The organism is Niveispirillum lacus (assembly GCF_002251795.1).
Taxonomy (GTDB): domain Bacteria; phylum Pseudomonadota; class Alphaproteobacteria; order Azospirillales; family Azospirillaceae; genus Niveispirillum; species Niveispirillum lacus.
Window position 1 is genome coordinate 1 of the sequence record NZ_NOXU01000032.1, and the last position, 115,343, is coordinate 115,343.

95 protein-coding genes and 1 riboswitch (1 of these 96 running past the window's edge) are annotated in these 115,343 nt (G+C 62.5%); of the genes, 34 read left to right on the top strand and 61 right to left on the bottom strand.

The features are described 5' to 3' along the window. Positions 1 to 449 precede the first annotated feature (449 nt). Entirely contained in the window at positions 450 to 833 is a 384-nt protein-coding gene (locus tag CHU95_RS19385; RefSeq protein ID WP_094458012.1) for a hypothetical protein, read from the top strand. A 68-nt stretch (positions 834 to 901) separates the two neighbouring features. Here the strand turns inward: CHU95_RS19385 and CHU95_RS19390 are convergent, their stop codons facing one another. Beyond that, positions 902 to 1,864 carry an alpha/beta hydrolase gene (locus tag CHU95_RS19390; protein WP_094458013.1) on the bottom strand — a complete coding sequence of 321 codons (963 nt, stop codon included), beginning with the start codon at positions 1,862 to 1,864 and terminating at the stop codon, positions 902 to 904. Between the two features lie 185 nt (positions 1,865 to 2,049). Here CHU95_RS19390 and CHU95_RS19395 point away from each other — a divergent pair, with 185 nt between their 5' ends. Then, positions 2,050 to 3,699: an alpha-glucosidase gene (locus CHU95_RS19395; RefSeq protein ID WP_245838420.1), complete on the top strand. Its 1,650-nt coding sequence runs from the start codon at positions 2,050 to 2,052 to the stop codon at positions 3,697 to 3,699. Positions 3,700 to 3,745: 46 nt separating this feature from the next. Here CHU95_RS19395 and ribD read toward each other — a convergent pair whose 3' ends face one another. The 4 genes from ribD to rpiB all read right to left on the bottom strand — a co-directional run bounded on the left by ribD (position 3,746) and on the right by rpiB (position 7,215). After that, positions 3,746 to 4,855 carry a bifunctional diaminohydroxyphosphoribosylaminopyrimidine deaminase/5-amino-6-(5-phosphoribosylamino)uracil reductase RibD gene (gene ribD / locus CHU95_RS19400; protein ID WP_342744757.1) on the bottom strand — a complete coding sequence of 370 codons (1,110 nt, stop codon included), beginning with the start codon at positions 4,853 to 4,855 and terminating at the stop codon, positions 3,746 to 3,748. Positions 4,856 to 4,869: 14 nt separating this feature from the next. Further along, positions 4,870 to 5,331 (bottom strand): transcriptional regulator NrdR, encoded by a 462-nt coding sequence (gene nrdR, locus CHU95_RS19405; RefSeq protein ID WP_094458015.1) that lies wholly within the window; start codon positions 5,329 to 5,331, stop codon positions 4,870 to 4,872. 78 nt (positions 5,332 to 5,409) lie between these two features. Continuing rightward, entirely contained in the window at positions 5,410 to 6,690 is a 1,281-nt protein-coding gene (gene glyA, locus CHU95_RS19410) for a serine hydroxymethyltransferase (protein WP_094458016.1), read from the bottom strand. Between the two features lie 90 nt (positions 6,691 to 6,780). Then, entirely contained in the window at positions 6,781 to 7,215 is a 435-nt protein-coding gene (rpiB, locus tag CHU95_RS19415) for a ribose 5-phosphate isomerase B (protein ID WP_094458017.1), read from the bottom strand. 542 nt (positions 7,216 to 7,757) lie between these two features. Between rpiB and CHU95_RS19420 the strand changes: the two genes are divergently transcribed. Next, on the top strand, positions 7,758 to 8,195 hold the full coding sequence (locus tag CHU95_RS19420; RefSeq protein ID WP_094458018.1) for a Ros/MucR family transcriptional regulator: 438 nt from the start codon (positions 7,758 to 7,760) through the stop codon (positions 8,193 to 8,195). Between the two features lie 51 nt (positions 8,196 to 8,246). On the opposite strand, the gene CHU95_RS19425 is transcribed toward CHU95_RS19420, so the two are convergent. The 4 genes from CHU95_RS19425 to CHU95_RS19440 all read right to left on the bottom strand — a co-directional run bounded on the left by CHU95_RS19425 (position 8,247) and on the right by CHU95_RS19440 (position 10,304). Then, positions 8,247 to 8,444 (bottom strand): DUF6898 family protein, encoded by a 198-nt coding sequence (locus CHU95_RS19425; protein WP_094458019.1) that lies wholly within the window; start codon positions 8,442 to 8,444, stop codon positions 8,247 to 8,249. A gap of 15 nt (positions 8,445 to 8,459) precedes the next feature. Beyond that, complete coding sequence (locus CHU95_RS19430) at positions 8,460 to 8,933, bottom strand: MarR family winged helix-turn-helix transcriptional regulator (RefSeq protein ID WP_094458545.1); 474 nt, start codon at positions 8,931 to 8,933, stop codon at positions 8,460 to 8,462. A gap of 166 nt (positions 8,934 to 9,099) precedes the next feature. Next, positions 9,100 to 9,630, bottom strand: coding sequence for a hypothetical protein (locus tag CHU95_RS19435; protein ID WP_094458020.1), 531 nt, complete (start codon positions 9,628 to 9,630; stop codon positions 9,100 to 9,102). Beyond that, positions 9,627 to 10,304, bottom strand: a complete 678-nt coding sequence (locus CHU95_RS19440; RefSeq protein WP_094458021.1) for a response regulator — start codon at positions 10,302 to 10,304, stop codon at positions 9,627 to 9,629. Before CHU95_RS19440 ends, CHU95_RS19435 begins: the two co-directional genes overlap by 4 nt. Before the next feature lie 300 nt (positions 10,305 to 10,604). Here CHU95_RS19440 and CHU95_RS19445 point away from each other — a divergent pair, with 300 nt between their 5' ends. Further along, positions 10,605 to 11,417 carry a class I SAM-dependent methyltransferase gene (locus CHU95_RS19445; protein WP_094458022.1) on the top strand — a complete coding sequence of 271 codons (813 nt, stop codon included), beginning with the start codon at positions 10,605 to 10,607 and terminating at the stop codon, positions 11,415 to 11,417. A gap of 88 nt (positions 11,418 to 11,505) precedes the next feature. Continuing rightward, positions 11,506 to 12,048: a PadR family transcriptional regulator gene (locus CHU95_RS19450; protein WP_094458023.1), complete on the top strand. Its 543-nt coding sequence runs from the start codon at positions 11,506 to 11,508 to the stop codon at positions 12,046 to 12,048. Between the two features lie 23 nt (positions 12,049 to 12,071). On the opposite strand, the gene CHU95_RS19455 is transcribed toward CHU95_RS19450, so the two are convergent. From CHU95_RS19455 to araD1, 4 genes are all read right to left on the bottom strand, one after another. Continuing rightward, positions 12,072 to 12,314 (bottom strand): hypothetical protein, encoded by a 243-nt coding sequence (locus CHU95_RS19455; protein WP_245838422.1) that lies wholly within the window; start codon positions 12,312 to 12,314, stop codon positions 12,072 to 12,074. Continuing rightward, positions 12,311 to 12,712, bottom strand: coding sequence for a hypothetical protein (locus CHU95_RS19460; protein ID WP_094458024.1), 402 nt, complete (start codon positions 12,710 to 12,712; stop codon positions 12,311 to 12,313). The genes CHU95_RS19455 and CHU95_RS19460 overlap by 4 nt, the downstream gene beginning before the upstream one ends. A gap of 66 nt (positions 12,713 to 12,778) precedes the next feature. Next, positions 12,779 to 13,693: a ribokinase gene (locus CHU95_RS19465; RefSeq protein ID WP_094458025.1), complete on the bottom strand. Its 915-nt coding sequence runs from the start codon at positions 13,691 to 13,693 to the stop codon at positions 12,779 to 12,781. A 108-nt stretch (positions 13,694 to 13,801) separates the two neighbouring features. After that, on the bottom strand, positions 13,802 to 14,797 hold the full coding sequence (araD1, locus tag CHU95_RS19470) for an AraD1 family protein (RefSeq protein ID WP_094458026.1): 996 nt from the start codon (positions 14,795 to 14,797) through the stop codon (positions 13,802 to 13,804). 187 nt (positions 14,798 to 14,984) lie between these two features. Between araD1 and ytfQ the strand changes: the two genes are divergently transcribed. Genes ytfQ through CHU95_RS19495 form a run of 5 tightly spaced genes read left to right on the top strand, consistent with a single transcriptional unit; the run spans position 14,985 to position 20,192 of the window. Continuing rightward, complete coding sequence (gene ytfQ, locus CHU95_RS19475; protein ID WP_165772273.1) at positions 14,985 to 15,980, top strand: galactofuranose ABC transporter, galactofuranose-binding protein YtfQ; 996 nt, start codon at positions 14,985 to 14,987, stop codon at positions 15,978 to 15,980. Further along, positions 15,980 to 17,512 (top strand): sugar ABC transporter ATP-binding protein, encoded by a 1,533-nt coding sequence (locus CHU95_RS19480; protein WP_094458027.1) that lies wholly within the window; start codon positions 15,980 to 15,982, stop codon positions 17,510 to 17,512. The genes ytfQ and CHU95_RS19480 overlap by 1 nt, the downstream gene beginning before the upstream one ends. Beyond that, positions 17,509 to 18,507, top strand: coding sequence for an ABC transporter permease (locus CHU95_RS19485; RefSeq protein WP_094458028.1), 999 nt, complete (start codon positions 17,509 to 17,511; stop codon positions 18,505 to 18,507). The genes CHU95_RS19480 and CHU95_RS19485 overlap by 4 nt, the downstream gene beginning before the upstream one ends. Next, positions 18,504 to 19,481, top strand: coding sequence for a galactofuranose ABC transporter, permease protein YjfF (yjfF, locus tag CHU95_RS19490; protein WP_245838423.1), 978 nt, complete (start codon positions 18,504 to 18,506; stop codon positions 19,479 to 19,481). The genes CHU95_RS19485 and yjfF overlap by 4 nt, the downstream gene beginning before the upstream one ends. Before the next feature lie 3 nt (positions 19,482 to 19,484). Further along, the gene (locus tag CHU95_RS19495; RefSeq protein WP_094458029.1) at positions 19,485 to 20,192 is read left to right on the top strand and encodes a FadR/GntR family transcriptional regulator; all 708 of its coding nucleotides are present in this window, start codon (positions 19,485 to 19,487) and stop codon (positions 20,190 to 20,192) included. Positions 20,193 to 20,346: 154 nt separating this feature from the next. Here CHU95_RS19495 and CHU95_RS19500 read toward each other — a convergent pair whose 3' ends face one another. Further along, entirely contained in the window at positions 20,347 to 21,273 is a 927-nt protein-coding gene (locus CHU95_RS19500) for a Gfo/Idh/MocA family protein (protein ID WP_094458030.1), read from the bottom strand. Between the two features lie 141 nt (positions 21,274 to 21,414). On the opposite strand from CHU95_RS19500, the gene CHU95_RS19505 reads away from it, so the two are divergent. After that, positions 21,415 to 22,500 (top strand): aldose epimerase family protein, encoded by a 1,086-nt coding sequence (locus CHU95_RS19505; protein WP_207762555.1) that lies wholly within the window; start codon positions 21,415 to 21,417, stop codon positions 22,498 to 22,500. 2 nt (positions 22,501 to 22,502) lie between these two features. Here the strand turns inward: CHU95_RS19505 and CHU95_RS19510 are convergent, their stop codons facing one another. The 4 genes from CHU95_RS19510 to CHU95_RS19525 form a co-directional block, all read right to left on the bottom strand. Next, positions 22,503 to 23,297, bottom strand: coding sequence for a 2-keto-4-pentenoate hydratase (locus CHU95_RS19510; protein ID WP_207762556.1), 795 nt, complete (start codon positions 23,295 to 23,297; stop codon positions 22,503 to 22,505). Between the two features lie 103 nt (positions 23,298 to 23,400). Further along, positions 23,401 to 24,495 carry a LacI family DNA-binding transcriptional regulator gene (locus CHU95_RS19515; RefSeq protein WP_094458033.1) on the bottom strand — a complete coding sequence of 365 codons (1,095 nt, stop codon included), beginning with the start codon at positions 24,493 to 24,495 and terminating at the stop codon, positions 23,401 to 23,403. Between the two features lie 262 nt (positions 24,496 to 24,757). Then, positions 24,758 to 25,393 carry a bifunctional 4-hydroxy-2-oxoglutarate aldolase/2-dehydro-3-deoxy-phosphogluconate aldolase gene (gene eda / locus CHU95_RS19520; protein ID WP_245838425.1) on the bottom strand — a complete coding sequence of 212 codons (636 nt, stop codon included), beginning with the start codon at positions 25,391 to 25,393 and terminating at the stop codon, positions 24,758 to 24,760. 183 nt (positions 25,394 to 25,576) lie between these two features. Continuing rightward, positions 25,577 to 28,408, bottom strand: coding sequence for a TonB-dependent receptor (locus CHU95_RS19525; RefSeq protein ID WP_094458034.1), 2,832 nt, complete (start codon positions 28,406 to 28,408; stop codon positions 25,577 to 25,579). Between the two features lie 263 nt (positions 28,409 to 28,671). Here CHU95_RS19525 and CHU95_RS19530 point away from each other — a divergent pair, with 263 nt between their 5' ends. Both CHU95_RS19530 and CHU95_RS19535 read left to right on the top strand, forming a co-directional pair. Next, positions 28,672 to 29,691 (top strand): sugar kinase, encoded by a 1,020-nt coding sequence (locus tag CHU95_RS19530; RefSeq protein WP_094458035.1) that lies wholly within the window; start codon positions 28,672 to 28,674, stop codon positions 29,689 to 29,691. A 402-nt stretch (positions 29,692 to 30,093) separates the two neighbouring features. After that, complete coding sequence (locus CHU95_RS19535) at positions 30,094 to 31,107, top strand: agmatine deiminase family protein (RefSeq protein WP_094458036.1); 1,014 nt, start codon at positions 30,094 to 30,096, stop codon at positions 31,105 to 31,107. On the opposite strand, the gene CHU95_RS19540 is transcribed toward CHU95_RS19535, so the two are convergent. The 3 genes from CHU95_RS19540 to CHU95_RS19550 all read right to left on the bottom strand — a co-directional run bounded on the left by CHU95_RS19540 (position 31,108) and on the right by CHU95_RS19550 (position 34,116). Continuing rightward, complete coding sequence (locus CHU95_RS19540) at positions 31,108 to 31,980, bottom strand: carbohydrate ABC transporter permease (protein WP_094458037.1); 873 nt, start codon at positions 31,978 to 31,980, stop codon at positions 31,108 to 31,110. Continuing rightward, positions 31,977 to 32,870 (bottom strand): carbohydrate ABC transporter permease, encoded by an 894-nt coding sequence (locus CHU95_RS19545; RefSeq protein ID WP_094458555.1) that lies wholly within the window; start codon positions 32,868 to 32,870, stop codon positions 31,977 to 31,979. The genes CHU95_RS19540 and CHU95_RS19545 overlap by 4 nt, the downstream gene beginning before the upstream one ends. A 106-nt stretch (positions 32,871 to 32,976) precedes the next feature. Further along, positions 32,977 to 34,116, bottom strand: coding sequence for an ABC transporter ATP-binding protein (locus CHU95_RS19550; RefSeq protein ID WP_094458038.1), 1,140 nt, complete (start codon positions 34,114 to 34,116; stop codon positions 32,977 to 32,979). Between the two features lie 165 nt (positions 34,117 to 34,281). On the opposite strand from CHU95_RS19550, the gene CHU95_RS19555 reads away from it, so the two are divergent. Together CHU95_RS19555 and CHU95_RS19560 are read left to right on the top strand one after the other, a co-directional pair. Further along, positions 34,282 to 35,814 (top strand): UxaA family hydrolase, encoded by a 1,533-nt coding sequence (locus tag CHU95_RS19555; protein WP_094458557.1) that lies wholly within the window; start codon positions 34,282 to 34,284, stop codon positions 35,812 to 35,814. Continuing rightward, the gene (locus CHU95_RS19560; protein WP_094458039.1) at positions 35,814 to 37,265 is read left to right on the top strand and encodes a mannitol dehydrogenase family protein; all 1,452 of its coding nucleotides are present in this window, start codon (positions 35,814 to 35,816) and stop codon (positions 37,263 to 37,265) included. The genes CHU95_RS19555 and CHU95_RS19560 overlap by 1 nt, the downstream gene beginning before the upstream one ends. A gap of 77 nt (positions 37,266 to 37,342) precedes the next feature. Here CHU95_RS19560 and dksA read toward each other — a convergent pair whose 3' ends face one another. Together dksA and CHU95_RS19570 are read right to left on the bottom strand one after the other, a co-directional pair. Then, entirely contained in the window at positions 37,343 to 37,774 is a 432-nt protein-coding gene (gene dksA, locus CHU95_RS19565) for an RNA polymerase-binding protein DksA (protein ID WP_094458040.1), read from the bottom strand. Between the two features lie 172 nt (positions 37,775 to 37,946). After that, entirely contained in the window at positions 37,947 to 38,366 is a 420-nt protein-coding gene (locus CHU95_RS19570) for a flagellar assembly protein FliX (protein ID WP_094458041.1), read from the bottom strand. A 289-nt stretch (positions 38,367 to 38,655) separates the two neighbouring features. Here CHU95_RS19570 and CHU95_RS19575 point away from each other — a divergent pair, with 289 nt between their 5' ends. From CHU95_RS19575 to sciP, 6 genes are all read left to right on the top strand, one after another. Then, entirely contained in the window at positions 38,656 to 39,798 is a 1,143-nt protein-coding gene (locus CHU95_RS19575; RefSeq protein ID WP_094458042.1) for a flagellar basal body P-ring protein FlgI, read from the top strand. Then, positions 39,798 to 40,157, top strand: coding sequence for a rod-binding protein (locus tag CHU95_RS19580; protein WP_094458043.1), 360 nt, complete (start codon positions 39,798 to 39,800; stop codon positions 40,155 to 40,157). The genes CHU95_RS19575 and CHU95_RS19580 overlap by 1 nt, the downstream gene beginning before the upstream one ends. Continuing rightward, positions 40,154 to 40,597, top strand: a complete 444-nt coding sequence (locus CHU95_RS19585; protein ID WP_094458044.1) for a hypothetical protein — start codon at positions 40,154 to 40,156, stop codon at positions 40,595 to 40,597. Before CHU95_RS19580 ends, CHU95_RS19585 begins: the two co-directional genes overlap by 4 nt. Positions 40,598 to 40,830: 233 nt before the next feature. After that, on the top strand, positions 40,831 to 43,470 hold the full coding sequence (locus CHU95_RS19590) for a flagellar hook-length control protein FliK (protein ID WP_094458045.1): 2,640 nt from the start codon (positions 40,831 to 40,833) through the stop codon (positions 43,468 to 43,470). A gap of 30 nt (positions 43,471 to 43,500) precedes the next feature. Next, entirely contained in the window at positions 43,501 to 44,178 is a 678-nt protein-coding gene (locus tag CHU95_RS19595; RefSeq protein WP_094458046.1) for a flagellar hook assembly protein FlgD, read from the top strand. A 109-nt stretch (positions 44,179 to 44,287) separates the two neighbouring features. After that, entirely contained in the window at positions 44,288 to 44,602 is a 315-nt protein-coding gene (sciP, locus tag CHU95_RS19600; protein WP_094458047.1) for a CtrA inhibitor SciP, read from the top strand. Between the two features lie 17 nt (positions 44,603 to 44,619). Here the strand turns inward: sciP and CHU95_RS19605 are convergent, their stop codons facing one another. The 7 genes from CHU95_RS19605 to cueR all read right to left on the bottom strand — a co-directional run bounded on the left by CHU95_RS19605 (position 44,620) and on the right by cueR (position 52,919). Continuing rightward, positions 44,620 to 45,825: a hypothetical protein gene (locus tag CHU95_RS19605; RefSeq protein ID WP_094458048.1), complete on the bottom strand. Its 1,206-nt coding sequence runs from the start codon at positions 45,823 to 45,825 to the stop codon at positions 44,620 to 44,622. A gap of 76 nt (positions 45,826 to 45,901) precedes the next feature. After that, the gene (gene der / locus CHU95_RS19610) at positions 45,902 to 47,308 is read right to left on the bottom strand and encodes a ribosome biogenesis GTPase Der (protein ID WP_094458049.1); all 1,407 of its coding nucleotides are present in this window, start codon (positions 47,306 to 47,308) and stop codon (positions 45,902 to 45,904) included. Between the two features lie 12 nt (positions 47,309 to 47,320). After that, positions 47,321 to 48,715, bottom strand: coding sequence for a PQQ-like beta-propeller repeat protein (locus CHU95_RS19615; RefSeq protein ID WP_094458050.1), 1,395 nt, complete (start codon positions 48,713 to 48,715; stop codon positions 47,321 to 47,323). Positions 48,716 to 48,734: 19 nt separating this feature from the next. Next, the gene (locus CHU95_RS19620) at positions 48,735 to 49,403 is read right to left on the bottom strand and encodes a tetratricopeptide repeat protein (protein ID WP_094458051.1); all 669 of its coding nucleotides are present in this window, start codon (positions 49,401 to 49,403) and stop codon (positions 48,735 to 48,737) included. A 239-nt stretch (positions 49,404 to 49,642) separates the two neighbouring features. Then, positions 49,643 to 50,320 carry a response regulator transcription factor gene (locus CHU95_RS19625; RefSeq protein ID WP_094458052.1) on the bottom strand — a complete coding sequence of 226 codons (678 nt, stop codon included), beginning with the start codon at positions 50,318 to 50,320 and terminating at the stop codon, positions 49,643 to 49,645. A gap of 578 nt (positions 50,321 to 50,898) precedes the next feature. Next, positions 50,899 to 51,600, bottom strand: coding sequence for a LuxR C-terminal-related transcriptional regulator (locus CHU95_RS19630; protein WP_094458053.1), 702 nt, complete (start codon positions 51,598 to 51,600; stop codon positions 50,899 to 50,901). Between the two features lie 929 nt (positions 51,601 to 52,529). Continuing rightward, positions 52,530 to 52,919: a Cu(I)-responsive transcriptional regulator gene (gene cueR / locus CHU95_RS19635; RefSeq protein WP_425435999.1), complete on the bottom strand. Its 390-nt coding sequence runs from the start codon at positions 52,917 to 52,919 to the stop codon at positions 52,530 to 52,532. Positions 52,920 to 53,202: 283 nt separating this feature from the next. Here cueR and CHU95_RS19640 point away from each other — a divergent pair, with 283 nt between their 5' ends. Then, positions 53,203 to 55,569, top strand: coding sequence for a Tex family protein (locus CHU95_RS19640; RefSeq protein WP_094458055.1), 2,367 nt, complete (start codon positions 53,203 to 53,205; stop codon positions 55,567 to 55,569). Between the two features lie 142 nt (positions 55,570 to 55,711). Here the strand turns inward: CHU95_RS19640 and CHU95_RS19645 are convergent, their stop codons facing one another. The 3 genes from CHU95_RS19645 to rhmD are packed head-to-tail and all read right to left on the bottom strand — an operon-like array spanning position 55,712 to position 58,542. Then, positions 55,712 to 56,461: an SDR family NAD(P)-dependent oxidoreductase gene (locus CHU95_RS19645; RefSeq protein WP_094458056.1), complete on the bottom strand. Its 750-nt coding sequence runs from the start codon at positions 56,459 to 56,461 to the stop codon at positions 55,712 to 55,714. Then, positions 56,458 to 57,321, bottom strand: a complete 864-nt coding sequence (locus CHU95_RS19650; protein WP_094458057.1) for a 2,4-didehydro-3-deoxy-L-rhamnonate hydrolase — start codon at positions 57,319 to 57,321, stop codon at positions 56,458 to 56,460. Before CHU95_RS19650 ends, CHU95_RS19645 begins: the two co-directional genes overlap by 4 nt. Before the next feature lie 33 nt (positions 57,322 to 57,354). Beyond that, complete coding sequence (gene rhmD / locus CHU95_RS19655) at positions 57,355 to 58,542, bottom strand: L-rhamnonate dehydratase (protein ID WP_094458058.1); 1,188 nt, start codon at positions 58,540 to 58,542, stop codon at positions 57,355 to 57,357. A gap of 205 nt (positions 58,543 to 58,747) precedes the next feature. On the opposite strand from rhmD, the gene lra1 reads away from it, so the two are divergent. Next, complete coding sequence (gene lra1 / locus CHU95_RS19660) at positions 58,748 to 59,512, top strand: L-rhamnose 1-dehydrogenase Lra1 (RefSeq protein WP_094458059.1); 765 nt, start codon at positions 58,748 to 58,750, stop codon at positions 59,510 to 59,512. Between the two features lie 60 nt (positions 59,513 to 59,572). Here lra1 and CHU95_RS19665 read toward each other — a convergent pair whose 3' ends face one another. The 12 genes from CHU95_RS19665 to rhaM all read right to left on the bottom strand — a co-directional run bounded on the left by CHU95_RS19665 (position 59,573) and on the right by rhaM (position 75,965). Beyond that, positions 59,573 to 60,367: an IclR family transcriptional regulator gene (locus CHU95_RS19665; RefSeq protein WP_094458060.1), complete on the bottom strand. Its 795-nt coding sequence runs from the start codon at positions 60,365 to 60,367 to the stop codon at positions 59,573 to 59,575. A 115-nt stretch (positions 60,368 to 60,482) separates the two neighbouring features. Then, positions 60,483 to 61,781 carry an oligogalacturonate lyase family protein gene (locus CHU95_RS19670; RefSeq protein WP_094458061.1) on the bottom strand — a complete coding sequence of 433 codons (1,299 nt, stop codon included), beginning with the start codon at positions 61,779 to 61,781 and terminating at the stop codon, positions 60,483 to 60,485. Further along, the gene (locus CHU95_RS19675; protein ID WP_094458062.1) at positions 61,778 to 63,283 is read right to left on the bottom strand and encodes a rhamnogalacturonidase; all 1,506 of its coding nucleotides are present in this window, start codon (positions 63,281 to 63,283) and stop codon (positions 61,778 to 61,780) included. The genes CHU95_RS19670 and CHU95_RS19675 overlap by 4 nt, the downstream gene beginning before the upstream one ends. Further along, a complete protein-coding gene (locus tag CHU95_RS19680; protein ID WP_207762557.1) occupies positions 63,280 to 64,242 on the bottom strand; it encodes a family 43 glycosylhydrolase in 963 nt (320 codons plus the stop codon). The genes CHU95_RS19675 and CHU95_RS19680 overlap by 4 nt, the downstream gene beginning before the upstream one ends. 151 nt (positions 64,243 to 64,393) lie before the next feature. Then, positions 64,394 to 65,353 carry an alpha/beta hydrolase gene (locus CHU95_RS19685; RefSeq protein ID WP_094458064.1) on the bottom strand — a complete coding sequence of 320 codons (960 nt, stop codon included), beginning with the start codon at positions 65,351 to 65,353 and terminating at the stop codon, positions 64,394 to 64,396. Between the two features lie 28 nt (positions 65,354 to 65,381). Continuing rightward, positions 65,382 to 66,638, bottom strand: a complete 1,257-nt coding sequence (locus CHU95_RS19690) for a rhamnogalacturonan acetylesterase (protein WP_207762558.1) — start codon at positions 66,636 to 66,638, stop codon at positions 65,382 to 65,384. Next, the gene (locus CHU95_RS19695; RefSeq protein ID WP_094458065.1) at positions 66,638 to 67,858 is read right to left on the bottom strand and encodes a glycosyl hydrolase 53 family protein; all 1,221 of its coding nucleotides are present in this window, start codon (positions 67,856 to 67,858) and stop codon (positions 66,638 to 66,640) included. Before CHU95_RS19695 ends, CHU95_RS19690 begins: the two co-directional genes overlap by 1 nt. Then, on the bottom strand, positions 67,855 to 68,763 hold the full coding sequence (locus CHU95_RS19700) for an amidohydrolase family protein (protein WP_094458066.1): 909 nt from the start codon (positions 68,761 to 68,763) through the stop codon (positions 67,855 to 67,857). The genes CHU95_RS19695 and CHU95_RS19700 overlap by 4 nt, the downstream gene beginning before the upstream one ends. A 160-nt stretch (positions 68,764 to 68,923) precedes the next feature. Continuing rightward, positions 68,924 to 70,399, bottom strand: a complete 1,476-nt coding sequence (locus CHU95_RS19705) for an MFS transporter (RefSeq protein ID WP_094458067.1) — start codon at positions 70,397 to 70,399, stop codon at positions 68,924 to 68,926. 105 nt (positions 70,400 to 70,504) lie between these two features. After that, on the bottom strand, positions 70,505 to 71,611 hold the full coding sequence (bglB, locus tag CHU95_RS19710; RefSeq protein ID WP_094458068.1) for a beta-galactosidase BglB: 1,107 nt from the start codon (positions 71,609 to 71,611) through the stop codon (positions 70,505 to 70,507). 200 nt (positions 71,612 to 71,811) lie between these two features. After that, positions 71,812 to 75,633 carry a beta-galactosidase gene (locus tag CHU95_RS19715; RefSeq protein WP_207762559.1) on the bottom strand — a complete coding sequence of 1,274 codons (3,822 nt, stop codon included), beginning with the start codon at positions 75,631 to 75,633 and terminating at the stop codon, positions 71,812 to 71,814. A gap of 17 nt (positions 75,634 to 75,650) precedes the next feature. Beyond that, positions 75,651 to 75,965, bottom strand: coding sequence for an L-rhamnose mutarotase (rhaM, locus tag CHU95_RS19720; protein ID WP_094458069.1), 315 nt, complete (start codon positions 75,963 to 75,965; stop codon positions 75,651 to 75,653). A 707-nt stretch (positions 75,966 to 76,672) separates the two neighbouring features. On the opposite strand from rhaM, the gene CHU95_RS19725 reads away from it, so the two are divergent. After that, positions 76,673 to 79,609, top strand: a complete 2,937-nt coding sequence (locus CHU95_RS19725) for a TonB-dependent receptor (protein ID WP_094458070.1) — start codon at positions 76,673 to 76,675, stop codon at positions 79,607 to 79,609. 237 nt (positions 79,610 to 79,846) lie between these two features. Here CHU95_RS19725 and CHU95_RS19730 read toward each other — a convergent pair whose 3' ends face one another. After that, positions 79,847 to 81,739 (bottom strand): rhamnogalacturonan lyase, encoded by a 1,893-nt coding sequence (locus CHU95_RS19730; protein ID WP_281255177.1) that lies wholly within the window; start codon positions 81,737 to 81,739, stop codon positions 79,847 to 79,849. A 115-nt stretch (positions 81,740 to 81,854) separates the two neighbouring features. Here CHU95_RS19730 and CHU95_RS19735 point away from each other — a divergent pair, with 115 nt between their 5' ends. Next, positions 81,855 to 84,536, top strand: coding sequence for an exo-rhamnogalacturonan lyase family protein (locus CHU95_RS19735; protein ID WP_207762560.1), 2,682 nt, complete (start codon positions 81,855 to 81,857; stop codon positions 84,534 to 84,536). 59 nt (positions 84,537 to 84,595) lie between these two features. Here CHU95_RS19735 and CHU95_RS19740 read toward each other — a convergent pair whose 3' ends face one another. Further along, positions 84,596 to 85,111, bottom strand: a complete 516-nt coding sequence (locus tag CHU95_RS19740) for a hypothetical protein (protein WP_207762561.1) — start codon at positions 85,109 to 85,111, stop codon at positions 84,596 to 84,598. A 174-nt stretch (positions 85,112 to 85,285) separates the two neighbouring features. On the opposite strand from CHU95_RS19740, the gene CHU95_RS19745 reads away from it, so the two are divergent. Together CHU95_RS19745 and CHU95_RS19750 are read left to right on the top strand one after the other, a co-directional pair. Then, positions 85,286 to 85,915: a flavin reductase family protein gene (locus CHU95_RS19745; protein ID WP_094458071.1), complete on the top strand. Its 630-nt coding sequence runs from the start codon at positions 85,286 to 85,288 to the stop codon at positions 85,913 to 85,915. A gap of 70 nt (positions 85,916 to 85,985) precedes the next feature. After that, complete coding sequence (locus CHU95_RS19750; protein ID WP_094458072.1) at positions 85,986 to 87,179, top strand: class I SAM-dependent methyltransferase; 1,194 nt, start codon at positions 85,986 to 85,988, stop codon at positions 87,177 to 87,179. A gap of 55 nt (positions 87,180 to 87,234) precedes the next feature. Here CHU95_RS19750 and CHU95_RS19755 read toward each other — a convergent pair whose 3' ends face one another. Then, positions 87,235 to 89,358, bottom strand: coding sequence for a sodium-translocating pyrophosphatase (locus CHU95_RS19755; protein ID WP_094458073.1), 2,124 nt, complete (start codon positions 89,356 to 89,358; stop codon positions 87,235 to 87,237). Positions 89,359 to 89,620: 262 nt separating this feature from the next. Here CHU95_RS19755 and CHU95_RS19760 point away from each other — a divergent pair, with 262 nt between their 5' ends. Next, a complete protein-coding gene (locus CHU95_RS19760) occupies positions 89,621 to 90,586 on the top strand; it encodes a hypothetical protein (protein ID WP_094458074.1) in 966 nt (321 codons plus the stop codon). A gap of 53 nt (positions 90,587 to 90,639) precedes the next feature. Here the strand turns inward: CHU95_RS19760 and CHU95_RS19765 are convergent, their stop codons facing one another. From CHU95_RS19765 to CHU95_RS19775, 3 genes are all read right to left on the bottom strand, one after another. Next, on the bottom strand, positions 90,640 to 91,107 hold the full coding sequence (locus CHU95_RS19765) for a flagellar basal body-associated FliL family protein (protein WP_094458075.1): 468 nt from the start codon (positions 91,105 to 91,107) through the stop codon (positions 90,640 to 90,642). A gap of 154 nt (positions 91,108 to 91,261) precedes the next feature. Further along, on the bottom strand, positions 91,262 to 93,076 hold the full coding sequence (locus CHU95_RS19770) for an IlvD/Edd family dehydratase (protein WP_094458076.1): 1,815 nt from the start codon (positions 93,074 to 93,076) through the stop codon (positions 91,262 to 91,264). A gap of 140 nt (positions 93,077 to 93,216) precedes the next feature. Continuing rightward, positions 93,217 to 96,414: a ligand-binding sensor domain-containing diguanylate cyclase gene (locus CHU95_RS19775; RefSeq protein ID WP_165772274.1), complete on the bottom strand. Its 3,198-nt coding sequence runs from the start codon at positions 96,412 to 96,414 to the stop codon at positions 93,217 to 93,219. 99 nt (positions 96,415 to 96,513) lie between these two features. On the opposite strand from CHU95_RS19775, the gene CHU95_RS19780 reads away from it, so the two are divergent. Together CHU95_RS19780 and CHU95_RS19785 are read left to right on the top strand one after the other, a co-directional pair. Then, positions 96,514 to 97,440: a metallophosphoesterase family protein gene (locus tag CHU95_RS19780; RefSeq protein ID WP_094458078.1), complete on the top strand. Its 927-nt coding sequence runs from the start codon at positions 96,514 to 96,516 to the stop codon at positions 97,438 to 97,440. Positions 97,441 to 97,506: 66 nt separating this feature from the next. Continuing rightward, positions 97,507 to 97,746, top strand: a complete 240-nt coding sequence (locus CHU95_RS19785) for a hypothetical protein (protein WP_133065583.1) — start codon at positions 97,507 to 97,509, stop codon at positions 97,744 to 97,746. Positions 97,747 to 97,764: 18 nt separating this feature from the next. Here CHU95_RS19785 and CHU95_RS19790 read toward each other — a convergent pair whose 3' ends face one another. The 3 genes from CHU95_RS19790 to cobD form a co-directional block, all read right to left on the bottom strand. After that, positions 97,765 to 99,024, bottom strand: a complete 1,260-nt coding sequence (locus tag CHU95_RS19790) for an FAD-binding domain-containing protein (RefSeq protein WP_245838427.1) — start codon at positions 99,022 to 99,024, stop codon at positions 97,765 to 97,767. 56 nt (positions 99,025 to 99,080) lie between these two features. Further along, positions 99,081 to 100,277, bottom strand: a complete 1,197-nt coding sequence (locus CHU95_RS19795; RefSeq protein WP_094458081.1) for an aspartyl/asparaginyl beta-hydroxylase domain-containing protein — start codon at positions 100,275 to 100,277, stop codon at positions 99,081 to 99,083. 198 nt (positions 100,278 to 100,475) lie between these two features. Then, a complete protein-coding gene (gene cobD / locus CHU95_RS19800; protein WP_094458569.1) occupies positions 100,476 to 101,483 on the bottom strand; it encodes a threonine-phosphate decarboxylase CobD in 1,008 nt (335 codons plus the stop codon). Between cobD and cbiB the strand changes: the two genes are divergently transcribed. Further along, positions 101,482 to 102,447 (top strand): adenosylcobinamide-phosphate synthase CbiB, encoded by a 966-nt coding sequence (cbiB, locus tag CHU95_RS19805; RefSeq protein ID WP_245838429.1) that lies wholly within the window; start codon positions 101,482 to 101,484, stop codon positions 102,445 to 102,447. The genes cobD and cbiB overlap by 2 nt on opposite strands. A gap of 73 nt (positions 102,448 to 102,520) precedes the next feature. Here cbiB and CHU95_RS19810 read toward each other — a convergent pair whose 3' ends face one another. From CHU95_RS19810 to CHU95_RS19840, 7 genes are all read right to left on the bottom strand, one after another. Next, positions 102,521 to 103,984 (bottom strand): cobyric acid synthase, encoded by a 1,464-nt coding sequence (locus CHU95_RS19810; protein ID WP_094458083.1) that lies wholly within the window; start codon positions 103,982 to 103,984, stop codon positions 102,521 to 102,523. Further along, on the bottom strand, positions 103,984 to 104,604 hold the full coding sequence (cobO, locus tag CHU95_RS19815; RefSeq protein ID WP_245838430.1) for a cob(I)yrinic acid a,c-diamide adenosyltransferase: 621 nt from the start codon (positions 104,602 to 104,604) through the stop codon (positions 103,984 to 103,986). The genes CHU95_RS19810 and cobO overlap by 1 nt, the downstream gene beginning before the upstream one ends. A gap of 64 nt (positions 104,605 to 104,668) precedes the next feature. Beyond that, positions 104,669 to 105,178, bottom strand: a complete 510-nt coding sequence (cobU, locus tag CHU95_RS19820; protein WP_094458085.1) for a bifunctional adenosylcobinamide kinase/adenosylcobinamide-phosphate guanylyltransferase — start codon at positions 105,176 to 105,178, stop codon at positions 104,669 to 104,671. Next, on the bottom strand, positions 105,175 to 105,966 hold the full coding sequence (locus tag CHU95_RS19825; RefSeq protein WP_094458086.1) for an ABC transporter ATP-binding protein: 792 nt from the start codon (positions 105,964 to 105,966) through the stop codon (positions 105,175 to 105,177). The genes cobU and CHU95_RS19825 overlap by 4 nt, the downstream gene beginning before the upstream one ends. Then, on the bottom strand, positions 105,963 to 106,985 hold the full coding sequence (locus tag CHU95_RS19830) for a FecCD family ABC transporter permease (protein ID WP_094458087.1): 1,023 nt from the start codon (positions 106,983 to 106,985) through the stop codon (positions 105,963 to 105,965). The genes CHU95_RS19825 and CHU95_RS19830 overlap by 4 nt, the downstream gene beginning before the upstream one ends. A gap of 109 nt (positions 106,986 to 107,094) precedes the next feature. Beyond that, complete coding sequence (locus CHU95_RS19835; RefSeq protein WP_094458088.1) at positions 107,095 to 107,934, bottom strand: ABC transporter substrate-binding protein; 840 nt, start codon at positions 107,932 to 107,934, stop codon at positions 107,095 to 107,097. Continuing rightward, positions 107,934 to 109,874 (bottom strand): TonB-dependent receptor plug domain-containing protein, encoded by a 1,941-nt coding sequence (locus CHU95_RS19840; RefSeq protein ID WP_133065584.1) that lies wholly within the window; start codon positions 109,872 to 109,874, stop codon positions 107,934 to 107,936. Before CHU95_RS19840 ends, CHU95_RS19835 begins: the two co-directional genes overlap by 1 nt. Positions 109,875 to 110,013: 139 nt before the next feature. Further along, positions 110,014 to 110,209: riboswitch (cobalamin riboswitch) on the bottom strand. 256 nt (positions 110,210 to 110,465) lie between these two features. Here CHU95_RS19840 and CHU95_RS19845 point away from each other — a divergent pair. The 3 genes from CHU95_RS19845 to CHU95_RS19855 form a co-directional block, all read left to right on the top strand. Continuing rightward, complete coding sequence (locus tag CHU95_RS19845) at positions 110,466 to 112,544, top strand: methyl-accepting chemotaxis protein (RefSeq protein WP_094458089.1); 2,079 nt, start codon at positions 110,466 to 110,468, stop codon at positions 112,542 to 112,544. 79 nt (positions 112,545 to 112,623) lie between these two features. Continuing rightward, a complete protein-coding gene (locus CHU95_RS19850; protein ID WP_094458090.1) occupies positions 112,624 to 113,856 on the top strand; it encodes a metallophosphoesterase family protein in 1,233 nt (410 codons plus the stop codon). Next, on the top strand, positions 113,856 to 115,343 hold the start of the coding sequence (locus tag CHU95_RS19855; protein WP_094458091.1) for a YhaN family protein. The gene runs 2,016 nt beyond the window's last position; the window shows 1,488 of its 3,504 coding nt (coding positions 1–1,488); its start codon is at positions 113,856 to 113,858; the stop codon falls past the right edge of the window. The genes CHU95_RS19850 and CHU95_RS19855 overlap by 1 nt, the downstream gene beginning before the upstream one ends.

Consider the following 115,343-nt stretch of genomic DNA (forward strand, 5'->3'; position numbering starts at 1 on the left):
CTGATTATAAAGGAGAGTCGCACTTCAAAATAGAATCCACCGGCCGACACCGAAAAGAGCGGTAATATATGTTATGGAAACTATGTTCAATCGAACGCAGCGGTGCTTTGTGTAGTGAAATTACCGAATGCTGGACGGGAATCTCCTGCTGTGCGTGGGGTGTTGTTGCGGCGGTCCTGCGCGGTAACATGTCCGGTAAATCCGCTAAATGCCTGGTATTTTGTCCACCAGGCGGTGGCTTGCCCATGAGAGAACCGCATATCAGCCCCTCTTGTTAGCGGTGTCAGGTGAGGGTAATTTCTGCTTTTACCGCACCGCAATGTCATTATACTGCAATGCACAAGAACATGGTTTCCGGCATCGACCAGGACCTTTTAAAGGGAGCGAACGTACAAGGCCCGAAATGTCGGTGGCATCCCGCCCCCGCTTCCAGCTTTGTGAGTATCGCTATGAAAAAGCTCTATTCCGCTCTGATCCTGTCCGCCCTGGCCCTGCTGGCTGCGGGACAGTCACAGGCAGCGCATCCCGCTCTCAAGCGCATTTGTGGCGCGGCCCCCGTCGTTCCGGAACTGATTTCCGGTAAGACGGCGACCGAAGCGTCCATGATCCAGGTTGCCGGCTCCGTCCGCGGCTTTGCGGATCAGTCGCTGGCCTATCTGTCCTGCCTGGACAGCCAGCCCGCCTCGACCTCCTACATGGCGCAACCGTCCTTCCGCGCCCAATTGTCGGCCTATCGTGATCAGGTCGCTGACCGGCTGGAAGCGACTGTCGACGCCTACAATGCCGAACTGCGCAACTTCAAGGCGCAGCAGGCCCAGGTCGCCCAGAAGTAAGGACCGGTATTGACCGCTGGTCCTGACAAGAGGGCGGGGAATAACACCCGCCCTCTTTTTTGCGCGGCCTACACCGATAACAAAAACCGCAGCGGCACCGCCACGCGCTTGCGCCATGCTACCTCATTGTGCGGTTCGCCCTCATAGAGGGTTGTGACCCAGTCCTTACCCCGCACATAGCCAAGCGTCGGCATAAAGCCATCCACCTTGGCCTGAAAAGGTGGATAGAAACTGTCAAGTTCGGCATTGCCCAGATCGAAGTATAAACGGTGGCGGCCAGCACGCGGCAGTGTTGCGTTCACCCAAGCGATAAAACTGTCCGCAATCGCGATCATGCGCGGATCATTGTTTTTGATCCAGTCGAACCTGGTGACACAAGGCCAATGGGTAGAGATACAGCCCGCGCCGCCAAACACGTCAGGATAGCGGATTAAGGTGTAGAGCGAGATCAGCCCGCCCATGCTGGACCCCATAATCAGCGTATCCGCGGGCCCCGTCCGGGTCCGATAGGTGGCATCGATAAAGGGTTTCAACTCCCTGACCAGGAAATCACCATAGCCATCCGACAGCGCCGGGCCGCCGCCGCCCTGTTCATAAGCGGCGCGGATATCTGCGGGCACCTGTTCATAGGGTTTTTGCGGCAGATATTCGCGGCTGCGCGACCGGGTGTTCCAGACGCCCACCACAATCGCGGGCTTTGCCGCCCCCTCGCCTATCAGGTGCACCATCGCCTCATCCACGCCCCATTCGCCGAACGGGGTGGAGGCCGGGTCAAACAGATTTTGGCCATCATGCATGTACAGAACACTGAAGTGTGCGGTCCCGCCCTCGTATCCCGGCGGCAGCCAGACATCCACACGGCGCGGCGCGGCCAGGGCGCTGGGAAAAAGGTCATAGCGCCACAGACGGCCCGCCGAAACCGGCACCGGAACGGGTTCCGGCACAAGCCGACCGGCAGCCATGACCGGCAGCGGCAGAATGGGCAGGGACAAAGCAGCCAGCAAGGCGCGGCGACGCGGGCAGAACATCATGGCGGACCTCCCAGAACCTTATGATTGAGCCCAGGATCACCGCTTTGCGGACCACGCCAACCGTAAATACGTATGCGTCGCAGCGCAGCATGAAGGCGCATACGTATGCGGCCCATACCCGTTCGGCGCGCCCGATTTTACGATGGGCGCCAGATAACAAGACTACAGTGTCCGGGGGGAACCTGATGATGAGTGTGTCGGCAAACGCGGTTCGGGCCGAAGGAACGGCCGGGCCAGACCAGGGCGTCGTTCGCCCCTGGTGGCAGGGTGCCGTCATCTATCAGGTCTATCCACGCAGCTTCGCCGACAGCAATGGCGACGGGATCGGTGATCTAAAGGGGTTGCTGGCCCATTTGGACCATGTTGCCGATCTGGGGGCGGATGCGATCTGGATCTCGCCCTTCTTTAAGTCACCTATGGATGATTTCGGATACGATATTTCTGATCATTGCGATATCGATCCAATTTTTGGGACGATGGCCGACTGTGATGCAGTGATCGCCCGGGCCCATGATCTGGGCCTGAAAATCATCATTGACCAAGTCTATTCCCACACCTCCATCCAGCATCGCTGGTTCCAGGAAAGCCGGCAGAACCGGACCAATGCCAAGGCCGACTGGTATGTCTGGCACGATGCCCGGCCCGACGGCACCCCGCCCAATAATTGGCAATCGGTGTTCGGGGGGCCGGCCTGGACCTGGGATGCCCGTCGGCGGCAATATTACATGCATAATTTCCTGTCCAGTCAGCCGGACCTGAATCTGCATAATCCCGATGTGCAGGAAGCCATCAAGGGTGTGGCGCGGTTCTGGATGGATCGCGGCGTGGATGGGTTGCGGGTCGATGCTGCCAACTTTTTCATGCATGACCGCCTGCTGCGCGACAATCCGGTCAACAAGGAAGCGACCGCGCCGAAGCGGCCCTATGAATTCCAGCAGCAGATCCACAACATCTCCCAACCAGAAAACCTTGAATTTATTGAGGATCTGCGGGCAGTGCTGGATAGCTACCCGGACCGTTTCATGGTGGCGGAAATGGGCGAAGCGCCGTTTGACATGGTGGCCGACTATACGTTGCCCGGCAAACGCTGCCATTCCGCCTATAACTTTTCCTTTCTCTATCACAAGCAACTGGATGCCGGTGTACCGCGCCGGATCATTGGTGGCTGGAACCAGGCCTCGGGGGGGGCGTGGCCGTCCTGGACCTTCTCCAACCATGATGCACCGCGTGCGGTCACCCGCTGGGGCGGCGACATGCCGCCGCCGGAACTGGCCCGCTGTCTGAACACTTTGCTGGTCAGCCTGCCGGGTTCTGTTTTCCTCTATTATGGCGAAGAATTGGGCCTGCCGCAGGCAAGAGTGGCGTTTGAGGATCTGGTCGATCCGGAGGCCATCGCCAACTGGCCGCACACCCTGGGCCGGGATGGCGCACGCACGCCCATGCCCTGGGTCAAGGATGCCCCCCATGCTGGGTTTTCAACTGGGCGGCCCTGGCTGCCGGTTGATCCCCGCCATCTGCCGCTGGCTGTCGATGTCCAGGCCCAGGACCCGGCCAGCACCCTGTCCGTCACCCGCCGGCTGTTGGCCCGCCGCCGCTCCGAGCCGGCCCTGCGTTGGGGTGAGATCCGCTTCCGTCCACCCGCAGACCCCGTGCTGGCTTTTGAGCGTATCCATGACGCCGGTGACCTGTTGGTGGTGGTGAACCTTGCCGGCACCAGTGCGCCCCATGGCCTGATTGATGCCGCCAACTGGATCATGGTGGAAAGCGTCAATGGTGCCACGTTGTCAGCCCCGGACCTGCCCGCCTATGGGGCCTTGATCGCACGGCGCGGCTGATCAGCAGCGGCGAACGCGGATTATCCGACGTCAGATGGCCGTCCGTCTAGCGCAGGATCTGGTGGCTGTTCAGCACATCCCCGGCCGGCGACAGGCGTAACGCCTGCGCCAGCAGGTCGACATCCAGGTGACCGACCGCCGGCAACCCGTCTCCCCCGATCAGCAGCGGGGCCCGGAACCATTCCACCTGATCCACCACACCTGCTTTTAAAAAGGCGGTGGCCACGGTGGGGCCACCTTCCACCAGAAGACGGGTGATGCCTTGCCCAGCCAGGGCCGTCAACGCGCCCTGAACTGGCAATCGTCCGTCCTTATCCGCGTCAACCCGCAGAACACGCACCGCAGCAGCGTCCAGTGCCGCCGCCTTGGCGGAATCCGCCCCTGTCAGCGTGACCACCCAGGTGGGGGCGATGGTGGCGGCGCCCCGTACCAATTTGGCCGTGAGCGGCAGGCGTAAATGGCTGTCCAGCACAACACGGACCGGGTTCGCCCCCGCCAGACCCGGCAGGCGACAGGTCAGTTCCGGATCATCGGCCAGGGCCGTGCCGATCCCGATCAGGATGGCATCATGATGGGCGCGCAGGAGATGACCGCGCGCCCGGCTATCGGGGCCGGTGATCCATTGGCTGTGCCCGGTCGCGGTCGCAACCCGGCCATCCAGACTGGTCGCCAATTTCAGGGTGACGCCCGGCCGACCTTTGAGAATGCGGCTGAAGAACCCGGCATTGACGGCCATGGCATCCATGGCACACAGGCCAACATCGACCTGAATGCCCGCTTCCCGCAAACGTCGGATACCGCCCCCCGAAACGCGCGGGTCCGGGTCCTCACAGGCCACGACAATACGGGCAACACCAGCCGCGATCAGGGCTTCTGAACAAGGCGGTGTCTTGCCATGATGGTTACAGGGTTCCAGGCTGACATAGACCGTGGCGCCGCGCGCCGCCTCACCCGCCTGGGCCAGGGCCTGCGGCTCGCCATGCGGACGGCCACCGGGGGCGGTAACACCCCGCCCCAGCACCACACCATCCTTGACAAGGATACAACCGACCGACGGGTTGGGCCAGACACGCCCCAGATGACGCCGGGCCAGCCGTAATGCCGCCTGCATATGGGCGTGATCATCCGCCGTGAAAACGGGATCGGCATCGGTCACGCCATGGCCTCCCCTCAATCATTGTCCTCGGGGCGCAGCTTTTCAACGAATTCGTTGAAATCCGCCGCCTCGCGGAAATCACGATAGACAGAGGCATAACGGATGTAGGCCACCTTATCGATCCCGGCCAACTGGTTCATCACCATCTCGCCGATCTGGGTGGAGGGGATTTCGGTTTCCCCGCTGCTTTCCAGTTGCCGCACGATGGAATTGACCACCCGATCGACCCGGTCAGCATCCACCGGCCGCTTGCGCAGCGAGATGCGCATGGACCGCAACAGTTTCTCCCGGTCGAACGGTTCTTTCTGACCGGAGGATTTCACCACATAGAGTTCACGCAACTGCACCCGTTCAAAGGTGGTGAAGCGGGCGCCGCAGGCCGGACAGAAACGGCGGCGGCGGATGGCGGACCCATCATCGGTGGGACGGCTATCCTTCACCTGGGTATCGTCATTCCCGCAGAACGGGCAGCGCATGAAACCCCTCCGTAGTTGTTATGGTTGCCTGAACGGAAAACCCGGTCCCGGCATGGGGCCGAAACCGGGCTTTGTCAATCACAGCGTCGGGTAGATGGGGAAGCGACGGCACAGTTCCTGGACCCGTGCGCGCACCCGGTCCTCGGCGGCTGCATTGTCACCATTGCTGACCGCGAGCGCGTCCAGCACCTCCACAATCATGTCGCCGACCTGCGCAAACTCGGCGGTGCCGAAGCCGCGCGTGGTGGCCGCCGGGGTGCCCAGGCGCACGCCCGAGGTCACGAACGGCTTTTCCGGATCGAACGGCACGCCGTTCTTGTTGCAGGTCATGCCGGCGCTTTCCAGCGCATGCTCGGCGGCCTTGCCCGTCAGCTTCTTCGGACGCAGATCGACCAGAACGATATGGCTGTCGGTGCCGCCCGACACGATGTCCAGGCCGCCCGCGATCAGGCGTTCGGCCAGCACCTTGGCGTTGGCGACGACATTGGCGGCATAGGTCTTGAACTCCGGACGCAGCGCCTCGCCAAAGGCCACGGCCTTGGCGGCGATCACATGCATCAGCGGGCCGCCCTGCAGGCCGGGGAAAACGGCGGAATTGAACTTCTTGCCCAGATCGACGTCATTGGACAGGATCATGCCGCCTCGAGGACCGCGCAGGGTCTTGTGCGTCGTGGTGGTGACGACATGGGCGTGCGGCAGCGGCGAGGGATAAACACCGGCGGCAACCAGACCCGCATAATGGGCCATGTCGACCATCAGATAAGCGCCAATCTCATCCGCGATCCGGCGGAACCGGGCGAAATCAATCTGGCGGGGATAGGCGGAACCGCCAGCGATGATCAGCTTGGGCTTATGCTCGCGCGCCTTGGCCTCCACATCATCATAATCAATCAGGTTGGTGTCGCGGGTCACGCCATAGGACACGACCTTGAACCACTTGCCCGACTGGTTGGCGGGGGCGCCATGGGTCAGGTGACCGCCGGCGGCGAGGTCCATGCCCATAAACGTGTCGCCCGGTTGCAACAGCGCCAAGAACACAGCCTGATTGGCCTGGGCGCCCGAATGCGGCTGGACATTGGCATATTCACAGCCAAACAGTTTCTTGGCGCGTTCGATGGCCAGCGTCTCGGCAATGTCGACATATTCGCAGCCGCCGTAATAGCGCTTACCCGAATAACCTTCGGCATATTTGTTGGTCAGGACGGAACCCTGGGCCTCCAGCACAGCTTTGGAGACGATGTTTTCCGAGGCGATCAGTTCGATCTGCTCTTGCTGCCGGCCAAGCTCCTGGCGCAGGGACGCATAGAGATCGGGATCGGCATCAGACAGATTATCGGTAAAGAAACCCTGGATGCTCATGTTCGTCTGGTCCTCTGGTACTGCTGGTCAGGCATTTCGTTGATCATGCGCTTCACGCTTCAAATGCGAGCATTCGAGGCGACCGCATTTTCAGCCCAACATTGCGACACGGCGGGCATGACGGCCGCCTTCGAATTCCGTGGTGAAGAAGCTGGCGACACAATCCTTGGCCACCTCCACACCGATGGTGCGCGCGCCCAGGCACAGCACATTGGCATCGTTATGCAGGCGGGTCAGTCGCGCCTCCGTCGGTGTATGGCAGAGGGCCGCACGCACATGGCGATGGCGATTGGCGGCGATGGAGATGCCGATGCCGGTGCCGCAGATCAGCACACCAGCGGTTGCCCGACCCTGCGCGAGGGCTGCTGCAACCGCATCAGCGAAGCTGGGGTAATCCACCGATTCCGGCCCGTTTGTACCAAGGTCGATCACCGTATGACCGGCGGCGCGAAGCTGTTCCGACAGCACGGCCTTCAATTCCGGACTGGCATGGTCGCCGGCGATGGCGATGGTCTGAACACCCATGTTTCCACCCTCTCCGGGCTTGGCACCCGGCACCCTTGGACGATGCAGGCAACCCTATCAATAGGGGGTCACCAACGCGCCCGACCCTAGCAGAAGTGTTGGCGCCGCACCAGTTCCCGCCCCCGGCACGAAAGCAGCCCCGCCTTGCCGGTGACGCGCGCCTGACCGCCCCGACAGCCCACCGATCAGGCTACAAGTAGAAATAGTTGAAACAAAGGGCTGGCAAATCAATATATACCAGCTTACCTTGTTGTCGGCGCCACTTCCTTCGGCATCACAGACACAAAAGACTGTCGGTTGGAAACAGATTGCCCGTAACCGGCATAGGAGGAAAGTGGGTTTCCGGCCTATTCCATTCGCCAGACTGGCAGGCACAGGCCTGAATTGCGACATTTTGAACCGCAATTTCTGTAACAATTGAGACGATTTTTCTCTTTTACGTAAAAATTGACGCCAAGCGGCGGCTTCGATGTTGACAGGGTTTCCAGCCCATGCGAAGCACGCGACCGCATTCAGCCAACCGTTTGGGAAAACGACGCACAATGGACTATCAGGAGAATGGCGCCGAGCCAGGCGAATTGCTGCGTATGACCGCAGAAATCGTTTCAGCCTTTGTGGGACAGAACACGCTGCCGATGCAGCAAGTGCCTGACCTGATCAATACCGTCTATCTGACCCTGACCGGGCTGCAGGGCGCCCCGGTTGCCGCCCCGGTAGAGCCGGCCCGCCCGGCCGTTCCGATCAAGAAGTCAGTGACCCCGGAATATATTGTCTGCCTGGAAGATGGGAAAAAGCTGAAGATGCTGAAGCGGCACCTTCGGTCGACCTATGATATGACACCCGACGAATACCGCGCCAAATGGGGCCTGCCGCCCGATTATCCGATGGTAGCCCCCAATTACGCGGCGCAGCGGTCGGAATTTGCCAAGAAGATTGGCCTGGGTCGGGGCGACACTCGCTCTGCCAACCGCCGCGGCTGAACCGGTCTTGGGCCCGCAGAGGACCGGGGAACGGCGTCGCCCAACCCCGGCCTATGGGCCTGCCTTACGCAGCACATAATTCAGCTTGGCCAGGGCGTTACGCGCCAAGACGGTTTTCCCGGCGCTGGCCGGACCCTGGATGATCACTTCAGTGTTGGTCATCGGGTCAATAGCGCTGACCCGCACGATATTGCCAACGGGCTGAAACTCGATCAGCACATCTTTTTCGTTCAAGGGCGGCCGTGGCATAGCCCCGCCCCCGGATCAGGGTGACCCTGACGGCACATAGGCGCCGTAGGACAGCGACGAAGTCCAGAATCGCTCCAGCGTCCGCATCGTGTCATTGGCCCGGCTCAATTCTTCGGCGGACAGGCCCGACTTATCCAGCGACTCCACCTGGCGCGCAAACAGCTCGGAGATGCGATCGCGCAGCCGCAGGCCCTTCTCCGACAGAAGTACCCGCACCGAACGCCGGTCATGCGTGGAACGTTCCTGGGTCAGGTAACCGTTCTCATGCATCTTTTTCACATTGTAAGACACGTTCGAGCCGAGGTAATAACCCCGCGCGGTCAGTTCACCGACCGTCAACTCATCATCGCCGATATTGTAAAGGATTAAGCTCTGGACGTTATTGATGTCCTGCATGCCGAGACGATCGAGTTCGATCTTCAGAACTTCAAGGAAATGGCGGTGCAGCCGCTCGATAAGCAGAATGCTGTCATAATAGGGTTGACGCAAGGCCATCTCCATCCGTCCTGGACCACCGAACGCGTGTAATTAAGCGTCTTTAATGACCGCCTTTTATCACGATCGTGGGTATTTCCTAGACAAAAACCATACTCCCATTGGGTCGCAGGGCGGTAATTTCTGAAAATTCCACAGCCGGACGGGTGCAGCGACAGCGTCAGGCCGGACGGCGGGCGCCCAACTTGGCGCGCGCCATGTTCAGGGAAATGGACAGTGCCTGGCCGATCTGGCCACCGTCACCCTTGATGTCATCACGGACCAGCACATGCATGGCATCAATATGCAGGCCGACGACCTGGAGCTGCGCCACGCTGGGATTGGGTAGCGGTACCAGAAAATGGTTCAATGAATTGGCAAAATCAGACAAGAGATCATAACCGAAGGTCTTGCCCAAAGTCATGATGCCGTCACTGATCTTGATCACGCGCTTCAGGTGCGCAGGACGGTTTTCAGCATCCGTCATCGCACGGCGGTAGGCCTCCTGGAGGTCTGTAAGGTCGACCCGGGTCTGGGCGATATGGGCATCCGACATTCGCGCGACATGGGTACCGGCACGCGCCAAGGCCGCCGGGTCGATCATGCCCGGCTTGCCATCGGCGGACCCGCCCACCTTTTCACGCAGCTTGTTCGGCCGCTTGATGATTTCCACGCCCGACACACGGGACTCCGGCTTGTGATTGTCGTTCATGCGCTTGCTGCCCGCCGCGCCTCGGCAACTTCCGACAGCTCGGCGCTCCCGTCAACAATTTCCACGGGATTCTCGTCTGAAACGCTTTGGCTGTCGATAACCATATGCGTGCCCTCGTCAACGACGCGTACATCTTCCGGGCTCATCAAGCGGCGATCACTGCCCTCATAGGGCAGAACCTGCCGACGACGGTCCGGGCCGAAATAATTCGGGGCACGGACAAAGGCACGCGGCTTGTCGATGATGGCCAGCAGCCGGCTCGCCACATTGATGACCGACATGGGCTTGGCCAGATATTCGGTAACACCGGTGTCACGGGCCAGACGCACAGCCGCCTCATCCGCTTCGCCGCTCATCATCACGACAGGCAGAAACCGCACCTTGTCGCTTTCATGTTCCCGGACCCATTTCAGCAGGCCGATGCCATCCATTGGTTCCATCAGATGATCGGCGAAGATGATGTCGACATCACGCCCGGCGGTGCTGTCCATCTGCGCCGAGACGTCCAGGATGGCCATGGCTTCCTCACCATTTTCGGCCTGCAGCACCTTGCCGATGCCCAGGGCCTTCAGGATGGTGACCATGATCGAGCGCACAAACCGGTTATCGTCCGCCACCATCACGGACAACCCATCAAACCGGTAAAATTTTCCGCTGGAAGGTTGTTTTGACATCAGCTCGGCATGACTGGGCGGGGCGGGCGGGTGGAAACCTGCTCATCACAGCTATCGCCATCCCTTAGCCGAAATCAAGCGCAGATCACCTCACCCAAAGCATAAGCAGGTCCGTTTCCGTCGTTGCTGCATGAAAATCTGTTGATATTTATATGCTGTTAACTTGATGTTCCAGCCAAGCGGAACGACACTAGCCCTTGCCCTGTCGACAATAACCGTGGGTGCGTCGGGTGACCAACGAAGTCGTTAACCCTGCACCGGACTGTTGCTGTAGTCGCTCTGTAAATCGGATTGTTTGCCATGGATGAAGCCCGACGCTGGACGGAAAGCGCAGATGCTTGGCAGCACTGGGCAGAGGGGATGGCCAGCCCGGCCGACCGGATCAACGGCCCCTTGTTGGACCTTGCCGGCGCCACCCCCGGTCAGGCGGTTCTGGACCTGGCCGCCGGTGTCGGCGAGCCATCCATCAGCCAGGCCGACCGGTTGCGCGGGAACGGTCTGGTGGTGGCCAGTGATCTGGTGCCGGCCATGGTGAACGGTCTGTCGCGCCGGGCCGGCGCGCACCCTTCCCCCCCACTGCCAGTGGCGGCTGACATGCAGGCCCTGCCCTTTGCCAGTGGCAGTTTCGACATTGTTCTTTGTCGGTTCGGCCTGATGTTCGTGCCCGATACGCAGGCAGCGCTGCGGGAAATGCGGCGTGTCCTGCGTCCCGGCGGTGCAGCGGTCCTCGCCGTCTGGGGGCCACGGTTGGCGAACAGCCTTTTTGATCGTTTGGGACGGCGCCTGACGACAGATTATGGCCCGGCGGCAGAGCGGTTGCTGGCGCCCCTGTTCCGATTTGCAGAGCCGACAGACCTTGTGGCCCAGGCGGAACTGTCAGGATTCCCCCTGGTCAGTTCGCAGAATCTCGTCCTTGCCCTTTCGGCACGGGCTGACCATGCCTTCTGGCAACCAACATTGGAGATGGCCTTCAGCCCCCTGGTGGCCAGCTTGACACCAGCGCAGCGGGCGGGGCTGGAGGACCGGATCGCCGCCGACTTTGCGGCCGAAACAGATGCACAGGATCGGATTGCGCTGGCGATGTCGGTGCATCTCCTGCGCCTGGAAACATGATTAACGGATCGTTATATATCGTACCGATGCATCACTTGACTATGCCACGGCAATCTCTATCGTGCCGGAATTGTCAGACAGGTGTGTGATGATTGACGTTAAGACCTTGTGCCTGGGTGTGTTGAGCCGGGGCGATGCCTCCGGTTATGAAATCCGTAAGGAATTCGAGGAAGGCCCGCTCAGCCATTTCAGTGATGCCGGTTTCGGTTCCATCTATCCGTCTTTGAAGCGACTGCTGGATGATGGGCAGATCACCATGCTTCCCCATAATGGCGATGGCCGTCCGGACAAGAAGCTCTACCGTATCACCCCATCCGGCCGGCACGCGCTGTATCAGGCTTTGATCAAGCCGCCGTCCGCCGACAAGTTGCGGTCGGACTTGATGTTTATCCTGAGCTTCGGCCATCTGCTGCCGCCGCGCCATCTGGACCGGATTATCGGCGATCGCATCAGCGATTACCGGCACCTGATTGCGACCCTGGAGGTGGAGGGCAGCACGGCCCACCGGACACCCGGTGAACGATTCGTCGAGGGCATGGGTCTGGCCCTCTATCGTGCGGTTGCGACCTATCTGGAAGAACACCGGCACGAACTGGTGGCCGCCGCCCTGATGGAAAGCCAGGTCGCTTAACGCATGTGACTGAGGCGCGGCGATCAGCGGATGACTGTGCAGGTCCGGTTACGGCACTGGACCAGCACAAACGCGTCTTTTGGCGTTGCACAACTGACCTTGTACAGGGTTTCCGGCATTCGGCCGGTAACCTGTTTCATCACTTCCAGCTTGGTCGGTTTGCAGTTGAATGATTGCGCCGCCTCTTTCACTTCCGCCTGCTGTGCCCTGGCAGGGGGCAGGGACAGCAGAACAAGGACCATTCCCAAGGCCAAACCGGCTTTCATGGCTTCTTGCGCTGGGTGAAGGCCGCTGCCAGCGCCTTCAGATTGTCGGCCTGTTCATGGCTGTCCGGTGCCGGGGGGGCCGCCCCCCCACCCGTTCCCATCCGGGAAATAATGGCGTCCAGCATTTGCGGTGACAGTTTTTTCGGGCCTGTGCTGGGTCGGGCGGCGCGTACCACCCCCTGGCCCGGTGCCGGCGTGGCGGTCGTGATCGCACCCCCGCGCGCCACCCGGTCAACGGCGCTGCCCGCGATGGCTTTCAGGAAGGGTTTGCACAACCCGCGCAGCAATTGCTCGTCATCCAGTGCCCAGGCGATCAGCACCCGCTGCGCCTGGCTGCGGCTGCCCTGTGCGGCCTTCAACGCCTCACGGATCTTGAGCGTGACATAGGTGTCGCTCATGGCCCGGCCCTCCGATGGATCAAGGCGCATAGAGTAGCGAAGCCATGGCCCGCACCCCAAGCAAAATCACAAAGCGGCCTTTACCTCTTCCGCGTACGGCATGGCGGTGCCCGTGCCAATGCGGGTGCAGGCAATGGACGCTGCCACATTGGCGTAGCGCAAGGCCGTGGGCAAGTCGTCGCCGGCAGCCAGCCGCGCAGACAGGCTGCCAACAAAACAATCCCCGGCGCCCGTGGTGTCAACCGCCACCACCTTGCGTCCCGGCACCAGCGTTTGCGCCGCCGCCGTGACAGCCAGCGCCCCACGCACCCCGAGCGTGGCTATCACTGTCTGATCCGGACGGCGCAGCAGGCGCCGTGCCGCCGCGGCAATTTCCGGCACAGGGGCATCGCCGGCCAGCGCCGTACCGGCGAAATGGCCCAACTCCGTCTCATTGACCACCAGGATGTCGGTATCGGACCACAGGCTGTCGGGCGCATCGTCCAACGCCGGCGCCGCGTTCAGCAGGGTGCGCGCACCGGCGGCGCGGGCCCGGGCGAACAGAGCGGCGATGGTGGCCCGTGGTACTTCAAACTGACTGATCAGCAGATCACCGGGGCCAATTGCCAGCCCGTCCGCGTCCGTCGGGACAATCTGTTTGTTAGCGGCCGGGATGACCACAATGCGGTTCTCCGCCGTCGCATCCACCAGGATCAGGGCCGATCCTGTCGCCTCATCCGCCGACCGGCCCACATGGCTGGCCTCAATCCCCTTTTCGGCGAAGAAAGACAGGATGCGGTCACCGAACAGATCGCGGCCCACCTTGCCGACAAAGCGGACGGGCACCCCCTGCTGTACCGCCGCCACAGCCTGGTTCAAGCCCTTGCCACCGGGCATCAGTTGCACTGTTTCCCCATTCACGGTTTCACCCGCCCTGGGTGCCCGCTGCATGGTGGAAAGAATGTCGTAGTTGATGCTGCCGATGACGATGACCTGGGCCATGGGGCTTTCCCTCTCATTGGAAAGCCATTCCTAGACCGTCACAAGGTTTTTGTCACGGATCGGGTCCGTATCCCCGCCGTGATGCGGGCGATGCACCGCGATGGCGCGTTACAGGCCCTTTATCATCACCGGCCTGGATGGCGCCTGGATCAGGCGATTGCGCAGCGGCAGGCCGAAGGGGGCTGCCGCTACCTCGAACACATCGCCGGGAAGGGTCTGGAACCCATCACTGAAAGACAGGGTGGCCGTGCCGAAATAATGCACATGCGCGTCGCCGGGCCGGCGGAACCCATCATATTTGAAATGATGATATTCCAGGTTCGACAGCGCGTGTGACATGTTGGCCTCCCCAGACAGGAAGGGTTTTTCCCAGACAATCTTGCCTTCGCGCAGAATACGGGTGGTCCCCCGGATATCGGCGGGCAGGTCGCCCAGCAGCAGTTCCGGCCCGATGGCACAGACGCGCAGCTTGGAATGGGCCAGATAGAGATAGTTCTGACGTTCGGTCACATGGTCCGAAAACTCGTTGCCCAGCGCATAGCCAAGCCGGAACACCGTTCCATCACGGCCCACAATGTAAAGACCGGCGATCTCCGGCTCCTCCCCGCCATCCAGCGCAAAGAAGGGGGAGACAAGATCCCCATCGGGCCGCGCCAGGATGGCGCCATCGCCCTTGTAGAACCATTCCGGCTGCACGCCGACCTGCCCCGGTGCTGGCTTGCCGCCCTCCAGCCCCAGGCGAAACATACGCATGGAATCGGTTTGTTTGGCGGGGTCGGCCAGATCACGGTGCATCTTGTCCCGGCCTTCCGCCGAGCCCAGATGCGTCAGGCCCGTGCCCGCCACCAGCAGATGGGCATCGTCCGGATGGTCCAGCGGCGGCAAGACCCGCCCTTCCGCCAACGCCGCGGCGAGATCGACCGTTTCCCCCGTGGCCTGCGCCTGTGCCTGAGACAGCAGGTTGCGGCCCGCCGCGATGGCTTGTTGCGCCAATTCATAGGTCGTGGCAGTGCCCATCAGACGCCGGGCCAGCGCATCATCCTGCCGCAGAGCCACGGCCCGTCTGCCGTGTGTGTCAAGATACTGGGTCAGACGCCATGCCATGGGCTTCACTCCTGAGGGATGGTTATACTCTGTTCCCTGGGTCCTGCCGCCGCCGCCAGGGTCGGGCATTTGGCGCTGGACGTGGTGATATAATAATACTAATCCTTTTTCCAAGCATGATTTGGCGGGGCAGCCTCAACAGAAAGGCAGCGACCTGGCCCAGGGACGGAAAACGACAGAGGGTGCGATGAAAGCTTTGGCGAAATACGGCGCTGTAGCCCTGATGATGGCTGCCATGGCCGGTTGCGGCGACAAGGGCGGGACAGACAAGGCGACAAAGGCCAATGAGGCGGCCGCTGCAATGACCATCGGCTTCTCCCAGATCGGGTCGGAATCCGGCTGGCGTGCAGCCGAAACCAAGCTGGCCAAGTTGGAAGCCGAAAAGCGCGGCATCAATCTGAAGGTCTCCGACGCGCAGCAGCAGCAGGCCAACCAGATCAAAGCCATCCGGTCCTTCATCGCCCAGGGTGTGGATGCCATCCTGTTGGCCCCCGTCATCTCGTCCGGCTGGGATGAGGTGCTGGGCGAGGCCAAGGCCGCGAATATCCCTGTCGTCCTGCTGGACCGGCAGATTGATACCGCCGACCCCAGCCTGTACCTGTCCGCCGTGACCTCCGATACGGTGGAGGAAGGCCGCGTTGCGGGTCGCTGGCTGGTGGAAAAACTGGCGGGCCGGGATTGCCGCGTTGTCGAAATCCAGGGCACCATCGGCGCCTCGCTGGTGGCCAACCGCAAGAAGGGCTTTGAGGAGGGCATTTCCAGCGCTGGCAATGTGCAGATCGTCCGCACCCAGTCCGGCGAATTCACCCGCGCCAAAGGCAAGGAGGTCATGGAGGGCTTCATCAAGGCCGAGGCGCCGGGCAGCATCTGCGCCGTCTACGCCCATAATGACGATATGATGATTGGCGCCATCCAGGCGATGAAGGAAGCCGGCCTGAAGCCGGGCAGCGAGATTCTCGCCGTCTCCATTGATGCCGTTCCTGATATCTTTAAAGCCATGGCCGATGGCGATGCCAATGCGACCGTCGAACTGACGCCCGATATGGCCAGCCGTGCCTATGACCTGCTGGCCGCCTACAACAAGGACGGAACAGTGCCGCCGAAATGGGTGCAGACACCGTCTACCCTGTACCTGCCCGACACGGCAGCAGCGGAGTATGAACGCCGCAAGGATCTCTACTGATGGGAGATCTGGCGGCGACGCTGCTGTCCGCCCACGGGCTGACGCGCACCTATCCCGGTGTGCGGGCCCTGGACGGGGTGGACCTGACCCTGCGCGCCGGCGAAATCCATGCGCTGCTGGGGGAGAACGGGGCCGGCAAATCGACCCTGATCAACCTTCTCACCGGCGCGCAACCGGTCGAGGCCGGGTCCATCCATCTGGACGGGCGGGAGGTGCGGCCCAAAAGCCCGGCGGAGGCGGCAGCCAACGGCATCGTCGCCGTCTATCAGGAGATCACCCTGCTGCCCAACCTGTCGGTGGCGGAGAATATCTATCTGGGCCGGGAGCCGACGCGATTCGGTCTGGTCGACCGGGCACGCATGCGACGGGAGGCGGCTTTATTGCTGGCGCGCTTCGGCCTGTCGATCGACCCGGCACAGCCGCTGTCGGCCTTCTCTACCGCCGTGCAGCAATTGATCGCCATTGCCCGCGCCGTCGATATGTCCGCCCGTGTCCTGATCCTGGATGAACCGACGGCCAGCCTGGACAGTGCGGAGGTGGCGGTGCTGTTTCGCCTGATGCGCGAATTGGCGGCCTCGGGCATGGCCGTGCTGTTTGTCACTCATTTCCTGGATCAGGTCTATGAGGTGACCGACCGGATCACCGTCCTGCGGGGTGGGAAGCTGGTGGGTGAACGCCGCACGGCGGCGCTGCCCCGGCTCGATCTGGTCGCCATGATGCTGGGCAAGCTGCCCAGTGGCGACAGCCATTTGCAGCGGCATGCCGCGCGCGAACCGGGCGCGCCGTTCGTGACCGTGAACGGCCTGGGCAAACAACATCTGGTGGCGCCATTCAACGCGGAGATACGGCAGGGCGAAGTGCTGGGCGTCGCCGGCCTGCTGGGATCGGGTCGCACAGAAACGGCGCTGCTGCTGTTTGGCGCGGAACGGGCCGATGCGGGTGAGATCATTGTCGATGGCAGACCGGTCACGCTGAAGGGCCCGCGCGATGCCATCCGCTTAGGATTTGGCTTTTGCCCGGAAGACCGCAAACTGGATGGGATCGTGCCCGACCTGTCCATCGCTGAGAATATCGTGCTGGCGCTGCAGGCGCGCCTGGGCTGGATGAAGCGGTTGCCGCCGGCCCGCCAACGGGAACTGGCCGACACCTATATCAAGCTGCTGAATATCCGCACGCCAGACGCGGAAAAGCCAATCCAGCTTCTGTCCGGCGGCAATCAGCAGAAGGCGCTGCTGGCCCGCTGGCTGGCCACCCAGCCGCGCCTGCTGATCCTCGACGAACCGACACGCGGCATTGATGTTGGCGCGCATGCGGAGATTATCCTGTTGCTGGAAAAGCTGCGGGACGAGGGCATGGCGCTCTATGTCATCTCGTCCGAGGTGGAGGAGGTCGCCGCCTATGCCGACCGGGTCATGGTGATGCGTGAACGCCGACAGGCCGGCATGCTGGCGGGCGACGATGTCACCCCGTCCGCCATCATCGACGCCATCGTGATGCCGGGGGCTGTGCCGCCGTCGGGACGGGCGGCATGAGCGGCTGGTTCATGGCGGCCCGGTCGCGGCTGATCCTGCTGGCCCTGGTCCTGCTGGCCAATGTCGCTGTAGCGCCGGGGTTTCTGGAGCTGCGGCTGGTGGAGGGGCGGCTGTTCGGCGGCATCATCGACATCCTGAACCGGGGTGCGCCGGTGATTCTCCTGGCCATTGGCATGGCACCCGTTATCGCCACCCGCGGCATTGACCTGTCGGTGGGGGCCATCATGGCCATTGCCGGGGCGGTTGCTGCCGCCAGTGTCAATGCGGGCCATGCCTGGCCTGTCGCGGTGCTGGCGGCCTTGGGCACTGGTTTGGTCTGTGGCCTGTGGAATGGTGTCCTGGTCACGATCTTCCGCCTGCAGCCCATCGTCGCCACCCTGATCTTGATGGTGGCGGGGCGCGGCATCGCACAGATGATCACAGAAGGCCGCGTCCTGACCTTCACCGATGACGGCCTGGCGGGTGTCAGTTCGGCGACGCTGCTGGGTCTGCCCCTGCCCGTCCTGATCGCACTGGCCGCCGCCATGATCACCGGCCTGCTGGTCCGCGCCACCGCCCTGGGATTGTTCATCGAGGCGGTGGGGACCAGTCCCCGTGCGGCCCGGCTGGCCGGTGTGCCGGCCCCTGGCATCCTGATCGGCGTCTATGTCTGGTCGGGGCTGATGGCGGCCCTGGCCGGGCTGATCGCCGCCGCTGACATCCGGGGGGCCGATGCCAATAATGCCGGCCTGTGGCTGGAACTGGATGCCATCCTGGCCGTCGTTATCGGCGGGACCAGCCTTTATGGCGGGCGGTTCAGCATCAGCCTGTCGGTGCTGGGTGCGGTTATTCTGCAAGGTATGCGGACCTGCATCCTGCGCGCCGGTCTGCCCCCGGAATTGAACCTGCTGCTGATGGCGCTGGTCATCGCCCTGGTGCTGGTGGTGCAGTCCCCCGCCTGTCAGCCGGCCATCGCGCGCCTGACCACGCGGCTGAGAAGAAGGGGCGCGGCATGATGCGCGTCAATGCCCGCACCCTGCCCTTCCTGGCTACGCTGGGTGTCTTCATCCTGCTCTATGCCCTGTGCGCGCTACAGTATCCAGCGATGCTGAGCAGCCGGGTCATCGCCAATCTGCTGACGGACAATGCCTTTCTGGGCGTGCTGGCGGTCGGTATGACCTTTGTCATCCTGTCGGGCGGTATCGACCTGTCCGTGGGGGCTGTGATGGGCTTCACCACCGTGGCGCTGGCGGTGATGATTGAGGGGGCGGGACTGCATCCGCTGGTCTCCTTCACCATCATGCTGGTAGGGGGTGCCCTGTTCGGCTGTGGAATCGGGGCGGCCATCCACTGGCTGAAGGCCCCGCCTTTCATCGTAACCTTGACCGCCATGTTCCTGGCGCGCGGGGCTGCGCTGCTGCTGTCAACCGACAGTATCCCCGTGCGCCATGAATTCTATCAGACCCTGTCCGGCCTTTCGCTGACCCTACCCGGCGGCGGGCGGCTGGGCCTGATCGCGCTTCTGATGCTGCTGGCCTTTGTGGCGGGCGGGGTGCTGCTGCATTTCACACGGGCGGGGCTGAAAGTCTATGCGCTGGGGGGCAATGCCCGCTTTGCCGGCCTGATGGGCATCGACACGGCCCGCACCACCATCCTGGTCTATGGCGTGTCCAGCACAATGGCGGCCCTGGCTGGCATCATTTTCTCGCTTTACACCCGGTCCGGCTATGCCCTGACGGGGGTGGGCGTAGAACTGGACGCCATCGCGGCGGTGGTGATTGGCGGCACTTTGCTGTCCGGCGGGGTGGGTGGCATGGCGGGATCGTTGATCGGCGTGCTGATCCAGGGGCTGATCCTGACCTGGATCACCTTTGATGGCAGCCTGTCCTCTTGGTGGACGAAGATTGCCATTGGCATGCTTTTGTTCATATTTATCGGACTGCAACGCCTGATCCTGCAATTTTCCGCTCCCACCAGGCGCACGGGGTAGAATATGTCCATAGCCCGCTGGGCCGCCGACCGTCCGCTGTCGAACCATGAACAGATCGTCCGCACCCTGGGGCTGGAGATTCTGACCGGGGTATATGTGCCCGGCGCTAACCTGCCGCCGGAGCCGGCCCTGTTGTCGCGCTTCGGCATTTCCCGCACCGCCCTGCGCGAGGTGTTGAAGACCCTATCGGCCAAGGGGCTGTTGATTTCCAAGACGCGGGTGGGAACCCGTGTTCAGGACCCGATGCATTGGAACTATTTCGATGCCGATGTTCTGGCCTGGAAGGTCAGCCAGGGGCTGGATGAAACCCTGCGGCGGCATCTGGTCGAGGTCCGTACCGCCCTCGAACCGCAGGGAGCCGCCCTGGCAGCGCAGCGCCGCACGGCCGCCGATCTGGCTGAACTGCGCCGGTGCATCGCCGCCATGACGGACCCTGGCCATGATCAGCGCAGCTTTGCCCAGGCCGATCTGGATTTCCATGTGGCGGTAGGCACCGCGTCGGGCAACCCGATGATGCGGTCCTTCGCTGCGGTGATCGAGGTGGCGCTGCTGGCCTCCTTCTCCCTCACATCACCCATCGACAGTCCGGCCCTGCAGGCACAGGTCGTGGCCGCCCACGCCGCCATCGTTGACGCCATTGAGGCGCGCAACGCGGCGGCCGCAGCAGAGGCCATGCGGGCCGTCATCCAGTCGGGATTCGACCGGGCTTAACCCCATTATGATACCAGCGGCCTGAAATCCTGACCTTTGGTGACGCTTTCAGGCTCCTTAACGCCGGTGCCAGCATCCGCCGGCTTGGCGAGGCCGCATGGGCGGTACGGCGGGTCGCCGCCGTACCAACGGTCATAACTGATGGTCGGTGGTATTACTCGACAAAATCCTCTACCCGCACCCACCGGCCCAGCATATAGGCATCGGCCACGATGCGCAGCGGCGCCAGATCGGCATCCACACGGCGCTCGGCTACCAGACGCGCGAACAGGGCGTAGAGATGAGTGTATTCCTGTTCCTTCTGTTCGATCTGGGCCACGCCATCAATGCTCATCACCGCGCCGCCGCGCGACAGGGTCAGGGTGCCCTGATCGGTTTCGATGATGATGTCCCAGGTCTGCGGTCCCGTCTGACGCCAGTCGAACTCCGCCGTCACAGCCAGACCCTGATGATCATGCATCTCCAGCGTCGCGGCGATCGGTGCCTGTCGGTTGGCCGGCACCTCCAGCGTCGCCTTGTCCACGATCAGGGCGTTGGGCAGCAGATGGGTGATGATCGACAGGGCATTGATGCCCGGATCAAACACGCCCAGCCCCCCCGGTGCCCAGATCCATTCCTGTCCGGGATGCCAGTGACGCACATCCTCTTTCCAGCAGACATGCACGCGCAGCAGCTTCTTGCCCAAAAGCCATGACCGCGCCGGTTCCACTGCTGGCGCGTAGCGCGAATGCCAAGTGGCCAGAAGCGCCAGCCCCTTGGCGCGTGCCAGGTCAATCAGGTCATAAACTTCGGTCAGGGTTGCCCCCGGCGGCTTTTCCAGCATCACATGTTTGCCAGCCTCCAGCGCCTGCCGGGCCAAGGCGTGGCGGGCCTGTGGCGGGGTGCACAGGCTGATGGCATCGACATCACCGGCACCTGCCAGCAGCGCCGTCAGATTGGGAAAAGTCGGCACCCCATCGACATGCCCCTGCCGGCTGGCCACGGCGGCCAGCCTGTAGTCAGGATTGGCAGCAATGACGGGAAGATGCTGGTCGCGGGCGATCTTGCCGATACCAACCAGACCGATCCGGATGCAGGACATAGGCGTTCCTCAATGGGCCGACACAGGGATTGCCTGAATAGACTATTTTATATGATAAATCCAGCAAAGAGCAGGCGGCCCACTTGAATAGTCTTACTATTTCAGCCTAAAAAGGCGCTCCCTTCCAGTCCGAGGTCGACCATGCCCATGATGCCCCCCGCCCCTGCCCTTGCTGGTCGTGGGCTTTTCGGCACCTTGCCGGACGGCACGCCGGTGGAGTGGGTGACATTGGTCAACCGGCGGGGGGCGGCCGCCCGTCTTATCGGACTGGGCGCCAGTCTGCAGGCGCTGTGGATGCCAGACCGGGAGGGGAGGCTGGCCGATATTGTGCTGGGTCATGATGACCTGGCGACCTATCTGGCCAACCGCACCTTTCTGGGTGCCATTGTCGGGCGCTATGCCAACCGCCTTGCCGGCGGACGCTTCGCGCTGGATGAAAAATCCTACCAGACGCCTTGCAATGACGGCCCGAACTGTCTGCATGGGGGGGTGAAGGGTCTCGACCTTGTGCCCTGGACCCTGTTCAGCCACAGCCCCAACGACGCTGTCTTCACCTATCAGAGCCCGGATGGCGAGGAAGGTTTTCCGGGTACGGTAGATATTACCGCGCGATACCACCTGGACGAGGATAACATCCTGACGGTGGAGATAACGGCCACGACGGACGCCCCGACGGTCATCAACCTCACCAACCACGCCTATTTCAACCTGGGCAGCGCCGGTGCCGGCGGCGACATACTGGACCATGAATTGACCCTGGCGGCAGCCCATTACACACCGGTGGATGGCACTCTGATCCCGACCGGCGAGGTGCGGGATGTGACGGGCAGCCCGTTTGATTTCCGCACCCCACACAGGATCGGCGCCCGCATCCGTGACGCGGGTGAGCCGCAACTGCTGCTGGCACGTGGTTATGACCATAATTTTGTGCTGGATGCCGGCGGCGGACGGGAACCAGCCTTTGCCGCCAGAGTGGTCGATCCGTTCTCCGGCCGCACCCTGGACCTGTTCACCACGGAACCGGGGCTGCAATTTTATTCCGGCAACTTTCTGCCCGGCAATCTGCCCGGCAAGGGCGGCCGGCTGTACCGACAGTCCGACGCCCTGTGCCTGGAACCGCAGAAATTCCCCGACAGCCCCAATCAACCGTCTTTTCCCTCCGCCCGACTGGAGCCGGGGCAGGTTTACCGCCACGTCTCCAGCTATCGGTTCGGCATTGCCGACTGAGTTCAGCGCGGCTGCGCCTGCACCGTGCGGACGGTGATTGCGCCACCCGGCGCAAAGGTTACGGTGGAGGACTGGCCCAGCGCAATGTCATGAATGCCGGTCACCGCACCGGTGGTGATAAGCGTGCCCGCCGGCAGGGCGATGCCACGTGAACGGCAATGAGCCAGCAGGAAGGCCACCGCCTGTACCGGGGTGCCTGGAATGCTGGCAAAGTTGCCGGTGCCGACGACAGCACCATCGATCCGCGTTTCCACGGTCAGGCTCTGCGGAGCGGCATCCTGCCAGCCGGTCAGTGCCGGCCCCACAATCAAACCCGCATTATTGCCGAAATCGCTGACCACCACGGTCGGGCCCAGTTTATTGATCGTGGCCAGCGGGCTGCCGGCCAGTTCGATGCCGGCATGGATGGACCCGATCAGGCCCCGTGCCTCTGCCTCATCCGACGGTCCTTCGGCAGGCATGTCAGCGCCCAGCTTGACCACAAATTCCCCTTCCACAGCAGCAAAACCGCCGGGAATGATGGGCAGGTCGATGATCTGGCCTTCGCTGTATTCCCAGACATTGCCGTCAAACACCGGACCGGCCAGCCGTACCGCCCCCAGCGGTTCCCGCAGGGCGGGGGGCACCATGCCGATCTTCCACCCGCGAACCGGCGTCGGCCAAAGCGACCGCGCAACATCCTGGATTTCGTAGGACGTGGTCAGTTTGTCGGGAATGGTGCCGGGATAATCCGGCAGGGATGTACCGGCCCGGCGGGCGGCAACAAAACGCTGGGCGATTTCCTGGGCGGTGGACACCGTCATAACTCCTGCACTGTGCGGTAGGAACCAGACCCCATCTTAAGGTGACACCGGTTTCCATACAAGGATGATGACGTGAAGGGCCCAGCGTCCGGCCATTTTATCGCGCCGGCCCGCTGCTTTCCCGCACCACCAGATGCGGCTGGAAAATGGTTTCGCGCAGTTTGGCATCGGGCTGGGCGATCCGCTGGATCAGCTTTTCAGCCGCGGTCCGACCCATATCGCGGACCGGGGATCGCACTGTTGACAGGGCTGGGCACATACGCAGGGCCAACTGGCTATCGTCGAAGCCGACAACGGTCAGGTCACGGGGGATGACAATCCCCTTTTGAAAGGCGATGCGGTAGACGCCCGCGGCCATTTCATCATTGCAGGCAAAAATGGCCGTCGGCGGATTCTTCATCGAAAGGAGTTTTTCGGCACATTCCTGGCCGCTTTCAAAAGTATAAGCACCTTGGGCGCACAGGTCGGGGTCCAGGCCCAACCCGTGCCGTGCCAGTCCGTCGGCAAAGCCCCGTCGGCGTTCCTGGGCTGATTTATATTGCGGGGTACCGGCGATGAAGCCGATGCGGCGATGGCCCAGTTCGACCAGATGATCGGCCACTTCCGCGGCCCCCTTGTAATCCTCATAGACAACCAGATGGGCGGCCACATCCAGCGGCACACAGGCCACACGGATGAAGCGGCAACCAATCTCCGTCAGCATGGCGGCCAATGCCTCATCTTCCGACAGGGGTGGCAACAGGATGACGCCATCCAGTTTCTGGCGTTCAACGAATTGCCGCATCTCCTTCATATAGGTGGGGCTGGTGCGGATGCAGGGATGCACCACCAGCTCAAACCCGTTTTTGCGGCAGGCCTCCAGAATGCCAGCCTGGACATTGACCACGTACTGGCTGTTGGGATTGTCATAAATGATGCCCAACAGAAACGATCGCTGTGACGCCAGACCCCGTGCCTGCGGATCGGGTTCATAGCCGATATCGTCGATGACCTTGGCGATTTTCTGTCGGGTTTCTTCATTGACCAGTGGCGACTGGTTGATCACCCGCGACACCGTCTTTTTGGATACCTCCGCCAGTCGTGCCACATCATTGATCGTCGGACGGCGTTTCAGATCCCAGACATAGGTCTTGGGCGGTTCCACAATCACGGGGATTTCACTGTCGGGCTGGGTGGCGCGGGCGCGGGGCATGGAGGCTGCTGTCCCATTCTTATGCGTTATCGGCGGCGCGGTGGGCGACGATTGTCCTGTGGGTGGACAATGATCACTGTACTGCACTGTGCGTTGCGCAGGCGCAACCCCAAAACCGCAATGAGAGGCCATCCGGTACCGATGCGTCTACGCACCCCCAAAAGGTAACCGGTGACAGGATAACAGTAAAGCCGGCATGTATAGACGGCCAGCAGCAGCACCCAACCGGGGGCCATCATGAATGGCCCCCGGAAGCGAAAGTTCAGGCGCGGGCAAAAGCCGCCGCTGCACGGGCATTTTCTGTGATGCCCGTCCAGTCACCATTGGCGATCTGTTTGGGGGTTGCGATCCAGGACCCGCCAACACCCACGACATTCTTCAACGCCAGATAGGATTCAACCTTGTCGCGGCCGATGCCGCCCGTGGGGCAGAACCGGGCATGCGGCAAGGGCCCGGACAGGGCAGCGATGGTGGCAGCACCGCCATACTGCTCCGCCGGGAACAGCTTCAGCACCTCAAACCCGTCATCCAACCGCTCCAGCACTTCGCTGGGCGTTGCCACACCGGGGATCACGGGTACACCGCAAGATTTCAGTGGGGCCACCAGCGCGCGGGTTGTGGCCGGGGTGACGATGAAGTCGGACCCCGCCGACATGGCGGCATCAAGATCGGCGGGCTTCAAAATGGTGCCAGCGCCGACGATCAGGGAGGGCACGGCCCGCTTCATGGCGGTAATCGAATCCAGGGCGGCCGGTGTGCGCAACGTCACCTCCACCACGCAGAGCCCCCCCTGTTTCAATGCCACGGCCAGGGGGGCTGCGTCTTCCACCCGGTCGATGGTCAGGACGGGAATGACGGGGGAGCTTTTCAGCAGGGTGGTGAAAGCCTGGATATTCAAGATCGGGCTCCAATCAACAGGAAAACGGCCCCGCCTGTACCGGGGGGGCCGTCATGAGTTCGGAACAGGAGAGGAAGGCAATAGCGAACCCGGCAGTCCACTGCCACCGGTTTCCACGCCGGGCCGCATTGCGGCCCTGGGGGGGCTTCCCCCAGCCCGAGGGGCCGGGGGAAGCAGAAATCATCAGTATTTGTAACGCGCACCGAGGAAGAACTGACGACCCGTATGTTCATAGGTCTCCAGGTTCTTACGATCGCTGGTGCCAACCCAGCGCTCATCGAACTGGTCGGTCAGGTTGATCGCTTCGAACGACACCGTGATCTGTTCCGTCACTTCATAGCTGGCCGAGAAGTCCAGGTTGAAGGTTGAGGATTTGCCACGGATGTCGTTGCCATTGCCCGGCGCGATCTGTGTCAGGTAACCATCACGGAAGGAACCGGAGATACGGGCCGAGAACGCGTCATCCTCATAATACAGGGTGGCATTGTAGGATTTCGGTGACAGGCCAACCAGCGGCTCTGTGACAGTCCGGCCAGCGACGATATAGTCGATGTCAGATGTCACGTAGGTGAAGTTCACGATGCCGCCGAAATTGTCGAACGGGGCCGGCAGGAAGGTGAACGGCTTTTGCAGGCTGACCTCGAAACCCTTCAGCGGGCCGCCCTCGGTGTTGGCCGCACGGGTTACCGTGAAAACAGTATCCAGCGTGTTGGTGCCCGTCAGCGAGGAGGCCGGCAGGCCCGTGTCCCGGAACGGGATCGTCTCGGAGATGTTCTGGATGTAGGTCTTGATGTCCTTGTAGAACAGACCGACTGTGAACAGCGTTTCACGTTCCGGATACCATTCAAAGGACAGATCGACCGTGTTCGCCTTGATCGGCTCCAAGAACGGGTTGCCGATGTTCAGCGTAGCGGCCGTGTTGTTGATTGCACCACCCGGCGTCAGTTGCGGCAGGTCGGGACGCGCCATCACCTTGGCTGCACCAAAGCGCACGAGAATATCGTCTACCGGTTCCAGCGTCAGGTTCAAGGCCGGCAGGGTATTGTCATATTCCCGTTCGATCGTCGCCAGTGTGGTGCCGACATAACCGGTGGAGGACAGCTTGGTCTTCACCTGGCGCACGCCGATATTGCCGCGCAGCGGCATATCGCCGACTTCCGTGCTGAAATCAGCCTGGATGTAAGCGCTCAGGCTTTCTTCGCGTGCCGAGCGATTGGCGCCGAACTGATTGGAGCGATCCAGACGGAAATCGCCAAACTGGTTGACGCAGTCGCAATAGATGCCCAGCAAATCCGCAAACTTGTTGATGCTGGGCACAACCCAAGTGGTCGGCGTGCCTTCAGGCATTCCGAGATTGCGACCAAAGCCGGTCAACAACTCCGAGACACTGGCAATCGTGGTGCCAGCCGGCAGCGGTACGCCTGCTTCTGTCAAATTGGCCGTGCTGAACGGGTCACGCGTGACAAACCGGCGCTCTTCCACCGTATTAAAATCATAGGTCTTCTGGACAAGACCGGCCTTCAGCGTCACCCAATCCTGGGCATCCCATTCGACATCGCCCCGGAAGGTACGGAACTCATTGTCCGTCTGGTTGGGACGCATGCGGATCAGCGACGGATCACCCAACACCGGGCCACCCGCCACGGCGCGGGTCGAGGGGCTGAACACATAATTCGCCGGATTGGTGACATCGAACCCGTAATTGAACGAGGGCAGGTTCATATTGCGGGAGAAATCATAGACGTAGCCGTCGCTGTCATACCGTTCCAGCGACAACGTGGTCTGGATGGGATTCTTCTGCTTCGACGTGGACCAGCCGGCCACACCCTTGAACCGCAGGGTCTCGGAGAAATCCTGATTCAACCCAACAGAATATTGCAGGAAGTCGGTTTCAAGCTCGTCGTAGCGCTGTTCGGTGCGCACATCGACATCATCGAAGGTGCCGGCAATCAGGTTGCCCTTCGCGTCATACTGGGCCTGGCGAACATTGGTAAAACCATTACCGCCCGACGCCGCATTGCGGCTGAAGGAGATGATTTCCAGATACTCTTCCTTGCGCGTACCCTGCAGGTTGGCATAGAGCAGGTCCAGGTCGATCCGCGTATTCTCAAAAGGCTGGAACTGTACAGCCGTCGTCACACCCAGCCTTTCCTGGTCATAATCCAGGCGGCCATAGCGGGGGATACGCGGGTGCCAGGCATTGTTTTCCGGCAGGGCAGCATTGGCGGCCGAGTTCAGCGCACCGCCGCCTTCAAACCGACCGGCAGAGTTGCCGGCGACAGCCGGATTTTCCCAACGGCCCGTGGACGAACCCTCTTCCAGGCGGTTGGTCTTGGCATAGGCGACCGATGCCAAGACGCCGATCTTGCCATCGGCAAACGTGTCACCGACCAGCAGCGTGCCGCGCGGATCCTTGGACTTCGACAGGTCATTGTAGCCAACCTGTCCACCAGCCGCGAAGACAAACTTGTTGTAATCGAAGGGGCGGGCCGTCTGCAGATCGACGGTGGCGCCCAGGGAACCTTCTTCGGTCTGTGCGGACGTGGACTTGCGAACGGTCAGGCTGTTGAACAGTTCGGAGGCGAAAATCTGGAAGTCGAAACCGCGGCCGCGATTGGCGCCGCCCGACCCGTCCTTACCGCCCGTCGTTGCCAGCGCTTCCAGGCCATTCAGGCGGACACGCGTGAAGGTCGAGGACAGACCGCGCACGGTAATCGACCGGCCTTCACCACCATCGCGATCGATGGAGACGCCGGGGATACGCTGCAACGATTCGGCCAGGTTCAGGTCCGGGAAGTCGGCGATGTCCTCGGCATTGATGACATCGACAATGTCATTTTCATTTCGCTTCTGATTGATGGCGCTGGCCAGCGAGCCACGGAAGCCCGTGACGACGATTTCTTCCAAGGCTTCCTGAGCCTGGACACCGGCCGGAACGAGGCCGGCGAGCAGCACCAGAGCGGAGGCGCCGGCGAGGCGGCGGCGAATGCAGGTCGTACCCGCGAAGTTCATCATTGCTTCCTTCCCCTACGGATTTATCGTTCTCGCCACACTGACCTCACCTGTTGCCGAAACGACAAGTAAGGGGTTGGACCAACGATTTAAGTCTTTATACCGGTCGCCGGAGCCGCTAGGCGTTGACACCGGTGACAGGCCTATTAATGATCTGATCTGACACCGGTGGCAATACGTTTTTGCACTGAGATATCCAAGTTCGCCACAGGATGTGGCACAAATCCCGCAGTAGGTGGGTTTGCAAGGCGGAAGGGAGAGACCCGATGACCGGGCGTATCGTGTGTTTCGGTGAATTGCTGATGCGGCTGACCGCGCCGGGGCGGGAACTTTTGCTGCAAAGCCCGCGCCTGGATGTCACCTTTGGGGGAGCGGAAGCGAATGTTGCCGTCTCCCTGGCGCGATTCGGCTGGGACGCAGCGGTTGTCTCCACCCTGCCCGACCAGGGGATCGGTGAGGCCTGCCGTGGCGAACTGCGCCGTCATGGCATTGACACGCGCGGCATTCAGATGCGGCATGGCCGTATGGGCCTTTATTTCCTGACTGTTGGTGCCATGCAGCGCCCCTCGGAGATCATCTATGACCGGGCCGGGTCGGCCTTTGCCGTGACAGAGGCCGGTGCCTATGACTGGCCCACCCTTCTGCACGGTGCGGGCTGGCTGCATGTCGGTGGCATCACGCCCGCCGTCAGCGCAGAGGCGGAAAAGGCCGTGGTGGCAGCGGCGGAGGCCGCGAAGGCCGCTGGGGTCAAGGTCTCCTTCGACTGTAACTATCGCGCCAAGCTGTGGGCTGACCGGGGCGGCGACGCGCCAGCGGTGTTTGCCAAGCTGGCATCCTGTGCCGATCTGATGTTCGGCAATGAACGTGACATTGCGCTGATCCTTGGGGCGGATTTCCACGCCATCCCGCTTTCCGAACGGTTTCTGGCGGCGGCGGAACTGGCATTCAAGACCTGGCCAGGGCTGAAATGGCTGGCTTCCACCATTCGCAGCCATCATGACGTTGACCATCAGGAACTGACGGGCCGCGTGGCTGCCCGTGACCACCGGGTGCATTATTCGCGCACCTACAAGCTGAACGGCATTGTCGACCGGATCGGCGGCGGCGATGCCTTTGCCGCCGGTCTGATCCATGAGCTGGAGAAGGGCTGGGCAGCCGACCAGGCCATCAATTTTGCGGCTGCCGCCGCCGCGCTGAAGCATTCAGTGCAAGGAGATGCCAATCTGGTGTCAGTGGCCGATGTCATGAGCCTGGTGAATGAGGAAGGGCTGGATGTGAAGCGGTGAGGGCCTTGCCCTCACCCCCTTTCCTTTGAACCCCAAGCCATGCGCGCCGCGCAGTCTTGCCCCGGCGCGGCCCCCGGATGGCTAAACAGTCCGTACGCAACTATATTACGCCCATCGAAAACAACGATGGAGACACATCATGCGGTACTTTTTCCTGCTTCCTATGCTGCGGCTCGGTGCTTTTTCCCGTTATGCCGCTTCGGTTGAGCAGTACCCGGCCAACCGCCGTGATTGAGGCGGAAAGGCCTGCTTCTTTTAGCAGTTCCCATTTTTATCTCTGACCAAAAATCATCAGCCGGCCCCCGTTTTTGGACCGGCATGGTTGTCAGGACAGCGCCCCGGCGGGTACCCTCGCCGGGGCGTTTTCATGTCTGGCCCGTTTCTGAACCCAAGGATCGCATCATGACCACTCCCGCCGCCGAAGGCTTTTACATGCCCGCCGAATGGGCGCCGCATGCACGCTGCTGGATGGCATGGCCGGTTCGGGAAGAGACGTTCCCCAATGGCCTGCCGGCTGCCCGTGCCGCCTATGCCGAGGTTGCCAAGGCTATCGCGCAGTTTGAGCCGGTGACCATGCTGTGCCCCGACGGCGCATCGGCCGATGTCTCCCTGGCCTGCGGGCCGGGCGTATCGGTGCTGCCCGTCCCCTGTTCCGACAGTTGGCTGCGCGATAATGCGCCCAGCTTCGTGGTTAACGGCAAGGGGGATGTAGCCGGCGTTCACTGGGGCTTCAACGCCTGGGGCCGCAACTATGACGACTTCCAGTTGGATACGCAGGTCGGGCAGCTGATTTTAGAGCATCAGGGGCTGAAGCGCTTTGCGGCCCCCCTGGTCATGGAAGGCGGGTCGTTCCATGTCGATGGTGAGGGCACCCTGCTGACGACCGAGGAATGCCTGCTAAATCCCAACCGCAACCCGCTTCTGTCGCGGGCAGAGATCGAGGCGCACCTGTCAGCCCATCTGGGTGTTCGGCAGTTCATCTGGCTGAACAAAGGGTATGAACAGGACGAAACCGATGGCCATATCGACGAGATCGCGGCTTTCGTAAAGCCCGGCGTGGTTTTGACCATGGACACAGATGACAGGTCCGACCCGAACCATCCCGTGTTTCAGGACAATATCGCCCGATTGAAGGCGGCACGCGACGCGGCAGGCCGGTCACTGGAGGTTGTCACCCTGCGCACACCGGCACGACAGGAACAGCATGGTGTGCGCCTGACCCTGTCCTACACCAATTTTTACATGGCCAATGGCGGCATCGTCATGCCCCTGTTCGACGACCCGATGGATGCGGAAGCCATCAGCCTGTTCGGCAAGCTGTTCCCCGACCGCCGCATCATCCCCGTCCCGGCCTTGGACATTGTGCGTGGTGGCGGTGGCATCCACTGTATCACACAGCAGCAGCCATTGGGGTGATCATCCCTTAACAGAGCCTGATGTGATCCCCTCGACAAAGTATCTCTGCGCCAGGAAAAAGACGATCAGCGAGGGCAGGAGTGCAATCGTGGACATGGCCAGGACCTGGTTCCAGGCCGTGGCCTCCGTGACGTCGATGGCCATTTTCAGGGCCAGCGCCACCGGATATTTGCCGACCGAGGACAGGTAAATCAACGGGTACAGGAAGTCGTTCAAGCTCCACATGAATTGGAACAGGGCGATGGAAATGATGGCGGGCATGATCACGGGCACCACCACATGCCAAAGCACCTGCAGCGAATTGCAGCCGTCGATCACCGCCGCCTCTTCCATGTCAGGCGGAATGCCGCGCAGGAACTGCACCACCATAAAGACGAAGAACCCATCGGTGGCAAAGGCGCAGGGGATATAGAGCGGCAGATAGGTGTCCAGCCAGCCCAATTCCCGGAACATCAGATATTGCGGGATCAGCAGCACGCTTTTCGGCAAGAGGATGGTGGCCACCATCAGCGCAAACCAAAGCTGTTTACCCGGCATGCGGAACCGCGCAAACCCGTAAGCCACCAGCACCGACGACACGACTGTCAGGACCACCTTGGGAATAATGAACATAAAACTGTTCAGCAGATAGGTTGCAAAACTATACTCTGTGCCCGTGCGCCAGCCCTTCACCACCCCGTCCAGCGTCGGGTCCTTTGGCCACAGATTGACCGATCCAAAAATCTCATGGTTCGGCTTAAAGCTGGCGGCCACCATCCAGAATAGCGGGTAGAGCATGATCAGCCCCACCCCGATCAATACACCATAGCGGATCAACGCATTGACGCGGCCCATCCAGGCGGCATCGCGGCGGGCTGTCCCGATCAGGTTCATTCCTCGTCCTCCCGTTCATTGCCGTAGAAGACCCAATATTTGGCGGAGGCAAAGGCAATGATGGTGAAGATGGCGATGATCAGGAACAGAACCCAGGACAAGGCCGCCGCATAACCGACATTGAAATATTTGAACGCCTCTTCATAGATCATCAGCGGCAGCAGATAGGTGGATTTCAACGGGCCACCGCCGGTGATGATGTAGGGGCCATTAAACTCCTGAAACGCCTGGACAATCTGCATGATGAAATTAAAGAAAATCACCGGCGTCAGCAGCGGCAGTGTGATGGTGAAAAAGATCCGGGCCTTGCCGGCCCCGTCAATGGTCGCCGCTTCATAAAGGTCGGTCGGTATGTTCTGCAGGCCGGCCAGGAACACCACCATGGCCGATCCGAATTGCCAAAGCCGCAGCAGCACGATGGTGAACAGGGCATAGGCCGGTTCGCCCAGCCAGTTCAACGGTTCCCCACCGGCCCAGACCAAAGCCTGGTTGATCAGCCCGTCCCCGGCAAACACATAGCGCCACAGGACGGCAATGGCGACCGATCCTCCCAGGATCGAAGGCACATAGTAGGCGGTGCGGAAGAAGCTGATGCCCCGCAGCTTAAAATTCAGCACGAAGGCAATGAACAGGGCGAAGGCCAGCTTCAATGGCACCGTGACGAACACATAAAGGAAGGTCACGCCCAGGGAGCCGTGGAACGTGTCATCCCCCATCATATGCAGATAATTGCCAAGGCCCAGAAAGCGCGCCTGCTGCACCGGGTCCTGCAGTTGATAGTCCGAAAAGGACAGAAGGAAGGAGGACAGGAAGGGAAACAGGGTGAAGGTCGCCAAACCGATCAGGAACGGCGCAATATAGAGATAGCCGGAAACGCGGTTGTCATACATGGGCCCGCCCGCCATGGCGCTGGCTCTGACCTGATCGGCCTTCCCAGCGATGGCCGGGAGAGCGGTCATTGAGGTCGGGTTTGTCTACCATCATCTCGCCTCTCCCTCACGCCGCTACAGCCGCACGCGACCCCGGCTCACCCACCGCCCTGCCCTGGGCGTCGAACAGGTGGCATTGCGCCAGCCGGACACCGACGCGCAGCCCGGTGCCGATACGCAGGGCTATGTCTCCCGACATTTTCACCACCAGCACACCATCGGACAAAGAGGGCATGCGCAGATGGGCCAGGGTTTCACCGCCCAGCCTTTCAACAAGATCAATGACGGAATCGAATTCCACCGCCTGGTCATCGCCTGCATCCACACCAGGCCCCACACGGAAATGTTCGGGACGGATACCGACCGTGACCTTGGCCCCCGGCCGTACGTCGGCATTATGGCGGGGCAGGCGCAGCGTGGCGCCGTTGAGACGGACGCTGACACTGTCCGCCTCCGCCCCGTCGACAAGGCCATCCATAAAATTCATGCGGGGAGAGCCGATAAAGCCCGCCACGAAAAGGTTCGCAGGGTGGCGATACAGTTCGATCGGGGCCCCGATCTGTTCGACGCGCCCGGCATTCAGCACCACGATACGGGTGGCCAGCGTCATTGCCTCCACCTGATCATGGGTCACATAGATCATGGTGGCCCCCAGCTTGGCATGCAGGCGGGCGATTTCCACCCGCATCTGACCGCGCAGTGCCGCATCCAGGTTGGACAGGGGTTCGTCAAACAGGAACACTTCCGGCTCGCGCACAATGCAGCGGCCGATGGCGACCCGCTGCCGCTGCCCCCCGGAAAGGGCGCGGGGTTTACGGTCCAGCAGCGGGGTCAGTTGCAGGATCTCCGCCGCCCTGGCCACCTTCTCCTTGATCAGATTCTTGGGCAGCCCGGCGATTTTCAGGCCGAAACCCATATTCTCCGCGACGCTCATATGCGGGTAGAGCGCATAGGACTGGAACACCATGGCGATGCCGCGTTCGGAGGGATGAACCAGGGTGACATCACGGTCACCAATCATGATCGACCCGCCCGTCGGCAGTTCCAGGCCTGACACGAGGCGCAGCAAGGTGGATTTGCCACAGCCGGAGGGCCCGACAAAAACAGTCAGTTCCCCCGGCGCGATCTCCAGATCCACCCCCTTGATCACATCGACCGCGCCGAAGCTTTTCATCACCCCGTGCAGTTGCACCCGCCCCTTGGCCACGCCGCCTCCCCTGCTTTTACCGGTGGTCGCCCCTTCGGCGGATGCCGGTCTTTACCCTCACCTGTGCTCTTGATCTATCTGGTAACCGGTGTCAGGTTCAATCATCCCATCGCGGGCCGTACCGGAAAAATCCCGACTGTCCGCATGCCCAAGGATGACGCCAAGATGAGTTGTGTGCAACCACCCGCACCGTTGCATGACGCGCTTCCGCCCGCCCATATTGTTGACCCGGCGGATAATGTGGCTGTGGCCGTCACCGCACTGCCCGCCGGCACCTATGTTGACCTGGGCACACACAGCGTCACCCTGTTGTCCGATGTTCCGCGCGGGCACAAGTTTGCGCTGCATGCCCTGAAAGCCGGTGAGGCTGTGCGTAAATATGGCTGGCCGATCGGTGTTGCCACCGCCGCCATCGATGCCGGTGCCCATGTTCACAGCCATAATCTGGCGACCGGCCTGTCCGGCACGCTGAGCTATCAGTACGCCCCGACGGGCACGGATGCCACCTGGGCCGCCATGCCCCGAACCGAACAGACCTTTATGGGTTATCCCCGCGCGGATGGCCGCGTCGGCACCCGCAACGAGATCTGGATCCTGTGTACGGTGGGCTGTGTTGGCCGCACGGCCGAACGCATCGCCACGCTGGCCAGCCAGCGCTTTGCCGGCAAAGTGGACGGGGTTGTGGCTTTCCCGCATCCGTTCGGCTGCTCGCAGTTGGGCGATGATCTGGCCCACACCAAATCCATCATCGCGGCCCTGGCCCAGCATCCCAACGCCGGCGGCGTGCTGCTGCTGGGCCTGGGATGCGAAAGCAACCAGTTGGACAAGCTGCTGCGCGATGCGCCTGGCATCGACCGGTCACGTCTGCGCGCCTTTACGGCCCAAACCAGCAGTGATGAGGTGGAGGACGGGATCAATGCCGTCGCCGAACTGGTGGCGATTGCCGCGGGCGACAAACGTGTGCCCTGCCCGGCATCCGATCTGGTCCTTGGCCTGAAATGCGGCGGGTCGGACGGGTTCAGCGGCCTGACCGCCAACCCCCTGGTGGGCCGTATGGCCGACCGGGTGACGGCGGCGGGCGGCAGCGCCATCCTGACCGAGATTCCGGAAATTTTCGGGGCCGAGGAACTTCTGATGTGCCGGGCCGTTGATCAGACGGTATTTGACGGTGTGGTCAATGTCGTCAACGGCTTCAAGCAGTATTTCCTGGACCATCACCAGCCGGTTTATGAGAATCCCTCCCCCGGCAATATTGCCGGCGGCATCACGACGCTGGAGGAAAAGTCGTTGGGTGCCGTGCAGAAGGGTGGCCGCAGCCCCCTCTGTGATGTCATCGACTATGGCCAGATACACCGCGTGAAGGGGCTGACGCTGCTGGAAGCGCCGGGCAATGACGGTGTCTCCTCCACCGCGTTGACGGCGGCGGGCGCCACGGTGATCCTGTTCACCACGGGGCGCGGCACACCACTAGGGTTCCCCGCCCCGACCCTGAAGATCGCGTCCAACAGCGCACTGGCCCGGCAGAAACCCAACTGGATTGATTTCGATGCGGGTCTGGCGCTGACCAATGCCGGGTTGGATGGGGCGGCGGATGCGATGTGGTCTCTGATCCTGGAAACCGCATCGGGCAAGGAAACCCGCGCGGAGAAGAACGGCCAGCGTGAGATTGCGATTTGGAAGAACGGAGTGACCCTGTGATGCCGACCCTGTCGATCACCAATCTGCCCCTGCTGCGCGCCGATGTGGCCCGTCCTGCCTATGACCGCGATGCAGCCGGTATCGGCGTGGTCCATTTCGGCCCTGGCGCCTTCTTCCGCGCGCATCAGGCGTTCTTCTTTGACGAAGCGCTGGCCAAGGGTGGCAATTGGGCCATCTGTGCCGCCGCCCTGCGCAGCACGGAGGTGCGCGATGCCCTGCGGCCCCAGGATAATCTCTATATCCTGGCTGAATTGGAGCGGGAGACGCGCTATCGGGTGATCGGGTCAATCAAGGAGACACTGGCCGGTCCCGGTGACCGCGCAGCCCTGCTGGACCGACTGGCCAACCCCGATACCGTCATCGTCACCATGACGGTGACGGAGAAAGGGTACTGCCTGAAGGGTGACGGGTCGCTGGATTTCGATCATGCTGATATCGCCCATGACGTGGCCAATCCGCTGCACCCGGTCAGCCTGATCGGCCATCTGGTGGAAGGGTTGCGCCGCCGGTTCAAGGCGGGGACGGCCCCGTTTACCGTCATTTCCTGCGACAACCTTGTCGATAACGGCCATAAGCTGGGTCGTGCGGTTGCCGCATTGGCAGAACGGCAGGATGCAGGCCTGGCCGCCTGGGTTCGTGAACATGTCGCCTTTCCCCGCACCATGGTGGACAGCATCACACCCGCTACGGATGATGCGCTGCGTGTCCGTGTGGCCAGCGAGGCCGGCCTGTCCGACAATTGGCCAATCCAGCGCGAACGGTTCACGCAGTGGGTGATCGAGGACAAGTTCTGCAATATCCGCCCGGATTTTGCGTCCATCGGCGTGACACTGACCACAGATGTCAGTGCCTATGACAGGGCCAAGCTGCGCCTGCTGAACGGTCCGCACTCCACCCTGGCCTATCTGGGCAGCCTGGCCGGATATGAGACGGTAGCAGAGGCAATGGCGGATGCCGATCTGGCTGGATTCGTCCGCCGCCTCATGCTGGAGGATATCCGTCCCACCTTGAACCAAGAGGCCGGCATTGATTACCCGGCCTATATTGACGCGATCCTGGCTCGGTTTGCCAATCCCGGTATCCGCCACCTTCTGTCCCAGATCGCCTGGGACGGGTCAGCCAAGCTGCCTTTCCGGCTGTTCGGCACCATCCGTGAACGGTTGGCAGCCGGGGCACCGGTCGATCATCTGGCCTTGCCGGTTGCCGCCTGGATGCGCTTTGTGCGCGCCAAGGCGGCCGATGGGACCAAACTGACTGATCCCCTGGCCGAGGCATTGCTGACCATTGGGCGCGCCTGCACCAATGATGCACATCGTGATGTGTCAGGTTTCTTCACCCTGGACCAGGTTTTCCCGCCCGCCCTAACCGGTGATGCCGCCTTCCGTGCGGCGCTGGAGCGGGCCTATGCCCTGCTGGGCGGTGGGGTGAAGGCGGCGTTACAGGGCATCTGAGCCCGGTTCTCGGCCCAATACCAAGAAGGCCGGCGGATCGCCCCGCCGGCCTCTTCTCTGGACGATCAGACAAACGATCAATCGTCGCGGTGGGTGCGCTCCATCCGCTCATGCCGTTCCTGGGCTTCCAGGCTCAGCGTAGCGATGGGCCGCGCTTCCAGTCGGCGGACGCCGATCGGCTCCCCCGTCTCCTCGCAATAGCCGTACTCACCATCATGGATGCGCTGAAGCGCGGCATCAATTTTGGAGATCAGCTTGCGTTCGCGGTCACGCGTGCGCAGTTCCAGCGCCCGGTCTGTCTCAAGCGTGGCGCGGTCGGCAATGTCGGGTTCCTGCAGCCCGCCATCCTCATGCAGGCTGTTCAGTGTCTCGCTGCTTTCGCGCAACAGCTCCGTACGCCAGAGCAGCAGCTTTTGCCGGAAAAAGGCCCGCATCAGCGGGTTCATATATTCCTCGTCTTCCGACGGGCGGTAATCGGCGGGAAGCAGAGGCAACGTATTAGACGACATCTGGCTGGTCCGATCATGGGCCTCGAAACGGCGCGGAGTATAGGGAGACAAGGCCCGGCCCGCAACAGCCGAGCAGCATGTTCCGAAAATCTCTAATGCGCTGAAACGAAACAATTTCCCGGAAAACCGACCCAGGCCGCCATCCAACCGTATGCCGGTGATGGCCTCAACCTCACGCCTGCGGCGTCAGCTTCGCGATCTCCACCTGCGCCCGCAGGTCAATCTCGTCCAGAACCTGTTGCAAGGCCGGATCGTCCAGTTCCCCGATGCGATTCTGCAAAATCCGGCTCAATTCGTGCAGCTTTTCCAGCGGAATTGTGCCTAACAGCAGGCCAAGACGGATTTCGTCCAGACGGTCGAGAATATCCTCGCCCCGAGCCTGCGCCTTACGCTTCTTGCCGGACAGGGCGTCATCCACCTCTTGCAACGCAAACAGGGGATTGATACCGGACAGGCCCTGCGGACCGGACGACCGGGAGACGCCATCATCCTCATCGCCGCCCTGGATGTGACGCGCAAACTCGCCGCCAGCGCTGCGCGTGGCTTTTTTCACCTGGCCGGGACGGGTGGAGGAAGGACCCTCGATCTTCATGGCGCGGACGGTTGCTTTCGCTGGGTCGATCAGACGGCGGTTCCGATACCAGATATATAGGATGGATACGCCGATTTAACTATAGGTATCACCCGTGGCCGCTTCCGTCCTAGGGCATTTTTTGCCTCCTTACCCGTCCGGGACCGGTCCACAACCCGGCAGCCCTTGACCATCGGCCCGCAAAGGCGCGCAATCCCTGTGTTGGCATGGTTCTCGCTTTGGACCGGCCAGGATAAAGGGACACAACCGTCCCCAACCGACGGCAAGCGATAGAATCGGAAGCACCGCCATGGCGACGCGCACCACCCCCACCAAGACCCGGATCGGCCAAGTACTGGCAGCCATCCTGACGGCCCTGACGCTCATGGCGCCCGACATGGCGCAGGCGCAAAGCCGAATCAAGGATATCGCCGATGTTGAGGGCGTGCGCGACAATATGCTGATCGGCTACGGCCTTGTTGTCGGGCTGAACGGCACCGGTGACACGATCAACAATTCGCCCTTCACCGAGCAGAGCCTGATCGGCATGCTGGAACGCCTTGGCGTCAATGTCCGCGGCGATACAATCCGGACCAAGAACGTGGCCGCCGTGATGGTGACCGCCACCTTGCCGCCCTTCACATCCCAGGGCTCACGCATCGATATCAGCGTTGCCGCCATGGCCGACGCCAAGAACCTGCAGGGCGGTACCCTTCTGGTGACCCCGCTTCTGGGTGCTGATGGTGAGGTGTACGCCGTGGCCCAGGGGGCCGTCGCCATCTCCGGGTTCAGCGCCCAAGGTGCCGGTGCTTCCATCACCCGCGGGGTGCCAACCAGCGGCCGCATTGCCGGTGGTGCCATCGTGGAGCGGGAAATTGATTTTGCCCTGTCCGACCTGCCCTATCTGCGCCTGTCGCTGCGCAATCCGGATTTCACCACGGCCGTCCGTGTGGCCACAGCCATCAATCAACTGGTGGGACCGCAAACCGCCAAAGCCATCGACCCGACCAGTGTCATGATCAATGTTCCGGCGCAGCGCCAGGCCGATCTGGTCGGTTTCCTGGGGGAGGTGGAGCAGCTGCGCGTCCAGCCCGATCAGGTGGCGCGGGTGGTCATTGATGAGGCGTCGGGTGTCATTGTGATGGGCGAGAATGTGCGCATCTCCACTGTCGCCATCGCCCAGGGCAACCTGACCATCAAGATCACCGAAACGCCGCAGGTTTCACAGCCCGCACCGTTCAGCCAGGGTGGCCAGACGACGGTCGTGCCGCGTACCGATATCCAGGTCGATGATGGCGCCGACAAGAAACTGGCTGTGATGCCGTCCGGCGTGTCGCTTCAAGAACTGGTCAACAACCTGAATGCACTGGGTGTTGGGCCCCGTGATATGATCTCGATCCTGCAGTCCATCAAGGCGGCTGGCGCCCTCCAGGCTGAGATCGAGGTGATGTGATGTCCGACAGCATGAAACTCTCCACCCCCGGCTTCGACCCCCAAGCCCTGGCGCAAAGCGGCGGCCTTAACCGCGCCACCGGCCAGGGCCCTAAGCCCGCCGGCAAGGATGTCGACAAGGCCGCCCAGGAATTTGAAGCCGTGTTCCTGTCCCAGATGCTGGCCCAGATGTGGCAGGGCGTGGAAGCGGACGGCACCTTTGGCGGCGGCGAGGCGGAAAACACCTGGCGCGGCATGATGGTCGAAGAATATGGCAAGCAGATCGCCAAGGCCGGTGGCCTGGGCATCTCTGACCAGGTCAAGGCGGAAATGATCCGCATGCAGGAACAAGAACAAGGCACAAAGAAAGGGCTGAAATGACAGCAAACACACGCGCGGACGCGCTGATCGACGCAATGCGACGGCTGACCGATCTCTTCCAACTGGAGAACGATGCCATCCGCAAGCGCAATGTCCCGGCCCTGAACGCCATTGCCGACAAGAAGCCCCTTCTGGTCCGCACCTATGAAGATTGTGTGCGATCGGTGAAGGCCGACACGGAGACGCTGCAGCTGATGGACGGTGACGCCAAGACAAGACTGAAACAGGCGTCAGACGATTTCATCACCGCCACCCTGGAACATGCCCGCCTGGTGCGCGCAGCGACCCAGGTCACCCAATCCACCATCAATACCCTGGTCAACGCCATCAACAAGGCGCGGGCCGACGACGGCATGTATACGCGGCGCGGCGGCATGGTCATGCCCGCAGCCTATACCCGCAAGGCCGCCCCCTCGATGGCCTATAACAAGTCGTTCTGACACAGCGTTCAATGACTATTGTCCTATGTTGACGGCAACCGTTGGGTTTGCCGTGACGCCTGACCCTTGCCTGGTGCGGATGTGAAAGGCCCACCCGGCAGCCCTTGCCCAGGAACCGGCAGGTTCTGCCGCCCGGCAGGCAAGGTTGATCCGCCAAACCCGGCAGATCTGCCCGTTATGTGCTGGCACAATAGGTGCATGGTCCCAACCGACTAAGCGCAGGAACCAAAGCCATGGATGTCTCAACCCTCTTCGCCGCGCCCAACACCGCCGCTTCAACGGCGGCTCTTTCCCTCGGTGCGCTGGCCGGGAACGGTGGCAATGCCACTGCGACCGGTGACGGTCTGGAGGGGTTGGACAGCTTCAACCAGTTGCTGGGTAACTTCCTCTCCCTCACTGGCGGGGAACTGATGGCTGCCGCCACGCAAGGCGAGCCTGGCCCTGTAATGGTGGGTGATGGCACAGCCATCGGACTGACCGTACCCCCTGGCACGGCAACGGTGCCGGGCAGCGGCCAGGTGGGCGGCATGGGCATGCTGGCGGGATTTGGCGCTGGCGGCATGGTTACCAAGGGCGCGGAAAGCCGCTGGGCCCAGTCCGGTCTCAACCTGTTGGCAGGTGGCGGACTGGCGGGGCAGGAACTCAACCCGGAGGTTCTGGAATTTCTGAACGACCTGTCCAGCGTCATTGCCACGGATGGTGGACTGTCCGATCTGGTCACGGATGCGGGCGCAGTGGCGGATGGTATGCCGGTGCCAAGCGGCAAGGGCGACAGCGAAACCGCTGCAACCGAAACCCTGATTGTTCTGCAAGGCGACACCGCTCCCCTGGCAGCGGCGCCCGCCCTGCCGGCGACGGCGTCCCCGCAGGTCATCCCATTGACCCCGGCAGCCCAGATATCGGCGATGAGGCCCGGCACCGGCGTGATGCCCCTCACGACAGAGGGCACGGGCTTGCAGGCCTTGCCCACCATTCCGGAGCCAGACGATCGTGCAATCCCGGTCCCGCCCCCGGTTATCCCCCGTCTGATGGATGCGGGCACGCAAACAGCCCTCTCCGTCACGGCCAAGCCGGCATCGGTGATGGTCGTCCCGCCTGCCCCCGCACCGGCCGCCCCGGTGACTGACGATGCTGTCCCATCCGCGACCACGCCCTTGGTGAATGACGAGGGGGCAACGGTTTCCCTTACGACAGCCTCCGCCTCGACCCGGGGGCTGACGGATGTGACAGCGGCAGCAGCTTCAGCGCCGGCGTCGGCACCGGCTTTGACGTCGCCATCGGTGACAATGGCAGAGAAGGCGGCTGCGGCACCCTCTGCGCCGACACCGGCAACAGGCACCGTCACTGCCGCTCCTGGGGCTGATGATCGCCCCGGTGCCCTGATGATCGCGAGCGAGCTGGCCATCACAGCCAGCGACAATGATGGGCCAGTAATGGCGCCAGCCCCGGCGGCCCCCCCCCTGCCCGCCCGGATGCAGCCTGTCGAGCCCGTCGTACCACAAACGGCGGCACAGCTTGCCATGACGGCACCGGCGACAGCGCCCACCGTCACATCGGCTGAGCTTAAACCGAGCGCAACGGTTCCTGTCTCTGACCCTGCCGCTGCCAGAACTCCCGCCCCAACCGCCGCTGACCCCGATGGCCATGCCCAACCACACGCCGCCCTGCGTGCTGACCAGATCCGCGTGACCGCAACGGCCGGCGACAGTGCGGCACCGGCCCCACAAGCCACACAAGTCACTGACGGGATGGCTGTGAAAGTGTCAGCGTCGACCGTTCCGGTTGCACAACAAGCGGTGAAAAACGCCAAAGCCCCGCCCGTGTCCCCGCCCCTTGCGCTGACGCCAACAGGTGTGGAACCGGCCCCGGTGGTGGAAGGTCTGGACCAGGGTGAACCGGTAACCGCAGAGGCCCCGGCCCTGACGGACGCAGCCACCCAACCGGCCATACGTACCCCCCTGACCGCCGCGAAACCAGCGCCGGCGCCCACCCAGGCCAAGCCAGCAGCCACCCCGTCCCAGACGGTGGTGACCGAGGATGCAGCGACCCCCGTCAACGCTGACACGGACAATGTGACCAACCAGCAAATGCTGGCGCCCAAGCATGTGAACAACGAGGCGCAGTCGGACACGCAGGCCGAGATGACCGGCCCGGCACAAACTGCCGGGCAGAATACGACCGCCAGTCGCCCTGACACATCCGCACCGACCGTCAATGGCGAGCGGGAGGATAATCTTTTGAGCCGTGCCGTCACCAGTGCCGGCAAGTCATCGGATGCCGGCAGCAATAGCGGTCAGGACGCAGCCAATGGTGGTGGCGGCACCTTGTCCACCGCCGACCCGGCCGATACCCTGACGGGGACACTGGCCGGTGGTGAGGCGGGCAAGACACAAGGGACTGATTTTGCACAGTCCCTGCGCCAGACCTCCACACCACACCGCCCCAATGCCTATATGCCGCCAACTCATCAGATGGCGATGCAGGTGCAGCGCGCTGTTCAAGAAGGCAATGAACGGCTTTCCATCCGCCTCAATCCCCTGGAACTGGGACGCATTGACGTTCAGTTGGAAATCGGTAGCGAAGGCAAGCTGCGCGCCAAGGTGATGGTGGAGAATCCGCAGACGCTGGAGATGCTGCAAAAGGATGCCAAAACGCTGGAGAAGGCGTTGCAGGATGCCGGTCTGCAGACCGACCAGAACAGTTTGAGCTTCTCCTTGCAGGATAGTGGCGATCAGGCCCAGCATCGTCAGGATCAGCGTGATCAGGCCGATTATGGCACAGCCTTTGCTTCTACTGAGGATGAACAGGAGGACCCGGCAATTCTCGCCCAGACCCAGATCTTGGAACTGGGCCGGGTCGATGTCCGGGTCTGACAAGAGACCCCGATTGGGAAGGAATGAGCCATGTCTATCTCCGGCCTCACCGGTTCGACGGGCACCGCCAGCAACAGTACCACTACGACCGCCCCCAAATCCGCCTTGGGTGATCTGTCGAACAATTACGAGACCTTTTTGACGCTGTTGACCTCACAGCTTCAAAACCAGGACCCGTTGCAGCCGACCGATACGGCCGAGTTCACCAAACAGCTCGTGCAATATTCGCAGGTGGAACAGTCGATCAAGACGAACCAGAAGCTGGACGATGTGATCAGCGCCATCAACAATGGCCAGCCCAACCAGGCTTTGGGTTACATCGGCAAGACTGTGGAAATTCAGTCGAACGGTATCGCGCTGCAGAATGGTTCGGCCTATCTGACAGTGTCCACTGACCGGCCCGCCGCCGAGGCCATGTTCGAGATCACTGATGCCAAAACCGGCAAAGTGGTCCGCACGATGCCGCTCAGCAAATTTGCTGGTACCCAGGATGTGAATTGGGATGGGCTGGACCAGAACGGCAACAAGCTGCCGGATGGTACCTACAAAGGTGTGGCAAAAGTAACCGGTTCGGATGGCAAGGAAATCAACGCACAGGTGATGAGCTTCGGCCGTGTCACGGGCGTGGATCTGACGGCTGAAGAGCCCTACCTGATGCTGGGCAACCTGCCGATCACCATGACCAATGTGCTGTCCATCAGGAATTGATGCCGTTGGTTGCGGTCGTTTCACCACAGGATTTATACGGAACTTCACGTTTTTTTAAGGGCCGGGCGGTAACGCTAAGGGCATATACCGGACCAGAGGCGCCCTTATCATGAAATCGCTCAACACCGCCGCCACGTCCCGCCTGCGGGCCGAAACGGAAGCCGATGCAGTCGGTGTCTCCACGGGCAGCGTGAAGCTGACACTGGACGATCTGCCGCCGCCGGAAACCCGGCGCTGGGTCATGCGGCGCAAGGCGGAAGTGGTGGCAGGCGTTCGCGCGGGCCTGCTGACCGCTGAACAGGCCTGTCTGCGGTACGACCTGTCGATGGAAGAATTCCTGTCCTGGCAGGGCATGATCGACCGCCACGGTGTACAGGCGCTGCGTGTCACCCGCCTGCAGGATTATCGCCGCCGCGAGGATTGAGCACCGCTATCTCCATCTCAGCGCAAATTATCCGCGACACTGTGCAACCCCTGCGCCCGCAGCATCTCCTGACGCTGGCGCAGGCGTCGGCGTTCGACCGACTGATGGGTGCGCTCCCCACCCAGGATGGTGCCATCTTCCCCGGTCAGTGACAGGACCAGTTCGTCCAGCAGGGCGCCATCCTGTTCCGGGGCGCGCTGGTCCAGCGGCCGGTCCGTATTGATCTCCCGCAGCAACCGGTCGGCCAAAGCCGCCTGCGTCTGGGGCAAATGGCCCTGTTGGATCAAGGTTGCGATAATCCGCATCGTCGGGTTGACGATTTTGTCGGCCACTCCCTTGCGGCACAAGATGACCGATCCCATCACTTTCAATGCCGTACCCAGATTGGGTTGCGGGGCGAACAATTCCTGCACAACCTCGGCAAAGATCATCGTATCCGCCAGGATGGCATCGACATGGCGAACCAGACCGGACTCGACATTTTCCTGTGCCAGCCGTGCCAGAATATCCACCTTGGCCAGCAATGAGCGAAATTCAAACAACCAGACGCTGATCAGCGAGTTCAGCACATAATCATGCTCCCCCAACCCAACCTTCTGCTGGATCAGGGTCGACAGTTCACCCAGATTCTGACCCCTGAATTCGGGGTAGTTACCCCGTTCGGCGGCAAAGGTGCGGGCCTTCTGCTGGCATTGGGTCAGCAGCCCATCCAACAGCGTCATCCGTTCCTTCACCGGCACATTCAACGCCGCCGCCTGTGCCGCCCCGATGCGGTGCATGCCGGCATTCACCAGACCCTGTGCGTCCTGTAACTTCCGGATATGGCTGAAACTGTGCAGCAGCTCGGTGGTGCAGATATTGCTGCGCTGCATATAGTCGCGCATCACCTGCCCGATGGTGCGCCGTGCATCGGCGGTATACAGATCATCCACCACTTTGCAGACCGCCAGATCGCCGACAGGGGTGGAAACGACGATCGGTTTTGCCTTGGGCGGGGTGGCGGTCGCTTCATAGACCACCATTTCCGATGTGGCGGCGTTGGAGAGCATGCGGTGACGGACGACCTTGACCTGCGTGGTCTTGTTCAACCGCAGAAGAAGCTGCGCCTCATTGATCGCTTCCTTCTCCTCGTCACACAGGACATGCAATTGCCAGCGGTCGTCCTTTTTCAGGAAGACCTCAAAGGTCTTCTTCTTGTTCCAGAAGCTGACCCCAAAAATCATGCCCCTAACCCCCTATCCACTTAGTCTTAGTCTAATGGATAGGGGCGGTTTGGCAATGACGCAGTTGCCTGGACGCTCAATCGAAGGGATTCGTGCTGCCCTTGCGCAACAGCAACCGGATCGGCACGCCTGGCAGATCCAGATGTTCGCGCATGCCGTTCACCAGATAACGTGAATAATGCTCCGGCAGGTCCACGGGCTTGCTGACGAAAAGGGCAAAGGTCGGCGGACGGCTTTTCACCTGGGTCATGTAGCGGATCTTCAGGCGCCGTCCATCGACCAGCGGCGGCGGATGGCTTTCCGTCATCGCCGACAGCCAGCGATTAAGCGCCGCTGTCGGGATACGCCGGTTCCAGACCCCGTAGGTGGTGACGACCGCGTCCAGCAGATCGGTCAGTTTCTGTCCCTTCAGTGCCGAGATGGCGACGGTGGGAATGCCCTTGACCTGTGGCAACGAGGTCTGAAGACGGTCGGCCATCCGACGCAGGGCGGCATTCTTATCCTCCACCGCGTCCCACTTGTTCAGGGCGATGACCAGGGCTCGCCCCTCCTCGACCACCAGGCGGGCGATGGTCAGGTCCTGCTTGTCCAGAATCCCGTCGGCGTCCAGGACCAGGACCACGACATGCGCCATACGGATGACACGCAATGTATCCTGATTGGCCATCTTCTCCAGCTTGGCCTCGACCCGTGCCCGCTTGCGCAGGCCGGCCGTATCAACCAGGCGGATCGGTCGGCCCTTCCACTCCCACTCCACGGCGATGGCATCACGGGTCATCCCGGCTTCCGGACCGGTCAGCACCCGTTCTTCCTGCACCAGCGCGTTCAGAAGCGTGGACTTGCCGACATTGGGCCGCCCGACAATGGCTAATTGCAGGGCCTTGGGTTCATCCTCATCGGCGACGTCGCCTTCTTCCCGGATCTCGGCTTCGGCGGCTTCCGCGTCGAACGCCTCTTCCTCCTCCGGTTCATCCTTTGGCATGAAAGGCTCCAGAGCCGTGACCAGATCGGCCATGCCCTCGCCATGTTCAGCCGATAGCGGCACCGGTTCCCCGAGGCCAAGCTCGTATGCCTCAATCAGGCCGGGCCGGCCCGCCACCCCTTCGCATTTGTTGGCGACCAGGATGGTGGGTTTTCCCGCCCTGCGCAGCCACGTGGCGAAATGCTTGTCCATGGCCGTGACACCGGCACGCGCGTCGATCAGGAACAGGGCGACGTCAGCCCGTTCCACCGCCCGTTCCGTCTGGCGGCGCATACGCGACTCCAGACTGTCATCGAAGACGTCTTCCAAGCCGGCCGTGTCGACCACGGTGAATTCCAAGCCCCCGACGCGGCCGTCGGCAGCGCGCCAGTCGCGCGTTACGCCGGGCTGGTCGTCAACCAGGGCGATCTTCTTACCGACCAGCCGGTTGAACAGGGTGGACTTGCCGACATTCGGTCGCCCGATAATGGCAACCGTCAGTCGGTGCGTGGCCTTGATCACTGAAAACTCCGTTTACCGATAGGCGACCAGGTCGCCGTCTTCTGTCAAAAGATACAGGGTTTCGCCGGCCACAACAGGGGCCTGGAGGGTAGCCGCAGGCAGTTCGGTGGTCTTGATCACCTTGCCGTCGGTGACCGAGAGTTCCAGCAACTCGCCCTGATTATTGGTCAGCAGCAGGCGGCCACCAGCGACAATCGGACCGGTCCAGAGCACCGGATCTTCCTTGTCCTCCGGGTCTTCCCATTGCTGCAACTGACTGATCCAGCGGACACGGCCATCCCGGCGGGTCAGGGCCACCACCTGGCTGTCATTGGTGGTCACAAACACCCAGTCGCCGATGACGGCAGGTGTGGTGATGCCGCCGACATCCTGTTCCCAGACACGTTGTCCCGACCGGATATCCACGGCTGCCATGCGGCCGGAATGGCTGATGGCATAAGCCACGCCATCGGCGATGACCGGAAGGCCACGGATATCGGCCAAGCCCGTCAGGTTTTCCCCCCGACGGACCGCCGCCAAGCTGTCCTGCCAGGACTGCCGGCCGTTTTCGACACGCAGGGCAAACAGTTCGCCCGATGAATAGGGCACAATCGCCGTATCGCCCTCAACAGCCGGAGCCGAGCCCCCCAGCAGGGCCGCCGGCTCCAGAAAGCCGGTATGGTACCATTGCAAGGCGCCGTTCTCGGCCGACAGGGTAATCATCTGGTTATCGACGGTCGAGACGAAGACGCGATTGTCCAGCACTGTGGGGGCGGAACGAATCGGACCGGCGATACGGCGGCGCCAGATCACATTGCCGCTGTCATAATCCAGTGCCACCGCCTCGCCAAAACCATTGGTGGCGTAGATACGGTTTTCATGAACGGCAACACCGCCACCAAAGGCCTCGCCATCCTGGTTTTCGCGCAGGATGTTGCGGGTCCAGATGCGCTTGCCGGTCCTGGCATCGAATGCATGCAGGTCGTAATCGGTATCCAGGACAAACAGCCGGCCGCCGGCAACGACCGGGCCGGCCAGCAGACGCGCACTGCTGCTGGAACCAGAGACAGACGTGCTCCAGGCCCTGCTGAGATTGTTGCCCAATGCCACATGGCCCGGATTGTGGGCCGGGTTGCCGCCGGCCTGGGCCCAATCGGCATTGACGGTTGCCGCCGGCAGCGTCACCTCGGCAGCGCTGACCTGCGGGTCCACTTCCAACTGCTGTTGCAGCTGCAGCACGGAGATGCGGTTGCCGCCCAGCTTGGGCCCGTCCTCCTCACCGGAGAACCAGTCCGTGATGCCGCAACCCGACAGCAGCAGGCTGGCCAGCAGCGGCGCCGCCATGCGGGCGGCCAAACGATAGCGGGTCCGGGTCGGCGCGATGCCGGGGCGGGTGAGCGCGGCGGCGGAACGGGTGGTATCGACCATCTTATGCTTGATCCCGGACTTATTTCGTCGCCGCAAAAAGCGCGGCAAGCTCGGTGGCACGGGCGCGCAGCGCCTGCGGGGCAGTGCTGTCTTCCGACAGTTCTTTGAACAGGGCGGCCGCCGCGGCATGATCGCCAGCACGCACAGCCAGAAGGCCTGACGCCTCGGTAGCCGAGGCCTTCCAGGCGTTGCCTTGCTTCAAGAGCGGCGTCAGACGGGCGCGCAAGGCGGCGGCATCACCGGTATCGAGCTGCAACTGCACCGACATCAAGGTGGCCAGATCGCGCAGCATCCCATCGGCGCTGGCCGTTCCTGCCACCTGATCATACAGTTTCACAGCCTCGTCCCGCTGCCCGTCGCGGGCACGCAGACCCGCCTCATACAGGCGAGCCACATCGGCATGCCCCGCCCCCAATGTGGCGCTGGCCGCCGACAGTGCGTCGGCAGCCGCCTTCGTGTCGGGCGGGGTGTTCTCATCGACCGGGCGCAGCTTGGACAGCGCCGCGGAGAGAACGGCGGTCCGTTCTTCCATGCGGGTGGTCTGCCAGTGCTTCCAGCCGACATTGCCGGCTGTGGCCGCAACCACCAGGACGGCAGCCCCGATAACCAGACCGCCATACCGCTTCCAGAACTTCATGATCTGGTCGCGGCGCAGATCCTCGTCAACTTCGCGAAAGATATCGGACATGCATCACCCTCGGCCGCTTGCCGAACCGAATAAATAAAGGGCGGCGATAGCAGACGCCCCGTTCCGGGTCAAGGCGGCTGCCCCCGCGGTTCCCCCCTTGCACGCCCGGACGGGGCAGAACAAGCGGTACGACAGCCAATACAATACGCTGCTTTCTGGCAATTGCGGGGCAAAAAGCAAAGGGGCGGCATCACGCCGCCCCGGAAACTGGTCGCCGCAACAAGATGGCAGGCGATTGATCAAGCCTCCGTCGGCACCCGCTGAGCCAGGATCGGAAGGTCCAGCCAGTCTGCCGCCACCATGGCCTGCGTGCGGTTGCGCACACCTAATGCCTTGAAAATGGCGGTGATATGGATTTTGACGGTGCCGACTGTCAGGTCCAGCGTGTCGGCGATTTCCTGATTGTTGCGGCCGGAGCGGATCATGGAGAGGATTTCGCGCTGGCGCGGGGTGAGTTGTTTGCCCGCATCCTCCCGGAAAAAGCCGGCGGGAACCGGGCCTGCAACGGTCATCAGCGGCTCTCCCCCTGGCCGCATCGCGACCACGGGCGGCACAAACACGCCACCATCCCGCACCACGTCCAGCGCGTTGGGCAATTCTTCACCCACGTCCCCACGGCGAACATAGGCCCGTGCCCCTTCACCCAGGGCCGCACGCATCCGTTCCGGATCATTCCCGCCCACGGCGATCAACGGCACCTGCGGGCAGCGCTGCACAAATTCCTTGATGGCACCACGAACGGCCATCGTGGTGGAGACCATGCCAACCAGCGTGAGTTGTGGATTACGCTCTGCCAGACGGGCCAATGCCGACAGGTCGGCAACCTCATCCACCGGTTCGACCAGCCCGGCACGGCGGGCAACCTGCCGGACGCGGGTGACAAAGGCGGCTTCATGATCGATCAGTATCAGACGCATTGTTCACGGCCTCTACGCTGTTCCCGCAACCTGCCATGGATGCTGGGCAACGGATTTTCCCTACTATACATGAGCTTTTGGCTTCCTACAATTTTATGCAGCAACCGCAATTAAAATCGCCCGATGCCGGGAAATCCCCGTTGCCAGACCGGTATGGTCAAACCTTCCAGCCATCAATCCATCGCACCACTTATATGGTGTGTTGAATCATGGCACCTGGACAGGCCACCATCACTGATCAGCCAAGCATTTAAGTCGATCTTTCAAAGCGTTGCGCATAAGCCAATAGTTTCCAGTGGGATTTTAGGAAACTATTAACGAAAACCTATGCAACTCACGTTGATACTCAACTTATATCAAAAATCCAAAAATGTAATACCGATGTAACGCACTATCCCCCAGGATAGGGCCGGCACAGCCCGCAAAGGTCCCTATAAGAACCGGTTGCCGACGGCCAGGCGCCAGCAAAACATACTGCTATATGCTGTCGCGGCAAAATTGCGCTTGTCATATGCAGAAACAAAAATGCCGCCACCCGGCATCCTTGGGCAGCGGCATTGATGGCGATCTGTGACGGATCAGGCCGTGGCGACGCCAATGGTGGCAGGCCCATCGCTGTTGGCCGCCTGGGTCACCTCCGCCTGACCGAGTCCATTATTCATGGCCCAGATGGCTGCCTGTGTCCGATTGACCGCATTGATCTTGCGCAGAAGGCTTTTCAGATGGACCTTCACCGTCGCTTCCGTGATGCCAAGGCTGCTGGCAATGATCTTGTTGCTGTCGCCATCAATCAGGCAGCGCAGTATCTGCGTCTCCCGCTGCGACAGGCCCTTGCGCAGGGCGGTGATCTCCGTCGCGGGCTGTGGTTGCACTTGGCCAGACAAGAGCAGTTCCGCCAGGTGGGTGGGGAACACTTTTTCACCCATCATCACCAGCCGCAATGACTGCGCCAGGGCATCGGCCGACATATCCTTCATCAGATAGCCCGATATTCCAGCCTCCAACGCCTGGGTCAGGCGCCGTGCATCCAGACTGCCGGTCAAAATCACCAAAGGTGTGTCTGGCCGCTGCTGTCGCAAGGGGCCGATACGTGTCAGGGCCGTTGCATCCTCGCCCGGATCAACCAGCACCAAATCCGCCTGGACCGCCGGTTCGCCGATGGCTTCGTCCACACTGGCAAACTCCGCCGTCACCTGGAACGATACGTCCAGCAGCAGGCGGCTCAGCCCTTCCCGGAACAGTTTGTTCGCATCAATCAGCATGACGGTCTGTGTGCTCATAGCATTACTCCCTACCCGGCCAGTGGTGGGACGACCGGTCCAGGTCGGGGGTCGTCAAACACCGGCATTGCAATCTGTAAAGAGTTTAGCCCTCCCCATTCGCGTTCAACACCCCTCAAACGCCGTACCCTATGAATACTTTCGGCGTATGACAGTAAAAATACCATGAAATTGCCCCAATTGAGCCGGACCCTTGCCGCATACGTTTCAATCATTAGCGATTATGGCAGGCATGGGTCTGTGTCATGGTTACTGACCGCTTCGGAATTATCTATCGATATTAGATCGAATATCATCTTAATTCTGAAGCATCAGACAGAAACTGCTGCTGCAGCCATTGCCAGCGCCCCCTTCCGAAATGTTCCACCCACCGCGAGCGCAGGAAGGAACAACAACGCTGCGCCATGCGCGGATCACATGGCGTAATGTGCGTTCACGCATGAGGCGTGCTGCATTGCAGCATGGCAATATCCAGCCATCCCTGTGGATGAATGGTAATTCATATTCATTTGGAAGGGTTTATGATGAACCCAGATCAATATGGCCGGAAGGTTGGCCTTTGCTCACCCGGCCGTCAGACTGTCCACCGGTGGCAAACAAACAGAAACAGCCCCATACGGGGCTGTCTTTGTACTTGCTATCGGCCCTTATTCGAGCCATATTTTGCATCGCAGCACGTTGTGCTGCTTGCCCTTATCGGGCGTTTCCTCCCTAAACTCAGGCCGCTCATGTAGCGGCCTTTCTTTTTGCCTGCTGCATGAGCCCGGGGCGCATCGCTTGAAACAAGTGCAACGCTCCGGCCTGGGTGACGACTATTTGTTTCAAATCGCGCCCTGGGTCAAGCCATTTTCTGTTGAAGGCTTAAAAATCTCTTAATTTTTGCCTATCGCACCGATAGCGTCCGCCGATGGGTCGGTCTGTTAGCGTTATCACTGCGCCAAGCCTTCGAGAATCGGGCAATGCGGTCGCTCATCCCCATGGCAGCGGTCCGCCAGATCCGTCAGGCTTTTGCGCATGGCCTGCAGTTCGGTGATCTTTCGGTCCAAGGTGGCGATGTGATCCAACGCCAGCTTCTTGACCTCGCAGGAGGATCGCGCCCGGTCGCCCCACAGGCGCAGCAGCGCATCAATATCCTCCAGCGCAAAGCCCAGATCGCGGGCATGGCGGATAAAACGCAGGGCGTGGATATCGGCATCGCTATAGACCCGGTAGCCGGCAATGGTGCGCAACGCCGGTTTGATCAGGCCGATGCTTTCATAATGCCGGATCATCTTGGCCGACACGCCCGACGCTGCCGCCGCCTCTCCGATATTCATCATTCTCTCCCCTGCGGGTGTAGACCCCAGCATGGCGTAAAAAAAACCCCGTCGCCATCAGGCGCCGGGGTTTGAAGGTGGGAACTTCTGGGAGGGAAACAACAGAAGATGTTGCTGACCGTTCTTTTAGGCGACAGGAGTTATGGAATGGTTAATCGCGGTGATATTTTGCGCATCTCTGCACTGCAACACCACAGGGTCGGCCAGGCCTACCCTTGATCCTTCCCCCCTGCCCCTGTGATGCGCTATCACCCACGCCCTGGTTTCTTCTTCCAAGGCCTGTCGCATGCTGTCTATCGCCCACAAAATTGCCGCCGAACTGTCCGTCCGTCCTGCCCAGGTGGAGGCGGCGGTAGGCTTGCTGGATGAGGGGGCGACCGTTCCGTTCATCGCGCGCTACCGCAAGGAAGTAACAGGCGGCCTGGACGATACGCAGTTGCGCAATCTGGAAGAACGGCTGCGCTATCTGCGGGAGATGGAGGAGCGACGGGCCACCATCCTGGCCAGCATCCATGAGCAGGGCAAGATGACGCCCGAACTGGCCAAGCAGATCAGTGAGGCCGACACCAAGACCCGGCTGGAAGACCTTTACCTTCCCTATCGCCCCAAGCGCCGGACCAAGGCGATGATCGCGCGGGAGGCCGGGCTGGAGCCGCTGGCCGACCGTCTGCTCTCCACCCCGACCCTGTCGCCGGAATCGGAAGCCGCCGGCTTTGTCAGTGCTGACAAGGGTGTCGCCGATGTGAAAGCCGCCCTGGAGGGGGCGCGCGCGATTCTGGTTGAACGGATGGGCGAGGATGCGACCCTGGTCGGTCGCCTGCGTGACTTCGCCCAGTCCCAGGGCCGCATCGTGTCGGCACTGGTCGATGGCAAGGCGGAGGAAGGGGCCAAGTTCAGCGACTATTTCGATTTCAGCGAGCCGCTGACCAAAATGCCCTCCCACCGCGCCCTGGCCCTGTTCCGGGGCCGGGCCGCGGGTGTTCTGGACCTGAAACTGGCGGTCGGTGACGATCCCGTTCCCGGTTCGGCCCATCCGGCGGAAGGGCTGATCGCCGCCGCCTTTGGCATTCAGGACCGGGGTCGGCCCGCCGACCGCTGGCTGGCCGAATGTTGCCGCTGGGCATGGAAGACGAAGATTTCGCTGCATATCGAACTGGATCTGATGAATGTCCTGCGCGAGAAGGCGGAGGATGAGGCGATCACGGTATTCGGGCGCAATCTCAAGGACCTGCTGCTGGCCCCGCCCGCCGGACAGCGGGCGACCCTGGGCCTGGACCCCGGCATCCGCACGGGCGTGAAGGTGGCCGTGGTCGATGCCACCGGCAAGCTGCTGGACACCACCACCGTTTACCCGCATGAGCCGCGCAAGGATTGGCAGGGCTCGCTGGCCACCCTGGCCGTGCTGGTCAAGCGTCACAATGTTGACCTGATCGCCATCGGCAATGGCACCGCCAGCCGGGAGACGGACAAGCTGGCCGCCGACCTGATCGCCCTGCTGCCCGACCACCGCATCACCAAGGTCATGGTGTCGGAGGCGGGCGCCTCGGTCTATTCCGCGTCGGAAGTGGCGGCCCTGGAATTCCCCAAGCTGGACGTGTCCTTGCGTGGCGCTGTCTCCATCGCGCGGCGCCTGCAGGACCCGCTAGCCGAACTGGTGAAGATCGACCCGAAGTCGATCGGTGTCGGCCAGTATCAGCATGATGTCAGCCCCGCGAAGCTGTCCCGTGCGCTGGATGCGGTGGTCGAGGATTGCGTGAATGGCGTCGGCGTGGATTTGAACACGGCCTCGGTGCCGCTGCTGGCCCGCGTGTCCGGCCTGTCGGAAAATGTGGCCAAGAATGTCATCGCGTTTCGCGATGAAAAGGGCGCCTTCCGAAGCCGCCGGCAATTGCTGGACGTGCCGCGTCTGGGGCCGAAGGCCTTTGAACAGGCCGCCGGCTTCCTGCGCATCCGTGATGGGGAGAACCCGCTGGACGGTTCCTCGGTCCATCCGGAAGCCTATCCGGTTGTCGAACGCATCCTGAAAAAGACCGGCCGCCCGCTCGCCAAGCTGATCGGCGATGTCGGCTTCCTGCAATCACTCGACCCCGCCGATTTCACGGATGAGAAGTTCGGCATTCCCACCGTCACCGATATCCTGAAAGAGCTGGAAAAACCCGGCCGCGACCCGCGCCCGGAATTCAAGACCGCTCAATTCAAGGACGGTGTGGAGGAGCTGAAGGATTTGCAGCTTGGCATGGTGCTGGAAGGGGTGGTGACCAACGTCACCGCCTTCGGGGCCTTTGTCGATGTTGGCGTGCATCAGGATGGGCTGGTCCATATCAGCCAATTGTCCCATACCTTCGTAAAGGACCCGCACAGCGTCGTGAAGGCCGGCGACATTGTGAAGGTCAAGGTCCTGGAGGTGGACCTGAAGCGCAAGCGCGTGGCCCTGACCATGAAGCTGGACGAACGCCCCGCCCCGGCCCGGCCCGCCGCCCCGGGTCCTGATCGGCGCGATGACCGCCGCGGTCCGCCGCCGGCCCGGCCGCAGCAAGGGCAGCAGCGTCCGCCGCAGCAGAACAACAATCCGCCACCCAAAAAGCCGGCTCCGGTGGAAGATAACGCCTTTGCAGCGGCATTTGCGGCGGCCAAGGCGAAGGGCAAGCGGTAATCCACTGCCCCGCTTGGCCCCGCCCCGCAACCGGGCAGGCCCGACGCGGCGGTTATCATAAATCTGGGCCGACAGGTCGTTGCACCGTAAATGAAAAAGGCCGGCCCAAACGGACCGGCCTTTTTTACGTCGCACAAGTCGATCAGTAGGTCGTGCGGCCACCGGAAATGTCGAAGGTCGACGCGGTGGTGAAGCTGCATTCGGCACTGGCCATCCAACTGATCATGGCCGCCACCTCATGCACCTCGCCCAGACGCCCGGCGGGGATCTTGGACAGCATGTAATCGACCTGGCTCTGCGGCAACTGGTCCAGAATCGGGCTTTTGAAGGTGGCCGGCGTCAGGGCGTTGACGCGGATGCCGGTCTTGGCCAGTTCCTTGCCCAGCGACTTGGTAAAGCCGATGACACCGGCCTTGGAAGCCGAATAGGCAGAGGCGTTGGGATTGCCTTCTTTACCGGCCACCGAGGAGACATTGACGATCCGGCCATAATCGTTCTTCAGCATGTGCGGGATAACCGCGCGGCAGCAATAGAACAGGCCGTTCAGGTTGATGTCGATGACCCGGCGCCAGCTATCCAGCGGGAAATCCTGCACCGGGACGGTCGCCCCGGTGATACCCGCACTGGCCACCAGCACGTCCAACCGGCCCAGCTTCTGGGCCACCGCATCCGCGGCTGCATGCACGGCCTCGGCGTCGGTCACGTCCAGTGCCACCGCATCCACGGCACCGGTTGCGGCTTTGGCCTCGGCCAGCGCATCGGCATTCATATCCCAGAGGACGACCTTCGCCCCCTCCTGGGTCAGGCGGGCGGCCACTTCCCGGCCCACACCCGACGCGCCGCCGGTAACGATGGCGACCTGCCCCTTGAAACGGTCGGCATAGACACTCATGCCACACCTTCCTGGGTCCAAGCGACGACATCCTGGCGCTGTTCGCCCAGCTTCTCGATGCCCAGGCGAATGACATCGCCGGCCTTCAGATATTTCGGCTCCGGCTTCTGGCCCAGCCCTACACCCGGCGGGGTGCCGGTGGTGATCAGGTCGCCCGGTTCCAGCGTGATGAATTGGCTGATATAGGCAACCAACTGACGGCAGGTGAAGATCATGGTCTTGCTGCTGCCATTCTGATAGCGGTGGCCATTGACCTCCAGCCACATGGACAGGTTCTGGGGATCACCCACCTCGTCAGAGGTCACGACCCAGGGGCCGACGGGGCCAAACGTGTCGCAGCCCTTGCCCTTGTCCCAGGTGCCACCGCGTTCGATCTGAAAGGCGCGTTCGGACACGTCATTGATCAGGACATAACCGGCCACATGGTCCAGCGCGTTCTCTTCACTGACATAGCGGGCGCGGCTGCCGATGACGATGCCCAACTCCACTTCCCAGTCGGTCTTTTCCGATCCTTTGGGGATCATCACCGGGTCATTGGGGCCGGTGAGACAGGAGATGGCCTTGGTGAACAGCACCGGTTCTGTCGGGATGGGCAGGTTGCTCTCCGCCGCATGGTCAGCGAAGTTCAGACCGACGGCGATGAATTTGCGCACGCCATTGATGGGCACGCCATAGCGCGGGGACCCTTCCACCGCGGGCAGGCTGGCCGGGTCGATGGAAGCAATCTTGGCCAGCCCGGCGGGCGACAGCACGTCCGGGGTAATGTCGGACACGATGCCGGACAGGTCGCGGATGGTGCCGGTGGCGTCCATCAAGCCCGGCTTTTCCTGGCCCTTGGGGCCGTAACGCAGCAGCTTCATGATATGTGGCTTTCGTGATCGGAAATGATTGGATTATTTGCCCTGCCCGACATAAGGCCGGTGCAGATTGACCTCACGGTTCAGTTCCACGCCAAAGCCGGGCTTGTCGGACAGTTTCAGCTTGCCATTGACGGGTACTGGCTCACCCAGAAGCTGGGGATGGAACATCGGCAGGACCTTGTCGGCCTTGGGTGCCATCATCAGGAATTCCGCGAACGGGCTGTTATGGCGGGTGATGACGAAATGATACGAGTACACGGACGACCCGTGCGGGATCACCATGATGCCGCGGCTGTCGGCCATGTTGGCGATTTTGGTCAGTTCGGTGACGCCGCCGCACCAGCCCACATCCGGCTGGATGATGTCGCAGCACTCCATTTCCATCAGCATGCGGAAGCCCCAGCGGGTGGCCTCATGCTCGCCCGTCGTCACCAGCATGCCGGTGGGGGCCTTTTTCTTCAGTTCGGCATAGCCCCAATAATCGTCGGGCGACAGCGCCTCTTCGATCCATTTCAGGCCATATTCATGCGCCTTGTGCGCCAGCTTGGTGGCGTAGTTCAGGTCGAGTGCCATCCAGCAATCGAACATCAGCCAGAAATCCTCACCCACCCGCTCGCGCATGGTGGCCAGTTCCTCGATATTCTTACGCAGGCCCTCTTCACCCTCGGCCGGGCCGTGATGCAGGGGCATCTTGCCGCCGATGAAGCCCATTTGCTTGGCCAGATCGGGCCTGGCACCGGTGGCATAGAAGGTCAGTTCATCGCGGACGGCACCGCCCAGCAGGTGATAGACCGGCTCCTGGCGCAGTTTGCCCAGCAGATCCCACAGGGCCAGATCGACGCCGGAAATGGCGTTCACCACCAGACCTTTGCGGCCATAATACTGCGATCCGAAATACATCTGGTCCCAGATCTTCTCCACCTCCACCGGCGAACGGCCGATCAGGAAGCGGGCGAAATGCTTTTCCACCAGATAACAGGCCGGCTCCCCGCCCGTGGTCACCGCGAATCCGATGGTGCCGTCCGCCGCCTCAATCTCCACCACCAGCGTGCCCAGCACATTGATGCCGAAACTTTGCCGGCTCTGGCGATATTCCGGGTAACGGGACATGGGGGTGGCGATATGATCATCGATCCAGTGGCCGTCACCCTGGTCATGGTAATCGGCACCACCGCCGCGCACCACATAGGCGCGGACATCGCGGATAAGGGGGAAGGCCATGGTGTTTTCACACTCCCTGAAGGGCATGCGTGCGCGGCAAGTCGTCTACGCATGTTCTTAATTGTGGGATACAGTTTTATAAAATGGGACAACAACTGTCAATGCGGTCCTGATACCGGTCACCATCTTCCATGGGGGGATCAGGCTTGCGTCTGATTTTGATTTATGAGACATCATTCCGCAATATGAGATTTGGAGGAAAGCCATGCGTTTGCTAGAGGGCAAGACCGTTCTGATCACTGGCGCATCGCGCGGGATCGGTGCCGCCGTGGCCGTGGAATGCGCCCGGCACGGTGCCAATGTCGCCATCAACTATGCCGCTTCCCCGGCAGCGGCCGAGGATGTGGTGGCCCAGATCGCCGCCCTGGGTCAGAAAGCCATTGCCGTGAAAGGCGACGTAGCCGATCCGTCAGCCGCCCAGGACTTTGTGAAGGCCGCGGTGGCGGCCTTTGGCGGTGTCGATGTCTTCGTCTCCAATGCCGGCATCTGCCCGTTCCATTCCTTCCTGGACATGCCGGTTGAGGTCGTGGACCGCACGATCAAGGTGAACCTGAACGGTGCCTATTACATGACACAGGCCGCCGCCAACCAGATGAAGGACCAGGGCCGTGGCGGGGCGATCATCGCCATTTCGTCAATCTCCGCGCTGGTCGGCGGTGGCATGCAGACGCATTACACCCCCACGAAGGCCGGCGTGCATTCGCTGATGCAAAGCTGCGCCATCGCCCTTGGCCCCTATGGTATTCGGTGCAACTCTGTGCTGCCGGGCACCATTTTGACCGATATCAACAAGGATGACCTGGCAGATGTCGCCAAGCGGACCTACATGGAAGGCCGCATCCCCCTGGGCCGCCTGGGCCAGCCAGAGGATATGGGCGGACCGGTGGTGTTCCTGGCGTCCGACCTTGCCCGTTATGTCACCGGCGCCGCGCTGCTGGTCGATGGCGGTGCGTTTGTGAATTTGCAATGACAATCACAGGCCGGGGAGGTGCGATCACCTTCCCGGCGCCGCCCCGATGGTCATCTGTGATCAACGCCGCGCCGTGGCATCGTTCCATCCCATGCCCTTGCTGATGGCGCGGGCCGTGTCCTTGACGGTGGCGATCAGTTCCTGCATGCGATCATCGCTCATATATTGCGCAGCGCTGGACAGGCTGATGGCAGCAATGATCTTGCCGCTGGCCCCCCGGATCGGGGCGGCAACACAGCGGATGCGGTCCTCATTCTCTTCAAGGTCGAAGGCGTAGCCGCCCTTGGCATAATTGCGCATCCGTTCATGCCAGACGGGCCATTCAGACTCGCTGTAGCGCTTCTGATGAAACGAGCGCCAACGCCCCTCACCCTCGTCCAGGATCAGCGCCTTGCCCAGGCCGGTGGACGCAATCGGATGGCGCTCCCCCACGCGTGAGCCGATTTCAATGCGTCGACGGCCGGGGATCTTATCCAGATACAGCGCTTCATCACCATCCAGTACGCCCAGATGCACCGTATCCTCGGTCGCAGCGGCCAGATCTTCGATATGCGGGCGGGCGACACGCGGAATATCCATCTGCTGCTGCGCCAGATAGCCCAGTTCAAGCAGTTTCGGCCCCAACTGATACCCCTCGCGCGGGGTCAGAATCAGGAAATCGCGTTCGACAAGGGCCGCAGCAAGCCGGTGAGTCGTGCTGCGCGTCAGGTCAAGTCGTTGCGCCAGCTTGGCCAGATTGATTGGTCCATCCGCCACCGCCTCCAGCACATCCAAGCCCCGCAACAACGTCTGGCTGCCGCTTGGAGTGGTTTTAGGGGCTGATTCTTCATCATGGTCGACGATTGCGCTGCACATCTGCTTCAATCACTTTCTCAATTTACGGAACATAATCCCATTTTTTAACAAAAAATGCAAGATTGGGCGTCGGGAAGTCACGAATTTTCGGGGCGTAAACGCCAAACATTCCCGCTCAGGGCTTGGTCAGCTCCACTGCATAGACATGCACATCACCATGCATGTTGGCGCGGAACACTATCCATTTCCCGTCAGGTGTGAAGGTGATGTTCGGTTCCAGTCGATAATCATGGTCCTGCATATTGACCAGTTTTTCCGCGCGCAGCACGCCTGGACGGATCAGATCATCGGCATTGGGGGCATGGATGCCTGCCACATCGGGGATATTTTCGGGCCGGAACAGATAGATCCATTTTCCGTCCTTGGCCTTGGCCACCATCTCTGCATCGCCGCCATCGCCCGCAAACAGGGTGCCGTCGCGCGAGACATTGAAATGCACCGACCATTCATCACGGGTCAGGTGATACCAGGTGCGCTTGCCCGTCGCGATCTCATAGCCGGCCAGCCAGAAATCCTCGCCGCGCGGGGTTTGCAGGTCGTACCAGATGGTCTTGCCATCGGCGCTGAAAAATTCATGGCCTGCGATTTCCATGTTCATGGTGCGGGTATGGATCTTGGTCAGGCCCGTCCCGTCGGCCCGGATGGTCCAGATACGGTCGACCCGGTGCCACGGCCCCTCATGACAAAACATGATCAGGGTGGGATCGGTGGGGGAGAATTGCAGATGGTTCAGCCAGTCTGTCGCCTTGTGGACCGTGCGCTGCTGACCGGTTTTCAGGTCGATGGTGAACATCTCCATCGGCACCCGCGCCTCCAACCGCTGATAAAGCCGCACCTCCTTGGCGTCGGCATAGGTCATGGGTTTGCCATCGGGGCCGATATATTCGTAGTGATTGTCAAAACGGGTGTGCTTCGGGTCAGGGGCTCCAGGCTGCAGCTCAAACTTGCTTTCGGCCAGCACGCCCAGCAGCAGGGTTTCGTCGGCATTGATCGACCCGATCTGCCCCTTTGTCACCTGGGCGACCTTTGCCACCGTGCCCGTGGCGGGATCGGCGGCGAAGACTTCCACCCCCTCCCCTTCCGCCAGTTGGGGTTTACGGGTGAAAAACACGCGGCCCGACTTCGGACCTGTGAACAGCAGGTTCAGGTCGGCACCGGCCACCAGCCGCTTCTGCACGCGGGTGGCAAGGTCGATCATGTCGATGCCGCCCGGATTGGTGACGATGAGGGTCTTGCCATCGGGCGTATAGCCATTCTGATGGAAATAGAGGCTGCGCGTCCCCGGCTCCGTCGACAGGCGGATGATGCGGTGGCCGGTATCCTTGTCCACCCATTCGCGTGGCGGTTCCGCCGCCGCTACTGACAGGCCCGCCAGCAGGGTCGCGACCAGAAGCCCCAGGCGCTTGATCATCATGGCACTACCTCCCCCGTCAGGCCGCGCACATCCTGGCAGACCAGGGGCAGGGTCATGGCATTGTTCCGTAAACGGATATCCTGAAAATGAGCCCCCGCCACATCATGCAGCCACAGGGCCGGGCGGCCATCGGGCTGGGCGGTAGAGAGGGTGGCGCCGGCGATCGTCACATCCGCCGCATGGCGCATGAACAGGCCCCAGGCCGGCATCGGGCCGAACATGCTGGGCTCTGGATAGGCATCGGGCTTTTCCGGTACAGGCCCATCCAGCGCGGGCCGGCCGCCGCGATAGGTGATGTCGATCTCGGACAGGACCACGTCACGCACTGGATAGCCCGCCTGCCCCGCGATGATGCTGGCAAAGCGGGGATCAACATCGGTCGCCCGCAACCGTTCGATGCGCACACCCCGGATGCCGCCGGGCGGCGTCCCATCGGGTGCTCGCAGGCGGGCACCGGCATAGATGAACAAGGCGGCCGTTGTGATCTCCCGCATGGTGATGTCGCTGATGCGGACGTCGGTCAGCATCCCACCATCGACGGTTTCCAGCGCCAAACCACGCGACCGCTCGAAGGTGCAGCGTGTGATCTCTATATCGTGAAAGCCGCCATTGCTTTCGGTGCCCAACTTGATGCGGCCTGTCATGCCATCCTGATCGGGGGCCTTGTCCTGGGTACGACGGAAACGCCCATCCAGCATGCTGCCGGGATCAAAGCCGCTGACATGACAATCATGGATGCGCACATGCGCCGTCACCCTTGCTTCGCCCAGGGCCAGGGAGGATTTCAGGACGATGGCATCATCGTTGGGCGTGTTGATGCGACAATGGCTTACCATGCAATGGCGCACACAATCCAGGTCCAGCCCATCGCGCTGCGTATCAATACGCAGGCGGTTGATGGTCAGGTGATCCACGCCCGTCGCCAACACCGCAAAATGCCCACCCCTGGCGATGGTGACGTCGCGGAGGGTCACATGGGTGCAGTGTTTCAGGGCGATGGCCTTGTTGCCCTGGCCCTGCATCGCCGCTTCTTCCGGGTCCTCGGCGGCCAGTTCAGCCGCACTCATCCCCGCCATGCTTTCCGGGAAATAGCCTTTCCGCTTGGCCCATTTCGCCCCTGGCCCCTTACTGGTCAGGCCATGGCCGTCGATCAGTCCGGGGCCGGTGATGGCGATGTCGGTCAGGCCATCGCCCCAGATCAGGCTGTTGTGCCAATGGGAATGGCCGAAATCCTGATAGAGATCGTGGGGGTTAGGCTCCGGCGGATCATAGGCACCCATAGGCCCCGGCACCGCCGCGCGGATCACGGCGCCTGCATCCAGATGCAGGCGGACATGCGATGCCAGCCGCACGGAGAAGCACAGCCACACCCCTGCCGGCACCCGCACCGCCCCACCACCTGCGGCGGCAGCGGCCTGGATGGCGCGGTTGATGGCCGGGCTGTCGATGGTCACGCCATCGCCCACGGCCCCATGGTCGCGGATATCGATCCACGTGGTCATGGTGGCAGCAGCCTGACATCCACCGGCTGTTCCCGGTCGGCCGTCAACCAGCCATCCTTGAAGCCCAGTTCGGCCACCTGAATGACCGACCGGCGCTGCCATGTCGGGTCGCTGGCTGCCTCCGGCTCCCCACCTTGCTGCACAAAATAGAACAGGAAGGCACGGTCGCCGCTGACCACCACATCGGCATGCCCGCCCTTGGCCCGGTCGGTCAGGGCGCGGCCCGGCTGCTTCAGCAGGTTGTAGGGCTGATGCTCCCAGGTGGTCAGATCCTTGGAACGATAGACGCCCAACCCGTCCCAGGCATCCAGGATCAGCCAGTACCAACCCTGCCATTCAATGATCTGTGGGCCTTCGCCGCGCGTTTTCACGGCCACGCCACCATGGGTCCAGGTCTTCAGATCCTGGCTGTCGGCATAATGGGTGGAGGAACCGTCACGTTCATCCTTGTACCAAAGCCGCCAGCCACCACCCGGCAGCGGATGCACCGCTGCGTCAATGACCCGGTCCGACCCCAGATCAACCTTGCCGGCAAAATCCCAGACTTTCAGGTCGCGGCTGGTCAGATGCACAATTTCGCGCGATGCGTTCCAATCCTTGAACACCCCCGGCACGATCGTCAGGAACATATGCCACTGGCCGCCGATATATTCGACATTCGGCGCCCAATAGGTGATGCCCTCCCCGCTGCCATAGCGGATATCGGCCGTGCCGTCATAGGTCCAGCTCTTGCCGCCATCCTTGGACACGGCCCGTCCGATGCGTGTGCCATGCACCCATTCCACACCCTGCGCGTCCGCCAGGGTGGCGCGGCGGTTGGTATAGAACATCACCCATTGCTGCCCGGCCGGATCATAAACCAGCGATGCATCCGCCGCGCCGTCGAACACAGGATCGCGGTAGAGCGGTTTGGGCGCGTCAGCAAAGGTGGGGGTGGCGACGAAAAGCAACAGCCCCAACAGACCAGCAAGCCCCTTCCCGCCTCCCCCGCGAAAGCGGGGGTCCAGGGGCCAAGGGCACCAACCGTCGGGCTTGTGGCCCCTGGGTCCCCGCTTTCGCGGGGAAAGCAGGTTTGCGATACCCCCGATCATCCGGCTTATCCGGGAAGCATCAAGCAAAGCCATGGGTCCGGCTCCAGTCCAGGAAAAGCTGCGGCCACGCCGCCACGGGGGCGGCCTTTTCCGCGCGCAGCCCAAAGCCATGACCGCCCGCTTCGAACAGGTGCATGGCGACCTTTGCCTTCTGCGCCCGCAAGGCAGCATAGATCAGCAGGGCGTTCTCAACGGGGACCGCGCCGTCATCGGCAGCATGGGTGATGAAGGTGGGGGGCACATCGGCAGGCACGCTCTTGTCGACCGAAAATTCTTCGATCTTTGCGGCACTGGGGTTCTCCCCCAGCATGTTCTTGGCCGACCCGCCATGGGTGATGCCCGCCAGCATGGAGATGACCGGATAACCCAGGGCCGCGATGTCGGGCCGGGCCGACAGGCGGTCAATCTCATCCACTGGCTGATATGTTTCTTTTCCGTAGCGCGTGGCCGCCATCCCGGCCAGATGCCCACCGGCCGAGAAACCCATAACCCCCAGCCTGTTCGGATCAAAACCGTAACGGCTGGCCTGCGACCGCATCACGCGGATGGCACGCTGGGCATCCTGCAAGGGCGCATCCGGCCCGGCGGCCCAGCCATCGGCGGGCAGGCGGTAGAGCAGGACATAGACGGTGATCCCGGCCCCTACCAGCCATTGCGCGATATCATAACCCTCCTTACCCACCACCACCCGCTGATACCCACCACCGGGGATGATCAGCATGGCGGCCCCATTGGGCTTTGCGGGGCGGAAGAGGGTCAGGTTTGGCTGGGTGACATTCAGGATGGCCACATCCTTGAAACGCGGGTCGTCCGACCGGGCGATCTCCGACTGGGTCACCGTCACCTTCTCCCCGCCCGGCGGTTGGCCCGGCCATAGCGGCAGCACCAGGCCGGGCGCATCGGCAGCACCGGCCTGGGTTGCAACTCCCGCCACCAGGGCGGTCGCAGCAGCGGCGGAGAAAAGCTGGCGGCGGTTCATGGTTACATCCTTCGGAAGATCTAGTCGGTTAGTTGCCCCGTGGCGTCACTTCCGACCGGACCGGGCTTTCGGGTAGGTTCAACGCATCCGGCCCCGGCGGGTGCCTTGGGTCGAACGGTGGCAGATCGCGGCGGATATGGGATTTGAGTGCCAGATCGCTCGCCATGATCCCGGCCACCACGGCGCGGGCCATCAGCCAGGCGCCGACATTATTGTGGTGGGTGGCGTCCTTGCCGTCATTACTGAAGGCACGCGGGGCGATCTCCGGTCCCAACGCTTCATAAATCTCCTTCGACAGGGCGTTCAGGTCGATCAGCGCCACCCCCTCCGCCCCCGCCACCTTGCGCATGGCATCGGGATAATCGCCATGGCTGTTGGTGATACGGCCCGCCGCGTCAAAGGTACGGCGATGGGGCGAGGTCACCAGAACCGGTACCGCACCCCGCCGCCGCACCTCGGCGATGAAAACGCGCAGATAGGCGGGATATGTGGAGGCGGCATCGACATAGGTCTGCGGCCAGGCCGACTTGCTGTCATTATGGCCGAACTGAATGAGCACCGTGTCGCCGGCCTTGATGCTGGACAGGATCTTGTCCAGGCGCAGACCGGTGATGAAACTCTTCATCGTCTCGCCAGACTCCGCATGGTTGGCGACCGCGATTTCGGGCGTCAGCATGCTGGTGATCATCTGGCCCCAACTGGCACCCGGTTCGGCGGGCTGATCCGTCACGGTACTGTCGCCGGCCAGATAGAGGGTCGGCAGCTCGACCTTCTCCACCGTCACCGCCGCCACGCGCGGGGTTTTATCGGCAAATTCCAGGGTCAGCTTGTCGTCCCAATGCAGCGTCCCCACCTCCCGCTCGTTTATGCGGACGGCGGTGCCGCCCGGCGCATTTGGTGGCGGCGGCGGCAGGGCCGTGGTGCGGACATTGACGATGAAGGACCGGGTATCGAACCGGCCCTTGTCCGTCTCCACACCCCACAGCATCAGACGACGGCTTTCCGCCTTCACGCTGGTCCGCGCCTTGGCCCTGGCATCGCCAAGCGTCACCGTCACCCGGTAATTGCCCTCCGGCACCTTGACGGAGAACCGAAAGGGCCGGTCCCCGCCGGGTGCGAGGCCCGGTTCGAAACCATAGCCCTTTACAGGATCATAGGTTTCCGTCGCCGTCACCGGTGTGCCGGGACCTTGGCCTGCGAAGCGGAATTCCCAGCGATCAGGTTCTGCGCGGGCGGGCATCGCGATCCCCAGACAGAGCAGTATCAAGGCCCCCCAGCGCATCATCAGATCAGCCCGTACTTCCTTGACAGACCGCGATAAAGCTCCAGGAACTGGTTGGCGTCATACCGCCCGCCCTCTCCATGGCGCTTGGGCCCTGGCGGCGGCGGCGGTGGCGGCGCGCTGCCGGGTTGTACCGCGCCCGGTGCCTCGGCGGCATTGATACCTTGCGACAGCAGATTGGGCTTGGCCCCGCCCCCGGCATTGCGGCCATTCTTGTCGAACACGGCCTCCTGATGCCGGGTCGGCTCCCAAATGAAGCTGCCCCAGCCGCGTTTACCAGGCGCGTTGAACACCAGATCGTTGATATATTCCTTGCGGCCCGAATATTCGACCGCACAGAAGCCTAATTGCGGATAGCGCTTCACGAACTCAGTGAAGGTCCGCTCCCAGTCGCCTTCCGCCAGTTGCTGATAGCAGGAAAAGCCGATCAGATCGAAGGTGACCCCGCGCGCCAGCAGCGCGTCGGTCCATTCACGAACGATCACCCAATGTCGGCCCAGATGGTTGTGCAGCATGATGCTGGCCTGGGGCAGAACCTCCCGCGTGGCGTTGATCCCTGCCTTCAGCAACGTGGCAAACTGATCATAGCCGCCAACGCCTTCCGGCTTCAGATGCACTGCATCGGTGGCGGGGTTGCCGGTCGGCACCGGCAGGGCCACACGCCCGTCAGGCCACAGCATGCCGAACGTGACCTCATTGCCAATATGGACCATGTCCGGCGCCACGCCCGCTGCCTTCATGGCAGAGAGGCTGTCGCGTGTATGCGCCGCCACCGCCTTCACCAGATCGGGGAAGGACAGGGACGCCCAGGCAGCGGGCTTTTCCTGATGCTGCGGGTCGGCCCATGTGTCGGAATAATGGAAGGTCAGGGCGATCTTCATCCCCGCCGCCTTTACCCGCTGGGCCAGCTTGATGGTCTGTTCCAGACCGCACCAGGGGCTGTCCTTCTTTCCCGACGAATAGCCATTTTCCGGATTGACGAATAGGCGCAGCCTCACCCAGTTGAACCCGGCCCCGGTGAGAATGGTGAAGATATCCTGGCGCTGGCCGTTCAGGTAAAATTCTGCGCCCGCCGCCTCATCCTCCGGAATCCAGGAGATGTCGGCCCCCATGATATAGGCACCCGGTCGTTCCGGCCCGACCGCTGCTCCCGCTGGCAGGGCGAACCACGCGCCGGCGGCCAGCGCCGAGAGGCCCAGTTCTCGCCGCGTCAGCCCCCTCATAACGTCACCGCCAGACGGTAGATGCGGGCCGCATTGCCAGCGAACATCGCCCGCCGTTCCGCATCCGTGAAGTCACCCGTGATGGCGTCATAGGCCGCGTAATGCGTGCCAAAGGCGCCGTAAAGCTTATCGACTGGGAAGTTGCTGGCGAACATGGTGCGATCCGCTCCAAAGGCGTCGATGGTGTGGAGGATGAAGGGGCGAAGGCTTTCAAGGGTCCATTGCCGGTCGATCATGGCCAGACCGGAGACCTTGATCGCGACATTGGGCTGTGCGGCCAACAGGGCCAGGCCTTGACGCCACAGGGCCAGACCATCGGCATCCCGATCCGTTGGCATGCCCGCATGGTTCACGATGACGGGAATATCCGGATGCCGGGCCGCCAATTGTGCCGCAACATCCATCTGAGACGGGTAGATCTGCAGGTCGAAGGACAGGCCATATTTGGCCAGCAGGGCGTAGCCGCGCTGCCAATCGGCATCGCCGATCACATCACGGGCCGAATAGGTCTTGGCCGGGTCTTTGTGCCAGTTGATGATGTGCCGGATGCCGCGCACGGCCGCATGCTCGGCATGGCCAGCCAGCAGCGCTTCCACTTCCGGGTCGTTCAGGGCCGCAAAGGCGACCAGGGCCATCGGCAGACGCCCCTGATCGGCCACTTCCTGCAACCAAGTCGTCTCTGACAGGGCATGGGCGGGATTGGCGCCCGCCTCCACATGCACTACCCCGCGCACATCATACCCGGCAGTGTCCGCCAAATAGTCCGAAAGGCCATAGGGGGTAGCAATCGGCTCCACATTTCCCGCTGCGTTGGACGGCAGGGGCCGGTCCATGAGCCAGGAATAATGCTGACGCGTGAAATCCCACAGATGCATGTGGGGATCGACGATGGGCAGGCTGGTCATGGGACTGCTCCGGTCAAGAATCTTGAAGCCAGGTCTCTACCTTATTGCCTCCCCCGCAAAAGCGGGGATCCAGGGGCCGTTTGCACTGAAACGTGGTCGCCAGTGGCCCCTGGGCCCCCGCTTTGCGCGGGGAAAGCAGCAAGGGGAACGTAGGGACTTCTCACCGCCCCCACAGCCGCTCATATTTCCACCCGGTCAGGTCCTCCAGGATGGCGCGACGCTCCGGCGTGGTCTCTTTCTGACCCTCCTTGAAGCGGGCGATTTCCTCCATCAGGATCACATGGCGCGGGCCATCCAGTTGGAAGCGGCGGGATACGGCAAATCCGGCCAGAAGCACGCCGATCGTACCGATGCCCATGACGGCCAGGATGGTGTTGATGGCCTCGGCACTCTGGGTTTCGGCCTTGGGCATGAAGCCACCGGCCTCCAGGATCAGGCCCACGCCCATCACGGCGGCAGCCTGGGTGGCCTTGCGGATGAAGGTCATGACACCGGCAAAAATGCCCTCGCGGCGCTTGGCGGTCACCACCTCATCCACGTCGGCCATATAATTGTAGGTGTTCCAGGGGATGTAGTTCAAACCACCCCGGCCCAGACCCGACAGGATGATGGGCACGAACAGCCACAGATGCAGGTTTTCAGGCCGGACAAAATGGATCGCCAGGAAGCCCAGAACACCCAGGATGTAGAAACAGACGGCCAGCCGGTAGGACGGGGCGGGATGGATACGCAGGCAGAGCTGGATGAACATCGCCACGGCAAAAAGCTGTGCGATATACATGCTGCCCAGCAAGTTGGAGGCTTCTGACACCGACCCGGCCAGCACAAAGACGATGAAATATGTGAAGACCGCGTTGAACACATCCTGGCTGATATAGCCGCCCAGATACATGCCCAGATGCAGGCGGAAGGCACGGATCTTCAGGGTGGAGAACAGGTCGCTGTACAGCTTGCGGAAACTGTCGCCCAGCGTCAGGACCGGTTCGCCGGCCTTCATCTGCTCCACTTCCTCCACCGACCGCTCATAGGTGAAGGCCCAGGTGAAGGCCAGCACAACGGCAAACACCACCGCGAAGATCACACCCATGATGAAGAAAGTATCCGCGCTGTCCTTGCCACCCGCCCAGCCGACAATGGCAGCGGGCAGGAAACCGGCAGCGATGGCGGAGCTTTGCGCAAACAGGATGCGGATGCCGGCCAGCTTGGCCTTGATCTTATAATCCTTGGTCATCTCGGCGGCCAAGGTTTCATAAGGGATCAGGACAATGGCATAGACCGTCTCGAACAGCACATAGGTGGCCAGATAATACCAGAACCCCTGGCCGCTGACCCACATCAGGGCAAAGGACGGCACCAGCGGGATACAGATCAGCAAGAAGAAGCGCCGACGGCCGAACCGGCGGCCCAGACGGGTGCGATAAAAATTATCCGACAGATGCCCGACAATCGGGCTGACAATGGCGTCCAGCAGTCGGGCAATGGCGAAGATCGCCGCTGCCTGCGTCGCCGACAGGCCGCAGAAGGTCGTGTAGAAAAACAGGATCCAGCCGCTGATGACGGCCATTGATCCCGCGCCCAGGATGTCGTTGGCGCCATAGGCCAGGTAATTGATAGGCTTCACACTACGCTGGCTCATCGGAGTTTCCTCTGGGGTGTTGTCGTTATCCTGTGAAGGCCCGCGGGTCAGGGCGGGGGGGAGACCCGCGCCCTGACAATCTCAAAGCCGCAACGGCGTCCGTCCTCAAATGAACCGGCGCAGCATTTCCGTCAGGCAGACGATGGCCAGCGACTGGCCATAAGGCATCGAGGTCAGCTTGACGTCGCGATAGTATTGGAGGTCGCTGCCCAGGGCCGTGCCAAACGACACTTCCTGCAGCTCTCCGTCCGGCGCAATCTTGTTCAGGACGGCATGCACTGCCTTGATGGCCATCGGCTCGTAATCCGCGCTGATATAGCGCTTGCGCACAGCCTTCATGATGCCATAGGCGAAGCCGGCGGCGGCCGAGCTTTCAAGATACGAGGTCGGGTCGTTGATCAATGTGTGCCAACGGCCATCCTCGGTCTGGTACTTGGCCAGCGCCTTGATCTGGTTTTCCAGCGTGTCGATCAGGAAGGTACGCAGCGGGTCGCCGGCCTTCAGGTCCAGCAGTTCAATGAATTCCGGGATGGCAATGGTGACCCAGCAATTACCGCGCGCCCACAGCGCATTGGCAAAGTTGTGGCGACCGTCGAATGTCCAGCCGTGGAACCACAGGCCCGTCTTGGTATCGAACAGATACTTGATGTGGATCAGGAACTGGCGCTTGGCCTCCTCCACATATTCTGGACGGTTCAGCAGCAAGCCGATCTTGGCCAGCGGCAGCACCGACATCATCAGCGTGTCATCCCAGAGCTGCTGCGGGTTCTCGCTGTTGAACACGATATGCTGGAACCCGCCCTCCTCCGTTTTGGGCAGACCATGCATGACCCATTCGGCCCAGGTGTCGAGATAGGGGATATAGGTCTGGTTGCCCGTCTTCTCATAGAGATAGGCCAAGGTCAGGAAGGGGCTGACCGTGTTGATGTTCTTGGTGGGCGTGCCGGCGGCAAAACGGTCGCGGAACCAATCCAGCATGATCTGAAAGGCCCGCTCGTTGCCCGTCATCTCATAATATTTCCACATCCCATACAGGCCGATGCCGTGGGTCCATTCCCAGTCATTCCAGCCTTTGGTGTCGATGACGCGGCCATCCTCCAGTCGCAGCAGGAATTCCCCTGTTTCATCCTTGATATCGACCAGATTGCTGATCAACAGGTCGATGGTGCGGGTCACATCTGCGGCCTGCAGGCCATGGGCGAGGTTAGGCATGGGATCGGTCTTTCCTGGGGACGTAATCTTGGGGTTGGTGATCCGCCTTTCCCCCGGCATCCCGGCGAATGCCGGGACCCAGGGGCCAAGGGCGCTAAGAGTGGGGTTGGGTCGCAGGGCGCCGGCTGACCGGCAGACTTGCGGCTAGACTAGCCCGGCGTTCGCCGGAATGGCGGGAACAGAAGGGAGAAGGTTCTCTATCACTTCACCACCTCCTTGTATCCCGGCGCCGGTACAGTGCCCACCACCAGCGATGACCGGGCATTGCGCAGGCTGACCAGACGCACGGCCTCCAGTCCGTCCTGTGGCTTGCCATCGGATGTGACAGCCAGGGCCAGCGTGTTCTTGCCATTGGGGTTCAGGATACCGGTGGGCAGCACGAAGGTCCGCTGCGGCCCGACATCGGCGATGAACTGACCCATGTTCCAGCCATTGACAAAGATCAGCACACGATAGGAGCCAATCGACCGGGGGACGCTGGTATCACCGAACGACAGGCCAATGGCGCTATCCTGACCCTTTGGCAGGTCAAGGCTGAACTCCGTGCGGTACCAGACAGTGCCGGGCTGTGCCGTCGTTGCCGGGACCGCCGCCGTGGTCCAGCCCTTGTCATCAAAGCCGGGCAGATGCCAGCCATGGCGCTCCCCATACTGGCCGCCATTGTTGAACACCCCGCGCACAGGGTCGGCAATGTCCTGGCCGCCCAGATTGCCCTGGATCTTCCAGCTTATGGGGATGGCAAAACTTTTGCCCGTGGGCGTGGCCAGCGAGGCGGAGATCAGGCCGCGTGCTTCTTTATGCAAATCATCGGCGTCCAGATCCCAATGGTGGGAATTGTTGCGGACCATGACCGACAGGACCCGTTCACCCGGCGCCTGCAAATCTTCCGGTATGGTGAAGGTCGCCAGACCCTGACCCGGCGGGCGCGGCAGACCGGTGGGCAGCACATGCTGACCGATATAGCGGCCATCGAGCCAGACCTGAACCATGCCGGCCCCGCCGCCACCATAATGCAGGTCGAGCTTGGACACGCCCGGCTGCGCCGTGTAGCGGCCCCGGTACCAGACATCGCCATGGTGGAAATTATAGTCGTCCATGTTCAGCAATGGCTGACCACCCGGCGGCTTCACAAAGCTGGCCGTGCGGCCCGGCTTGGTCACAGCCCAGGCACTGTCGTCAAAATCCTTTGCGGCCTCCGGCGATCCGGTCTGGAAGCGCCAGGTTGCCTTGGTCAGGTCGGGCAGAGTGACCGCAACGGGACCGGACAGATCCTTGCGGGCAATCAGGCTGCCGCCGATGCCCTTTTCCATGGCGACCGTTGCGCCATTCCAGCGCACCGACGTCACCGCTTCGGGTGCCCAAACCTCCAGCGGGCTGTCGCTTTCGGTATCGCCGGTCAGGTCCAGGGTCTTGCCCTTGACCGACGCGGTGCGCACCAGGGTGGGGCCGCGTTGCAGCAACACACCATCCTTGGTTTCCTGCCGCCAGAATGTCTCGGCCATGGGCAGATCGGCAATCAGCAAGGTGAGGTCAGGACGACCGCCGCCGCTGATCCGCACGCGGGCCAGACCCTGGTGGCTGTAATTCAGGCGCAGATCGCCCTTGGCCGCGTCAAAGCTGCTGTCCACCTTACCGTCCAGCACGGTCACCGTGGGGGCACTGCTGTAACGCAGAACCGTCTCCCCGTCTTCGCCCTGTCGGCCATAAAGGAGGGCAAGGTCACCATTCCCCTGGCGCAGATGGGTAAACAGCTCCGAGGTGGAATAGACCAGCCGCTGCCGTTCCAGATTGTACCCGGCCATCCACAGCTTGGCGTCATGGCCCTTCAGGCGCAGCGTGCCGGCCTGCGGGATCGTGTATTCGCCATCGGGCAATGCCGCCTTGAAGCTGAAAGCCTCATCGAATTGCCCATTGTTCGGATTATGCGTGGCCACCAGCAGACGGGTGCCGGTCTCCGGATTCACATTGTGATAGAGACGGATTTTGGGGTTGCTGGGCACCAGACCAGTGGCGCGGTCCATCTGCGTCAAATCCTTCACCGTCTGAAGGAAATGGCCCATGAGTTTGATGCCGCGTGCCTTCTCGCGCAGGCCCCGCGCCTCGTCAATGGCGGCGCCGTAATCATAGGACGTATAGACCACCGGCGCCGGCATCCAGCCCCAACTGGTCCCGCCATAGGTCATGTAGAAACTTTGAATGGTCAGGCCATTGGCGATATTGGTGCCGTAGAACACACGCTGATAGCCGCTGCCCAGACGCTGGGCATTGCAGTTATAGGCACCATTGCTGCCCCAATAATCAAACCAGCCACCGCCATACTCTGCGGCAAAACCCGGTGTATTGGGAGAGGCGCTGGCCCCGCCCGAGGCCCCGCCGGGACCGTAAAGACCCCAGTCGGGCGCCAGGTTCGGCTTGCCGACCGTGGCGTCCACATCGCATGACCCGCCCGGATAGCCGTCAAAGGCATAGAGATCGTTCGGGCCTTCGACCGTGCCCGGCACATTGCTGCCCTTGGGCACCCAGATGCCGTTACGGCCCTTGTCATTATGGAAGATGGGCACCGTGATGCCGTCGGCCCGCGCCTTATCATACAGAAACTTCATGTAGCGCTGCTGGGTGGGCTGCGTCACATCCAGTTCATTTTCAATCTGATAGGCGATGATGTTGCCACCGCCATCGGTGATCTGGTGCTTTTTCAGGATGGCATTGATGGCCGTCAGCCATTCATTGGCCGCCGCCAGATATTCCGGATGGTCGGTGCGGGCCCTCGCCTGCTGTTTGACCAGCCAACTGGGGAAGCCACCACGTGTGACTTCGGCATTCATATAGGGACCGGGCCGGACGATGACGTAAAGCCCCGCCTCCTTGGCCATGGTCAGCACGCGGTCCATGTCGCGCACGCCGGTAAAGTCGTACACGCCGGGCTTGGGAGAGTGATAACCCCAGCCGAAATAGATGGCGACGGTGTTATAGCCAGAAGCCTTCATCTTCTGGAACACGTCGCGCCACAGATCCGGGCTGGGCAGGCGGAACGGGTGCATTTCCCCGCCCCAACTGAACACCCGCTCTCCGCCGATCTTCAGGGAATAGCGGTCCCAGGTGACAGGCGTCGTCACCGGGGCGGGGAGCGCCTTCTTTTCCGGCGGCCCGTCCTTCAGCACGGTGAAATGACGAACCTTACCCGAAAGTCCACCTGGCAGTTCCACCTTGGGCGCCCATTGGCCGGTAAAACCAGGGCCGACACTGTCGCTATACCAATAGCGCTTGTCGACATACTCGTCGAAATAGATACGCCAGCCACCATCGGGCCGCTTGACCACCGCCGGCCCTTCCACCAGCGTGCCCCACCCGGCCCAGTCGCCGGTGCGGATGAATACCCAGGGGCCATCCAGCGTCGGTGCCGTCGCCAGTTCGATGAACTTGGTCGTTTCGTTCTTGATGAAGGCGTAGTAGCGCCCCGCCTCTTTGATGATCTTGGCATCAATATGGTTGGGGCCAAGCCCGTGCAGCACGGACGGTTCCGTCCATTTGGACAGGCTGTCATCGGTGGCGGTCAGGCGGTAGGTCTTGAACTGCCCGTTGGGGCCATTGGTCGACACGGCCAGGATGATATGGACCGAGCCATCCTCATCCACGAACCATTCCGGCGCCCAGCTATTGGTGGTGCCGGGAATGCTGATCTTGTGGTTGCCCAGGAAGGTCCAGTCTTTGAGACCCTTCGACCGGGCAAATCCGATCAGGTCATTGTTCCAGTCTGTTGTGTAGGTGACATAGTACCAGCCATCCTTGTGCCGGATGATGCTGGGGTCACGCAGCAGCCCTTGCGGCGGCTTAAAGGCCTCGGCCTTTTCCAGCGTGAAATTCACCGCATCGGTTGAGCGGTAAACCGACATCGACTTGGCATCGCCATTGATGAAGGATGTCAGGATATAGGACGGGGCATCCGCCGCCATTGCCACCGGTGACAGAAGCGGAGCCAGAATCAGCGCCAGACGGCGCGCGGTGCGGGAAATCTGCGTCATGGGTCAGGCTACCTCGATCACGGGAAATAGAACATGCTGGGCAACGGCACCTGCACGGGGCTGTTGTCCGGGTTCACATCCATGATGTCGGCCATATAGTCCCACCAGCGGCGCATGACGGGGAGTTTGGGCAGTTCGTCGGCCTTGTTATTCTCTGTCAGCCGCAGCACGGCGAACAGGGAAAGGCTCTCCTCATCCAGAAAAATCGAGTAATCATAAATGCCGGCATCGCGCAGCGCTGCGGCCAGATCGGGCCAGAGCGCATCATGGCGGCGTTTATACTCGGCAACATGTCCAGGCTTCAGCTTCATGCGGAACGCAATGGGCGTCATGGATCCACTCCCTTGCCATTAGCGGCGGCCCTTCTATGGAGCCATCCTAAATATCATACAATTTAGTCATACAATGTGGATAGTCATCACACAATATGAGATTTCTATCCGATCGAAATTTAACCGATCGCGCTGGCGACCTCTCTGTCAGAAAACCGCTGAGCCCCAGCAAATCCCATATTGTGATTATCTGTTCTGACATATGAAAAAATATGCTTGCCAGGGGGGTAAAAGTGCGCCATGGTGAGGGCCGTCGAAAGTGACTGCATGGCCGTCCGGTCCTGTCGTTCCTGCCGACGCCTTTTCGGGTCTTGTCTGGTCGTGTGTTGCTTTGGCAACGGCGCCCGACACGCCCCGTTCTCTACCGTCCGGCGGCTCTCCGTCGGTCGGTCTCCGATCTGCCCGCCCAATGGTGGGTCGTCGGATTTGCAGGTGATATTCACCTTGCTTCCCTCCTATCTCTCCCGGTCGGGTCGGTCCCGGCCGGGTATTTTTTCTGTCACAATCTGGCAGAATTTTGGATAGTGGTCCCATAATACGCTTTCGCGGGCCACATTTTGGTATTATGTTATTTATGGGATTACGTTCCATATGTTGAAACCGCACCGGCTGGGGATGCGCCTTGGGCCCTTCCGGTGTACGACGCACCAAAAACACCCTGGCCGCCCGGTCAACCAGCGGCCCACCTTGTGGGGAGGAGTTTAGAGATGGCATACGCAATGGGCCGCGCCGCGCGGTCGGGAAATCTGTTGACCAGCGCGGGCTTGGGCCTGCTGATGACAGCGGTTTCCCTGCCTGTCGTGGCACAGACGGCCCCGGCTGAGAAGATTGAACTGGAAGAGATCATCGTTGTCGGCACCCGTTTGTCGCTGCAATCTGCCATCGATCGCAAAAAGAAGGCGAATACGGTTGTCGACAGCCTGGTGGCGGAGGATGTGGCGCAGTTCCCCGACAAGAATGTCGGCGAGGCCTTGCAGCGTATCACCGGCGTTCAGTTGTCCCGCTCCTTTGGCGAGGGTGAGTCGGTCTCTATCCGTGGCGTTGAACCTGACCTGAACCGTGTGGAAATCAACGGCGTTTCCGTCCTTGGCGGTGCAGGGACCGGTTCGCGTGGTGCCGACCTGCGTGACATGGCGTCGGAACTGATCAAATCGATCGATGTCTTCAAGGGGTTCACCGCCGACATGACGGAGGGCGGCGTTGGCGGCACGGTGTCGGTGCAGACCCGCCGCCCGCTGGAACTGCGGCGGACCCTGTTTTCGGTCACGGCCGCGGGCCAGTATCTGGACCTGCAGAAGCGCGTGACCCCGCGCGGCAACCTGACCTTTGGTGACAAGTATCTGGATGACCGGCTGGGTCTGCTGGTCAACGTTACCTATGATGATGTTGATACGCGCGGCGACTTCCTGCGCAACACCGAATGGGTGGCGCTGGCTGACTACGACAATTCCCCCAACAAGACCCGCAATGTCGCGGGTTTCGAGAGTGTGGCGACTAAGGCGGCCTGTGCCAGCCAGAGCACGGCCGCCAATCGCACCACCTGTGAATCGCAATGGTACGACCTGTCACCGCGCATTCCGCGTTACGGCATGTGGTACCGCAATGATAAGCGCGTCTCGGCCATGACGACGCTGCAATATCAGGTCACGGAGGAGTTGGATGTCTATGCCGATGTGAACTGGAACAAGCGAGACCAGTTCCTGACCGACTATAACTATTCCATCGACCTGACCGCTGCGACGCGCATCAACCCCGTGGGCGTGTCGGTTGATGAGAATCACAATGTCATCGCGCTGACCACCGCCGCGACCGCGCCGACCAGCACGACCGGCGCGGGTAATATTTTCGGCTCGCAGATGCGTGGTTTCGACTACACGCTGGAATCCAAATATTACACGGGTGGTTTCAACTGGTCTGGTGAAAGCCTGGTTGCGACGGGCTTCTTCTCGACCGCTGAAAGCACGATGCACAGCGACAGCAATTCCGTCGCGATCAGCGCAACCGTGCCGAATATCGGGGTGACCCTGTCGGACAATGGCATTCCGACCTTCACCTTCCCGACCGGGTTTGACCCGTCCAATCCGGAGACCTACCGCAACGGTGGTGCCGGGATACAGTATCGCCCGGAAGAGGTGGAGACCACAGAGGATGCCGCCAAGCTGGACCTGGATTACAGCCTCGACCGCTGGTCATTGACCACCCTGGAAGTTGGTGGGCAGTGGCGTAAGACCGGTTCGCTGCGTTATACCGGTGGCGGTTACACGGCGACCGATGGCACCGTTGTGCCCTCTGCCAATGTCACCTCCAACGTTGCGCTGGGTGCCACAAATAATGGTCTGATCTGGACCCCGCAGAAGCTTGTGGATTTTGTCCGCGCAACGGCGCATCAGACGCCGCAGAATTTCTATTCCGGCTATAAGGGCAACATCGGCAATGTGCCCAATGGCTGGATGGCACCTCAGGTGCGCCAGATCGGCGACTGGTTCGATGTTTCAGGCTTCAATCATGATCTGATCCGTCGTGCCAATGGCCGCGACCAGATCCCCGCCCATGACATTGATGAGGAAGTGGCCGCTGGTTACGCCAAGGCGAATTTTGAATTCGATGTTGGCGACATGCCGGTTTCTGGCAATTTTGGCGTCCGTTATGTGGAAACGGAAGTGACGGCCTCCGGCGCACTGACCCGCCGCGAACGCCGCCAGACGGGGACCACCACCACCGGTTCGCCCATCACCACCATCGTGACGGTGGGCGTGACGCCGGTTTCCATCGTTGAAAAATATTCCGACACGCTGCCGGCCTTCAATATGAGTTTTGGTCTGATCCCGGACGAGGTGATTGCCCGTGTCGGCTGGGCCAAGGTGATGGCGCGGCCCAAGCCCACCGATCTGGTGCCAGCGTCTAACTGCCTGTTTGACTTGACCGAAGCTGGTCAGGCCGACAACCTGCTGGATAGTTGCACGTCGGGCAACCCGGACCTCGATCCCTATCGCGCCGACCAGTATGATCTGAATGTCGGTTGGTACATCAATGCCGATACGCTGCTCAACGCGTCCTACTTCTACAAGGATGTGAAGAGCTTTATTCTGGCTCGGACGCTGGTCCGTAACATCGAACTGTTCAATGATGGCGCATTGTTTGATGTGACCATGCCGATCAATGGTGGCGGGGCCAAAATTGACGGCCTGGAACTGTCGGCCCAAACGGCCTTCACCTTCCTGCCCTCGCCGTTCGATGGTTTGGGCGCCAGCGTCAACTATACCTATTCCCGCGCCAAGGATGTGGGTCTGTTCAATTCACTGACGGGCGAGGAACTGCCGTTCCCCGGCCTCTCCAAGCACAGCTACAACCTGATCGCCTATTACGACAAGGACGGCATCAATATCCGCGTCGCCTATAATGGCCGTACCAAGTGGCTGCAGGCTGCTGCCGAACGCTCGGGCAATCCTGTCTTCCGCGACGGCACCGGTTATCTGGACGCCAAGGCCACCTACCGTCTGGGCGACACCGGGGTGTCCTTCTTCATCGAAGGCAAGAACCTGACGGGTGAGGCGGAGCGCACGACGTCGGGTGACGATATCCGCCTGGGCGAGCTGGCCTATTCCGGCAAGCGTTTCTATGCGGGTGCTTCCTATAAGTACTGATCACCGGGGTGATCTCAGCACGGGCCGGCGCCGAAACGCGCCGGCCTTTTTTATTCCGTGCCAATCACGTCAACCAAACGGGCATCAATCCCCTTGGCCTGCAATAAAAAGGGTCGCGCCTGACCCTGCCAGACGCGACCCGGAATGATGATTTACCGCTGCCGCCGCACCGTTGGAACAGCGGCCAACGACCCGGAGAGCCTGTTCCCGATGGCCGGCAACAGCCGCACGCCGGTATCAGGGCATCTTCATGCCCGTACCCAGGAAGTAGCTGGTGTGCGGTGGCTGGTTATAGGCGACGTTCTGCCACGCCACACCCAGCCGATAGACCGGGTCCTGCATCAGGGTTACCAGACGGTATGCGGTGGGAAATGGCGTGGTGTAGATGCGCAGGGACCGGTTATCCTTGGTCCGCCAGATCACCTCTTCCCGCCAGTCGCCGATGATATCGGCGGACAGGGCGGGTGTCGCCTTGGTGCCGTTGTTGGACGACACATCGGGCGGGGACAGCAGGGGAACCGCCTCTCCCTTCTTCCAGTCCCATTTCAGGACCTGTTCCTTGTCCAGCAGTTCGCGTGACAGGTCGCCATCCCACCAAAGGCCGAAATTCACCTGACGCGGTCGGGTGGCGGCGATCATGGTGCCTTGTGCGCTGTAGAGATTGGGACTGTTGCTGGCCCAGGCCTCTGCCCCCGGCGAACGCGGGTCGATATCCAGGGCGACACCCCGGCCCGTATCCTTGTCGGTGGGGGTGGACCACAGCACCTTGCCGGTGGCCGCGTCCAGCATGGCAGCACCGATGCCGCCATTGCGCGACGGCACCTCATGCACGCCAAACTTCTCCAGACCCGGACGCAGCGGGTCCAGGTCCGACACATGCATTGTATCACCATGCAGCAAGCCAGACGACCACAGGCCCGTGCCATCATCGTCAAGCGCCATGGCGCCGTAGATGATCTCGTCCTTGCCATCGCCATCAACATCGGCGACGGAAAGCTGATGATTGCCCTGCCCAGCATAGGCGTCGTTGCCCGGTGTGGCGCTGTCAAATTGCCAGCGCGGGGTCAGTTTGCCATCGCGCCAGTCCCAGGCCCCGATGGCTGTGCGCGTATAGTACCCCCGTGCCATCACCATACTGGGCAGTTTCCCGTCCAGATAGGCAACACCGGCCAGGAACCGGTCGGAACGGTTGGCATAACCATCGCCCCAGATCGCCTGCATCTGGTCGGGTGTGGGGTCGTTGGTGTCGGGATGGCGGGCGGGCCAGTATGGCGCGCTGGCCAGGGCCTTGCCGGTCCGACCGTCAAAAACGGTCAGATATTCCGGCCCTTTCATGATGCGACCTTGCACACGGGCCACCTTGCGCCCGTCGGGCGTGGTGGTGGCGCCGGTACGGTCGGCCTGTGGCACTTCCCCGTCATGCGATCGCCAATCGGCCTTGGCGTCCCCCAGCACAGTACCCGTTCCATCCACCGTGCCATCGCTGGTGCGAACGGCCAGTTCTGCCTGGCCATCGCCGTCAAAATCCATCACCAGGAACTGGGTATAGTGGGCGCCAGCCCGGATGTTGTGGCCAAGGTCGATACGCCACAGCCGGGTGCCGTCCAGCCGATAGGCATCCAGGATCACTGACCCCGTGTAGCCGCCAAAGGCATTATCCTTGGCGTTGCTGGGGTCCCATTTCAGAATGATCTCATATTGCCCGTCGCCATCCAGGTCACCGACGCTGGCATCGTTGGCATTGTAGCTATACGCTTCCCCCGCCGGCGTGACACCATCGGCAGGCGGCTGCAGGGGGATGGACAGGTAGCCATCGCGCCAAACGCTGGCGGTCGCACCCGCAGCCTCGCCCACGCGTCGCACCTCATACCGGCCTGTGCCATCCGCTCCTTTATCCAGAAAACTGGTGGCCTGGGTCAGCGGCGTGGCGTTCAGCTTGCGACCGTCACGGTAAAGGTCAAACCCAGCTCCCGCCGGATCGCTGTCCAGCAAACGCCACCCCACCAGCACCCCGCCCTCGGCTGTCACGGCCACCAGACCACGATCCAGCTTTTCCATCGGCCGTGCCGTCACCGGCATCGCGGCAATCCCGCACAACAAAGCGGCTGTCAGCCATTTCCGGGTCGCCAATCTTTCCTCCCTGAACAGGTTTTCCAGAGCTTAGTCTGATCCAGATGACATTTGAATTCCAATATTAAGGATGATGTATCATATTGTGGTAAATTTTAATATCAGGAAGGAAACAATGATGGGCGTGCCTGGCTTCAACCGGCGGCAATTCATGCAGGCGACGGCACTGACGGCCTTGGCAACAGGGGCGGCGGGTGGGTCCGTGCAGGCCAAGCCGTCGGCCCCAGATACGCCTATCGGCTGGATCGACGGTACAGCACCGGCCCGCCATCTGGGTCAGACGTGGGGGGTGCCCTGGCCACAGGGCCTTTACAGGCCGGCACAGCGTTTCCGCCTGACCGACGGATCGGGCGTGGCAGTGCCGGTACAGTCCTGGCCGCTGGCCACCTGGCCTGACGGCTCACTGAAATGGTCAGCGCACAGTATCGCGGCTGGGGCGGGTCCGTCCGGCCTGACCCTGTCGGCCGGCAAGGCGGCGGCACCAGCAGAACCGGTGAAGGTGACCGAAGGGGCCGAGGCCATCACCATCAGCACCGGTCCTCGGCAATGGCGCATCCCGGTGCGCGGTGACCGGTTGATCGACAGCGCCACCGTCAATGGTCAGACGATCCTGCGGGATCTGCGCCTTGTGTGTCTATCGCAGGACCAGTCCGACCTGACGGAGGCACAGACGGTCAGCCAGCGTCGGTCCATCGGGACCGTCACGGCCATAACGGTGGAACAGCGCGGGCCTGTGCGGGCCGTGGTGAAGCTGGAAGGCAGCCACGAAGACGGGGAACGTTCCTGGCTGCCCTTTACCGTCCGGCTTTACTTTTATGCCGGGGCGGAGTCCGTCCGTATCGTGCATTCGTTCATTTTTGACGGGGATGAAAAGAAGGATTTCATTCGCGGTCTGGGCGTCACCGCGTCGGTTGCCATGTCCGACGCGCCGCACGACCGTCATGTGCGGTTCACCGGCGAGGGTGACGGGCTGTGGGCCGAGGCTATCCGCCCCCTGACCGGCCTGCGCCGTGACCCTGGCAAGGATTATCGACAGGCGCAGATTGATGGACGCGCCATCCCGCCCCTGTCCGGCATGGCAGAGACGGTGTCAAAGCGGCTGGACCTGATCCCGACCTGGGGTGACTTTACCTTATCGCAGGCCAATGCGGACGGCTTTGCCATCCGCAAACGCACCAAGCCCGGCCATGGCTGGATCGACGCACAGTCGGGCCGCCGTGCGGGCGGACTGGCCTATATTGGCGGAGCGGCGGGGGGTGCAGCCGTGGCCATGGCCGATTTCTGGAAACGCCATCCCGCCCGGCTGGATGTGCGTAACGCAGCCACGGAAACAGCGGAACTGACCGCCTGGCTCTGGTCACCCGATGCGCCCGCCATGGACCTGCGTTTCTATCATGATGGGTTGGGCATCAAGACCCATGCACAGGAACGCGAAGCCCTGGAAATCACATATGAGGATTATGAGGAAGGCTGGGGGCGGCCCTATGGAATTGCCCGCACCACCGAACTGCACCTCTGGTCCCTGCCCGCGACGCCATCGCGTGACTGGTTCACGCACGTGGCCGGCATTCTGAACGCCCCACCGCGCCTGATGGCACCGCCCGCCCGGCTGCGCGCTGTCCCGATCTTTGGCGACTGGGATCTGGTCAGCCGTCTTACGCCTGCCCGCACACGGATTGAAGATCAGGCCGATTTCCTGCTGGCGCTATACCGTGATCAGGTGGAACAGCGCCGCTGGTATGGGTTCTGGCACTATGGCGATGTCATGCATTCTTATGACAGCGACCGGCATGAATGGCGCTATGACATTGGCGGTTATGCCTGGGCCAATTCTGAACTCTCCCCCGATCTCTGGCTCTGGTACAGTTTCCTGCGCACGGGCCGCGCCGACATTTTCCGTCTGGCAGAGGCGATGACACGCCACACGGGCGAGGTTGATGTCTGCCATATCGGCCCGTTTAAAGGGTTCGGCACCCGCCACGGGGTCCAGCATTGGGCCGACAGTTCCAAACAGCCGCGGGTATCGAATGCCGCCTATCGCCGCATTTATTATTATCTCACCGCCGATGAACGGGTGGGCGACCTGATGCGCGATCTGGTGGACAGCGACCAGACATTGGCCAGGGTCGATATCAGCCGCAAGCTGCCCAATCCCACGCCACCCGGTGTGATTGAGGCCGGGTTCGGCACCACCTGGTCCTCCTTGGTCGCCGCTTGGCTGACCGAATGGGAGCGGACCGGCGATAAACGGTGGCGCGACCGTATCGTCAATGGCATGCGCAGTATCGCGGCGCTGCAGCATCGTTGGCTGGCCGGCGGCGCCCCCTACGACCTGGAAACAGGCAAATTCTCCGGACCCGGCGACAGGATCGGCATCTCCCACCTGTCTGCCGTGTTCGGCGCCGTCGAGATCCATGCTGAGTTGCTGGCCCTGCTGGATGTGCCTGACTATCGGGCTGCGTGGCTGGAATATTGTACCTTCTATAATGCGCCGGCAGCGGAGTTCCGGGCACGGTTCGGGCAAGATGTGCGCGGGCGCGGCCTGCGTCTGGCCCATTCCCGACTGACCGCCTATGCCGCCCATCACCTGAACGACCCTGCCCTGGCGTCCCGCGCCTGGACAGAATTCTTCGATAAAGGTGAGCAGATTGGCGGCACCCGCACACCCATCACCGGCAATATGGTCCTGAACCCCGTGGATGAGGTGGCGGGTATGTCCACCAATGGCGTTTCGCAATGGGGACTGGCCGCCTATCAGAACCTTGCCCTGATTGGCGATGCCTTGCCGGCGGAATAAACCAACCACCAGCGCCGTTGGCCCGGCCCTGCCCGGCCAACGGCGCTGTGATGGCGCTGTCACGCCGCGCGCTCGAACAGCATCACCCAGTTGGTTTCCCAGCTTTCGCCACCGTCGGCGGAAAAGGCCTGTTCCCACCGGGCCGATACGGGTGTGATCGCTGACCAGATGAAACGGACCTTGACGCAACGGCCGTCAAATCTCTCATCAGCCAGAAAGGTGCCGACACCATCCTGGAACCCGCCCTGCATGGGCACGCCCACCGCATCGAACCGTTGGTCGAACCACCAGATATTCCAAAGGCCTGTGAGGGGGCTGAGGCGGCGCAGGGTGATGGCGCGGTAGGGGCCGGTCGGGTCCTCCAGCCTGTTGTCATCGACATTACCGCTGCCTTCCAGCAATTCCCAGGCATGGCACGACCCGGCAAATTCCAGCCATGTGTCGCAACCGACCAACCGCGCTTTCAACTTGCGGTGCCGTACATGCCAGTGACCGTTCAGAAAGGCAAAATCATGCGGGCTTCCTGCCGGGGGATTGGCTGGAACAAGGGGGGTATGGTGATCGGCGGACATCATGGCTGCTCCATCGCTGAGGGACAGCGCCTGTTGTAAGGCCCCTTACCTGACATCTGTTGTCAGGTATTTTTGTCCCCGCGTGAGAGCCTTTACTGGGTTGCGCGACCACCCACTTGCTGCTCCCGGCGCCCCACCCCTAACTGAAGCAGGAATTCCGCAACCAAGGACCGTCCCATGCGCTTTGACCTGCGCGACCTGCCGACCGCCACGCGGTACAAGATCATGACCGCCACCATCACCCCGCGTCCTATCGCCTGGGTGACCAGTGTTTCGGCTGATGGGGTGCGCAATGCCGCCCCCTTCAGTTTCTTTAACATGGTCGGCGATGATCCGCCGCTGCTGGCCCTGGGCATCATGCACCGGCCGGATGGACGGCTGAAAGACACCACGTCCAATATCCTGGCGACCGGCGAATTCGCCGTGAATCTGGTATCGGAGGAGGATGCGCAGCGCATGAACCGCTGTTCCGCCGACGCCCCACCGGAGGTGGATGAATTGGCCTATGCCGGTATCGATACCGTTCCCGCCAGCCTGATCCGTGCCCCGCTGATCGCCAGTGCCCCCGCCAGTTTTGAATGTCGCCGCCATACGGTGATTGAAACAGGGCCAAAACAGACCTTGATCCTGGGGGAGGTGCTGGCCGCCCACATCGCCGACCGGTTCATCCTGGATGCTGCCAATCACCATATCGACACGCCAGCGATGAAACTGATCGGCCGGACCCATGGGCGGGGTTGGTATGTGCGCAACGGGGAGACATTGCAGATGGATCGCCCGCCCTATGATCCGGACTGGCGCCCGTGATTAGCACTGGTCGCCGCACCAGCGTGGCCGGTACATTGCCGGCCCTGTTCCGTCTTTGATGATTGTTGCCATGGCCAGCCCCCTCGCCCCTGCCCTTGCAGAACTCCGTGCGCTGCTGCTGGACGGGGACAGGCTGGTGCGTGCGGTGGCCAGCGGACGCATGCGCAACATGGCGCCCCCCTGGCGCCGGGTCGAACTGCGTCCTGTGGCGCTGAAGGCGGGTCCGCATCTGCAGACCGTGGCGTATGACGACCGTCAGGCCCATACAAGCAACGCCGCCTTCGGCCCCGCCGCCGAAAAGGCCGTCGATGATCTGCTGGCCCTTGGCATGGGCAATTGGCATGTGGAAACGCTCGGTACCACCATGCAGGTGCGCATCACAAAGAAGGGTGAAGCCATGGTCAGCCGCACAGCCGCCGCCGCGCCTAATGAACGCACCCTGGACCATGACCGGGCCAAGCAACGCCTGCTGGACCCCGCAGACCCGTTCTGGCGCGCCGTCGGCATCGCCGATGCTGAAGGCCGGATCAAACCCACCCGTCAGGATAAGTACCGCCAGGTGGAGGAATTTATCCGCGCCCTGGACGCCGTGCTGAAGGGCGCGGTGTTTCCCGGCGACCGGCCGCTTCGCGTGGTGGACCTTGGCTGTGGCAATGCCTATCTGACCTTCGCCGCATACCGTTTCCTGTCCCATGTTCGCGGACTGGATGTGGATTTCACCGGTGTCGATACCAAACGCCAGGCGCGCGAACGCAACAGCGAACTGGCCACTGGCCTGGGCTGGAACGGGCTGCATTTCATCGAAGGCACGATTGCCGACGCGCCCGTCGACGGGGCCGATATCGTGCTGGCCCTGCATGCCTGCGACACGGCAACCGATGATGCCCTGGCCCGTGCGGTCGCCTGGGGGGCGAAATATGTGCTGGCAGCGCCCTGCTGCCACCATGATCTGCAAAAGCAGCTACGCGGGGGGGAAGCACCAGCCGCTTACGGCCTGCTGACCCGCCACGGTATCCTGCGTGAACGGTTCGCCGACATGCTGACCGATGCCCTGCGCGCCAGCCTGATGCGGCAGGCAGGATACAGGACAGAGATCATCGAATTCGTGCCGTCCGAACATACGCCCCGCAATACATTGCTGCGGGCCGTACGGACGGGGGTAAAGCCGGACGCCGCCGCATTGACGGAGTACCAGACCCTGGTGAAGGAATGGTCGGTGACGCCGAAACTGTCGACCTTGCTGGCGGCCGACGCCGGGTTCTGACCCTAAAAAACCCCGGTCCGTTGCCGGACCGGGGTCGCGCAAAAGCCTGTGGCGGCTAGCCGTGGGCCAGGATGGCCAGCAGCAGCAACGCCACGATGTTGGTGATCTTGATCATCGGGTTCACGGCGGGACCGGCCGTGTCCTTGTACGGGTCGCCGACAGTGTCACCGGTCACGGCCGCCTTGTGGGCGTCCGAGCCCTTGCCACCATGGTGGCCCTCTTCGATATATTTCTTGGCATTGTCCCAGGCGCCACCGCCCGACGTCATGGAAATGGCGACGAACAGGCCCGTGACGATCACGCCCAGCAGCATGGCGCCAACGGCGCTGAACGCCGCCCCCTTGCCCGCGATGGCGGCGATCAGGAAATACAGCACCACCGGTGCCAGCACCGGCAGCAATGAGGGGATGATCATTTCCTTGATGGCCGCCTTGGTCAGCATGTCGACCGCGCGGCCATAGTCGGGCTTGGATGTGCCCGCCATGATGCCCTTATCCTCGCGGAACTGACGGCGCACCTCTTCCACCACGGAACCGGCGGCGCGGCCCACAGCGGTCATACCCATGGCACCGAACAGATAGGGCAGCAGGCCGCCCAGGATCAGGCCGACGACGACGTAGGGATTGGCGAGGCTGAAATCCACCGTCACCCCATCGAAATAGGGATATGTCGCGGCATTGGCGATGAAGAACTTCAGATCCTCGTTATAGGCCGCGAACAGAACCAGGGCCCCCAGACCGGCGGAACCAATGGCATAGCCCTTGGTCACGGCCTTGGTGGTATTGCCGACGGCGTCCAGCGCATCGGTGGTGACGCGCACATCCTTGGGCAGGTCGGCCATTTCTGCGATGCCGCCGCCATTGTCAGTGACAGGACCATAGGCATCCAGTGCCACCACCATGCCCGCCACGGCCAGCATGCTGGTCACCGCAATGGCAATGCCGAACAGACCCGCCAGCAGGAAGCAGGCGATAATGGCCACACAGATCACCAGGGCCGGCAGGGCCGTCGATTCCATCGACACGGCCAGACCCTGAATGACATTGGTGCCATGGCCGGTGGTGGAGGACTGCGCCACCGACTTCACGGGGCGGTAGTTGGTGCCCGTGTAATATTCAGTGATCCAGACAATCAGGCCGGTCACGGCCAGACCGATCAGACCGCAATAAAACAGGTGCCGGCCCGTGAAGGTCACCCCATCACCGGTGGTGAATACGGTCTGGAACCCTTCGGGCAGGACATAATGGGTCACGCCGCCGATGGCGACCAGCGACAGCAGACCGCAGGCGATGAAGCCCTTATACAGCGCACCCATGATGTTGTTGGACGCACCCAGCTTTACGAAATAGGTGCCGATGATGGAGGTGATGATGCAGGCCCCGCCAATGGCCAGCGGATAAATCAACGCCGACTCCAGCACTGCCTGACCCGCAAAGAAGATGGAGGCCAGCACCATGGTGGCGACCACGGTCACGGCATAGGTCTCGAACAGGTCGGCGGCCATACCGGCGCAGTCGCCAACATTGTCACCGACATTGTCGGCGATCACGGCGGGATTGCGCGGATCATCCTCGGGAATGCCGGCTTCGACCTTGCCCACCAGATCGGCGCCCACATCGGCGCCCTTGGTAAAGATACCGCCGCCCAGACGCGCGAAGATGGAAATCAGCGAGGCGCCAAAGCCGAGCGCCACCAGCGCGTCGATCAGTTCGCGGCCCGTCACCCCCATCCCGGTCAACACGACATAATAGCCCGCGACCCCCAGTAGGGCCAGACCCGCCACCAGCATGCCCGTGACGGCACCAGCGCGAAAGGCCAGCGACAGACCCTGCGCCAGCCCCTGGCGCGCGGCTTCCGCCGTGCGGACATTGGCGCGCACTGAGATATTCATGCCGATATAGCCAGCCGCCGCTGACAAAACGGCACCGATAATGAAGCCGATGGCAACCTTGGCGCCCAACAGCACCCCGACCAGCACCGCAATCACGACTCCGACGATGCCGATGGTGGTATATTGACGGTTCAGATAGGCGCCGGCCCCGATTTGGATGGCCTGGGCGATTTCCTGCATGCGGGCATTGCCCGGACTGGCGGAGAGCACGGCACGGGCCGTTACCAGCCCATAAAGAATGGCCAGCACCCCACATGCCAGCACGAAGTACAGCACTTGCGTGGTCATGTCGTTTCCTTACCCTGTTGAAGATGCCGCTTCTGTTTTGATGACCGGACGGCCGGCGGCATTAGGCGGGCGCAAGCATGCCATGCGTTTTTGAATGCGGCAATACGCCACGTTATCCAAATGGATCAAGGCGTTCCGCGCGGTACGGCCGGCCCGGCCCGGTTCGCACGATGACGGGGCATATGAAAAACGCCCCCTTTTGGTGGGAAAGCATATCAATTATAAACATAAAATATATATCGGGCAGCAAGGGGGAGATCGAATGATGTCTACCGGTGAGCAGCAGAGCTTCATCCGCCCTCTGGGTGCCGCCATTGCCGCCAGACTGGCCGACCTGCCGGCGCAGTTTGACGCGCCGGTTCCCGCTCGCGAAAGTTTGCTGGAAGGGTTCCGCAGGCGCAACGCCCTCCTCGATGGGATTTTCTACGACGTGAAGGTCATCACCCCTGCGGAAGCGAGGGCCATCGCGCCGCGTTGGGGGGCGGAGGGCAAGATACTGATCGTCCCACCCAGCGACGCCGGGCCCTTGCGGTTGGTGGATGGTCCCGCGAACATCAACAAAGCAGAACGCCGGTCACTGAAGGCACTGGCCATCGCTGGCGTCGGCAGCTCCGCCCTGGGCACGGCGGCTTTCGCGCGCAACGTGGCCGATGCGATCGGCGGCCCCGTGGTTGCCGTCATCTCTGGCTATGGGCTGTCCGATCTGGTGACCGAAGCCCTGGGCGGCTATTTCTTCTTTGGCATGCTGAACGGTCTGCGCCACCGGTTCGAGGCGCTTGATCGCCTGACCGCACCCGGCAGCGCCAGCGTCGACGGCCTGGGTGACCTGTTGCTGCGCAGCAGCCGCGATACCCAGACCGTTCTGTCGCTGCTGACAGAACCGGGCTTCGACTTCCGGCTGCTGACCGGCCACTCCAAGGGTAACCTTGTCCTGGCAGAGGCCTTGTATGCCCTGGAGAAGCAGGCGCCCGAAACGGCGCAATCCCTGGCGGACAAGGCGGCATTGGTGACTGTCAGCGCCCGCATCGGCATGCCAGGACGGTTCGGGACCGTCATCGACATCATGGGGGAATGGGACTGGTTCGGCGCCCTGAATTCCCGCCCCACCATCCTGCCCGACCATGTGGTGCCCTGGGCTTGGCACCATACCAATACCGATCTTTACGCCAGCCTGCCGGTGACCCCGGCATTACGGGCCGTCCTGGATCGTTGGGAAATCAGGATATAGCCAATTGGATTTCCGTGCGATTGACGGCTGCAACGGTCCGTTTCAGCCGGACCTCAATAGACGGGGCGCTGACTGACCGACTGGATCAGCACATCATGGGCCACATCGGGGCCCAGCACCTTTTCGGTGGTCTCCATCAGTTTGGTCTTCAGCGCCGGGATATTCAGCACCTGCCCGTCGATCACCTGACCCTTGTCGATACCGCCATACAGGGCCTGGACATAGGCATCGACCAGCCGCGGGCTTTGCTGGCGAACCTGATCACGGGCCGCATCATCATCCACCTCCAGACTGATGGTGATCATGATGTTCTGTTCCACCGTCTTGGCGCCCAGAACCGGAACAATCATTGGGCCCACCTGTACAAAGACAGGCGGGCCGGTCCGCTCCTTCTTCTTGGGCTTCTCTTCGACATGTTCCTCCCCCTCTTTCTGTGCCTTGGGACCAAACATGACGTAGCCGCCGACACCAGCGCCGACCAGCACCAGCAAAGCCAGAACAAGCAGGATGATCTTTTTCATGGAACAGGTGACCCTTTAACCGACAACACCACTATAGCACCCCTGGGCGCCGGTCATCAGGGCCAATTACCAGAAGCAATACGGCGCAGGCCCGATAGTTTGAACATCGTTCATGTCATCGGGCCTGTCAAGCAGGACGTCGCGGCGGTCCGGGTCAGTGGTTATCCCGAGGCACACCGTAGGTTTCCGCGATACGTTGGAACTGCACGGCGGGTTCCAGTACCGCACCATCGCCCAGTTGCCCGACCATACGGCGCTGGATTTCCTGCCAGGGCGTCTGCGATGGTGGATAGACATAGCCGCCGGCCGTTTCCAAAGCGCGGCGGCGCGCATCAATCTCTGCCGGTGCAATCAGGATATCGGCCCGCCCCCGCTTCAGATCGACGCGCAGTCGGTCGCCGGTGCGCAGAATGGCCAGATTCCCGCCGGCCGCTGCCTCGGGCGAGGCGTTCAGGATCGACGGTGACCCCGATGTACCCGACTGACGCCCGTCACCGATACAGGGCAGGACCGTGATCCCCTGTTTGATCAGATAGGCAGGTGGACGCATATTCACCACTTCCGCTGCGCCGGGATAACCGATGGGACCGGTGCCGCGCATCACCAGAATATCGGTCTTCCCGATATCCAGCGCCGGATCATCAATGCGGTGGTGATAATCCTCCGGCCCGTCGAAGACGATTGCCCGGCCCTCGAACGCGTCCGGATCGTCGGGGTTGGAGAGGAAGCGGTCCCGGAATTCCGGGCTGATCACACTGGTCTTGACGATGGCATTATCAAACAGGCTGCCGCGCAGCACGATGAAACCGGCCTCCGGCTTCAGCGGATTGTCGAAGGTGCGGATCACCTCCGGCATCTCGATGGCCTTGCCGCGGCAATTCTCCCCGATGGTGCGTCCATTGGCGGTCATCGCCCCTTCGCGGATCAGCCCTTGCTGCATCAGTTGGTTGACCACGGCCGGCACACCACCGGCATGGTGATAATCTTCGCCCAGATACTCACCGGCTGGCTGCAGATTGACCAGCAACGGGATTTTGTGGCCATGGGTCTGCCAGTCGTCCAGCGTCAGGTCCACCCCCACATGCCGGGCGATCGCAACCAGGTGGATGGGCGCGTTGGTGGACCCGCCGATGGCGGAATTCACGACAATAGCATTGAGGAAGGCATCGCGCGTCATGATGTCGGACGGTTTCAGATCTTCTTCCACCATGCCGACGATACGTTTGCCCGTCTCATAGGCCACTTGCTGCCGCTCCCGATAGGGTGCGGGAATGGCGGCGGAGCCCGGCAACTGCATGCCCAGCACTTCCGCCAGGGAATTCATCGTTGTCGCCGTGCCCATGGTGTTGCAGTAGCCGGTGGACGGGGCGGACGATGCCACAAGATCAATAAAGCCCTTATAGTCGATCTCGCCAGCCGCCATCATCTGTCGGGCTTTCCAGACAATTGTGCCCGAGCCTGTGCGCTCCCCCTTGTGCCAGCCATTCAGCATGGGGCCAACCGACAGGGCAATGGCGGGGATATTGACGGTGGCGGCAGCCATCAGCATGGCCGGCGTGGTCTTGTCGCAACCGATGGTCAGCACCACCCCATCCAGCGGATACCCGTACAGCAGTTCCACCAGCCCCAGATAAGCCAGATTGCGGTCCAACCCTGCCGTCGGCCGTTTGCCCGTCTCCTGGATGGGGTGGACGGGAAATTCGATGGCGATGCCGCCGGCCGTCCGGATGCCTTCCCGGACACGCTCGGCCAGCACCATATGGTGGCGGTTGCAGGGGCTGAGATCGGAACCGGATTGGGCGATGCCAATGATGGGCTTACCCGATTGCAGTTCCTCGCGGCTCAACCCGAAATTCAGATAGCGCTCCAGATACAGCGCCGTCATGTCGGCATTGGCCGGGTTGTTGAACCATTCCTGCGACCGCAGGCGGCGGGCCCCCTGGCCCTGCGCGACCTGATCCTTGGCCATTCCTCAATCTCCCCTGAAACACCGGCACCACGCAGCCAAGGCGGCGCCGAGCCCCCTGGACATAGCATGGGCGGGGATATATTTCCATTATTATATTATAATTGATCCGTCAGAAAAACACTATTGACCCGTCCCGCAGGTCATTGTGCGGCTGCCTGTGGCGGCGCCGGCGTCGCTTCTTCTTCTTGTTGACCGCTGAACCTGACCCGGTTGCGACCGGCCTGTTTTGCACTGTACAGCGCGGCATCAGCACGGCCGATCAGTCGGGCAACGCTGTCATCCGCCGGCCGGTATTCGGCCCCCCCGACACTGGCCGTGAGGATGATCTCTCGCCCCTCATGGTCCACCGGGCGGGCGGCGATCATCTGCCGGATACGCTCGGCAACAACCAAGGCTTCGGCCTCATCGGTTTCAGGCAGCAGCACTGACAGTTCCTCACCACCATATCGGGCCACGACATCCGTGGTACGGACGGACTCCATCACCCGCTGCGCCGCGCTGCGCAGAACGGCGTCCCCGGCATTATGGCCGAAATTGTCATTCACCTGCTTGAAATGGTCCAGATCCACCAGAAGCAGAGAAAAAGGCCGGCAATATCGCTGGGCGCGGTCAATTTCCGCCAGGGCCATTTCATCAAAACGGCGCCGGTTCAGCAGTCCGGTCAAGCCATCGGTGCTGGCCAGACGCTCCAGTTCGGCATTGGCATTGACCAGATCTTCCGTCCGCTGCGCCACCAACTGTTCCAGCCAATGGCGCTGTCGACGCAGGGCCGCGGTCCGTGCCTGCACCACCAACCCTAGAAGGGCCAGCACCATCAGCACTGCGCCGACCCGCGCCAGCCCGGTCTGATACCAGGCCGGCATCACATGGACCGTCACGGTCCGGTCGGCGGCCCCCCAGACCCCTTCTTTGTTGGTGGCCCGCAGGCGCAGTGTGTAGGTGCCGGGTGGCAGGTTGGTGTAGGTGGCCAGCCGACCCATGGCATCCACGTCCGTCCAACCCTTATCAAACCCCTCCAGGCTGTAGCTGTAACGCAAACTTGCAGGCCCGGCATAATCAAGCGCAGCGAAACCCACCGTCAATGTTTGTGCTGCCGGCGGCAGCGTGATGGCGGCGGCGAGAAACGGCCGGGCCTTGGCGGCCCCTGCTGGCATTTCTGTGGGGGCGGGCGTCAGGTTCAGGGCTGCGGCCGGTACCGGTTCATTGTCAATGCGGATATCAGTCAGCACCAGCGGTGGCTGAAACGCCCATTGCTGCAACGCATCGGGCCGCACCACGGTCAATCCCTCGCGGCCGCCAAACAACAACTCGCCACTGAGCAGCCGTGTCGCTGACCCGATCCAGGTACCACGTACACCCAACCCGTCATCCCAGCCGATGGCGGTGACCGCCCGGCTTTCAGGGTTGATGCGCGCCAGACCATCTTCAGTGCTGACCCAGATCTGTCCAAGCGCATCCATCACCATCGATTGTACACTGTCGCCCGGCAATCCATGGCGCTGCGACAGGGTGACAAAGCGATAGCGTTCATCGGACAGATCGCTGGTCAGGACACTGACCCCGCCCCCCAGCGTCCCGACCCACAGCCGTCCCTGCTGGTCATGCAGCAGGCCGGTAATGTAGTTATGGGCCAGCGACGACCAATCCCAGGACCGGTTCTGGATACGCTTGACATGTCCGCTGACCGGATCGACCAGATGCAAGCCGCGATGGGTTCCGGCCCAGATGCGCCCATCCGTCGTGGTTGCAAGGACCCGTATCCGGTCATCGGCCAAGGTGGCCTCATCGTCCGGATCATGCCGGAACTGGGTGATTGACCCGCTTTGGGGATTGAAGCGGATCAACCCTTCGCTGGCCAGCCACAATTCCCCCTGACGCACCAGGATGGCATGGATGGGCAGGCCGGCGACGGACCCTGGCAAGTCAACGGCTGTAACCTGACCTGTCGCCCGGCTATACCGGGCCAGACCAAGCTGCGTGCCAATCCAGACAGTGTCAGCACCCTCCTCCGCCATCGACAGGACATTGGCCCGCGGCAGCCCTAACGCTTTGCCTTGTCCGGGGAACAGTCGTTCACGCGCACCGGTGACCGGGTCAATGATGTCGATCCCTCTGGTCTCAAATCCCAGCCACACCTTGCCGTCACGCGCCGGCATTACCGACCGCACCTGCGGTTCACTGGGACTGCCCGGCTTCGACGGCGAGGAGAAGACCGACAGCACGCCCTGGTTGGCAGGGTTGTGGACATTCAACCCACCCCCCCAGGTCGCCACCCAGATCAGGCCTGACCGGTCCCGCAGCATCGACCGCGTCGCGTCACTGCTGATGCTGGACAGGATCGCCGGGTCATGATGGATCGACCGGACAGCGCCGGTCCTGACATCCAGCTCAATCAGGCCGCCAGGATCGGTTGCCACCCATATCCGGTCGCGCACAGTCCCGTCTGACTGAAGGTCCTGAAAGGCGCGCACATGGGGACGGTCAGCAATACGGCCCTCGGCCAGGGCCATGTCAAAGGACCGGGCGATACCGGATGTCGGGTCATAGCAGATGACAATGCCAGCGCGCGTACCGATCCAAACCCGGCCCTGTGCATCACGATACAGGGCCGAGATGGGTGTATCGGGCTGCAGCGATGGTAGTGGCACAACCTCCTGGACGGGCTGAAACTGGCGTTCGCCCGGTCGGCGAATGGCCAACCCCTGGTCTGTGGCTACCCACAGCATGCCCGATGCATCAAACAACAGGTCCAGAACGACATTGCCGGGCAGCCCACCCTCCTGCCCGTCCTGGGTCCGGAAATTCTCAGCCGCGCCGGTATCGGCATCCAGCCGGGCGAGGCCGGATCGCAGCGCGACCCAGATATTGCCCTGCCCATCTTCTTGAAACCGGTAAGCCGTGGGATGGGCGAGCCCGCCCGGCCCGGCCGGGTATTGGGCGAAACTTTCCGTTTCCGGAATGAACCTTGCCACTCCGCCATTATTGGTCCCAACCCACAGGCGTCCGCGCCGGTCCACATGCAGGGCGTTGATATAGCCGTCAGGCAGGGAACTGGGGTCACGGCTGTCTGGCTGGAACACCCGGAACCGGTACCCGTCGAACCGCGTCAGGCCGACTGGCGTACCAACCCAGATGAAGCCGGCACGGTCCTGGGCAATGGCCGTGACGATATCGCTGGGCAACCCGGCACCGCGTCCGATCCGCTCATACAGTACCGCAGCCTGCATGTCCCAGTAGGAAGGCGCCGGCCGTTCATCCGCTTTGGCGACAATTGCCAGGATGAAAAACAGCGATAATGCATAGAAAACGCAAAAGGCACGTTGAAAGAACCGACGCATGGCCGGCATCCAGCCGTGTGTTGGCCATGCAGCGTTGCCCAAACTCTTCTCCCGTCTCACACTAGGGATGTAGATTAGCATTTCCGGACGAAAACCACCATGCGGCTTACGGTTGCAAACGGAGCAGAGCCTTGTTCTGCGCGGCTATGGGCGATCAGCGATCTGCATCTGTCCCTGGCTGGCAACCGTCAGGCAGTGGAGGCCTTACCCAACCACGGGCCGGATTGGCTGATCCTCGCCGGTGATCTTGCCGAGCAGCCCGCGGACCTGGCCGCCGCATTCACCATGCTCCGCCAGCGCTTCGCCCGTCTGATCTGGGTTCCTGGCAATCACGAACTCTGGACGGTCAAGACACCCAACGGGACATTATCGGGCGAGGCGAAATATCGGGCTATGGTAACCATTGCCCAGCGCCATGGGGTGGTGACACCGGAAGATCCCTACCCTCTTTGGCAGGGCCCCGGCGGCCCGGCCCTCTTGGTGCCGATGTTTCTGGGCTTTGATTATTCGTTTCGCCCCGATGATGTACCGCTGGACCGCGTTCTGGACTGGGCATGGGAAAGGCGGCTGCGCAGCGCTGACGAGACACGGCTGTCACCGACCCCCTACACCACCCGCCAGGAATGGTGTGCGGCACGAGTGGCCTGGACGGCCGCCCGGTTGGACATCGAACGGCCGCCGGGCATGGGGACCGTGCTGATCAACCATTATCCGCTGCGGGCCGATCTGGTCACCCTTCGCCGTATCCCGCGTTTCAGCCCCTGGTGCGGGACAACCGCAACCAACGACTGGCATCGGCGTTTCAACGCCATCGCCTGCATCCACGGACATCTGCATGTGCCCGCCACGCATTGGCGCGACGGTGTGCGGTTCGAAGAAGTATCGCTGGGTTATCCCCGGCAATGGCAACCACATGGCCGCGGACCTGACCGTGCCCTGCGCCTGATCCTGCCCGCAGCCACTGACAGCGATCCCGTCGCCGGCCGGATGCCGCCGCAATCCGTGCCGCAAACGCCAAGGGCGTGATAAGATCAGGGGGGACGGAACCGCGCGGGTGCGGGCGCTGCATTCGGTGCGGCGGCGGGTGCCTTGGTGCGAAGTCTTGCTGGAGAGGAGGGGTCGTTGCGCGCCTTCATTGTGCTGCTGATCGGGGCCATGCTGGGGATGGGTGCCCTGACCTATGCCACCTTCCACACCACCGAAACCCTGGCGCCGCTGCCCACCGCCGGGCGCGGCGCCATTCTTGCCGCTGTCCTGGGTGCGGCCGGTCTGTTCAGCCTGTTTGTCTGGCTGCAACGACAGGGCCGTCACCGCGACCAGCACAAACGCTAAGGCTGCAAAACCGTATCCTCATGATGAGCCCGGCGATCCGTCCTGGATCACCTGCGGCAACAGGTCAGGGATACGTTCCTTGAAGGCAAAAAAACCTTTGGTCGCCAGCGGCCAGCACAACGCATCATAAGGCCGACGCACCGGCACCAGCCGGACCCCTGCCTGCGACAGCACCGGGGTCAGCGCTGTTAACGCCGCACGCACAGGACCCACCGGTGCCTCTGGTGTAACGATCTGGGTCAGTCTGTTCTGTCGTGCCCATGCCACCACCTCCCCGACGGACAGGGTGGTCCCGGTCAGGCCCTGCGACCGGCCAGCCTCAGTCATTCCGTTGTCCAGCGCCGCCGCCGTCCAGGCCTGTGCGGCCGCCACACGCCCATCCTCGATCACCAGACCCGCCAGCGCCTGGATATCAGCCGCAACCGCCAGACCGATGCCGGCCACATCATCACCATGCAGCAGCAGACCCGTGGGCGCCCGCCGGTCGGGTGCCGGCAGCGGCAGCAGGGCAAGCGGCGGGGGTGGCGGCGGTTCGTCCAGGGCCAGTGCCACGCCACTCAGCCCTTCTGGGTCAAACCGACCATAGCTATGGTCACGGATATTGTCGCGCCGGGCCAGATAGGTCTTGCCCCGTGTCTGCAAACCGGCCACCCAGCGCCAGGACAAGGTGTTGCTGGCCGGATCAGCATCCAGCAGATGGCGATAGAAAAAATCTGCCCCCAGTTCCCAGGGCAACCGCAGGGTAAATATCCAGATGCTGGCGAACCACATACGGGCGTGATTGTGAAGGTACCCCGTCTCCACCAGTTCGCGCGCCCAGTCATCAAAGCCGTCAATGCCGGATCGGCCCTCGCAGGCCCGTTCCACCCGCCGCGCCAGCGACCGATCATGCTGCATCGCGGTCATCGCTGCGGACAGTCCGGCCCGGTAGCGATCATGGATAGCGGGCCGCATCTCCAGCCAGCCCTTCCAATAGGTGCGCCAGAACACTTCCTGGATGAACTTCTCCGCCCCCGCTGCGCCATGTGTGGCGACGGCGGCACGGATCAGTTCCGCCTCGGTGAGCAGCCGGTGACGGACATAGGGGGAAAGCTCGGACACAGCCGTGCGTTTGCCGGGACCGGGATCGCTGTTACGGCCGGCGGCATAGGTCCGGCCCATGCGGGGGGTAAAACGGGTCAGCCGGTCAAGACCGGCGGCACGTGTCGGGGGGAAATGGATCGTCTGCATGGCAGAGGGAGATAGATCATCCCCACCGACCGGAAAGGGGGAGCCCAACAGGCAACGGCCCCGCACGCCGCCATATCGATCAGCCAGGAGGCATGCCGATGCGCTTAGATGCCGCTATTGGCAACCTCGCCTGTCACCGCGTCCATGCTGGCCATGATCCGGGCATAGGCTTCCCGTTCAACCGCTGAGAGATGGGGATGCCAGATGTCAAAGATCAAGACGACCCGCAATTCGTCACTGTCATTCCAGGCTTCATGCTCAATCGTATCATCGAATATCCAGGCCTGACCGACCTTCCATTCCCGGGTCTCCGATCCCACCCGGAAACCGCATCCCGGCGGCACCACCAGCGGCAAATGCACGACCAGCCGGGTATTGGCGACCCCATGATGCGGGGGGATGCGGGTGCGCGGCTTCAACAGCGAGAACATCGCCACCGGCGACCGGTTGGGCACGCGCGGCTGCGGCATGTCGGCCAGGACGGACATGGTCACAGGACAACGGTCGGCGTTGGCCGGAACGGGGATACCCTTCTCCAGCAAATGGATGGCACTCCACCGCGGGGAATTATTCAGGGGTTTCCACTGGTCCAGCGGGGCCCAGTCCGGATACTGGATATAAGGTACAGCCGAGGATGGTTCGGGATTGTCCAGCATGCCGGCCAGTTCACGCTGGATATCGCGGGTCGCCCCCTCCAACCGCGCCAGCCAGGGGAATTCCTCCCGCTCGAAAAACTCGATGGAGGGCAGGCCCGGCAGGTGGAAATGGGTCGGCTGCTGGGTATAGACCTTCCGACGCCCCATCAGATGATCAATCATCCGGTCGATGCGCCGTGTTTCCGCTGATCCGCGCGGACTGCCCAGTGCTGCCACCGACCCGCGCAGACTGCCTTCCAGTTCCGACATATACTCCGCATGCAGGTGCTGAGCGCGGGCGATGGCCCGGCGGGTCGGTTCGTCATAATGACCGGTCGGTGAATATTGGGTCAGCGCCACGCCATAGGCCTGGGCTGCCTGCCGCTTGTGGCCTTGCGTCTCCAGAATATGAGCCCGCATCAGCAGCGCCAGAAAACTGCGCGGATCGGCCCGCAACGCCCCGTCCAGCGCCAGCATCGCTGCCGGCAAATCCCCGCTGGCCCGGTGGGCAACGGCTAGGTTCAACCATAAGGAGACATCGGCAGGGAAGCGGCGCAGCGCCGCGTCCAACACCTCAAGTGCATCACGCAGCCGGCCTGTCCCCATCAGCCGCATGGCCGTCAGGCTCGCTTCCTGTGCTGTCGGCTCCGCAACTGCCACCGCCATTGGCGTTCCCCGCGTTCATGACCATGCTGTCGGCTTAGGCAATAAGCACTAAGCCGATTTTGATGATAGGGATGGGGCCAGTTCTGTAAAGGGCCGTTAGCGCCGCATGCTTAACGGTCGATTAACAAGATGATTTTTTATCAAAACATGTCAAAACATCCCCGATTCTGCATATTTCCCCCGCGGATCCATGCAATTTCAGGGTATTAGAACCTTGGTTAGGCGATCCATCGCCACAGAATCGGGGGGCAGGCCCAGGCGTAACAGACCGGGCCGGTCACGAAATGATCGTGCCAATAGCCCGGCCTGTCCCAATTCACGGTACAGATCGCGTTCTATCCGGGTCCGGATCAGCGCATAAAGATCAGTGCCGCCGATAAGCTCCACCCCTGCCTTTTGATATAGACTCAAGGACCGAGCCATGGCCTGTGCCAGCCGGCGGCGCATGGCCTTTTGCCAGCCCTGGTCAGAAAGGGCCGTCGCCCCCACCACCAGCGCTGGCCCCGACACAGCCCACGGCCCGAACCGGCCCGACACTGCCCGGACAAGGTCTGGCGGCGCCAGCAGGAAGCCCAGTCGCAGTCCGCCAAGACCATAAAACTTCCCGAAGGAGCGCAACACCAGCAACCCCCGCCGCCCGGCCAGCGCCGCCAGTGACAGGTCAGGCCGCAGGTCACAGAAGGCTTCATCCACCAGCATCCATCCTCCCCGACACGCCAACGCCTCAAGCAGGGGCAGAAGCCGGGCCGGATCATGGGTGCGCCCGTCGGGATTGTTGGGATTGACCAGCAGCAGCACATCGGGCAGCGGCCCGGCCGGGTCGGGCAGGTCGGTGATCATCCGCACCCGGTGCCCGGCCCGCGCCCAGGCCGGTTGGTGTTCACCATAGGTAGGGCCGACAATGGCAATATCATCACCCGGTGGCCGCAGGAAAGGCAGGCCGTTGATCAGCACCTGCGACCCCGGAGCCGCCAGGATCGCGTCCGGGTCGGCCACGCCATAGGCCGCCATGGCCGCCCGCTGCAATGCCGCCGCATCCGACGCAGAGGGCAGACGGGCCCAAAGCGCCGGGTCCAGCGCGGGCAGCGGATAGGGCCAGGGATTGATACCCGTGGACAGGTCGATCCAGGGCCGGAATGCATCGGGGAACAGGGCAGACATCACCCCCAGATCGCCGCCATGGGGCTGCACGGTGCTGCCATCCATGCTATCACCTTGTTCCATCATGGAGATTTTCCCACCTTTGCTGATCTGTGCGCTGGTTCTGGAGGCCTTGCTGGGCTATCCGGACACGGTGTTCCGCATCATCCGGCATCCGGTTGTCTGGATCGGGACGGTGATTGCCGCCCTGGACCGCACCTTGAACCGGGGGCCGGGCTGGCAACGACGATTGGGCGGTATGGTGGCGGTGCTGATCCTGGTCGGCGGGGCGGTCGGGATCGGGGCTGCGCTGCAGGTCTGGCTGCTGTCCCTGCCTTGGGGCTGGGTACCCCTGGCGCTGCTGGCTGCCACCCTGCTGGCCCAGCGCAGCCTGTATCGGTTCGTGAAGGCCGTTTCGATTGGCCTGCAGGAAGACGGGCTGGCCGGCGGGCGGGCTGCCGTTGCCCATATTGTGGGCCGCGATCCGGACAGCCTGGATGAGGCGGGGGTGACGCGGGCCGCCATCGAAAGCCTGGCAGAGAATTTCTCCGACGGGGTGACGGCACCGGCCTTCTGGCTGGGCGTTGGTGGCCTTCCCGGCATCCTGGCCTATAAGGCCATCAATACCGCCGACAGCATGATTGGCCACCGGACACCCCGGCATGAGGCGTTTGGCTGGGCCGCCGCGCGTCTGGATGATCTGGTCAACCTGCCTGCATCGCGCCTGACTGCCCTGCTGCTGGCACTCGCCGCTGGCCGCCGTGCGGGGGCGGCGCTCACGGCTGTTTGGCGGGATGCCGGCAAACATCGCAGCCCCAATGCCGGCTGGCCGGAGGCCGCCATGGCCGGCGCGCTGGGCCTGCGTCTGGCCGGTCCCCGCCGCTATGCCGGGCATGTCGTGGACGACCATTGGATGGGCGATGGAAGGGCGGCGGCAACGGCGGCGGATATTGACGCGGGTTTGCGGCTTTACCGCCGCGCGCTGGCGCTGCTGTGGCTGCTGGCGGTGGGGTGGGTGCTGCTGGGATGATCTGGTTCCGGCGGGCATCATATCCCCTTGCGATCCAACCGTAGGTCAGGACGAGCCTCCGGCGCGACCTGACCTACCCCGCCACAGCCAGCAGCCCGTCCAGATCCAGGTGCCGCTCCACCGCCGCCGCACATTCATCCAGGGCCGCATCCACCGCCGTTTCATAGGACAGGCCCGACCCCGCCCCGAAGCCGGACAGGAACCCGGCCCGGAACCCGTCGCTGGAAAACAGCCCATGCACGTAGCAGCCGGCGATGCGGCCATCGGCGGACACGGCGCCCTCCGGCCCTGCACCATCAATGCGCAGCAGCGGGTGGTCTCGGCCCGGCCCCGTCGTCACGCCAACATGCATCTCATAGCCGGTAAAGGCCCCCTCCCCCCGCGCACCAATACCCGTGACCGGCCGTAGCACCTTCGATCCCGTCAGAACCGTTTCCACCGCCAGCCAGCCAAGGCCAGGTACCTGGCCCGCCGGCCCCTCGATCCCGCCGGGGTCGGCGATGGTCCGGCCCAGCATCTGATAGCCCCCGCAGATGCCCAAAACCCGCCCGCCGCGCCGGATATGGGCATGCAGGTCCACGTCCCAGCCTTGCGCCCGGAAAAAAGCCAGATCGGCAATGGTGGCCTTGCTGCCCGGCAGGATGATCAGGTCGGCATCCAGCGGCAGCGGCCGGCCCGGCGGCACCATGGTGACCGACACCGACGGCTCCAGCCGCAGCGGGTCGAAATCATCAAAATTGGCGATGCGCGATAGCATGGGGACCGCGATGCGCAGGTGCCGGCCCGATCCCGCTCGCCACTGGTCCAGCACCACCGCATCCTCCGCCGGTAGCCGTGCGGCGGCAGCCAGGAAGGGCAGCACGCCGAAGCTGGTCCAGCCGGTGCGGCGCGCAATGTCCAACAGACCATCATCAAACAGCCGGATGTCGCCCCGGAACTTGTTGATGATAAAGCCCTTGATCGCGGCGCGGTCGGCATGGTCCAGGACCGTATGCGTGCCCACGAGGCTGGCGATCACCCCGCCCCGGTCGATATCGCCGGCCAGGATGACAGGCACATCGGCGGCCAGCGCGAAGCCCATATTGGCAATGTCGCGGGCCCGCAGGTTGGTCTCTGCGGGACTGCCCGCCCCTTCGACCAGGATCAGGTCTGCCCCCTCCCCCAACCGGGCGAAACTGTCCAGAACGGCGGTGAGCAGCGTGCCTTTACGCTGCTGATATTCCGACGCCTCGGCGGTGCCCATCATGCGGCCCTGCACCACCACCTGCGCACCCGTATCGCTCTGCGGTTTCAGCAGGACCGGATTCATATGGACCGACGGCGCCACCCGCGCGGCGCGGGCCTGCAGCGCCTGTGCCCGCCCGATCTCTCCCCCGTCGGCGGTGACGGCAGCATTGTTGGACATATTCTGCGGCTTGAACGGCCGCACCGACAGGCCCCGGTTGGCAAAGGCGCGGGCCAGCGCCGCCACCAGCAGCGACTTGCCGACATCCGATCCGGTCCCCTGGATCATCAGGGCGCGGGGCACCGTCGCCATCAGAATTCGATCCCGGCCTGGGCCTTGATGCCGGCATTAAACGGGTGCTTCACCTGCTGGAACTCCGTCACCAGATCGGCAGCGTCCACCAGCAGCGGGCTGGCATTGCGGCCTGTGACCAGCACATGCAGATCGGGCCGGCGCGACACCAGCGTCGCCACCACCTCCTCCACATTCAGATAGCCATAACGCAGGGCAATATTCATCTCATCCAGCACGATCAGACGATAGCGCTGATCCTGCATCATGGCGCGGGCCTGGTCCCAGGCCCGGCCTGCGGCCTGGATGTCGCGTTCCTTGTCCTGGGTTTCCCAGGTGAAGCCCTCGCCCATCACATGATGGTCGATCAGGTCATCGAACCGTTCCAGCGCCACCTGTTCACCCGTGGCCCAGGTGCCCTTGATAAACTGGATGAAGCCGACACGGAAACCATGGCCGGCCGCGCGCATCATCAGGCCCAGCGCCGCCGTGGACTTACCCTTGCCCGGCCCCGTATGGACCATCAGCAAACCCTTCTCACTCTGCCGTTCGGCAACACGCCGATCCATCAGTTCCTTGCGCTTCTGCATCTTGGCCTTGTGGCGCTCGGCCTCTTCCGGCGTGATCGCAGCGTCCATCATTGTTCCCTTCTGCATGTCCCTCAGTCGCCGCCGTACCAGCGGTCACAGCCCTTGACCATTGGTGTCATTTCAACTGCATCGGCAGGCCGGCAGCCATGAACAGCACCTTGTCGGCGATGCGCGCGATATCCTGATGCAGCCGGCCCGCATGGTCACGAAACAGGCGCGACAGACGGTTGTCGGGCACGATGCCCAACCCCACCTCATTACCGACCAGGGCCACGGGCACCGTCAGACCGGGCAGCAGGTCGAGAAGCCGTGCCGTCTCTCCCTCCACCTCGCGTCCGGCCAGGATGATATTGGTCAGCCACAGGGTCAGGCAGTCGACCAGCACGGGCCGACCGGTGGCATTGGCGCGGCTTAAGGCCGCCACCAGATCCAGTGGTTCCTCCACCGTGACCCAGCCATCGGCCCGACCGCCCTGATGCAGCCGTATCCGGTCCTGCATCTCGGCATCAAAGGCCTGGGCCGTCGCGATATAGACCCAGGGGCCCGGCAGGGCCGTCACCAGTTCCTCCGCCTTGCGGCTTTTGCCTGACCGCGCGCCGCCCAGGATCAGCGTCAATCCTTTCATGCCCGCATCTCCGACCGCAGCCGCCGCCAGGGCAAGGCAAACGGCGCCCCTTCATGCCCACCGCGCAGCAGTTCGATGCCATAGACCCGGCCCAAGGCACCGCTGTCCAGCAGGTCAGCGGGGGCCGTATCCGCCGCCACCTTCCCCGCCTCATCCAGCAGGCACAGGCGTGTGCAGTGCCGGAGCGCGAGTGTCAGATCATGCAGCACGACCACGACGGCCATGCCCCCCGCCGCCAGCCCGGCCAGCAATTCCATCACCTGCAACTGGTGATACGGGTCCAGTCCCGCCGCCGGCTCATCGGCCAGCAGGATGGCCGGATCGCCGGCCAATGCGCGGGCCAGCATGACCCGCGCCCGCTCTCCGCCCGACAGGCTTGTCACACTCCGCTCGGCAAACTGTGTGACGTCGCACTGTTGCATGGCGCGGGCAATCGCGGCCCGGTCAGCCTCGGCTTCGCCACCCCACGGGCTGGCATGGGGCAGCCGGCCCAGCGTCACCACACGCTCCACCGTCAGGGGCCAATGGCAGGTGGCACCCTGCTCCAGAAAGCCGATACGCCGCGCCCGATCGGCCCGCTTCCACTGCTCCAGCGGCCTGTCATCCAGGGCGACGGCACCATCCGCCTTCAGCAGGCCCGCCATGACCGACAGCAGGGTGGATTTACCGGCACCGTTCGGTCCGATCAGGCCGACACACTCCCCCGCCCCCACCGACAGGTCCACCCCATCCAGGATGGGCCGGCCCCCACGCGCGAACCGGATATTGCGGGCTGACAGCAGGCTCATCGCATCCGCTCCCTGGTTTTCAGCAGCAGGTGAAAGAAGAAGGGCGCCCCGATCAGACCGGTGACAACGCCCAGTTTCAACTCATCATTGGTGGGCAGCAACCGCACCAGAATGTCGGCGGCCAGCAGCAGACACGCGCCGGCCAGCGCCGACGGCCAGAGCAGCCGTGACGGCTGGTTGCCCGTGACCCGGCGCAGCAGATGCGGCACCACCAGCCCGACAAAGCCGATGCTGCCCGTCACCGCCACTGCTGCCCCCACTGCCAGGACGGTGCCGATGATGATGCGCCAGCGTAACCGGTTCAGGTCCACGCCCATGCTGCCCGCTGTCCGCTCCCCCAGACCCAGCGCATCCAGCGCCCGGCCAGATCCGGCCAGCACCAGGATACCGGCAAGGATAAAGGGGGCAGATACCAGCAGATGGTCGTTGGTGCGGTCGGTCAGGCTGCCCAGCAGCCAGAAGGCGATCTCCAGTGCGGCATGCGGATTGGGCGCCAGATTGAGGGCCAGCGAGGTCAGCGACCCTGCCAGGGTCTGTACTGCCAGCCCGGCCAGGATCAGCATCAGCACAGACGCTTCCCGCCCCGCCAGCCCCTGGATCAGCAGCATGGCCAGCGCGGCCCCCAGCATCCCCGCCACCGGCAATGCCAGGGGAACGGTGGCCGACAGCCCGAAATAGATGGCCAGCACCGCGCCCAGCGAGGCCGATGACGATGCCCCGATCAGCGACGGTTCGGCCAGCGGGTTGCGCAGATAGCCTTGCAGGGCCGCCCCCGCCATGCCCAGCCCGGCCCCGACCAGCGCCCCCAGCAGGGCACGCGGCAACCGGATTTCCAGCGCGATCAGGGCGGCGGGGCTGCCCTGCCCGCTGAACAGGCCCGACAGCAGATCAGCCGCCGGCACCTCCGCCGGACCAATCAGGAAGCTGGCGAGTAATAGGCAGGGGAACAGGATCAGGAGTGCGATGTGGACCGGCACTTTGGCCGGTGCTGCCAACCTTGCGTGCGTGACGGCGGTCATGGGCCATCTCCTGCGGCATCCAAGGCCTTTGCCATCACCCTGCTGGTTACCGGGGCCCGGTGCCAAGGAAGAAGCGTAAGCCACGGTTCCCTTGTACGAAACATCGCCCTCATCTCCGCCCCCCCAATGCTTTGCCCGCCACATCCGCCAAATGCTCGACCCCCGCGATTGAGGCCGGCGAAGCGCAGAGCCACCAAGCGATCTGGAAAGTGGCGATCGCCATCTCCGCCTGTGCAGCCGCCAGGGCCGGGTGATCCAGCACCGACTGGCCGATACCGGGCCGGTCGGGACGGACAGAATCCAGCACCAGCAGGTCAGGCGGGTTCAGCAGCAGACTTTCCACCGCGACCCGCCCATTGGGTCGGCCCGAGAGGTCGCCGCCGATATTCTGCAACCCGGCGGCCTTCATCATGTCATTCACAATGCCACGCGATCCCGGTACGTCCCCGCCGGGGCGGTAGAGTGCCGCCGTGGGGCGCAGGCCGGCGGCCGGTTCCGACAGCTTGGCCCGCAACCGGTCGGCCAAGGCCCGTCCCGCCGCCGCCCGCCCCAGGGCGCTGGCGACCTGTTCGATCTGCGGCGGGATATCGGCCAGGGTCTGCGCCGTTTTCAGCCGCAGGATGGGCACGCCCAGCCGTTCCAGCATGCCCACCGTCTGCGCCCGGGCATAACCGCCGGTAATGACCAGATCGGGTTTCAGCATCAAAACGCTTTCCGCTGTCCCGTCATGGATGGGCAGGCCAGCGGCCCGGTCGGCATAAGGCGACAGATGGTCATCCCCTGCCAGCCGGGTCAGGCCGGCAATCTGCGCCTGCGCGTCCAGGGCCAGCAGGAACTGATCCGCGCACAGCGACAAGGAGACGACCCGGCCGGCCGGGTGTGGGTCCGGCGCCGCTCCCACCGGAAGCACCATCAAGGCCGCCACCAGAAGGGCGACGCCGGCCCGCATCAGAAGGTCACCGTCACGCCGCCAAAGGCCGAGCGGCCCGGCGCACGGTAGGTGCGAACCTCCTGGTAATCCTCGTCAAACAGGTTCTCCACCCGCCCGAACAGGCTGACATTGTCCAGGACCGCCCAGCGCGCCGTGACATCCACGGTGGTGTAGCTGTCCAGGATCGGCGAGGTGGCCGACGCCGTATCGCGCTGCTTGCCGACATAGCGAAGGGCGGCCCCGACATCGACACCCTCAAGGACGGTCCAGTCAATGGAGGCGTTGAGCGTGTCCTGCGGACGGCGCGGCAGGTCGCGGCCGGTCACCCGGTCCTTGGCCTCCAGATAGGTGTAATTGGCCTGGATCAGGACGCTTTCGACCGGGGTGGCTTCAAAGGTCAGTTCCACACCCTTGGTGCGGGCCCGTGCGATATTCACATAGCCGGCGGGGAAGGAGAAACCGATCAGGTTGGTGTAGCTGTTGCGAAACAGGCTGGCACCGAAGCCCACCCGGCCATCCAGCAGCTTCTGCTCAAACCCGATATCGGCCCCCTTGCCATCCTCGGCCCGCAGCGCCGCATTGCCATAGGTCGGGTCGTAAAGCTGGAACAGCGTGGGCGCCTTGTTGGCGGTGCCATAGCTGGCGCGCAGCACGGTCCCCGTGGCCGGCACCTGATAGGCACCCGTGGCGCGCCAGGTGCCCTCGGTCCCGAACTGCTCATGATCATCAACACGACCACCCAGGGTCAGGGTCAGGTCGCTGCTGACGGCGGTCTGATACTGGACAAAGGCCGACTTGGTGGTGACGCTGTCATCCAGGCCGGTGGTGGTGGCGGTGCCCACCGTATTGGTGGTCTTGGCATCCTCCTCATCGACCGACACGCCGATGGTGGCGATGTCTGCATCGCGCAGGCGCAGATTACCCTGGTAATCCAGCGCCTTACGCCGGCTGTCAAAGGTGGAGAAACGGTAGAAGCCCGTGGGCTCATCAAAGTCGCGGTCGGTGGAGGCGTAGCTGGCGGCCAGCACATTCTCAAACGCGCCGTCCAGCAGGCTCAAGCTACCCGCCCCACGCACCTGCCAGGTTTCCTTTTCCTGGTCAGACGGGCCGTCGCCGCCGAACGGATCAAACTCCGTGTCCATCCAGGACCAGCCCGCATTCAGATCAAAGCGCAGAATATCGGACGCTGTCACACCCAGCCGGCCACTGGCCGACCGTGCATCGGTGCCGTCCTTCTCATTGCCGACGATCGTGCGGGAAAAACCGTCCGTGTGCAGGTTGGCCGCCGACAGGGCGTAATCCACCTGCTGCGTGCCGCCCGTCAGGCTGGCCAATTGGCGGAACGTACCGTGCGCACCGGCCTCCAGCGTACCACGGATCGCCGCTTCGCCTTCGCCGCGCCGTGTGATGACATTGATCACGCCGCCCATGGCGTCATTGCCGTAAAGCGCGCTCTGCGGGCCTTTCAGCACCTCAATCTTCTCAATATCGCCGGTCAGCAGACTGTTGAAGTCGAACTCATTATTGGCGCCCGAGGCGTCATTCACCTCGACCCCGTCGATCAGCACCTTGACCATTCCGCTTTCCGATCCGCGCAGGCGCACCGTGGATGTGCTGCCCAGACCGCCATTGCGGGAGATGGACACGCCTGGCGCACGCTTCAGCAGGTCAAGTGCCTGCACCTGTTGCCGGCGCTCGATCTCGGTGCGGGTGATGACACTGACGCTGCTGCCCACCCGTTCCTGCGCGGTGGGGAGCTTGTTGGCGGAAACAATAATCTCTGCCACCTGCGTCGGCTCCGCCAGGGCGGCGGAGGCGGTCAGGCTGGCCGCAGCCCCCAGAAGGGTGGCGCGGAAATAGGATACTCGGCTCACTTCATCACTCCGTTTCGTTTCCATGACGAATTCGGCGGTGATGCGCAGATAATGGCTGCCCGTTGCGTCCCCTTGCAGGGACACGGCTGGCGTCAATTTGACAGTCTGGTCCTGTGTAAGCCCCAGGGGGGCTTGGCATCGAACCGGTTCACCCGCGCACTCCTTCCGAAGCGCCAGCGCGAAACGGTGAACCGTCCCATCGGGGCACCCCGCCCAATGGCCGCGCGACGCATTGCCGATGGCAGGTCTCCTGGCTCACGGGTCCTTGCACTCGCCCGGCCTTCCCAGTTTCCCAGTGGCCATGTCGGGCAGCACTCGCCGTTTACAGTTGCGGGGGCAGCCATGGCATTGGCACCTCGCGGCGCCGCACCATGTTCCCTTTTCATCCCTTTCGGGAAACCATCGATAAATTGGTCTTAGCGCGCCCGCCGTTGGCGCGCAAGAGCGCCGCAGGTCTGCGTCCGACATGCCACCATCCCGGATGTGGCATGGAAGTGACGGTCGGACAAAACCAGCGGTGGTGGACAGTTGCATAAAAAAAGATCGTGGCCAAAATCCAAACGATCCCGCAACGTCAACGGATTGGAACAAAACGGACATCAATCGGCGTCAAGATAAATCGACAAAAGCACACGGACGTATCCAGTTTCCCCCAAATAGCAAGGGAAAAGGCCCATGATCCTGTCGCTGCGCTCTTCGGTGAAAAACCGCCTTGTCCTTTCCAGTGTTGGCCTATGTCTCGGGTTGGGTCTGGCCCTGACCATTGGCGCTGCCTTTCAGGTGCAACGCACAACAGGTGAACAGGTCCGCCTCGCCCTGCGGGAAGCGACGACGGGCTTTTCCTTGATCGCCGCCGATCTGGTTGAAAACGCCATCAATAATGCCCTGATCGTCAATGCGCAGACGGAGGGCGGGCTGACCACCGCCGGTTATTCGCGTGAGATGCTGTCGCAGCAGGTCAGCGCCGCCGTTGCCATCAATCCAGACATTGTCGGTGTCACGACCGCCTTTGAACCCAACGGCTTTGACGGCAATGATGCGGCCGGCAAGGGTTTGCCCGGTGCCGATGCCGCTGGCCGCTACGTCCCTTACTTTTTCCGTAAATCCGATGGCACTGTGGGCATCGAAGCGCTGGTCATGACGGTGGAGGCGGGGATCAAGGAATGGTACCTGGACCCGCTTGCCGCGAACCGCACCATGCTGACGGCCCCATACCCCTATCCGGTTGAGGGCCGGGAAGTGCTGATGGTGACCGTCAGCACCCCCATCCGACGCGGCGGCAAGCCCATCGGTATCGTCACAACCGACATGGCATTGACCGCCCTGCAAAAACAGTTTGCTGCCTTCCGGCCGCTGGAAGCAGGCGATGTCCGGTTGCTGGCGCAGAATGGCAATTGGGTGGTTCATCCCGACGCCGCCCAATTGAACAAGCCATTGGCCAAGGGGCCGCTCGCCGATCTGGTGGGGCAGGCCCAAAAAGACGGTCGCGCCACATCTGCGACGCTGATGCTGGAGGGGGCGGAACGGCTGGTCTTCGCAACACCGATCCGATTTGACGGGGTGCAGGAGCAATGGGTGCTGCTGACCACGGTACCGACCAGTGTGATCAGCGATGCCCTGATCCGGTCGGTAACCACCCTTGCCATCATCGCTGCCATTCTCGTCGCCGTCGGCGCCGGACTTTTTGCGCTGATGGGAAATAATCTGGCCCGGCCCATTCTGGCCCTGACAGAGGCGATGGCGCGCGTGCGGCGCGGTGACCTGAAAAGCAGTATCCCTGGCACGGACCGGATCGACGAAATCGGCAATATGGCAGAAGCCGTGGTGGCGTTCCGCGATGGGCTGGCCGAGGCTGAATTCCTGCGGGCGGAAGCCGCCCGCAAGGATGCGGCAGCAGAGGCCAAACTGAAATCCGACCGTCTGGCACTGGCGGACCGGTTTGAACGCGAGGTGGGTGCCCTGCTGCATGCGGTGACCAACAGCGCCGAACAAATGGTGGAGATGGCGCAACTGATGTCCGCCGATTGCGCCGATACCCAGCAAAGCACCGCCCTGGGCGCGTCTGCCGTAACAGAAGCAGCCAGCAATGTGCAGACCGTGGCCGCCGCCGCCGAACAGTTGCGTGCGTCCATCGCCGAGATTGGATCCCAAGTCCAGATGTCGGCCAGCATCGCATCGCGCGCTGCCGAAGAGGCCGGCACCGCCACCGGTACCGTCGATGCGCTGACAAACAGCGCCGAGCGTATTGGCGCCGTTGTCAGCCTGATTAGCGAGATTGCCAGCCAGACCAACCTTCTGGCGCTGAATGCGACAATTGAAGCTGCCCGCGCCGGTGAAGCCGGCAAGGGTTTTGCCGTCGTGGCATCAGAGGTCAAGAACCTTGCCACCCAGACGGCCAAAGCAACGGAGGAGATTGCCGAACTGGTCTCGTCCATCCGTGGATCGTCGGCAGAGGCGGCCAAGGCCATGGTCGGCATTGCCACCACAATCCGCACCATCAACGAAACCGCAGCCGCCATCGCCAGCGCGGTGGAGGAACAGACCGCCGCCACCCAGGAAATCGCCCGCAATGTGACAGAAGCTGCGAACGGCACCGATGAGGCGTCCCGCGCCATCCAGGGGATCGCTGACAAGGTCCTGGCCGTGACGGAGTCTGCCGTCATGGCGTTGGACAATGCTGCCAAGGTACGGGACAACGCCAGTGCCACAGACCAGAAGGTCGGCGGTTTTGTGGCCCAGATCCGGGCGGGCTGACAGCACGCGCCCCAACCCATTGCACCTGCGCCCCCGGAACGGGTAAGCCTATCTTCTCTTTCCCGTTCCGGGCCGCCCCATGCGCTTTCTGCACGCCGCCGACATCCATCTGGACAGCCCGTTGCTGGGTCTGGCTGCCAAGGCCGGTGGCCGGGCGGACCATCTGGTGGGTGCCACACGCCGTGCACTGGTGCGACTGGTCGATCTGGCGATCGACGAGCAGGTCGCCTTCCTGATCATCGCTGGTGATCTGTATGATGGTGACTGGCGGGATTTCATGACCGGCCTGTTCTTCGCCGGCGAAATGGCGCGACTGGAACGGGCCAACATCCCGGTCTATCTGTTGCGCGGCAATCACGATGCCGAAAGCACGATGACGCGGCGCCTGACCCTGCCGCCCAATGTCCATGTGTTCGATCCCAGAAAACCGCAGACGTTTCGTCGCGACGATCTGGGGGTGGCTCTACATGGGCGCAGTTTTCATACACGCGACGTCACTGACAACCTGGCTGCAACCTATCCAGCACCCATCGCCGGCCTGCTGAATATCGGCGTGCTGCATACCGCATTGGAGGGCAAACCGCCGCACGCGCGCTACGCTCCCTGCTCGCCCGCCGATCTGAAGGCCAAGGGCTATGATTACTGGGCGCTGGGCCATGTGCATGAACGCACTGTGGTCGACCGCGACCCCTGGATCGTTTTCCCCGGCAATCTGCAAGGCCGCCATGTCAACGAGACAGGGCCGAAGGGGGCCACGATGGTAACGGTGGCGGCCGGGCGGATTGTCGAAGTGGCCCATATCGTGCTGGACGATGTGCGCTGGGATCGGCTGTCGCTGGACCTGACCGGCGTGGGTGATGACCGGACGCTGGCAGACCGAACCGCCGCCGCCCTGACCAGGGCACGCGAACAGGCAGGTGACCGCACCCTTGCCCTGCGGCTCACCTTCACAGGCCATACCCGTCTGCATCGCCGGCTGAAGGCAGACCCTGACTGGGTGTCGGCAGAGGTGGCGATGGCAGCATCGCGTGCCGGCGGGGATATCTGGATCGAAAAGCTGGACGTGCGAACCCAGGACTGGGCGGAACCACAGGCCAGAGGCGACGGGCTGGCCGATCTGACCGCCATCCTGGCCGAGGTCAAGGCCGATCCCGTGGCGCTGGCCCCGCTTCTGGCCGATCTTGAGCAGATCAAGGCCCGGTTGCCCGCCGCCGCCCACGCCGATCCCGATCTGGATCGCCAGGACGTCCTGGCCGCCCTGCTGGCCGATGCAGAGGCATTGCTGCTGAACCGGCTGGCGGGGGAGGCCTGATGCGTATCGAGCGTCTGGATCTGGAACGGTACGGGCATTTTGACGGGACCAGCCTGGACCTGTCTGATCCGGCGGCCCGTCTGCATATTGTGCATGGACGCAACGAGGCCGGGAAATCAACCGCCCTGTCCGCCATCTGCGACCTGCTGTTCGGCGTACCGGGCAATTCCGGCATGGGCTTCCGCCATTCCAACAGCGCGCTGCGCATCGGCGCCCTTCTGGCCCTGCCGGATGGAAGCCGCTTGATGGTGAAGCGACGCAAGGGCACCAAAGCCACCCTGCTGGACGGGGACGGCACCACGCCCCTGCCCGAAGGTCTGTTGCTGCCACATCTTTGCGGCCTGGACCGCGCCGGGTTTCAGCGCCTGTTCGGCCTGGACCATGAACGGCTGCGGGCTGGCGGGCAGGCGATGCTGGCGGCAGGGGGCGATCTGGCCCGTACCCTGTTTCAGGCGGGAAGCGGTTTGTCTGGTCTGGACCGGATTGTGGCCGGTCTCACCGCGGATGCTGACGCCATCGGCAGCCCCCACCGCAAGCAGGCCAGCAAACCCCTGTGGCAAGCCATCGACGCCCATGCCGACGCCAGCGCCCGTATGCGGAATGAGGCGACAAAGGCCGAGGCCTGGGACGCTGCTGAAACCGCGGTTACAGTGGCACAGCAGCAACTCGCAGCGATCCGCACCAGCCTGGCCGAGGCGCAGCGGGAGCGCAGCCGCCTGGAACGGCTGCGCCGTGTCCGCCCCCTGCTGGCCCGACTGGACGACCTGTCCCGTCTGCTTGCCGATGCCGGTGACGGCCCCGACCTGCCCGCCAGCCTCGCCGCCGACTGGCGCCGCGCAGAGGCGGAGGTGCTGACCAGTACCCGGCAGGCGGAGCAGGCCGCCCTGACCTTGGCAGAGGCGGAAGCCGCCCTGACTGCGGCCGGTCCCATCCCAGCCCTGCTGAGCCTGGCCGCCCCGATCGAGGCGCTGTATCAGCGGCAGGGGGAGATGGCAAAGTCCGCCGCCGACCTGCCAAAGCGACAGCAGGAGCGAGCCGCTGCTCTGGCCCGCCTGGAACAGGCGGCGCGGGATATTGGTCAGACCCCAGATCTTGACGCCCTGTCGGCGCTTCTGCCCGACCGGCTTTTGATTGCCCGCATCCGTGAGAAGGTGAAAGAGCATGCGCGGCTGGATCAGGCCCGCGCCGATGCTGCCCGTCGGTATGACGCCGCCAGCCGCGATGCCAGACAGGCTGAACGTCAGCAGCCGGCCCCCGCTCCCGATGCCACCCGCCTGTCCCAGGCCGACGCCGCCCTGTCTGCTGCCCGCCGCTTTGGTGAGGTGGAGTTACGCCAGGATCAGGCGCGCCGCGCGCTGGAGGAAGCCAGCACGCACCTGTCCCAATTGACCGCGCGCCTGGGGCGTTTTGCACTGCCACCCGACCGCCTGGGCGCCCTTCCCCTGCCGCCACCTGAGGCGGTGGAACGCCAACGGCAGCAGGAGCAG

Excerpts from the sequence above, each read along its gene's own strand:
- CHU95_RS19495 (WP_094458029.1), top strand. The coding sequence starts at position 19,485 with ATGTCCATAGCCCGCTGGGCCGCCGACCGTCCGCTGTCGAACCATGAA.
- CHU95_RS19640 (WP_094458055.1), top strand. The coding sequence starts at position 53,203 with ATGCTGTCTATCGCCCACAAAATTGCCGCCGAACTGTCCGTCCGTCCT.
- CHU95_RS19480 (WP_094458027.1), top strand. The coding sequence starts at position 15,980 with ATGGGAGATCTGGCGGCGACGCTGCTGTCCGCCCACGGGCTGACGCGC.
- CHU95_RS19540 (WP_094458037.1), bottom strand. The coding sequence starts at position 31,980 with ATGAACCTGATCGGGACAGCCCGCCGCGATGCCGCCTGGATGGGCCGC.
- CHU95_RS19420 (WP_094458018.1), top strand. The coding sequence starts at position 7,758 with ATGGACTATCAGGAGAATGGCGCCGAGCCAGGCGAATTGCTGCGTATG.
- CHU95_RS19605 (WP_094458048.1), bottom strand. The coding sequence starts at position 45,825 with ATGATTTTTGGGGTCAGCTTCTGGAACAAGAAGAAGACCTTTGAGGTC.
- CHU95_RS19845 (WP_094458089.1), top strand. The coding sequence starts at position 110,466 with ATGATCCTGTCGCTGCGCTCTTCGGTGAAAAACCGCCTTGTCCTTTCC.
- CHU95_RS19530 (WP_094458035.1), top strand. The coding sequence starts at position 28,672 with ATGACCGGGCGTATCGTGTGTTTCGGTGAATTGCTGATGCGGCTGACC.
- CHU95_RS19675 (WP_094458062.1), bottom strand. The coding sequence starts at position 63,283 with ATGACCACGTGGATCGATATCCGCGACCATGGGGCCGTGGGCGATGGC.
- rpiB (WP_094458017.1), bottom strand. The coding sequence starts at position 7,215 with ATGGGTGTTCAGACCATCGCCATCGCCGGCGACCATGCCAGTCCGGAA.
- CHU95_RS19505 (WP_207762555.1), top strand. The coding sequence starts at position 21,415 with ATGCCCATGATGCCCCCCGCCCCTGCCCTTGCTGGTCGTGGGCTTTTC.
- CHU95_RS19425 (WP_094458019.1), bottom strand. The coding sequence starts at position 8,444 with ATGCCACGGCCGCCCTTGAACGAAAAAGATGTGCTGATCGAGTTTCAG.
- CHU95_RS19625 (WP_094458052.1), bottom strand. The coding sequence starts at position 50,320 with ATGCGTCTGATACTGATCGATCATGAAGCCGCCTTTGTCACCCGCGTC.
- CHU95_RS19760 (WP_094458074.1), top strand. The coding sequence starts at position 89,621 with ATGATGTCTACCGGTGAGCAGCAGAGCTTCATCCGCCCTCTGGGTGCC.
- rhmD (WP_094458058.1), bottom strand. The coding sequence starts at position 58,542 with ATGGCCTTCCCCCTTATCCGCGATGTCCGCGCCTATGTGGTGCGCGGC.
- cobO (WP_245838430.1), bottom strand. The coding sequence starts at position 104,604 with ATGATGGACGCTGCGATCACGCCGGAAGAGGCCGAGCGCCACAAGGCC.
- CHU95_RS19560 (WP_094458039.1), top strand. The coding sequence starts at position 35,814 with ATGCCGACCCTGTCGATCACCAATCTGCCCCTGCTGCGCGCCGATGTG.
- CHU95_RS19685 (WP_094458064.1), bottom strand. The coding sequence starts at position 65,353 with ATGAACCGCCGCCAGCTTTTCTCCGCCGCTGCTGCGACCGCCCTGGTG.
- CHU95_RS19705 (WP_094458067.1), bottom strand. The coding sequence starts at position 70,399 with ATGAGCCAGCGTAGTGTGAAGCCTATCAATTACCTGGCCTATGGCGCC.
- CHU95_RS19515 (WP_094458033.1), bottom strand. The coding sequence starts at position 24,495 with ATGCCCCGCGCCCGCGCCACCCAGCCCGACAGTGAAATCCCCGTGATT.
- cobU (WP_094458085.1), bottom strand. The coding sequence starts at position 105,178 with ATGAAAGGATTGACGCTGATCCTGGGCGGCGCGCGGTCAGGCAAAAGC.
- cueR (WP_425435999.1), bottom strand. The coding sequence starts at position 52,919 with ATGATGAATATCGGAGAGGCGGCGGCAGCGTCGGGCGTGTCGGCCAAG.
- nrdR (WP_094458015.1), bottom strand. The coding sequence starts at position 5,331 with ATGCGCTGCCCGTTCTGCGGGAATGACGATACCCAGGTGAAGGATAGC.
- CHU95_RS19825 (WP_094458086.1), bottom strand. The coding sequence starts at position 105,966 with ATGAGCCTGCTGTCAGCCCGCAATATCCGGTTCGCGCGTGGGGGCCGG.
- CHU95_RS19695 (WP_094458065.1), bottom strand. The coding sequence starts at position 67,858 with ATGAGGGGGCTGACGCGGCGAGAACTGGGCCTCTCGGCGCTGGCCGCC.
- CHU95_RS19830 (WP_094458087.1), bottom strand. The coding sequence starts at position 106,985 with ATGACCGCCGTCACGCACGCAAGGTTGGCAGCACCGGCCAAAGTGCCG.
- CHU95_RS19440 (WP_094458021.1), bottom strand. The coding sequence starts at position 10,304 with ATGTCAAAACAACCTTCCAGCGGAAAATTTTACCGGTTTGATGGGTTG.
- CHU95_RS19570 (WP_094458041.1), bottom strand. The coding sequence starts at position 38,366 with ATGAAGATCGAGGGTCCTTCCTCCACCCGTCCCGGCCAGGTGAAAAAA.
- CHU95_RS19595 (WP_094458046.1), top strand. The coding sequence starts at position 43,501 with ATGTCTATCTCCGGCCTCACCGGTTCGACGGGCACCGCCAGCAACAGT.
- CHU95_RS19485 (WP_094458028.1), top strand. The coding sequence starts at position 17,509 with ATGAGCGGCTGGTTCATGGCGGCCCGGTCGCGGCTGATCCTGCTGGCC.
- rhaM (WP_094458069.1), bottom strand. The coding sequence starts at position 75,965 with ATGACGCCCATTGCGTTCCGCATGAAGCTGAAGCCTGGACATGTTGCC.
- dksA (WP_094458040.1), bottom strand. The coding sequence starts at position 37,774 with ATGTCGTCTAATACGTTGCCTCTGCTTCCCGCCGATTACCGCCCGTCG.
- CHU95_RS19620 (WP_094458051.1), bottom strand. The coding sequence starts at position 49,403 with ATGTCCGATATCTTTCGCGAAGTTGACGAGGATCTGCGCCGCGACCAG.
- CHU95_RS19835 (WP_094458088.1), bottom strand. The coding sequence starts at position 107,934 with ATGCGGGCCGGCGTCGCCCTTCTGGTGGCGGCCTTGATGGTGCTTCCG.
- CHU95_RS19465 (WP_094458025.1), bottom strand. The coding sequence starts at position 13,693 with ATGGCCCAGGTCATCGTCATCGGCAGCATCAACTACGACATTCTTTCC.
- CHU95_RS19700 (WP_094458066.1), bottom strand. The coding sequence starts at position 68,763 with ATGACCAGCCTGCCCATCGTCGATCCCCACATGCATCTGTGGGATTTC.
- CHU95_RS19390 (WP_094458013.1), bottom strand. The coding sequence starts at position 1,864 with ATGATGTTCTGCCCGCGTCGCCGCGCCTTGCTGGCTGCTTTGTCCCTG.
- CHU95_RS19750 (WP_094458072.1), top strand. The coding sequence starts at position 85,986 with ATGGCCAGCCCCCTCGCCCCTGCCCTTGCAGAACTCCGTGCGCTGCTG.
- CHU95_RS19395 (WP_245838420.1), top strand. The coding sequence starts at position 2,050 with ATGATGAGTGTGTCGGCAAACGCGGTTCGGGCCGAAGGAACGGCCGGG.
- CHU95_RS19385 (WP_094458012.1), top strand. The coding sequence starts at position 450 with ATGAAAAAGCTCTATTCCGCTCTGATCCTGTCCGCCCTGGCCCTGCTG.
- CHU95_RS19630 (WP_094458053.1), bottom strand. The coding sequence starts at position 51,600 with ATGAGCACACAGACCGTCATGCTGATTGATGCGAACAAACTGTTCCGG.
- glyA (WP_094458016.1), bottom strand. The coding sequence starts at position 6,690 with ATGAGCATCCAGGGTTTCTTTACCGATAATCTGTCTGATGCCGATCCC.
- CHU95_RS19585 (WP_094458044.1), top strand. The coding sequence starts at position 40,154 with ATGACAGCAAACACACGCGCGGACGCGCTGATCGACGCAATGCGACGG.
- CHU95_RS19850 (WP_094458090.1), top strand. The coding sequence starts at position 112,624 with ATGCGCTTTCTGCACGCCGCCGACATCCATCTGGACAGCCCGTTGCTG.
- CHU95_RS19775 (WP_165772274.1), bottom strand. The coding sequence starts at position 96,414 with ATGCGTCGGTTCTTTCAACGTGCCTTTTGCGTTTTCTATGCATTATCG.
- cbiB (WP_245838429.1), top strand. The coding sequence starts at position 101,482 with ATGCTATCACCTTGTTCCATCATGGAGATTTTCCCACCTTTGCTGATC.
- CHU95_RS19665 (WP_094458060.1), bottom strand. The coding sequence starts at position 60,367 with ATGTGCAGCGCAATCGTCGACCATGATGAAGAATCAGCCCCTAAAACC.
- CHU95_RS19740 (WP_207762561.1), bottom strand. The coding sequence starts at position 85,111 with ATGATGTCCGCCGATCACCATACCCCCCTTGTTCCAGCCAATCCCCCG.
- CHU95_RS19500 (WP_094458030.1), bottom strand. The coding sequence starts at position 21,273 with ATGTCCTGCATCCGGATCGGTCTGGTTGGTATCGGCAAGATCGCCCGC.
- CHU95_RS19810 (WP_094458083.1), bottom strand. The coding sequence starts at position 103,984 with ATGGCGACGGTGCCCCGCGCCCTGATGATCCAGGGGACCGGATCGGAT.
- lra1 (WP_094458059.1), top strand. The coding sequence starts at position 58,748 with ATGCGTTTGCTAGAGGGCAAGACCGTTCTGATCACTGGCGCATCGCGC.
- CHU95_RS19795 (WP_094458081.1), bottom strand. The coding sequence starts at position 100,277 with ATGGCGGTGGCAGTTGCGGAGCCGACAGCACAGGAAGCGAGCCTGACG.
- CHU95_RS19590 (WP_094458045.1), top strand. The coding sequence starts at position 40,831 with ATGGATGTCTCAACCCTCTTCGCCGCGCCCAACACCGCCGCTTCAACG.
- ytfQ (WP_165772273.1), top strand. The coding sequence starts at position 14,985 with ATGAAAGCTTTGGCGAAATACGGCGCTGTAGCCCTGATGATGGCTGCC.
- cobD (WP_094458569.1), bottom strand. The coding sequence starts at position 101,483 with ATGGATGGCAGCACCGTGCAGCCCCATGGCGGCGATCTGGGGGTGATG.
- bglB (WP_094458068.1), bottom strand. The coding sequence starts at position 71,611 with ATGCCTAACCTCGCCCATGGCCTGCAGGCCGCAGATGTGACCCGCACC.
- CHU95_RS19575 (WP_094458042.1), top strand. The coding sequence starts at position 38,656 with ATGGCGACGCGCACCACCCCCACCAAGACCCGGATCGGCCAAGTACTG.
- CHU95_RS19780 (WP_094458078.1), top strand. The coding sequence starts at position 96,514 with ATGCGGCTTACGGTTGCAAACGGAGCAGAGCCTTGTTCTGCGCGGCTA.
- CHU95_RS19445 (WP_094458022.1), top strand. The coding sequence starts at position 10,605 with ATGGATGAAGCCCGACGCTGGACGGAAAGCGCAGATGCTTGGCAGCAC.
- CHU95_RS19455 (WP_245838422.1), bottom strand. The coding sequence starts at position 12,314 with ATGAAAGCCGGTTTGGCCTTGGGAATGGTCCTTGTTCTGCTGTCCCTG.
- CHU95_RS19615 (WP_094458050.1), bottom strand. The coding sequence starts at position 48,715 with ATGGTCGATACCACCCGTTCCGCCGCCGCGCTCACCCGCCCCGGCATC.
- CHU95_RS19725 (WP_094458070.1), top strand. The coding sequence starts at position 76,673 with ATGGCATACGCAATGGGCCGCGCCGCGCGGTCGGGAAATCTGTTGACC.
- CHU95_RS19450 (WP_094458023.1), top strand. The coding sequence starts at position 11,506 with ATGATTGACGTTAAGACCTTGTGCCTGGGTGTGTTGAGCCGGGGCGAT.
- CHU95_RS19650 (WP_094458057.1), bottom strand. The coding sequence starts at position 57,321 with ATGAAGCTGCTGCGTTACGGCCCCAAGGGCCAGGAAAAGCCGGGCTTG.
- araD1 (WP_094458026.1), bottom strand. The coding sequence starts at position 14,797 with ATGGCATGGCGTCTGACCCAGTATCTTGACACACACGGCAGACGGGCC.
- CHU95_RS19715 (WP_207762559.1), bottom strand. The coding sequence starts at position 75,633 with ATGACGCAGATTTCCCGCACCGCGCGCCGTCTGGCGCTGATTCTGGCT.
- CHU95_RS19770 (WP_094458076.1), bottom strand. The coding sequence starts at position 93,076 with ATGGCCAAGGATCAGGTCGCGCAGGGCCAGGGGGCCCGCCGCCTGCGG.
- CHU95_RS19735 (WP_207762560.1), top strand. The coding sequence starts at position 81,855 with ATGATGGGCGTGCCTGGCTTCAACCGGCGGCAATTCATGCAGGCGACG.
- sciP (WP_094458047.1), top strand. The coding sequence starts at position 44,288 with ATGAAATCGCTCAACACCGCCGCCACGTCCCGCCTGCGGGCCGAAACG.
- CHU95_RS19555 (WP_094458557.1), top strand. The coding sequence starts at position 34,282 with ATGAGTTGTGTGCAACCACCCGCACCGTTGCATGACGCGCTTCCGCCC.
- CHU95_RS19580 (WP_094458043.1), top strand. The coding sequence starts at position 39,798 with ATGTCCGACAGCATGAAACTCTCCACCCCCGGCTTCGACCCCCAAGCC.
- CHU95_RS19535 (WP_094458036.1), top strand. The coding sequence starts at position 30,094 with ATGACCACTCCCGCCGCCGAAGGCTTTTACATGCCCGCCGAATGGGCG.
- CHU95_RS19435 (WP_094458020.1), bottom strand. The coding sequence starts at position 9,630 with ATGAACGACAATCACAAGCCGGAGTCCCGTGTGTCGGGCGTGGAAATC.
- CHU95_RS19545 (WP_094458555.1), bottom strand. The coding sequence starts at position 32,870 with ATGTATGACAACCGCGTTTCCGGCTATCTCTATATTGCGCCGTTCCTG.
- CHU95_RS19525 (WP_094458034.1), bottom strand. The coding sequence starts at position 28,408 with ATGATGAACTTCGCGGGTACGACCTGCATTCGCCGCCGCCTCGCCGGC.
- CHU95_RS19765 (WP_094458075.1), bottom strand. The coding sequence starts at position 91,107 with ATGAAAAAGATCATCCTGCTTGTTCTGGCTTTGCTGGTGCTGGTCGGC.
- CHU95_RS19645 (WP_094458056.1), bottom strand. The coding sequence starts at position 56,461 with ATGAGTGTCTATGCCGACCGTTTCAAGGGGCAGGTCGCCATCGTTACC.
- CHU95_RS19745 (WP_094458071.1), top strand. The coding sequence starts at position 85,286 with ATGCGCTTTGACCTGCGCGACCTGCCGACCGCCACGCGGTACAAGATC.
- CHU95_RS19690 (WP_207762558.1), bottom strand. The coding sequence starts at position 66,638 with ATGATGCGCTGGGGGGCCTTGATACTGCTCTGTCTGGGGATCGCGATG.
- yjfF (WP_245838423.1), top strand. The coding sequence starts at position 18,504 with ATGATGCGCGTCAATGCCCGCACCCTGCCCTTCCTGGCTACGCTGGGT.
- CHU95_RS19755 (WP_094458073.1), bottom strand. The coding sequence starts at position 89,358 with ATGACCACGCAAGTGCTGTACTTCGTGCTGGCATGTGGGGTGCTGGCC.
- CHU95_RS19460 (WP_094458024.1), bottom strand. The coding sequence starts at position 12,712 with ATGAGCGACACCTATGTCACGCTCAAGATCCGTGAGGCGTTGAAGGCC.
- CHU95_RS19670 (WP_094458061.1), bottom strand. The coding sequence starts at position 61,781 with ATGATGATCAAGCGCCTGGGGCTTCTGGTCGCGACCCTGCTGGCGGGC.